The sequence below is a fragment of the Tepidibacter aestuarii genome, from assembly GCF_934924865.1.
Lineage (GTDB): Bacteria > Bacillota > Clostridia > Peptostreptococcales > Peptostreptococcaceae > Tepidibacter_A > Tepidibacter_A aestuarii.
Genome location: NZ_OW235315.1, coordinates 634387 through 749729, shown reverse-complemented (window position 1 = coordinate 749729; position 115343 = coordinate 634387). Strand labels below are relative to the sequence as shown.

Genomic DNA, 115343 nt, shown 5'->3' with positions numbered 1-115343 from the left:
TTCGAATACCCATATACCAAGTTTAGATATTAATCCACTTTCTTCAGCTATACCAATAAATCTATCAGGAGGAACAAAGCCATAATCTGGACTAATCCAACGGATTAGAGCTTCATATTCTATAATTTCATTATTTTTCAGATCAACCTTAGGTTGATAATACAGTACAAGTTCATCATTTTCTATAGCATTTCTTAATTTATTTTGCATTTGCATTTTTTCAAAAGATTTTTCATTCATATCTTTTTCAAAGTATACATATCTAGCCCTACCTGAATCCTTTGCTTTATACATTGCAGTATCAGCATTTTTTAATAATTCATCTAAATTATCTCCATCTTTCGGATAAAGTGTTATTCCTATACTTATAGTTAAGTAAAATTCCTTTTCTTGAATATAAAATGGCTTTTCAAAAATGCTTATAACTTCATTAACTATGTTATCTATTATTGTTCTATTATTTACATTCTTTAGAAGAATAATAAATTCATCTCCACCAAGCCTCGCTATAAATTTATCATTTCCAATTAATTCTTTAATTCTTTTTCCAATATCTATTAAAATTTCATCCCCAAATCCATGACCAAAAGTATCATTTAATATTTTAAAATTATCAACATCAATAAAGAAAACCACACCTTTAGCTCCAGAAGTCTTCGCTACTTCTAATTCATCTCTTAGTTTTTCATTTAAATATGTTCTATTAGGTAATCCCGTTAATATATCATAATATGCAAGCCTCTTTATTTTACTCTCTTGAATTTTTCTTTTTTCGATATTCATAATCAGTAAAACAATTAAAGAACTCATTATAATAAACATTCCAATAAGAATCCATACTAATAATTTATACTTTTCATAAAAAGTAAGGTTTTTATGAATTAAAATACTGTATTTGGATAAATAATTTGATCTAATGCCATACTTTAATAAAACATTATTATTTGATTTTATTCCTTCGATTTGATTAAAAAAGGTTGGAAAACTTGAATTGTACGAATTTATAAGTAATACTTTCTTTTTATATTCAGCATATGTAAATGATGTCATCAGAAAAAACATCAAAAATGATATTAATATTGTAACCACCTTTATGTATTTTTTCATATGTTCAACTCCTAGTTTTAGTCCATGATTATTGTAAATAAAATAATCAATTCTATCATTTAATGTCCTATTAAATCATTCTACATTTTTATATATAGTCCTTTATATTTTTACAATGCCTTGATAATTTATAGTAAAATATTTTATATGTAATAAAAAAGACTGCCCTATTATTAACAGAACAATCCTTTTGATATAAATTGTAGTTATAAAGTCATCTAATGTGTTATCTATATGAAACTATATATGTTAATCTTTTCTTAATTTTTCTATATTTATATAAATATTATATACTAATTTCATAAAGATTTTATAATTTTTTTAGTAATAAATTCATTTATTCTTAAATATTTCAACACTATATAGATATTTTACAAATTAAGGATACTAATATATTGTGTAAAGAAACGTATAACCTATATAGCTTTTAACCTTTATGAATCTTACAATATTTTACCAAAGAATTTGCTGCCTTCATTCCACTATTTAAAGCACCTTGCTGCCAAGCATGTGTAGTAGATGTATGTTCACCTGCAAAAAATACTCTATCATTATATTCAGGTTTTATCATAGCATATGAAAAAACTCTTTTCTGTTCTGGGAAAAAATAAGCAAAAGCTCCATAAAACCCTTCTTCTTCATCCCATTGTACAGTTTTATAATCTTTTATTACTGAATCAAGATATTCTTTTTTAAGTCCATGAACAGCTTCTACTTGTTCTTTTATTTCTGTAAACTTTAGATTCTTATTTAAATTTCCTAGTCTTACTGAATCTAAAGAAAAATTGTATGATGCTAAAAGAACTCCTGGATCATCAGGTGAACAATTTTTTCTAGGTTCCCAATTGTCAAATACAGATTCACCAAAACAAGCTATTCTATTATCATCAGCAACACATTTTGCATGATCTGAAGGATACCAAATGCTTGTAATAGGTAAGTCTGTATATGAGCCTCCTCCTATAATTCCTTGTTCTTCCCAAAATCGTTTATCACAAAGAAATAATGTTTTTTGAGAATTTGAATAGTTAACTTCTTTTATTGATTGCATTTTTCTCGTGCTAAACAAAGGATTAATATTAACATTTCTAAGGCTTGAAAATGGTATAGTACAAATAACGTAATCAAATGTTTCTTGTAAAGTTTCTGTTGAATTCTTATTTTTATATTTTAATACAACTTGGTTTCCTTTTTCCGATTTGTGAATTCCTGTAACTAGATTTCCACTTTTCCACATTACTTTTCCCAAATCATTATTTGATATATTTTCATAATTATTAGGATTTTGAGATATTAAAGATTTATAAAAAGAAAGAGGAAGATTGGCCATTCCACCCATAATTTCATATAAGAATGAAAAATCTACAGGATACTCTTCTTGTAAGATTTCAGAATAGCTGTTGTAATAAAAAGAACCTATAAAAGGAGAAATACTTCCTAAAAGATTTAAAGCACCTTGGCTTAGTTTCATTAATTCAAAAACTTGACGGATATTATAATATGTCCAATATTGAATCGGTAAACTGTATTTAGGCTTAACTTCTAAAATTTCTCTTCTTAGGCATGGATTAATACTTGCTAAAGGAGTCCCTAGCCCATATTCTATAAGCTCTTGCCACGGAGTATTTCTTTCCCATAATTTCAAATTAAATTGTGGATAAATTTTCTCCATTACATTCTTTCCTTCAGGATCATTTCTAACTCTTATATCTCTTACATATAAAAAAGCATTTTTGTTAGTTTGAACAAAAGGCCTCGTATTTAAGTTAAAAAGATTTATGTAATGCCAAGTAGTTTCATGACTTACTGGAATACGCATAGCACCAAGCTCTCCATAAAGTTTTTTATCTTCATCAAAGTAATAAGTATAAACTCTTCCTCCTACACGATCTTCTAAAGCTTCAAATATAGTAGTATCAAACCCAATCTTTCTAAGTTCAAATGCTGATGATAGACCTGCTAATCCTCCTCCTATTATACCTACTTTGACTCCCTTAAACCTTCCTGGTGATGCTATGGTTGTAATATCAGGTGGAGGATTTAATAATTCTATAATGTTATTAAAATCTTCTAAACGATTAACTCTTTTTAATGCATATCTAATTAATTTATGTCTTTCTAAACTAGTAGGGTTATCAGGTTGTGTAGGTAAAGACACTGTTTTCATAATAGATTCAACTCCTTAAAAATCACACTCACATAGTTAATTATATTAATGTAATTTTTATAAAATGAATAAAAAGTTCATTTAGCCGCTACACACTGACTTTTGTTTAATCTATATTATCAATAGATTAAACCTCGTATTAAATATATAGAAATCAAAAAAGAGAGCATATGCTCTCTTTTTTGACTTTTATAGTTTTTTATTTCATTTCATTACCTGGTTTTGAGATTGAACTTAAGGCTTCACCAGCTTCATTTACATGTATATTTACATTTGCTAAATCACCTAGCGAAAGAATTCCAACAATCTTGTTGTTTTCAACTATTGGTAGTCTTCTTATCTGATTTTGAGCCATTAATGCAGCTGCTTCATGAGCATCTGTATCAGGAGTCGCACTTACAATATTTGAACTCATTACATTTCCTACATTTTGATTAGCATTATTATTCTCAGTAACACTTCTTAAAACTATATCTCTGTCTGTTATTACTCCAACAGGATTTTTATTTTCATCACAAACAGGAACTACTCCAACATTTAGAGATTTCATAATATTTGCTGCTTCTGCTATATTAGAATTTGTAGTTACACATGATACTTCGCTTGTCATTATATCTCTTACTTTCAAAATTAAAACCTCCTCTTTTTTGAATCAATATTAGTTTCTCTTTTTTAGAAAGTTTTATTTATAAATTTTAAAAAATGATTTTTTTACTAGTTTTTTTAAATTTTTCATTCATTTATAAAACTATATATTTATCATTTTCTAAATTTAATAAATACTTTATAGTATAAAGAAAGAAGGTATTTACCTTTTTTTCTTTTTTACAATATGAAGTCCTTCATCTTTCTTCCATTCAGCATAAAAAATTTCTTTTATTTTACTTATTTTATTTGTATGAAGCTGTTTTTCAAGCCATTTTTCATCAAATCCACAAGCTTGAACATTATCCCATAAAACTTCTCCATCTAGTATCAGAGTGATAGGCAAGTATACAGGTTTTTCTGATAAATTCAAATCTTCATTTGTAGGATTATCATACTTTGATTTTTTTAGAACACTGATTGAGCCATTTGTTTCTAAAATGGCATATTGAATTTCTCGAATAGAAAATATATCTTTTGATCTTAATAAACTTTGTAATTCATTTATATCTAGTTTTTCTTTTTTTAATTCTTTAAAATCAATTTGTCCATTTCTAATTAGAATAGAAGGCTTACCTTCGAAAAAGCTTCTTGTTGCTTTAAATTTTTGTGTTGCTACTTCAATTATATATAATAATGACGCCCATAAAGAAACTGCATATAAAATATAGAATATATTAATATCTTTATCATAAATAGCATTACCTACTAATTCTCCTAATACTAATGCAGATATAAATTCAAAAGGAGTAATCTGACTTATTTGAGTTTTTCCTAAAATTTTAGTAATCATAAGTAATGCAAAAAAACCAACGACTAATTCAATAGTTAAATTTAATATATGTGATATGTTCAATCATTTCACCTCAATTCTATTTTGTATTATTTACTGATAAAAATTAATATATACCTTTTTCATAAGCATGATATGGAAATTATTACAATGTTTTAAAAATTCGTATTGTGAATGAATAAAGAATAATTGCAAAAAATAGATATAAAGTAAGTTATACATTAGAAAGGATGATAATCATGACTATTGGTGCTAAAGTAAAGCAAACTTTAGCTAGTTTAAAAGGTACTCAAAGTACTTTAAGGCTATATTCAATACAATCTCAAGATAAAGAAACAAAAAACACATATAAAGAAGCACTAGATATAACTAATGAAATAATTAATGATTTAGAAGAAAGGATAAAAGCTTTAGAGTTTGAAGAACCACAATATAAAGGTTATTAGGTGATGTAAATATGAATACTTGGATTGAAATATTAATAAGATCAGTAGGTTTGTTTTTTTTAACTTTACTATTTATTAGAATTATGGGAAAAAGACAATTAGCTAGAATGACATCGTTTAATTTTGTTAGTTACACTGTTATTGCAATTTTAGTTGCTTTAATTTCAGCAAATATAATTAAAAACTTAGCATTTGGATTTGTTGCTTTAGGCGTTTGGATCTTATTTACTATAGGACTAGATTATTTATGTTTAGCAAGCAAATTAATTCATGATTGGGTGTATGGGAAAGAAACAATTTTAATAAAAGATGGAAAAGTTATGGAAGAAAATTTAAGTCAAGTAAGATTTACAGGAGAAGAATTATTAAGAGAGTTACGATCTAAAAATGTATTTAATTTAATGGATGTTGAATTTGCTCTAATGGAAACAACAGGTGAAATTAATATGTTGTTAAAATCAGACAAAAATCCTATTACACCACATGATTTAGGAAAACAAGTATCACCACAAAGTGAATCTCAAACAGTAATCTTAGATGGGAATATAATTGATGAAGCTCTAACTAATAGAGGATTAAATCGAAGATGGTTAAACACACAATTAGAAAGTACAGGAGTATCTTTAGATAATGTTTTTATTGGCCAGGTAGATTCTTCTGGAGATTTATATATAGATCTTTTTGAGGATTCTATACAAATTCCTAGACCCCAAGTAAAAGAACTAATTTATTCTAATCTTGAAAAAACTCAATCTGATCTCCTTAGTTTTGCATTAGAAACAGAAAACCCAAAGGCAAAAGATATGTATTCAAACGATGCACAAAAACTTCAAAGTATTGTAAAAAAACTAGAACCTTATTTATTACATTAGAAGGTGATGATTAAATGTCTAATAAAAAAAAGAAAAAACTAACTCCTACTCAACAGGAATATCAAGATTTTGCAAAAGCTAGGGAGCCAAAGCGAAAAGTTCTTCGTAATTGTTGCAGAGCATTTGTTGTTGGTGGATTTATTTGTACTCTAGGACAAGGACTACAGTGGGTGTTTATTAATTACTTTAATTTCACAGAAAAAACAGCGGGAGATCCCGCAACAGCAGTTTTAATCATTATTTCAATTTTGCTTACTGGATTTGGTGTGTATGATCATATTGCTCAATGGGCTGGCGGTGGTACTATTATTCCTATTACAGGTTTTGCTAATACCATGGCTTCTGCTGCTATTGAACATCGTAGTGAAGGATATGTTCTAGGAGTAGGCGGAAATATGTTTAAATTATCAGGTTCAGTAATTGTTTATGGGGTTTTTTCAGCGTTTGTTGTTGCTCTTATTAAAATTACTATCAAATGGTTAGGTGGGATGTAAATGCTAAAAGGACATCAATCGTGGGTATTTAATTCAAAGCCTGTTATAATTTCTTCTGCTGCTGTTGGAGGTCCTTTTGAAGCACAGGGTAATTTAGCTGATGACTTTGATATTCTTCATGATAATATATGGCTAGGGCAAGACAGTTATGAAAAAGCAGAAAAAAAACTGTTAGAGCAAGCCTGTGAACAAACAATACAAAAAGCTGGACTGAAAAAAGAAGATATTCAATTTTTTCTAAGTGGAGATTTGATGAACCAGATTATTTCAAGTTCTTTCGCTGCTCGTACTCTTGGAGCACCATTTTTAGGTATATTTGGAGCTTGCTCTAGTGCTATGCAAGGGTTAGCTTTAGGCAGCTTATTGATTGATAGTCAGGCTGCAAACTATGTCTTAGCAGGTGCATCTAGTCATAACGCATCAGCTGAAAAACAATTTAGATATCCAACAGAGTATGGTTCTCAAAAGCCTCCAACTGCTCAATGGACTGTAACTGGAGCTGGAACAGGTTTGTTATCAAATAAAGGCCAAGGGCCCCGTGTTACATCAGCTACTATTGGAAGAGTAGTAGATATGGGTCTTTCTGATCCATTTAACATGGGAGCAGCCATGGCACCTGCAGCAGTCGATACAATTCAAGCTCATTTTAGAGATTTAAATATTGATCCATCATATTATGATGTTATCGCTACTGGAGATCTTGGAAAAATAGGACATAAAATTGCAGGAGACTTATTAATTAAACACGGATTAAAAATTCCGCGTGAAATATTTACAGATTGCGGAATAATGATATATAAAAAGGACCAACCTGTTATGGCAGGTGGTAGTGGATGTGGCTGTTCTGCTACTGTAACTTATGGTCATTTTCTTAATCGTATGAAAAAAGGAGAGTTAAAAAGAATATTAATTGTAGCAACAGGTGCTCTACTATCTCCTATTTCATATCAACAAAAGGAAAGTATCCCTTGCATAGCTCATGCAGTATCTATAGAAATGACTTAAAAGGAGGTTTAAATATTGGAAAAGTTCATTTGGGCATTTTTAATAGGTGGAGCAATATGTGTTATTGGACAAATTATGATTGATGTATTTAAACTTACTCCTGCTCATACAACAAGTACCTTAGTTGTAATAGGAGCAGTACTTGGAGGACTTGGATGGTATGAACCGTTAATAGAATTTGCAGGAGCAGGAGCATCTGTTCCAATAACTAGTTTTGGAAATGCCTTAGTTAAAGGAGCTCTAGCAGAAGCAAAGCGAACTGGTATAATTGGTGTTCTCACAGGAATTTTTGAAGTTACTAGTGCAGGAATTTCTTGTGCAATAATTTTTGCATTTATGGCATCGTTGATATTTAAGCCTAAAGGTTAAGAAATGGATAAACATTCTATAATTAACTTTTTATTAATAATATATATTTTTTAAAAAAGGAAATAATAATTAATGAGCAACTAACAAAGGAGGGTTTTTTAATGAGTACAATAAATAAATTAGAACAAGCGTTAGCAGGTAGTAAAGGATTGGCATCACAATTTAAAACTTTTGCATTAGATACTGATGATCAAAATGCAAAACAAATGTTTAATCAACTATCTCAAAGTGCTGAAAATATGGCTCAACAGCTTCAAGGTAGAGTTGAATATGTAAAAAACGAAGAGCCTCAATATAGACAAGAACAATAATAAAATAAAAAATCACATTTCTAATCCAAGAAATGTGATTTTTTTATTTTATTAATTAAATTTCACTTTATCTAAGATATATAAAAATCCCAAAGAAGTGTATAACGCTACCCGCCAATACAAACACATGCCATATTGCATGATTGTAAGGTATCTTCTTTATAGCATAAAAAATAGTACCAATTGTGTACACTATTCCTCCTGCTAAAAGCCATATAAAAAATTCAACAGGAACCACTTTAATCATAGGTTTTATAGCAATTACTAATGACCATCCCATAAATATATATAAAGCTAGTGAAACTACCTTATATTTCTCAAAATTATTAAATGTAAGAACTTTAAATGTAATTCCCAATAATGCGATTGTCCAAATAGCACTCATAAGCCCTATTCTCCAGTACCCTGTCATAGACAATAAAATTATAGGTGTACACGTTCCCGCTATACATAAATATATAGATGAATGATCAAATAACCTAAATATTTTTTTTAGTTTTTCTTGTTGAAAACTATGGTACAGCGTTGATGCTATGTACAAAGAAATCGATCCAAAGCCGTATATACTAAAAGCAACAATTGAGATAGTATTTCTTTCTGAAATTGAGTAAACTAAAAGAATTGTTAGTGTAACAATGCTAAATAAAATTCCTATTCCATGAGTTATACTATTTGCAATTTCTTCCTTTATTGTGTATTTAGGTTTTGCTTGTAGACTGTAATCTATTGGTTTCATTTAATACCTCCTTATATATTTATTCAAAATATATTTTTATAAATAATACTTAATGTTATTCTACCCATAATTTTATTATATCAAATATATAACATTCTATTATTAAATATTAAAAATAAAAAATTCAATTCATGCTAACACCTTGCTCATTTTAAAATTCTTATTTATTTCAATTTCATCCTCCTGTGTCCACTTACTCTCAATTCCCATAAATCTACACTAATATAAACTAAACAATCATCCTCTTTAATCACCGTCTTACTTTACATAAATTTTTTTCTTTAAATTGTCTATATCTCTTTTATAATAATTACCGCTCAAACGTTTATTACTATATTCTTTTTCTAACTTATTATACATACTTATAATCTATTTTTATTCATTATATTACCTCCATAATCTTTCACTGCTCACATAGATATATTTATATTCTATTTTAACAAGTCATCTCCTTTTTATTCCATTTTTTTAAGACTCCTATAACATCTATACAAATATAGAAGAATAATATGGTATAAAAAATACCTTTTCTAAATCTATAAATACTACCTTGTTTTGCATTTACATAATAAAAAAGCTACCTAATTAAAAAAGGTAGCTTTTTCATTATGTAAATGCTTTTATGTTTTCACAAATCTTGAATAAACAACTTTATACTCATTTTTTAAAACATTTTTTTCTTTGCCATTATAGCAGCTATTATGGACGAAAGAAAAAAAGATATAAATAGAACTATACTAAAAGCATGAGGATTTTGAGATAAAGGTATATTTACGTTCATACCGTAAAAACTTGCCACAATAGTAGGAATAGACATTACTATTGTAACAGAAGTTAAAAATTTCATAACTATATTTAGATTATTTGAAATAATTGATGAAAAGGCATCCATCATACTACTTAAAATATTACTATATATATTTGCCATTTCAATAGCCTGTTTATTTTCTATAATAACATCTTGGAGTAATTCTTTATCTTCAGCATACTGTTTAATATTTTCAAGTCTTAACATTTTTTCAAGTACTATTTCATTTGCTCTTAAAGAAGTAGTAAAATATACTAAGCTTTTTTCAAGAGATAATAATTGAAATATTTTTTTATTTTCAGTAGATTTATGAAGCTCTTTTTCTATTTGATTACTTTTTCTATCAATATGTCTTAAGCATTGAAGATATAAAGTTGCATTTTTATAAAGTACCTGAAGAATAAATCTAGTCTTTTTAAATGTAGAGAAACCTTTTACTTTTCCTGTAAAAAAATCATTTAGTATAGACGTTTCTCTTATACAAATAGTAACTATATATTCTTTTGATAAAATCACGCCTAAAGGAATTGTTGCATAAAACTCAGAATCTTTTTCCTTCTCTATTATAGGCAAATCTACTAAAATAACAGTATAATTTTCCTCAGTTTCAATCCTTGAGCTTTCTTCTTCATCAAGTGCAGCCTTTATATGATCACACTCTATATTAAACATATCACATACTTTATTTATCTCTTCTTGAGTAGGATTTGTCAAATTAACCCAAGTGTCTCTTTCTATATTATCTAGTTTTACTAACTTTTCATCAATAGTTTTATATACTCTAATCATAGTTATATCTCCTTTACATTTAAATTACAGCACACCATACCTTACTTTTATTTAGCATTAACAAATTTGATGCACTTTAATAAATGTAAAAAATAACTATTGTTAATAATAAATAAATATGTAAGGCACTATTATAGTTCTTAATTTATTCCTCGGTTCAGGACCAGAATCCATAACACACCTTCCTTTCAAAATAAAAAAGTCTTCCTCTGAAGATTTTAAAGGTAGACTTTTTTGAAATTCGTAACGGAAATTATACTTATCTATAATTTAAATAGGAATATAATGTCCTACTCATTATAAAAAAACTTTCATAATAAATGAAAGTTTAAAAATATACTTTTCAATTCTTTCCTCGTTAAATTTTATAACTATATAGATTTGGATCCATCTACATTAAGTAAAATCTTAATCACATAGTAACGGTTAAGCCGTTAGCATCTGTCGATATTCCAAGAAAGTAAAGTATATCTATACAATAGCTCAACCTAACAAAGAATATTTTATTTTCTTAATCTATAATATTAAATATATTAAAATCAGTCAATATTTACTGTAAAATCCATTATATAAAATTTGATCAATTGACTTGCTTATCATAAACTTTTTTCTGCTAAAATCAAACTATATTTCTTATTAACTAAGTACTTTACCTCTTCTAACCTATGCTAAATAGTATCTTAAACCATAAAATATCCTTCAAATTAACTTATATATCTCTTTACTAGAAATAAAGACTTCTTTTATTATCCATTAATATTATAGCCTTATATCCGATTTACTCTGTTATTATAGTTTCTAACACGAGGACCGAAGTATTTTTTTCCTTTCCTGCATTAGAATCAAAAATATGTGCATATAATACACCGTTTAAATCATAATGAACTTCATATTCAAGTTCACCTTCTTTATTTCTTATAAGAATACACTCTTTAATTGAATTTTTTTTTATATTTGATAATATTTCGTATTTATTTAATTTCGGCTCGTTTATCTCATATTTTTTATTTAAAGGATTAGATATGTATATACTAGATTATTCTCCATATTTATCAATACATACTTCTATAATGTCTTTTTCATCATATACATATTATTTCTTAACTATAATCATATACATCTCACTCTTATCGATACCTTTTACTACCTTAATTCCATTCCTATCAAATATTTCTCTTTGAGTTTCAAAATCAATAAGCTTATCCTCTGCAACAATATCATCTGCTTCTTTATGTATTCTATTTATATCGTCTTTACTCTGAGAATGAAAAATTAAAAGCTTACCATTTTCTTTTAAATTCTCATCTATAAACGCCTCTATATAATTATTTTATTTATTTGAAAAGAACCTATATATTTAAAAACTTATAATACCCCATACCTACATTCCATTACTTTAAATCTATATTGTCTAAAGTTAAAATGTATTGCGCTATAAATAATATAAAAAACAAGGAATCCTTTTTTTAATTAAGGATTCCTAATTATTAATTGAAATTTTTATTATTTTCTTTTTACATATCCTCGAATAATCAATCCAACAAGCCCTAAAGCCATAACAATGGCAGATACTGATACAGCATTATTTGCTTTTCTTTGTTTTTGTTCCTCTTTTTTCTTAATTTCATAAGCTTTCACACCAGTCTTTTGACTCTCTTCATGATTTTCTGATTTCTTAGGCTCTACCAACTCACCCTTTTTCATACCATGAGTATTCATTGACACATCCATTTCTTTTTCTTGTTGTTTTTCACCTGTATTACTTATATCAGTTTGTGATTCTATTATATTTTCAGGTGTCAATAATGTTTGATTATCTTCTATAACTTGTTGAGTAGGATTTATTTCATTATCTTTCTCTATTTTAAGTTGTTGTTCTTGTGATTTTTTAGACTCTTCAATAGACTCTTCTGGTTCTTCTACAACAGGAACTGTTTCATTTTTCTCATCTTCTTTTTGTTCTATATCGTCTTTATCTTTATTCTTTTTTTGTGATTCATCTATTGCACTGTCTATTTTTAAATCGTTATCTGTAGCTTGTTGATATATATTATTAAACTTATTTAATGTATCCTTATCCAATGTAGTAAAACTGGCTGCCAACTCATTCAATTTAACATTTGCACAAGTATGATGACAACAAACAACACCATAATCTACAGCTGTTTCAATATAAATATCTGAAAGTTTTTTCATTGTTTCATCATCAGTCTCCCACATATCACGTCTTGCAGCTTCTAAATTCCATCCAATAACGGATTGAATTACATAAGGATCTAATTGAGAACGAATACTCTCATCAAATATAAATGTTTCAGCTACATTTTGCCAACCCCAGTCATCAATAGCATCTAATGTTGCATCCATTAAGAACATATTTTCTATATGCTTTCCAATTTCAACAGAACCAGAAAAACCTTCTTTTAACATACCTTCAATCCATTTAGGATTCAATATCCTTGTTCTTAACTCTGTTGATATAAACTCTGATAATGTTTGAACTTCAGGTTCTCCAGCTTTTCGTGTATTTACAATATATGATTGAACATCTTTGCCAGAAGCCACCTTAGCGGCCAAATTCAATCCTCCTAAATACTGAGCTACATCATCATTATCCATTGTTCCCCATATTGAATCTCTTATTTGAGTGACAACATCTACATAACTTAATACATCTTTAAAAAGATCTTTTGCTTTTCCATCAAAATTTTTGCCAAAAGTATCTTTTCCATAAATAAATGACATTCGATTCATGTAAACGTCAACAAGATCTTCTTGAGAATCCCATGAATCTGTAGCCTCAGCCATGCTCGAAACACCTGTTCCATAAGTTCCTGGTGCATCTCCAAAGATTCTTGCTCCTGCTAAGAAATCTGCTGTTTCTTCATCTATACCTTCCTCTTTTAGTTTTTCCTTTATAATATTATAATGTTTTTTAAGATAGTTATTATCATTAGATTCATCAAGCTTTTGTACTAATCTAAAAGCTTCATCTAAAATTTCTGCTGTATTTGAGAATGTATCTCTAAATAATCCTGATATAGTTACTGCTACATCAACACGTGGTCTTCCAAGTTCATTCAATGCTGTAACCTTTACAGAATCAACTCGTCCATATTTATTATATTCAGGTTCTGTACCTATTAATCTCATAATCATTGCGACAGTTTCACCATTTGTCCTCATTGTTTCAATAGCCCATAACACCACACCTACAGATTCTGGATATTCTCCATACTCAGCTTTATATTTTTCAAGCAATTGATCCGCAGCTTTTTTTCCTGTTTCCCATGCTGCTTTGTCAGGGATTTCTCTAGGATCAAATGTAACGATATTTCTACCTGTAGGTAATGCATCAGGTATTCTTAATGGATCTTTTCCTGGTCCTGGTTCAATATATTCTCCATTAAGAGCTCTTAAAATATTGCTAATTTCTTGAGTTGCTAATGTTAAGTTATTTTCAATATTACTTCTATCATTTTCCCTATTATCCTTATCATAACTTACAATAGAATCCACCATCTTATCCAATAGTTCTCCTTGTGGTGCTTCACCTAGTGTATGTAATCCGTAAGGCATCAATTCTTCTGTAAACGCTTCAAGATATTCATGTAATTCTTCAGCTGAATCATAAAAGTTATTTGTCAGATCTAAATTAATTTCTTTATCAAGATTATTACTCTTAACTATATCAATAATCTGGTTTTGTAGCTGCACAGTTCTTTCATTATCTCCGTTTTTCATTTCATTTAAATATTTTATAATTAAATCTTGTAAATTTACTAAATCACCATAAAGCTCTGGTTGAACCATTGGAGGAATCAAATGGTCAATAGTAACTGCGTAACCTCTTCTTTTGGCTTGAGTTGCTTCACCTGGATTATTCATAATATAAGGGTTAATATTCACCATATTTCCAATCAATTGATCAGGCCAATCATCTTCACCTAAACCGACACTACGACCCGGTAACCATTCTAAAGTACCATGGGTACCTAAATGTATTACAGCATCAGCTCTAAACTCATTTTGCAGCCATAAGTAAAAAGCTATATATTGATGTGTAGGTGGCAATTTTGGAGAATGAGCTATCTTGCTTGGATCATCTCCCCAACCACGCATAGGTTGTGGACCTACGAAAACGTTCCCCATATTCATACCTGGCAGGATAATTTGACCCTCTATTACCATGATATTTCCTGGAGCAGGTCCCCATTCCTCTTCTACATCATCTTTTAATTCTTGTGGTAAATTATTATACCAATCAAGGTATTGCTCTACTGGAATAGTCATAGCACCTGCATCTAATAATTTTTCCATCTCCCCTGGTGCCCAGCTGCCTACATTTCGTCCACGTTCATCAATCATTTTCTTTATTGATGTATAATCTGTTTCTCCATCAATGTTATAACTATTATCTTTTAATGCTTCTAAAATATTAGATGCACTTTCTATTGTATTTAAATACGAGGCAGAAATACCATCTTTTCCACCATCATGATTATAATAAATTAAAGCAACCTTCTTCTCTTCATTTTCTTTGTTTTTAAGATTTGCCCAAGATGATATTCTTCCTTCTAAACGTTTTATGTTATAGTCTAGAGCCACTTTTTTTATAAGCGATACACCTGTAACAGGATCAGTTCCTATTTCCTTTGTTCCTCCCATAAATACTGGTTCAATTCTTCCATCCATTTCAGGTAGTGCTATTTGCCAATACATTTCGTTAGTAATTCCAGCAGGATTTTGTTCCCAATTATCCAGATCACTACTATATGTAGGTGAAATTACCGGTACATTTAATTTTCTAAAAAGCTCAACACCTACTTCAGGTTTTCCGTATTTATAATTGAATCCAAATCCTGCAACATAAGCATCAATTATACTTTTGTTGTTTCGAATGAAATATTCATCTAATAGCACATCTCTCTTACTATCTGTAAATGTAAGTATCACATTGCTATCATTTTTTTCTAATTCTTTTAATAATTCTATATACATATCCATATCATTATTTTTAAAACTACTGTTATATGTTGATATTCCTATCCATGGAGCATTTTTCTTAAAATGATTACTTCTTTTATACCAAGCTTTATATGCCTCTAAATTTTCAAATACTCCTGGGAAAGTTTGTGGTGTTTTTAAACAGTTTTTTACTTGTTCAAATAAATCACTTGTATCTTTAGAACAGTTCAATGTATTTTTAATAGCATTTGCTAAATCTTCAGCTTCAATATTTTTGTCTGCTCTTTCATAAAAAGCATGATAGGATGAATCAATTACAATAGGTGTTGTTGGTCCATCATCACTACATACTGAATTGTAAACTGCATCTGTAACAGAAGTAATAAAATCATTTGAATCTCTTAAGGATACAAATAATTCATTCCAACTGTCTTCATCTGATTCTGAAGAAATAATATTCTCTTTTAATATATCTTGTGCTAAAAGTATTCTTTGATCTTCTTCATAAACTGCCTCATAAACCGATTCATAAACTGCTCTATGTGCTGTATTTGTCATTAACCCAATATCTATTTCTTCAGTTTCTTTATTTATATATTCATAGAAAACTTTACCAAGTTCTCCTGCATTAAATGAAATTTCTCTTGCATCAGGATGATAAATAAATCGACTCGGCATTTCTGAAGGTTGTATTGATTCATCTACTTGTAATCCTCCTAATTTTCCTAAATAGAGAAGGAGCTTACGCATATTTTCAACTCCACCTTTTGTGAAGTAATCTTTTATTTCTTCATCTTTACTATAATCAATATTTGGATACTGTCCTGAAAAATCACTACTTCTCGTAGCATATACATGACATGATTCAGGAGAATCTGAAATAATCGGTCCTAACGAGCTAATTCCATCTGAACCAATCATTTCCATTAATAATGCATCTGCATTTTTTAAATCAGTCTTCAACTCATCAGTAATATTTGAATTATTTAAAAGTGTCGTGCTAAATATTTTTACATCTAAAGGATATTTCTCTTGAAGTTCTTTATAAGCATCTACAGCAGGAGCAATATAACTGTCACTACCAAGTACTAAAACAATTTTTATTTTATTCATATCCTCAGCATTTGCAATAGGTATATTAATAACATAAGTCATCATTATGCTTAATAATATAAAAGTAGCTATTAAACGTTTGTATATATTTTTTAAATGATACACGAATTTTTATCCCCCTTTAAGTCTATTTGTATAGTATTTAAGTTAGTCTTTTGTTCTATGTAATTATAAATTATTCCTTATTTTTTCTGCCCTTTATTTGACAATTCACCTTCAATTAAAATCAATTTTCCCGTTTTAGGATCTTGAAAAACAGTTCCCATTTGATTGTATCCTTCTCCTGATCCATCATTTAGTTCAGGAATCTCATTAAGCTCTGTTCCTTTATCTACAGCTGTTATCTTCTGTAATTTCTGCTGCATCTTTTTCCTTTCCTCTGGAGTCTTAGTGTCAAAAATAACATTTTGTAAATTCCATGAAAGAACGAGTGCAACCATTAATCCACAACAAAATACCATCATTACATCCATTAAGTTTGCCATTCCAGCTAAAGGATCTAATTCACTATCTTGTGACTGCATTCTTTTTCTCCCACTCTTCCTTATCAAGCACTTCACCCCCTACAATTAATTCCATAATTTTTTCCATATAATTTATATCTTTTTCATACCATCTTCTCCTGATTTTAGAAATCATAGATGAAATTGCACCAACCGCAACACCCACTACAGTAGTATCAAATGCAATAATTACCGCTTGTGAAAGCCCCTGTACATCGCCTTGGCCAAGGGCTCCTAATCCTGGTCCCAAAGGAATAAGTGTTCCCATTAGTCCCAATACTGGTCCCAATTTCGTTATCAAATCTGTCTTATCTAGAATTTTTTTCATACGGTATTCTTCATTGTCTAAAATATCTCTTGCAAGAATTTCTTTTGTGTCTTTACTTATATTTTCTTTATTCATAAAATCAAAAATTATATCTTTTTGTTTTTTCATTAATTTACTGTTTTCTACAACTTGACAAAGGTTATTTTTCTGCCATGAAGAATTTTCTTGAATATCGCTTAAGATTTTAGTTAGCTCTACCATTTTTACATCTTTTCTTCTTCTCCTTTCAGCAATAAAATTACCTAGTTCCATAAAAATAATTACTGTCATTAATAGTAATCCCGCTATCACCGGAATCGAGAAGCTTTGTGCAATAGAATGCAAAACAATCGTTAAATATTCAGACCCTTTAATACTCATCTTTTCTTACCTCCTATTTTCTATTTTTCAATTCATAAGATATAAAACCGATAAAACTCATTACAGCTAATCCAACTCCTACCATTGTTAAAATCTTCAACGAGTCAATAGTCATTGATGAAAATGACATTTGAGCAGAATTTACAAAGTTAGGAATGAAAAGTCCTAATGCCACTGTTATAATTCCAAAAAACAACACCACTGAATTAAATATACCGCCTGGTTGAATATTCATACGCTTAATCATACACTGTGTCCCAAAAGCTACTACAATCAATAAAGCTATAAAAAATAAGGATATACCTAACTCTAATAGTCCATTGAAAACTTTTACCTGAAGCTTAAAAAAAATGACACTTACTGCCATGGCAATAAGACAAAATGGACATGGTAAAAATGCAATAATATGATTGCCATGTTTTTTACTACATAAAGAATTATCCTCTTTAAACTGAGACTCCTCATGTAATCCAAGATAAATTAAAAAGCCGGCTAGAATCATTGATCCTTCAAAAGTATATTGATCAATAAAAACAGAAATGCTTTTCATTCGTGGTGTAAACATGATAATTAAGATATACAAAACAAATCCAAAAATAAACGAAATAAAAACAATAATCTTTCTATTCAGCCCCGATGCTCCTAAAATCAATCCTGTCTTTAAGCTCAAAATGAAAAGAGAAACAACCATACCTAAAAATGCAAGAAACATTAAAACCCTCCTTTCTAAATTTAATATTTTTCAAATAAAAAAAACCTCTCAACAAAACATCGAGAAGTTTATATATATATATGCAAATTTATCCCAGTAATTAGGCTCTAAACATTTACACTATAACAACACCCCCTATCGCTCGTAGAGTTAACAGCATCATCATACAGGCAGGTCTTCTGGCTTAAGGTTCATCATCCTTACTTCCTTCCCAGTTTCCCAGTGGATTTATGTAAGAACTTCCCTTTTACAGCGGCGGGACCGCGCAGGATTTTCACCTGCTTCCCTTTTAACCGATTGTTCAAAATCGGCACCTGTATGCACAATATTCTTTTTTACATCCAAATTATATCACATATCCTTCAATCAGACTATATAAAATAAGTATATTATTCTATAATAAGCTTTTTATGTATAATTTTGTAAGTATTCATTGGTACTATAAATGAAATAATAAGGGCTAGTTTTTCATAGAAAAACATAACCCCTAGGTACAATTAAAGCACTATTTTAAAATCTAAACTAAAATATGAAGTTTATACATATTTAATTACATACTCCGTTAGTCTACACTAGGCTCAAGTATATTCCCAACCTCTTCCTTAGGAATACTTACATAGTTTTGAGGTACCTTACCAACTACTATAGTCTCACATACAGGCATCTGACTTAAGACCTCTTTATATGATGATGTGAATGGAATTATAACTCTAACCTTAGTCTTTATTACTAAATATATCCTATGTCTAGTCTGGTTTATCCCTGATGAATCAAACTCCGTCTTAAAGTCTACATTAACTATTCCAACAGGTTGAATCCCTATTTTCAACTTAGGTCCATACTTTGCTAATATAGAACTTTTAAATGCAGTACCCAAAGGGACATTTGCAGATGTAGTCTTTATCTTCTTTAACTGCTGCTGTACTTCAATAGCAACATCAGATGCTATTTTATTCATTAGTATAGTATTTGCTTGTATCATGGTAATATTTCCATCTACATCTGTTTTAAGACTTATAAGTTCCTCATATTTTATCTTCTCCTTTAATATACCCCCAACAGCGTTGTTTATAGATCTATTTGCAAGCTCTTGTGCTTTTGATTCGGCTATTGCTTGAACTACGGGTTTTATCTTTCTATCTACAAATACGAATGAACCTAAAGCGGTAGAAAATATTAATATCAAAATCATTACGGTTAAAACTTTTTTCTTTTTCTTTTTTTTATGAACCTTGAGTAACTTTTTCAAGATAATACCCCCCATATTATAATATGAGGGGTATTTATATTTGGTTACTCATTTCTTTATTTTTTATCTTCTTGTTCAACAGACTTTCTACATCTTTAATATTTGACTCTTTGAGCCTAAGCTTTACCTCATCATTTTTTTTAGTTCTAAATAATATAGTATGAGAATCATCTTCGTCATATGTATAAGAATTTATTTCCTCCCACTTATATAGTTTAGTATTAATTATTACCCCTTTATAAGTTATAGTTTTTTCGTAATATAATGAAATTACAATATCCCATATTAAAATCCCTAGTATAATCCCCTTAATCCTATAATCCATATTATTTTCATCCGCTAAAGTCAAATATATTATACCAATTTGAACAATACTAGCAGGTATCATCCATATAATACTAAATCCACTAAACCTCAATAACATCTCATTATCAACTACAAATGCTTTTATATTTTCTATTAACTTCAAACAACTCCCAACTATAATAACAACAAGAATTATCTGCATACGTTCCATTTAACCAACTCCCTAAAATAATGATATAATCAATTACATATTTTGTAAATAGTTCATCATTATTTTACCTCAGCTCTCTATTAAGAATCGGAGATCCTTTTTATAATATCCTTATATTTCTATTGTTGATTAAGCACTACACTTAAAAATGATGTTCATTAAAATGTTAGATAGTTTTGGGTTAATATTTTTCTATATAACTTAGGTTGTAGCGTTTAAATGTCCGTTAAGAAAGTTTGTTGTTTGACCAACGGGAGTTTAGAACTTTTAGGATATTTAATAAGCTACAACCTTTAGTTATATAAAAATATTGACTAAGTATCGATATTTTAATGAGTATCATTTTTCGCTCAACAAAAAATACCCCCTAATTAAAGGGAGCATCCTTCTATCCTAATTTAACTTGATGATATACCTTCTTACCTTTTCTAATCATTAAAGAATCATCTTCAAAATTACCTTCAGTTATTTTAAAATCTATCTCTTTTATCTTCTCATCATTTATAGATACTCCACCTTGTTGTACTAAACGTCTTGCTTCACTTCTTGAAGATGCAAGTTTAGTAGTTGTAAGTACAGTTAATATATCCATTCCATCAGATATATCAGCTTTGCTTATTTCAGTACAAGGAATTGATCCAGCCATAGCTCCTTTTCCAAATAAAGCTTTAGCTGCTTCTTGAGCTTTTTTAGCTTCTTCTTCACCGTGAACTATCTTAGTAACCTCGTAAGCCAAAATTTCCTTAGCTTTATTTATCTCTGATCCTTCTAATGAAGCCAGTCTTTCAATCTCATCCATTTCAATGAATGTTAAAAGTGCTAAACAGTTTCTAACATCTGCATCAGCAATATTTCTCCAGTATTGGTAAAACTCATATGGAGATGTCTTTTGGGCATCAAGCCAAACTGCTCCTGATTCTGTTTTACCCATTTTCTTACCTTCACTATTAGTTAAAAGTGTAAATGTCATACCGTAAGCAGCTTCACCTTCAACACGTCTTATAAGATCTGCTCCTGATATTATGTTAGACCATTGATCATCTCCACCTAATTCTAGTTTACATCCATATCTTTTATGAAGCTCTAAGAAATCATAAGCTTGCATTATCATGTAGTTAAACTCAAGGAAAGATAATCCTTTTTCCATACGGCTTTTAAAACACTCAGCTGTTAACATTCTATTAACAGAGAAATGTCTTCCAACCTCTCTTAAGAAAGGTATGTATTCTAAGTTCATAAGCCAGTTAGCATTATTCTCCATTATAGCTTTGTCATCAGAAAAATCTAAGAATCTCTTCATCTGAGCTTTGAAACATTCTGCATTATGTTCTATTTCTTCAACAGTTAACATCTTTCTCATATCAGTCTTTCCTGTTGGATCTCCTACCATAGTAGTTCCTCCACCTAAAAGAGCTATAGGTCTATGTCCTGCTCTTTGAAGATGAGCCATAGCCATTAATTGAAGAAAGTGTCCTACATGTAAACTATCAGCAGTTGCATCAAATCCTATATAAAAAGTCACAGACTCTTTCCCTAATAGTTCACGGATTTCGTCTTCATGTGTAGTTTGTTTTATAAATCCACGTTGTTTTAAAATATCAAATACGTTCATTTTAAATCCTCCTTATAGTTCTTTATATACTAAAAAAGGTTTCCTCATCCTATAAAGGACGAGAAAACCCGCGGTACCACCTTAGTTCGCATAAAAATGCCTCTTATCCACTGTAACGTATGGAAAACGTCGAAATTTTTAATTCCGAAACTCCAGAGTGTATTTCATCTTATCATGTACTGTAAATCTTTCACCGCCCGATCTACTCTCTAATTTTGTAACCATGAGGATTACTAATCTCCTTCAACGTTTATTATTGAATATTTTACCCTATTTTATCATAAATATAACTTTTTTTGCAATAATATATATAGCATTTTTTATGTTACAACAATATTACAAAAAATATTCTTTATATAAATTTATAGATTGAACTTTTTCTTCTATGTTATAATAGATTGAATAAGGAGGTAATGACGAATGCGTAGCGATAAAAACAATGATAAAAGTAAGTCTACTGACAATAAAGAAAAAAAGAAAAAAGTAAGCATTTTCAGAATAGTACTTATTACTTTTATTATATTATCTATAGTTGGTACGGCATGTGTGATGGGCCTTGTCGTCGGAGTTATTAAAAATGCACCACCTATAGACCCCCATAATATTGAAATGTATGAAAGTTCTTTCATATATGATTCTAATGGACAATTAATAGAAAAGGTCCATGGATCAAATTTTAGAAGTCTAGTAACCTTAGATAAAATACCAAAGGATTTACAAAATGCAGTTATATCTATAGAGGATGAAAGATTTTATGAGCATAATGGTGTAGATATAAAAAGATTATTCGGTGCACTTTGGTATGACTTAAAAACTATGAGTAAAGCTCAAGGAGCAAGTACATTAACTCAACAGCTTGCTAAGAATATGTATACATCTAATGAAAAAACAATTACAAGAAAAATTAAAGATACTTATTATGCTCTTCAGTTAGAAAAAACTATTTCTAAAGAAGAAATACTTGAAACTTACTTAAATACTTTCTATCTAGGTAGAGGTGCTATTGGAGTACAAGCCGCAGCTCAAACTTATTTTTCTAAAGATGTAGGCGAATTAACTTTAGCAGAATCTTCAATGATAGCAGGTATAACTAAAAATCCATCTAGATATTCTCCGTATACTACTCAAAGACTTGATGGAAGTGAGAATTTAGATGAGCTTAAAAACTTACTAGTTTTTTATCCTAAAACAGCAAATACAGATCCTGCTTCTGATTCAGAAAAAGGAATGTTTGAAAAACTACATAACAAAGGACTAATAGATAATTATCAATATGATCAACTAAAAAAAGAGCAAATTGTAGTTAGAAAAGCAGTTGTTAATCCTAAAGCTAAAGAGAGACAAGAAACTGTACTTTATAAAATGCTAGAACTTGGACATATCTCTGAATCAGAGTATGAAGAAGCTAAAAATCAAGAGATAGTTATAATGGTTGGAAGTCAAACTCAAGCCAATGTTTCTTCTTATTTTGTAGATTTAGTTAAAGACGATGTAATAGATGCTCTAATTAAAGAAGGTAAAACTGAAGATGAAGCTAGAGATATGCTTTATAACGGAGGACTTAGAGTATATTCTACTATGGACGTTACTATCCAAAAGATATTAGAGTCAGAATATCAAAAGAACTCTAACTTCCCAGGAACTTTCACTGATAAAAATGGTAATATACAACCTCAATCAGCTATGGTTATAATGGATTACCGTACAGGTCAAGTTAAAGCCTTAGTTGGAGGAAGAATGATAGGTGGTAAAAAGCTTTATAATAGAGCCGTTAATCCTAGACAGCCTGGTTCTTCTATAAAACCACTTGCTGTATACTTACCTGCACTTGATAGCGGTATGACAGCTGGTACTATAATAGATGATTCACCAACAGGATATAAATATTCATCTAATGAGAAATGGAAGCCTAAAAACTATGCTAATAGATATAGAGGTCCTATAACCTTAAGACAATCAGTTCAACATTCTTCAAATGTAGGAGCTGTAAAGACAGCAGAAATGCTTTCTTCAAGCCCTTATTCTTCTGTTGAGGTTATGGTTGATTTCTTAGAAAATATGGGTATCTCAACTATAGTAAAAACACCAGGTACTAACGATCAAAACTTCTCTGCCTTAACTCTAGGAGGTATGACTAAGGGAATAACTCCACTTGAGATGACTGCAGCATATGGATCTATAGCAAATGGCGGAACTTATATCAAGCCTATGCTGTTTAGTAAGATAGAAGATTCAAGTGGAAATGTAATATTAAATAATAAAACTGTTAAACACTCAATTACAACGCCTCAAAATGCTTATATAATGACTGATATATTACAGACTGTTGTAACTTCTGGTACCGGCGGCCGTGCTAGAATATCTAATATGCCTGTAGCAGGAAAAACAGGTACTACTAGTGATAATAACGATGCTTGGTTTGCAGGGTATACTCCTTATTATGTTGGAGCAACTTGGATAGGAAATGACTGGAATCAAAAGCTTAAATCAGGAAGTTCTATGTCATCATCTCTTTGGTCAAAAGTTATGACTAAAGTTCATAAAGATCTTCCAAGAAAGTCATTTAAAAGACCAAGCGGAATAATAGAGCAAACTATATGTTTAGAAAGTGGTCAACTTGCAACTCATTTTTGTGAAAAAACTAGAACAGAAAAATTCGTAGCAGGTACAGAACCTAAAGATTACTGTGAAATTCATACTCAAGATGAAAATATAGAGATAGAAGAAAGCCCTGATGCATCTGACATAATAAATGATTGGTTGTTTGATTCTGATAAAAAAGATGACAAAAAAGATGAAGAAAATAAACAATCAAATAAAAATGACAAAAAAAAAGAGGAAAAAGAAACAGAAAATAATGAAAATACAAAAAGTGAAGATGATACAAAAATAATAGAGAGCAATTAATTGCTCTCTATTTTTTGCTCTTACGGTTTTGTTTTTGGGGTAAATATTAAAGACATTAAGTATCCAAACAAAACAGCTGCTGCAATTCCACCTGCATTCGCAGCTGTTCCTCCTGTAAATGCACCTAGTAACCCTTTTTTACCAACTTCTTCTATAACACCTTTTCCAAGTCCATATCCGAACCCTGTAAGAGGCACAGTTGCACCAGCTCCTCCAAATTCTACAATTGGTTCATATATTCCAAGTCCCGTCAATATAACACCTACAGTCACAAAACTCACAAGTACATAGGGTGATGGTACCTTAAAAAAATCCATAAGTATTTGACCTATAACACATATGGCTCCTCCAACTATGAAAGCTCTTAAATATTCCACAATTCCACCTCCTAATTCTCTATAATCACAGCATGAGCTATAGATGGTATACTTTGCTTTTGAAGTGTGCTTGTAGGAGACAGCAAGGCTCCAGTTGATACTAACATTACTTTATTTATTTCTTTGTTTTTAAGTTTCTTGTATATGTATCCATTGAACACACTCGCAGAACATCCACATCCACTTCCTCCAGAGTGAGTATCTTGTTTTTTATGGTCAAATATTTCTATACCACAGTCCATATATACATTAGATATGTCATAACCTTCTTTATTTATAAAATCTAGAAGAATCTGCCCTCCTACTATTCCCAAATCTCCTGTTGCTATTATGTCAAAGCTATCTATATCATCTTTTGTATCGTCAAAGTATGCTTTTATTGTATCAACTGCTGCAGGCGCCATGGCTGGTCCCATATTATTTACATCAGTTATACCTTTATCTATAACCTTACCAGTAGTTATTCTTTTTATCTTAGGTCCTTCTCCTCTTGATGATATAACACTTGCTCCTGCTCCTGTAACTGTCCATTGAGCAGTCATAGGTCGTTGATTTCCAAGCTCTAGAGGATATCTAAACTGTCTCTCTGCTGTTGAAAAATGACTTGAAGTTGCAGCTACTACTAAATCAGAAAATCCTCCATCTACAATCATAGATGCAAGACTCATAGATTCTGACATTGTAGAACAAGCTCCATAAACTCCAAAGAATGGTCTTTTTAAATCTCTTGCAGCAAACGATGTAGACATAAGTTGATTAAGTAAATCCCCTGCTACTATATAATCAACCTGATTTAGTACATAATCACCCTTATCTACAGCCATTCTTATGACTTCTCTTATCATCTTACTCTCACCAAATTCCCAGCTATCTTCTCCAAACAAATCATCCTTTAAGATTATATCAAAATAATCCTTTAATGGCCCTTCCCCTTCTTTTGGTCCTACTATTGATCCAGTTGATATTATAACGGGACTATTTTCTAACTGTATTGTTTGATTTCCTAATCTTTTCTTTGCCATAGTACTCTCCTTTCTAACTAATTCCTAAGAAATGATAAATTAGTCCAAGTATTACAGAACTTCCTATTCCATATACAAGAACAGGCCCTGCTATTGTAAACATTTTTCCTGCAACACCCAATACATAGCCTTCTCGCTTATACTCCATAGCTGGAGATACTATAGAGTTAGAAAAACCAGTTATAGGAACAATTGAACCCGCACCAGCCCTTCTTCCAAGTAAATCATATACTCCTATACCTGTAAAAAATGCTCCTAAAAATATAAGAGTTATAGAAGTTGCAGTAGATGCCATTTTTTTATCAAGACCGTATTTTATATAACTGTTTAATATAAACTGTCCTAAATCACATATTAATCCACCTACAATAAATGCCCATATGCAGTTTTTAAGATATGTAGGCTTCGGGCTTTTATTATCGACATATTTTTTATAATCCATTTAATCACCTCTATTTTAATATTGTCCAATTAACTATAGAACCTACCGTTTTCCCTATTAATAAAACTATTATTATATACTTGACCATCCCTTGTATATTGAGCCTTCTCTGCATAACTGGTATAACATCTACTGCCTCTGCAAGAGCAGATGCTAGCATACCTATAAAAATACCGTAGAAACAACCAAATAATATTACACACATAGTCCCAGAATTAAATGATATATCTATAAGTGAAAATAGACTTCCAATGAACGCTCCTGATATTAACATATATTCATATCTTCCTAAGTAGTTATAAGTATTTGTTATCTGACAAAGCCTTGGAATTATATCTAGTAATGTAAGAAGTGCTACTATACCTGATCCAACAACTACACCTTCTGAAAATCCTAATATAGTTATAAATGCTAGTTTCAAATCTGCCTCCTTATTTCTCATTATTTTCAATAATATAAGTTTGTACCTCATTTTTAAAAGTAGATACTTCTAGTTCTAGTGGACTTGGCTCTGATTTTGAAAAATTCGGTATTACTTTATTGTAAAACACAGCAACTCCCGCTCCTATTCCTAGCGAATATGCTATTTGAAACAGTAATAAGTTCTCAGTCTCACTTCCTGTTAATATTCTGAGTATTGTTTTTTGAGATGTATTCATATTTACATCAGAATGAAAATTAATTATAGCCATCCCAGAACCTAAAAACAGTACTATACATACAAATAAAACCCTTATAAACAACATATTATCCTTTTTGGGATTATCAAAATGTATTAATAAATCATTCAATTCTAAAAAGTTAACCTTAACATAACTATTTTGACTGTTTATTCTACTGATAACATCCCCAAGTTCTATAACCTCGTAATCCTTACTAACTCCATTTACATGAGCAACTATTATATCTTTTACCAAATCTTCATTTTGAGAAGGATATATATGAAACAAATCCTTCAGATACAAATCCTTTATATCTTTTTTAAACTTTAAATGCTTCTTAGGTTTTAAATATATTTCCACTTTAAGTCCCCCTTTTCATACAATTATTATTTACAAAAACAATTAAAAAATTCTATTTTCTAACTTTAAATCACGCAATTTAAAAATGAAGATTATTTAAATGTTAGCTATTTTTTGTTAACATTTTAAAATAAAACTTAGATTATGATGTTAAAATATCCGTTAAAAAAGTTATTTATCTGACCGTAGGGAGTTTAAGAAATTTTAGGCTATTTTATAAAGCAGAATCTATAATTTTACTAAAAGGTTGACTAAATAGCATTATTTCAATAATCTTCATTTTTTGCTTAAGTACATAAAAAGAGCCATACAATTGTATGACCCTTCTCAACTTATCATATTTTTAAGTTTGCTTAAAACCTTCTTTTCAATCCTAGATACCTGAACCTGAGATATTCCAAGCTCACTTCCTATCTCACTTTGTGTTCTATCCTCAAAATATCTTAAAACTATAATTTGTCTTTCTCTTTTTTCTAATTTACCTAACACTTGCTTTAAAAGTAAATTATCAACTATTTTTTCATCATCCATAGTTTTAGTTTGACTTATTTTATCTATAAGGCATATAGGGGATCCTTCATCCTCGTGTATAACCCCATGTAAGTACTCAACTGATGAGTTTGATTCAAGAGCCATAACTATATCTTCTTTAGATACCTCAAGAGATTTTGCAACCTCTTCTATTGTAGGCTCTCGTCCAAATTTTTTAGATAGTCTTTCAGTTTCAATCTTACTCTTTGTAGCAAGCTGTTTTAGAGACCTTGATACTTTAATCATCCCATCATCTCTTAAATATCTTTTTATCTCTCCTAAAATCATAGGTACTGCATATGTAGAAAATCTCACATTAAACGTAGGATCAAACTTATATATAGCTTTTATAAGTCCTATTGATCCTAATTGAAATAAATCATCTCTTTCATAACCTATATTCATAAATTTATTTACAACACTTCTGACTAGCCCTAAATTACTTTCTATTAAAATATCCTTTGACCTTTCATCTCCATCCTGAGCTTTTTCTATGAGAGCTAGAGTTTCCTCATGGCTAAGTAAATGTCTTTTTTCCTCACTTACAGCAGGCATCACCATAATTATTACCCCTAATCTTTATTTTTATTGGATTTTATAGTTTTTTTCATAACTAATTTAGTTCCTTCCCCCAAAATAGAAGATATTTCAATACTGTCCATAAAAGTTTCCATTACTGTAAAGCCCATTCCTGACCTTTCAAGTTCAGGCTTTGAAGTATAAAGAGGTTGTTTTGCCATATCTACATCCTTTATTCCATTCCCCTTATCTTCTATCACTACCTTTATAGTATCTCCATCTATCTCACTTCTTACATTAACTAACTTTGTTTCATCTTCATCGTATCCATGAATTATAGCATTCGTAACAGCCTCAGATACAGCAGTTTTTATGTCTGCTATTTCATCTATTGTTGGGTCTAATTGAGATGCAAAAGAAGCAACTACCACCCTAGCAAAAGATTCATTCTCAGATTTGGCTAAAAAACTAATTTCCATATAATTCTTCATCGTTTTTCCCCCTTATAAAGAACTTATTGCTTCTTCGTAATCGTTATAAATTCCTATTATCTTGTCTATGCCTGATAAGTCAAATATTCTTTTAACATGCTTATTTAAGTTTAAAACAACTACCTTTCCTCCAGTTTCTGAAAGCTTTTTATATCTACCTATGATAACTCCTACTCCTGAGGAATCCATAAAATTCATGTTCTTCAAATCAAATATAACATTTTTTATGGAATTTTTATCTATAGCCATATCAATCTCTTCCCTTACCTCTGAAGCTATATGGTGGTCTAGTTCTCCATATAGTTCAACGATTAAATTTCTGTTATCTATTTTATAGTTTATATCCAATGTTATCCCCCCTTATTATGCTCTTAATATCTTTCTATAAAATATTACTTCTTTCCTTCGTAAAATTTTAACTACTTTTGTAGAATAAGCATAAAAAAAGCGCTAATAATTAGCACCTTTTTACAATTTCTACGAATGTTTCATTATATGCGACTTGACCTCCCATTTCAGACGATATATCTTCAGTTAAAAAGTTTGGATTTCCGTCTTTATTAGCCCATCTTGTGTACATATGAACAACATCATTAGCTACATCGTCAGTAATCTTTACTTTAGTTTCTATACTTCCATTTCTAGACTTTAAAACTATTATTTCATCTTCCGATATTTCATATTTTTTAGCAAGATCAATATTCATATAGACAATTGAAATTTGATTATCGTCTAAGTAGTGCTGTGTGAATAATGAATTTTTCTCATGTGTAGTTATTAACCTTATATCCTCTTTTTCACTTTTTATATATACAGGTATAGGACTTAGCCCATCTTCTTCTGCATTATCCGAGTATATTTCTATTTTTTCAGAAGGAGTTTTAAAAATTTTATCTCTCCAAGCTACTTTATCAAATGCCATATTTACATAACCTTTTTTTATATCCTCTATTTCTATGTTCCATTTAGATAAAGGTTTTACTATCTGTTTCAAATACTCTTCTTTTGATACTAGAGGATAATCTTTCATATTCATTTTCTTACTAAGTTCCATAAAGAAATAATATTCATCCATAAGTATATGCTTTGGGTCAGCTATTTTTTCATTGTATATAATATATGGATTACACATAGATGAATACAGCATATCTTCACTTTCTAAAGTGTTAGTGCACGGTATAAATAAATCACAATATTTAGCAGTATCCGTCATAAACATGTCTATACATACTTTAAATTCTATTTCTCTAAATGCCTTTATATTTTTATTTAAGTTAGGCCATCTACATAAAGGATTTGCTTTTGTTATAAATATAGCTTTTATAGGTTCTTGGTTCGAATTTTTTATATCATCCGCAAAACTATGAATGTTTAAGTATCTTTTATTCTTCGCATAATTACAACTATTATAAGGGTCTCTATTTAGTATATCAGGATATACCCTATTTGCATAATTAACTCCAGCTCCAGTTTTTCCTATATTTCCTGTTATAGCAGCTATGGCATCTATACTTCTTATACTATTTCCTCCATTTCTATACTTTTGAACTCCGTATCCTATATATATCGTGCTGCTTTTTTTTGCATATACACGAGATATTTTCTTTATAGTATCTATATCTACACCGCATTCCTTTGATAGATATTCAAGACTTAGTGTATCTAAATATTTTTTATATTCATCATATCCTTTTACATATTTATTAATAAATTCGTTGTCTTGTAAACCTTCTTCTATTATAATCTTAGTCATAGCCATACAAAGAGCTCCATCTGTTGATGGGTTAACTCTTATGTATTCATCACCCCTCTTTGCAGTTTCTGTGTATATAGGGTCTATAACGGTTACTTTAATTCCATTTTTCTTGGCTTTTAATATGGTGTCCATAAGATGTATAGATGTATTATAAGGATTTCTTCCCCAAACTATTATATTTTGTGAATTCATTATATCTTCAAGCGAGCTTCCTTTTACATATCCAAAGTCGTATTTTTGAGCTTTAATTCCAGCGGACCAACATGTTCCTCCTTCAAACTCTGTAATACCTCCATAAAAGTTAAAAAATATATTTTGCATAGATTTTAGTAATCCACCAGTTCCCGATTCATAGTAATGTGCAACTGAATTTGAATTATAATTTTCTTTGTAAAAGTTTAGTTTATCAGCTATTATTGATATAGCTTCATCAAATGTTATCTCTATCCATTTCCCATCCACCTTTTTAAGAGGGGTGTATATTCTATCCTTGTGATTTAATCTATCTAAATGCTTCTTTCCCTTTGGGCATATTATCCCCCTTGTATAAGGATGGTTTTTATCTGCCTTTATATGAATATCATTATTTTCATTTTTATATACATCAAACTTACAACAATCAAAACAATCAAGTGTGCACCCATGACTAAATTTTTTCATATAATTACTCCTTTTCTTTTTATTCTATATTGTATCAAATTATTCAAACTATTAATAAGATATTCTATGATTTAATTTAGATATGCTTTAACAGTTTATTGTTCATCTAAGGGGGAGTTTCTATGGATTTTGTCGATAACAAAATATCCGAGCGTTTAGGAGGAGTCGATTTTTTTAATAACTCCAAAGATTACAAGTTTGAATCTATAAAAAAAGAAAAAGAAATAATCAAAAAGAAATATCCAAATATAGATATTATAGATATGGGTGTTGGAGAGCCAGATCTTGCTGCTGACATTAGCATATGTAAAGTGCTCTGTGAAGAATGTTCTAAGCTTGAAAACAGACTGTACTCTGATAATGGAATACCAGAATTTCAAGAGGCTGCATGTTCTTTCTTAAAAAAAGTATACAAACTAGATAACCTAGACCCATATACAAATATTATGCACGGAATAGGATCAAAACCAATACTTGCTATGCTTCCTATATGCTTTATAAACCCTGGTGATATAGTGTTAACTACTGTTCCTGGTTACCCTGTATTATCTACTTATTGCAAATTTTTAGGAGGAACTGTATATAATTTACCTTTATATAAAGAAAATGACTTTTATCCAGATTTTAATTCTATACCCGATGATATACTAAAAAAATCAAAGTTATTGTATATTAATTACCCAAACAACCCTACTGGCCAAGTCGCTACTAAAGAGTTTTATAAAAAGGTTGTTGATTTTGCTTATAAAAACGATATATTAGTAGTCTGTGACTCAGCTTATAGTGCTCTTACATTCGATAGTGAACCTTTGAGTTTTTTATCTATAGATGGAGCAATTGATGTTGGTATTGAAATACATTCTTTGTCAAAGTCGTTTAATATGACAGGCTGGAGATTAGCATTTATAGTATCGAATCCAAAAGTTATAAAGGTTTACGGAAATGTAAAAGGTCACACAGACTCAGGTCAGTTTAGAGCGATTCAAAAGGCTGGGGCTTATGCTCTTAATCACCCAGAGATAATAACTAGGAATTGTGTTAAATACTCAAGAAGATTTGATATGCTAGTCGATGCACTTCGCGATATAGGATTTGATGCTAAAAAGCCTGTAGGAACCTTTTACTGCTATGTCCCTATTCCTAAATCCACTAAGTCAGGTTATATATTTAAAGATGCTCAGGATGCGTCGTTATATATTTTAAAAAATGCATTAATATCTACAGTACCTTGGGATGATGCTGGAAGCTTTTTAAGATTTTCAGTAACCTTTGAAGCATCAGATTATTCACAAGAAAAATGTGTTATAGCTGATTTAAAAGAAAGACTTAAAAAACTCGAGTTAGTATTCTGACAAAAATATCAAAAATTTATTTTATTCTATTATTTTTAACAATTATTTGATTTTATTTAAACCTTCTAGTATTATTTATATGTTAAATTATTTTTTTAGGAGGTTTAAATATGACATATGGATTTCTTAGTTTACTTCCGTCATTAATTGCAATAATACTCGCTATAACTACAAAGCAAGTTTTTATTTCTTTATTTGCTGGAATATTAATAGGAAAATTAATAATGACTAATTGGACATTATTTCCAGCTTTAGGGCAGAGTATAGACTCAGTTGTTAACGTATTTTCTGAGGGATGGGTAACTAAAACTATCATATTCTCTTTCTTAGTAGGTTCTGTAGTAACACTTATACAAGCTTCAGGTGGTGTTGAAGGATTTGTATATTACTTAACTGAAAAAAATAAGAGAATAAAGAACAGAAAGACAGCTATGCTTTTGGCATATTTTATAGGGATTGTAGTATTCATAGAATCAACTATAACTTGTTTAATTGTAGGAACTGTATCAAGGCCTATATGTGATAAGTATAAGGTTTCTAGAGAAAAACTAGCCTATATTTGTGACTCTACATCTGCCCCTGTTTGTTCACTGCTTCCATTTAACTCTTGGGGAGCTACTTTACTTGGACTTATAACTGCTCAAGTAGGCGCTGGTGTTATAAGTGGTAATTCTGTCGATCTACTTATTAAAAGTGTTCCTTTTAACTTTTATGCTATATCTACTTTGATAACTCTTTTAATAGTTATACTTACGGGTAAGGATTTTGGCCCTATGAAAAAAGCAGAATTAAGAGCTATAACAGAAGGAAAACTATTAAGAGATGGTGCTATGCCTGTAGTAGATCAAGATGCAATAGAAATCAATACTAAAGAAGGAATTGAGCCTAATATGAATCATATGCTTTATCCTTTACTAATTTTAGTTTTAATGATTCCTATAAGCCTTTATATTACAGGAGATGGTGTAATATTTAATGGTTCTGGTTCAACATCTGTATTTTGGGCAGTTCTTGCATCATTAGTATTTAGTGGTTTTTATTATATAGGAAAGCGTCTTATGACTCTTAATGAGTTTATGGATTATGTTTATAAGGGTGCTGGTGCTATGATACCAGTTGCTGCAATACTTGCTTTTGCATTTGCTATTGGAAATATTTCAAGTGAGCTTGAAACTGGTAAGTATATGGCAAGCTTAGTTGAAGGTAGACTTAACGGCTCATTTGGACCTGCAATTATATTTGTAATGTCTAGTGTAATAGCCTTTTCAACTGGAACAAGTTTTGGAACTTTTGCTATAATGATTCCTATAGCTATTCAGATGGCTGTTGCCATGGATGCAAATATATATATGAGTATAGGTGCTGTAATTTCAGGAGCTATAATGGGAGATCATAGTTCTCCTATATCAGATACGACTATAGTTTCATCTATGGCATCTGCATCAGATCATATAGATCATGTAAAAACTCAGCTTCCATATGCATTATTAAATGGAGCTATAGCACTTACACTTTATATAGTTTTAGGTGTTCTGTTATAAAATCCGTTTAGATATAAGAAAAAGCTGCTGACTTAGTCAACAGCTTCTTTTTATATCTATTTTCTATTAGCAGGCTCTATATTTATAGTCTTACCTTTTATAGTATTGTTTTTCATTATAGTTAATACATCTTTAGTATGCTCTCTTGGAACCTCAACAAATGTATATCTATCGTATATATCTATAGTCCCTATTAACTTTCCTGGAATACCAGTTTCTCCAGCTATAGCTCCTAATATATCCTTAGGTTTTATGTTTTGCTTTCTACCTATGTTTATAAATAATCTTACCATTCCTGATTCTGCACCAGTATCTTCAAATAAATCTTCTTTTATTTCTTCTTTATTTTGATCACCCATTGACATTTTAAGAAGTGCAGCAGCTATGTCTAAAGAAGTGTATTCTTCCATTAACTTCTCTAAGAAATTAACTTGGCTAGTTAAGTGTCCTTCTTCTATAACATTTTTAACTTTTTCTAAGAATAAGTTAGTTTTAATTTCTTCAACATCACTAAGAGATGGTATATCATGTCTTTTCATATTAGTCTTAGTATATCTTTGAATATCTCTTAATTTATATATTTCTTTCTTTCCTGATACGAAAGAGAATGCACGTCCTGATCTTCCTGCACGTCCAGTTCTTCCGATTCTGTGTACGTAATATTCGTCATCTTGTGGTACATCATAGTTAAATACGCACTCTACATCATCAACGTCTATCCCTCTAGCAGCTACATCTGTCGCAACTAGTATTTCTATAGTTCCATTTCTAAATTTAGCCATTACATTATCTCTTTGAGCTTGCTTTAAATCACCATGAAGTGCATCAGCAAAATATCCTCTTGATTGAAGTTCTGATACTAATTCATCAACTTTTCTCTTTGTATTACAGAATACAACAGATAATTTAGGATTGTATATATCTACAAGTCTTGATAATACATCTGATTTATTCTTAGACTTTGTTTCTATATAAAACTGTTCTATATTCGGAACTGTTAATGCCTTACGAACAACCTTTACAAGTTGAGGATCTTTTTGATACTTCTTTGTAAGATTTAATATTGCTTTTGGCATTGTAGCCGAGAAGAAAGTAGTTTGTCTTTCCTCTGGAAGTTGTTGTAATACAGTCTCTATATCTTCTCTAAATCCCATATCTAGCATTTCGTCCGCTTCATCTAAAACTATCATCTTTACATTTCCAAGCTTTAATGTCTTACGATTCATATGATCCATAACTCTACCAGGAGTACCTATAACGATCTGAACTCCTTTTTTTAATGCTTTTATTTGGCGATCTATCGGTTGTCCACCATATACTGGTAGTGTTCTTACGTTCTTCTTGTACTTAGCTAATTTTCCCAGTTCTCCCGCTACCTGGATAGCCAATTCTCTTGTAGGGCATAAAATTATAGCCTGCACACTACTATCTTTTTCATTAACCATATCTAATACAGGAATACCAAAGGCTGCTGTTTTACCCGTACCAGTTTGCGCTTGCCCTATTATATCTTTTCCTGCTAATATATGTGGTATTGCTTGAGCTTGTATAGGAGATGGTTCTTCAAATCCCATATCAGCTACAGCTTGCTTTATTTCTCTTGATAAATCCAAATTCTCAAATTTCATGTTTTCCATATATATATTACCTTTCCTTTCGTTTTTACGTCTCTCTTGCTCATCTTTTCAATTATATATATATTACTGTTATTATGCAACAAATATTTTTCATTTATTTATTATTTATATATTTTATCTAATTTTAAAACTTTTAATACAATATTTCTTGCTTATATATGTAGATTTTTTTAATATTTATATTTGTTAATTTCTATGATAATTCAAATATGAATTTAAAAATATTCCATATAAGTTCTTTGTATACATGATAGTTTAAGCCAAAATAATAAGGGTATATACATTATTGAAAACTATTTTCTGTATTTTCTATCATTATTATAATGTTTTTTTAAATGATATTCAGTGACTTCGTTTAAATTTATCAAATTATCAGAACTATTAACTTTTCGTAACATTTGAATATTGTATACAAAGTTCTATATTTTTATGTTATTATATTTTTATCAACACAGATTAGCTACACAGAAATTATTTTTATATTTTTTAATCAAATAAACTATTACTTTTAAGGAGTGATTTTAATGATAAATGCATGGGAAACTTTTAAAACAGGAAATTGGTCTAAAGAAATAGATGTAAGAGACTTTATACAAGTTAACTATACACCATATGAAGGAAATGATTCTTTCTTATCAGGTGCTACTGAAAACACTAAAAAATTATGGGATGAAGTTTCAGCTTTAATGAAAAAAGAAGTTGAAAATGGTGGTACTTTAGATGTTGACACTAAAACAGTATCAGCTATAAACGCTTACAAATCCGGATATATAAATAAAGACTTAGAAACTATCGTTGGTCTTCAAACTGATGCTCCTCTTAAAAGAGCTGTAATGCCTTATGGTGGAATCAGAATGGTTGAAAATTCTTGTAAAGCTTACGGATATGAACTTGATGAAACTATTAAAGAAACTTTCTCTAACTACAGAAAAACTCATAACGATGGTGTATTTGATGCTTACACTCCTGAAATGAGAGCTGCTAGAAGTGCTGGTATAATAACTGGTCTTCCAGATGCTTACGGTAGAGGTAGAATAATCGGAGACTACAGAAGAATAGCTCTTTACGGTATAGATAGATTAATAGAAGATAAAAATGCTCAAAAAGAATCTTTAAATGTTATGTCAATGGATGAGGATACTATAAGATTAAGAGAAGAAATATCTGAGCAAATTAAAGCTTTAAAAGAAATGATTAAAATGGGATCTGAGTACGGATTTGATTTATCAAGACCTGCTCAAAATGCTAAAGAAGCTGTTCAATGGACATACTTTGGTTACCTTGCAGCAGTTAAAGATCAAAATGGAGCTGCTATGAGTTTAGGTAGAGTTTCAACTTTCTTAGATATTTACTTCGAAAGAGATATTAAAAACGGAGTTTTAACTGAAGAAGAAGCTCAAGAAATAATGGACCACTTCGTTATGAAGCTTAGAATGGTTAGATTCTTAAGAACTCCTGAGTACAATGATTTATTCTCTGGAGATCCAACTTGGGTAACTGAAACTGTAGGTGGTATGGGTATTGACGGAAGAACACTTGTTACTAAAACCGCTTTTAGAACATTAAATACTTTATATACTTTAGGTGCAGCACCAGAACCTAACTTAACTGTACTTTGGTCTAAAGATCTTCCAGAAAACTTCAAGAAATTCTGTTCTAAGGTTTCTATAGATACAAGCTCTATCCAATACGAAAATGATGATTTAATGAGAGCTTATTGGGGAGACGATTACGGTATAGCTTGTTGTGTTTCTGCTATGAGAATTGGTAAGCAAATGCAGTTCTTCGGAGCTAGATGTAACCTTGCTAAAGCTTTATTATACGCTATAAATGGTGGTGTAGATGAAAAGAAAGGAATCCAAGTAGGACCTAAATTCGCTCCTATTACTTCTGAGTACTTAGAGTTTGATGAAGTTATGGAAAAATTCGACTTGTTCCTTGACTGGTTAGCTAATTTATATGTGAACACATTAAATATAATCCACTACATGCATGATAAATATTCTTATGAAAAAGCTCAAATGGCTTTACATGATAGAGATGTATTCAGAACTATGGCTTGTGGTATAGCTGGACTTTCTGTATGTGCTGACTCTTTATCAGCTATAAAGCATGCTAAAGTTAAAGTTGTAAGAGATGAGAACGGTATGGCTGTTGATTTTGAAACAGAAGGAGATTTCCCTAAGTTTGGAAACAATGATGATGCAGTTGATTCATTAGCATCTGATTTAGTTGAATCATTCATGAACAAGATAAGAAAAAACAAAACTTACAGAAACTCTCTACACACTCAATCTATACTTACTATAACTTCAAACGTAGTTTATGGTAAGAAAACTGGTAATACTCCAGATGGAAGAAAAGCTGGAGAGCCGTTCGGACCTGGAGCTAACCCAATGCACGGAAGAGATACAAAAGGTTGTCTTGCTTCTATATCTTCAGTTGCTAAGCTTCCATATGAGCATTCTCAAGATGGTATTTCTTACACATTCACTGTAGTTCCTAAAGCTATCGGTAAGACTGCTGAAGAAAGAATAAACAACTTAACATTCTTACTTGATGGATATTTCATTCAAAATGGACACCACATCAACGTAAACGTGTTTGATAAAGAAACTTTACTTGATGCTATGGATCACCCTGAAAAATATCCTCAACTTACAATACGTGTATCTGGTTATGCAGTTAACTTTATAAAATTAACTAGAGAGCAACAATTAGACGTAATAAATAGAACTTTCCACTCAAATATGTAGTATTCAATAAAGTCCTAACAGTTTTGTTAGGACTTTATTTTGAATTTTAATTTCTTGAATTTTAATTTAAGGTGGTGTTTGTATGAGTATTAAAGGCAGAGTACATTCTCTAGAGACCTTTGGAACTGTAGATGGTCCTGGAATTAGATTTATAGTATTTACTCAAGGCTGTCCACTTAGATGTAAGTATTGTCACAATAGAGATACATGGGACCCTAGTGGTGGAAATGAATACGATGTTGATGAGCTCATGAGCGAGATAGTTAAGTATAAACCTTTTATGATTTCATCAGGCGGAGGTCTTACTATATCTGGTGGTGAGCCTACTTTGCAGCCTGAATTTTTAAAGAGCTTGCTTATTAAGGCTAAAGACAATGATATACACACAGCTATAGATACTTCAGGGTTTGTAGATATAGATGTTATAGATCCTATACTTGATTACACAGACTTAATATTACTTGATATAAAACATATAAATAGAGATGCTTTTAAAGATTTAACTGGAATTTACAATGATAAAACACTAAATTTAGCAAAGCATTTATCTGATAGAAAAATATCAACTTGGATAAGATACGTTCTTGTTCCAGGTCTTACAGATAACGAAGATGATATACGCGATCTTTGCAAGTTTATAAATACACTTGATAATATAGAAAAAGTTGAAATACTACCTTATCATTCTATGGGAAAATTCAAGTGGGAAGAACTTGGATATGAGTATGCTCTAAAAGGAATCGAGGATGCAAATGACGATGATTTATTAAAGGCTTCTAAGATATTTAAAGAGTACGGAATAAATGTGGCTATAAAGTAAAGCACAAGGACAAAATTTTGTCCCTGTGCTTTTTTTATTTAATCTAAGTACCAATAAAAAAGATGCTTATTAGAATATTATTAGAATATCGGTATTTTAATAAGCATCTTTTTCGCTTAGAAACCTAATTTATAAAAAAAAGATTTGCCCGAGGGCAAATCCTTATGCATTCTTAATTATTTCTAATACAAGCCTAGAAGTATTTACTAAATCTTCTATACTGATATACTCCTCTAATGTATGTACCTTTTTCATTCCTACACCTAAATTCACAGCCTTAATTCCATTTCCATTTAATATATTCGTATCACTTCCACCACCAGATGCCTTAGTAGTAACTTCAAAACCTAATATATCACAAGCATTTCTAACAATATTAACTACTTCATCGTTCTCATCTACATTAAATGCTGAATAAGAACGAGATGTATCTATTTCTGCCTTAGCCCCAAGTTCTTCACAAGCCTTTTCTATACACTGAACCATATGCGCTGTTTGTTTGTCTAATTTTTCATTTACTAAACTTCTAGCTTCTCCCTTTATAGTAACTTCTGGGCAAACTATATTTGTAGCCTTGCCACCCTCTATTATACCAATATTAGCAGTAGTTTCTTCATCTATTCTAAGTAAGTTCATCTTAGTTATTGCTGATGCTGCTACTTGAATAGCACTTATACCTTCCTCTGGACACACGCCTGCATGAGCTGGTATTCCTACAATTTTAGCTAATAAATTATCTTGTGCAGGTCCCTTTATTATGATTTCTCCTGGCGCTCCACCACTATCTAAAACAAAGGCTCTTTTACTTTCAATCTTATCATACTCTAGATTTTTAGCTCCATAAAGACCACCTTCTTCATAAACGCTAAAGGCTATTTCTATATCTCCATGATCTATATTTTCTTCTTTTATTATTTTTACAGCTTCTATAATAGCGGCTATACCAGCCTTATCATCTGATCCTAATATCGTAGTTCCATCACTATATATAACTCCATCTTTTACAATAGGCTTAATACCTATACCAGGAGTAACCGTATCCATATGTGCACTAAACATAATAGGCTCAGTGTCTTTATTCCCTTTTAGCTTAGCTATAATATTTCCAGTATTTGAACCAACTTTACTTCCTGCATTGTCTATGTATACATCAAGCCCTAGTTCTTCTAGTTCAAGTTTTATTTTGTTTGCAAATTCTTTTTCATTTTTTGTTTCACTATCGATTTGAACATACTCTAAAAATTTTTCAACTATTCGTTCTTTGTTTATCATAACAAAACCTCCTACTAGTATAGTATAAACCCACTATATCAATTATACTTCTCTTAATTCAAAAGTGGTATAATTTTTTTTATATATATAAATTAAGGGTTTAAAGTTAAGAGATTTTTCTCCCTAAACTCTAAACCCTTGAATATATTTCAATTAAATTTCACTTTATAATTATATAAGCTTATTTATTTCCACGCTTAATTATAACGTTATATCTACAACTTCCATATTTTCTATAGCTTCATCTATAAGCTTTTCTATATCAAGATTTTGTTCTGATAACATTATTTTTTCAAGTTTTGGCTTTGTAACAGGATTTTTAGGTAAAAATACTGTACAACAATCTTCTTCTGGTATTATAGAAGTTTCAAAAGTTCCTATTTTCTTAGCAATATCAACTATTTCACTTTTATCCATAGCTATTAAAGGTCTAAATACAGGTACATTAACTGATGCATTAGTAACAGTAAGTCCTTGTATTGTTTGAGATGCAACTTGTCCTATACTCTCTCCAGTTACAAGTGCATTACAGCCTTTAGCTAATGCTACTTTTTCAGTTATTCTCATCATAAATCTTCTAGATATAATTGTCATCTCTTCTTCTTTACAGTGTTCATTTATCTGCTTTTGTATAGGAAGAAGGTTTACACTATGCATTCTAAGTTTTCCACAATATTTAGATAAGATTCTCGCTAATTCTTCCACCTTTTCTTTAGATCTCTCGCTAGTAAACGGATAACTATGATAATGCATTAACTCTAGGTCAACTCCTCTTTTAGCTACCATCCAGCCTGCTACAGGAGAATCTATCCCTCCTGATAATAATACCATTGCTTTTCCATTAGTTCCAAGAGGTAGTCCTCCATAACCATCTATTCTCTCTAGATAAGCTACACAACACTCTTCTCTTAGTTCTGCTTCAACCTTCACATCAGGATTTCTTACATCAACTTTTATTTTATCTCCTAATTCAGATAGTAAATATCCACCTATGTCTCTACTCATTTCAAGTGACGTCATCTTGAATTTTTTATCAGTTCTTTTAGATTCTACTTTAAAAGTTTCTACATCTTCAAACTCGATTTTATCCTTTAATATTTCAAGTGATACTTCTTTTAATTTTTCATAATCATTTTCAAATTTGACAGCAGGGCTTAACGAAACTATTCCAAAGACCTTTCTAGCTTCTTCTATTATAGCTTCATGATCATATTCTTCAACATCTATATATATTCTTCCAAACTGCTTGTATACGTTTAACTTTCCTATTGCTTTTAAAGCGTTTTTAATATTTTTTACAAGCTTGTCTTCAAATATATATCTATTTTTGCCTTTTACTCCTATTTCTCCGTATCTAGCTATTACTACATTATACATTGGTTCACCTCTTATTTATTATAATTCTTAATTCTTCAACTTTTTTCTTTATTATTTGAACAGCCTTTTTTATATCTTCTTCTTTATTCATAGTAGATAAACTAAATCTTATAGCTCCTTCTATTTCTGTAGTCCAAAGCCCCATTTCTATTAAAACATGACTTCCTTTTTTCTTAGAAGAACAAGCTGACCCTGTTGATACATATATATTATCTTCTTCTAAATAGTGAAGAAGTATTTCTCCCTTTATTCCTATGAAGGATACATTTAATATATGGCATACTCCATCTTCGCTACTATTTATCTTTATATCATCTATATTAGATTTTATTTCATTCAGTAATAATTCTTTTAAATTAGTAACCTTTTCTATATTATCCTTTAAGTTGTCCATTGTTATTCTAACAGCCTCAGATAAACCAAATATTCCCGGTACATTTTCAGTTCCAGACCTAAATGAACTTTCTTGTCCTCCACCTGTTACAATAGACTTTATCTTAGTGTTTTCTTTTACATACACAAATCCAATTCCCTTTGGTCCATGTATTTTATGACCACTTACAGACATTAAATCTATATTGTATTTTGAAGGCTTAAAATCTATTTTTCCAAATGATTGTACTGCATCTACATGTAAATATACCTTTCTTTTCAACTTAGATAAGTATCTACCTATTTTATCAATAGGCTGAATAGCTCCAACTTCATTATTTACATGCATAATACTTACAAGTGTTGTATCTTCTCTTAAAGCATTCTTAAAATCTTCAAAATCTATTAATCCCTTTTCATTTACGTCTAGGTATGTAACTTCATATCCGTCTTTTTCCAAGTCTTTAAAAGTATTTAATACAGAAGGATGTTCTATTTTAGTAGTTATTAAATGCTTACCACTTCTGTGATTAGCATAAGCTACACCTCTTATTATTATATTGTTAGATTCAGTTCCCCCAGATGTGAAGAATATCTCTTTATCCTTAGAACCTACATACTTTGCTATTTCTTTTCTAGCATTCTTTATTTCTTTTTCTACTAATACTCCTTTTCTGTGTATAGAGGAAGGGTTAGCATACTGCTCAGTTAAAGCGTAAACCATTTTATCTACCACTTCTTTATACGGTTTTGTAGTAGCACTATTATCTAAATAAATTTCCATTTAATCACCTTCTAATAAGATTAGCTTCATGTTATCGCATAACTCATATCACCAACGAATCTTCACAAACTCCGTTCTTAAAATTCACATTCGTTCATAGCCCCAACAAGTCTTAACAGACTCTGTTACTTAGAAATAGTTGCAAATTTAGTTCTTTAATCAATGTTATTCACATATTTGAAATTATATATTAAAGCCAAATAATATATTATATTATTTGGCTTTTGTTGTAAAGTTAATACCCTATTTCTTCATTTAATATATATACTTTGAAATCTATTGTAGGTGGTTTTTTCTCTATTATACTAGTTACCATGCACATTCTTTGATCACTTTTGCAATCTACACAAGAATCTATTTTTGCACAAGGAGTATTAAGGTTAAGTCTTCTAGCGTTGTTTGGACATGCAGATGTTTTTATTCTATTCATAGCATCATCATAATCCTTACTTATTTTATTTATACCACATACAAGAATTACCTTCTTAGGTCCAAAGAACATAGATGCAACTCTATTTCCTACACCATCTATGTTTATTATTCTGCCATCCTCCAATAGAGCATTTGTACTTGATAAGTATACATCAGAGAAAATAGCTTTTTTAAGAAGTTCCATTCTCTTGCTAGGTTCAACCTTCCAATGCCAAAGCACCTCTTTAGATTTGTTTACAAGTTCATCATATACATCTATCTCTTGTATAGACATAGATCCTCCTATTGCCACTACATCATCTTCATTTACTTCATTTAATAAGTCTTTTTTAAGCTCATCTCTAGTTTCAAAAAATTTTGCCTCAATACCTCTTTTACTTAAATTATCCAATAAATCTTTCATAAAAAACTCCCCCTTATTTTAGTTATAACAATATTATAACTTATTATAGCTTATTATAGCTTAAGTCATGAAACTTTTTAAAATAAATTTTAAAACAATATGTGCCTACATATTTTTATAAAATTATATTAATTTATATATTTTTTTGAAAAAGCTATTGCAAAACATGTCGTATTTTGTTATACTATCTTTAGTGGTTATCCCCCTGGTAACCTCAATAAAATCTCTATTCCCAATACCCCTTTTGAACGGATTTTCACATTTTCGGATGTGAAGCCTGCCTATATGGCAGGTTTTTTTTTGTTTATTTTTGTGTTAAACATCTATAACCACGTTTATTATTATATAATTAATATACAATATCTTTTAGGGAGGTAAACTTTATGAATAAAAAAAAGGTTGCTATAGTCTTCACAGGAGGAACAATATCTATGACAGTAGATTCTAGAATAGGTGCTGCTATTCCCTCTCTCTCAGGAGAACAGATAATGTCTATGGTTACAAATATAGATAAAATAGCTGACATAGAGGTTGTCAATTTTTCAGAAATCCCAGGACCTCATATGACACCTGAAATGATGATGGATCTTAAAAATTTAATATCAGATTTAGTTGATAGAGACGATATAAATGGTGTTGTTGTAACTCACGGTACTGATAGTTTAGAAGAAACTGCTTATTTTTTAGGTCTAACTCTTTATACTCAAAAGCCAGTAGTTGTTGTTGGGGCTATGAGAAATTCTTCAGAGCTTGGTTATGATGGACCAAGCAATCTTGCAGCAGCAGTTTGTACTGTTATAGCTGATGAAGCTCAAAATAAAGGTGTTTTAGTAGTTATGAATAACGAAGTAAACCTAGCCTCAGAAGTAACTAAAACGAACACGTTAAGTCTTGATACTTTCAAATCTTTAACTTATGGACCACTTGGAATAATAGATGATAATAAGTTAATTCTTCACAGAGATATAGTAAGGAAACAGCATATACATACTCATAAAGTTGAGGCTAATGTTGATTTAATTAAAGTTGTAGCTGGAATGGATTCAAAATTTATAAACTTCTCTATAGACTCAGGAACTAAGGGCATAGTTATAGAAGCTATGGGAAGAGGAAATATCCCTCCAAAAATGTTAGATGGCATCAGATATGCAAAAGAAAAAAACATACCTGTAGTTGTAGTTTCTAGATGTCACTCTGGAAGAGTTTTAGATACTTATGGATATGAAGGTTCCGGAAGAGATTTAGTAGATCTAGGATGTATACTAGGCGGAAATCTACCTGGACAAAAAGCAAGAATAAAACTAATGCTTGCTCTTGGAAAAACTAATGATATAGATGAGATAAGAGATATATTCGAAGAAGGATTATATTAGCATAATTTTTTAGACTGTTGACGAGATTATCGGTAACAGTCTTTTTTTATTTATTTTTTATTTTAATATCAAATATTATTTTTTAATTAGGACTAGAAATCAAATGCTTTTACTATTATAATTAATAAAATACCATTTGAAAAGGAGAGATCTCTTTGAATAAACTAAAAGAAATATTAGTCCATAATAAATCATTCGTAGAGAATAAAAAATACGAAAAATTCAAAGCTACAAAATATCCAGGTAAAAAAATGGTTATATTTTCATGTATGGATACAAGATTAACAGAATTACTCCCACATGCATTAAACTTAAAAAATGGAGATGCAAAGATTATTAAAAATGCAGGTGGAGTAATTATGCATCCATTCGGAAGTGTTATGAGAAGTATTTTAGTTGCAATATACGAGCTACAAGCAGAAGAAATTTTTGTAATAGGTCATCACGGTTGTGGCATGAGTAATATAGATACTGATAAAACTATCAAAAAAATGATAGATAAAGGTATATCAAAGGATACCATGACAACGCTCGAATACGCAGGCATAGATTTAAAGAAATGGTTACACGGCTTTGATTGTGTAAATGATTCTGTTAGAGAAAGTGTACTAGCTATAAAAAATCATCCATTAATACCTCAAAACACAGCTGTTCACGGGCTTATAATAGATCCTGAAACAGGGGAGTTAGAAGTTGTTGTAGATGGATATGAATAAGCAAATAAAAAAAGAGGCATATGCCTCTTTTTTATTATCCTAACATTTTTTCTAAATCAGCTTTAGCATCTCCACTTATTAATTGTAAGTTAAATGCATCTTGTAGTACTCCAAGAACTCCTGGTGATACAAATTTTGGAGCTGATGGTCCTATATAAATATTTTTAACTCCTAAGCTAAATAATCCTAGTAATATAGCTACAGCTTTTTGTTCAAACCAAGAAAGAACTATTGTAAGAGGAAGATCGTTAACTCCACAATCAAAAGCTTCCGCAAGTGCTATTGCAATTTTTGCAGCTGATCCTGAATTATTACATTGTCCTAAGTCTATATATCTTGGTATTTCAGTTCCAGGAACTGTTCCAAAGTCTATATCATTAAATCTAAATTTACCACATGAAGTTGTAAGTATTACAGCTTCTTTAGGTAATGAGTTTGAAAGTTCTCTATAGTAATCTCTTCCTTTAGTAGGTGCATCGCAACCTGCTATTACAAAGAATCTCTTTATCTTTCCAGCTTTAACTGCATCTATTATTTCTGGAGCTATTGAGAGTACAGTATTGTGATGGAATCCTGTAGTTAAAGTCTTATCTGATTCAACGTTAGCTTTAGGCATAGATAATACCTTCTCAATTATCGGAGAAAAATCATCGTTAACTATCTTATTTATGCTTTCAAGTCCACAAGTTCCATAAGTCCAGAATCTATCACCATATGATGCATTAGATTTTAACGGCATTAAGCAGTTAGTAGTTCCAAGTATAACCCCTGGGAATGATTCAAATAAAGTTCTTTGATCATACCAAGCTTTACCTACATTACCTTTTAAGTGAGAGTATTTCTTAAGCTCTGGATATCCATGAGCTGGAAGCATTTCTGAATGAGTATATACGTTTATTCCTTTTCCTTCAGTTTGCTTTAATAACTCTTCAAGTGCGTATAAGTTATGTCCTGTTACAAGTATTGGATGTCCTTCTATTTTATCTTGAGATACCTTAACTGGAGTTGGAACACCTAATCTTTGTGTATGAGCTCTATCTAATAAATCCATAACTTTAACAGTAGCATCTCCAACCTTCATAGCCATATCTATATGCTCTTGTAAGTTAAAGTTTGAGTTTGTCAAAGTTGCGTATAAAGCTTCATGAACTATTCCATCTACCTCAGGATCTATCATTCCAAGCTCTCTTGCATGAGTTGCATAAGCTGCCACTCCTTTTAATCCAAATATTATTGTATCTTGAAGACTTGCTATATCAGGATTTTTTCCACAAACTCCAAATTTAGTACATCCATTCTCTGGTGTTTGCTCACACTGATAACAAAACATTGGACATGCCTCTTTAGTATTTTTCACTTCTTCTTTCTTTCCAAATAAGTTAAACATTCAACCTACTCCTCTCATCTATTTAAATTTTGTTTGCTTTAATTGCTCGAATACGTATATAGTATATCATTTTAGTATAGTTTTCCGTAACCGATGTTACTACAATAAAAAAAATCGCAAACTCTGCGATTTTTCTTATACTTTCTCTATTAATTTATTTCTAATGCACACCCTATAGTTCAATATTTTTATATCATCTTTAAATTCTATTTCTATCATATTATCACTTTTGTTTATTACTTTTCCTCTTTTGAACTTTTTATGGTTTATTATATCTCCTTTTTTTATAGCGTCTAGTTCTTCATCAGATGGTTCATTGATTTCTTCCATAAACCTGGATGCAAAAGCTCTTTTTCCATATTTATATTGAGGACTTGATATATGAAGCTTATCCATGGCCCTTGTCATAGCCACATAAAGAAGTCTTCTCTCTTCCTCAACATCATCATTACCTTCAACAGATTTTTCGTGAGGTATAACCCCTTCAATAACTCCTATTATAAATATATTCTTAAACTCTAGACCTTTAGCAGAGTGAATAGTAGTTAAAACGACCTTATCCTTATTATCGTCTTTCTTCTGATTTAAAATTTCTTCTTTAACCTTACTTATATGATCTAAATAATCTTCTATAGTCTTGTAGTTTGATGCTCCACCTTCTATTTCATTTAATATTTCAAATAAACCTGTGGTCTTTATCTTTCTCTTCTGACAATACTCTATTAAGTATCTATCATATTCAAGACTTGTCCTTATATAGGATATAGCATCCTTTGGAGATATCCTACTTATATAATCAAGGTCTAGTTCTAAATCTTCTATAGTCTTTATCTGCCACTTATTCAGATTTGCTTTAGTTTTTATATTGGTTAAGAAGTCGCCATCTGCCATGGCTATTTTTATGCTTTCCTTAGATATATATCTAAACGGCTTATTTATAATTCTAGATAATTCATCCTTTAATCCACTATATAAAGCTACACTCAAATAGCTTATAATATCCTTGCTAACCCAATGATCATATATACTAACAACCGTATCCCTTATTACAAACGGTATATTCATATCCATAAATACATCTACAAGAGCTCTTGACTGTATATTGGTTCTATATATGACGCTAAAATCACTATAACTCATATTGTTACTATTGATATTTTCAATAATTAAGCTTCCAACTTTTCTAGCCTCATCTTCAGAATCCTCTGGTGATAAGAACAATATGCTATCACCTTTTCCCTTAACAGACTTTATAACCTTATCATACCTGTTATTATTGTTTCTAATAAGCTTATTTGATGTATTGATTATCACATCAGTAGATCTATAATTTAAATCGAGCACTATGTACTTAGAGTTTGCAAAATAATTTTTAAATTCTAATAAGAAATCAGGTCTAGCACCTCTAAATCCATAAATACTTTGATCTTCATCTCCAACAACAAATATATTGTTACCCGGCTTTGATATCATCTTCAAAACCTCAAATTGAACCTTATTTATATCCTGAAATTCATCTACCAATATGTATTTATACTTATTCCTAATTAAATTAAGTATGTATTCATCCTCTTTTAAAAGATTATAAGTATGTATTAACATATCATCAAAATCTATTTTTTTCATATCACTCTTATAATTTTCATACATAGAATACACTTTTAAAAACTCATCATTAGACACTACGCAAGAATCAAAATCATGAGGATCCAACAATTCATTTTTAAGAAATGATATTTCATTTATAACACCCTTTATAACATCCTCTTCCTGATAATTCTCAACATCCATACTCTTTAATATATTCTTTATAGTATACATTTTTTTATTTTCATCTAATAAATTATCGAGTTGATAATTTTTAAATCCCCTAAGAATTCTAAAAAACACAGAATGAAAAGTCCCAAAATTGACTCTATTTATTAAACTATTAGAAGATAACCTAATACTTCTTTCCTTCATTTCAGTAGAAGAAGCCTTAGTAAAACTGATAGCTAATATATTCTCAGGCCTAATCTTAAAATTTTGAACCAAATTATTTATTCTATAGCTTATAACCCTTGTTTTTCCAGAACCCGGACCAGCTATTACCATACATGGTCCTTTAAAGTGATTAACAGCTATATTTTGATTTTCATTTAAACTCTCACAATTCATATTCATCACCTAATTACTATAATATAACTTTTAAAATTCTCATTCAAGCATCAAAATCTATATGATATTATTATTATAGTCATATTTAACAAAAGCAAAACTACTCGAGGTGATTTAAATGGAAGTTATAACCTATAAAATAGACGAAATAATAGATATCCCTAAAAATACTTGTGTATTTGACATAGAAACCACAGGTCTTAGTCCTAAGTACAACAAAGTAATATTAATAGGTATATTATATATAAAAGATAACCAAACAATAATCAAGCAATTTTTTGCACACAATACTGATGATGAAAAGGAACTTTTATTTTATTTCAAAGAAGTATTTAAAACATTTGATAAGCACATAACATTTAATGGACATAGATTTGATATTCCTTTTTTAAATAAAAGGTTTGAAAAAAACGATTTAAATTTCTTTATAGATAAAACTAACGATATGGATATACTCAAAATAGTAAAACCATATCAAAAAAAATTAAATCTTGAAAACTGCAAATTAAAAACAGTAGAGAGTTTATTGGATATAAAAAGAGAGGATACTATATCAGGAAAAGAAAGTGTTGATATGTACAAAGAATTTGAATCAACTAAAAATGAATCATTAAAGAAAAAGATACTTCTTCACAATTACGAAGATATCTATTACTTAGCAAAATTATTTAAAGTACAAGACATAATCGATTCAAGCGAAACGTACCTAAATATAGATTATCTAGATACAAATCTAAAATTAAAACTATCAAAATATAAATTCAAAGGCAATTTTATCTATATAGAATATATGTCCAAAGATATTATACCTATTAACATACAGATATATGAAGATGAGTATTCCATACTAGGCTCTAATCAAAAAATTACAGTAGAATTAAATGTATCATATGCGACAACATCTAATAATAATAAAGTTGTATTCTTTAAACACGATAAAATAGTTCCACTAAAAATAGACTCCGATGTTTTAGAAGACAACATATTATCTGTAGCATCTCACTTATTCAAAAATATTTTTTAAAATTCCAATAAAAAAATGTATCTCTATGTTTTGAGATACATTTTTTCAGATTGAAGCTATATGAATTTTATTTTTGCAATTATTTTTCTTACCCTCTATAAGTGCCATATCTGCAAGATTAAATATTTTATCAGCTCCATCTACTAATTTTGAAGATGCAACACCTATAGTCATAGTTATATCTAGACCTGTATCTCTTATTATATCAAGATTTGGTACGCCTTGTCTCAACTTTTCTAGTATTCCAATAGACTCCTCAATCGACTTATACAATATAATAACAAATTCATCTCCGCCTATACGTATTAAATAACCTTCGTGATCTTCAATTATTTTTCTTGCCATTTCACTTATATATATCAATACATCGTCGCCTTTTTTATGACCAAATAAATCATTTATTATCTTAAAATTATCTAAATCAAATACAGCTAGTGTATACTCTCGTTCTGATAAATCTTCCGAAATAATTTTTTCAAAATATTTTCTATTATAACATCTTGTAAGAGGATCTTTGTTTGTTATTTCATTTACTCTTTCAAACAACTTAGAATTAACAGCCGCTATACTTAATTGTATAGAAAGTATATCGAAGAAACTCTTAGTATTTTTATTAAAAAAATTCTTATTTCTATGCTCCAATATTATAACGCCCATCCTTATATTAGTTCTAAAATCATCTAACGGAGATATTAATATAGAGTTAACATTTTGACCTTTACAGAAACTAAAGTTTTTATTGCTTACATCCAACGTCTTAGTTTCTTTTATTTTTAAAATATCATCCGGAAAGTAACTGCAGCTATTTATCTCATATTCATTACTGTTGTATATACTTCTTGAATAAGATGTGTATCTATTTATACTATTGCTCTTCATCCATATACTGCATGTATCTACACCTAAAACTCCCATAAGTATATCTGTAATATTTCTCATTAACCCTTCAAAAGAATCAATAGTTCCAGATGCTTTTATAACCTGACTTAATATCCAATTTGTAGCTTTATACTCTTGAAGTTCTTTGTTTAAATTAACATTTTCTATTCTCAACTCATCATTCTGCATCTTAATCTTTTCATTCTCTATATTACTTTTTATTCTATTTAACATTTCGTCCTCCAATTTAAGATTAATCAATTCAACTTTAAATCAAAGATACTTCTTATTATAATATTTTATGCTATACCTATTTTTTATATGATTAAACATAATCTTATGTATTATTACATTTTTGTATGCTTTAAACAAGTTTTTATGTTAATAAAAAAACAACTTATATTAATATAAGTTGTTTTAATACTGGCGGAGAAGGAGGGATTTGAACCCTCGCGCCCCGTAAAAGACCTACTCCCTTAGCAGGGGAGCCTCTTCAGCCACTTGAGTACTTCTCCATATGGAGCGGGTGAAGGGAGTCGAACCCTCGCAGCCGGCTTGGAAGGCCGGAACTCTACCACTGAGCTACACCCGCATATTGTTCACTTGACTAAAATAATAATATCATATTAACCAAAGCTTGTCAATGGTTAATATGATATTAAAATTACATATTTTTTTTAGCTTCTACTAACATGTCATTAGCTTTTTCCATATATTCTATGGCTTTTTCTATATTCTTAGCAACTTCATCTTTACCCATTTCTTTTGATTTATCAGCCCACTCTTTAAAACTCTCCTCATGAGATTTATTATGCTTAACCCAATGTGCTAAAAGAACTCTTAAAGTTTTTTCTTCCTTGTCTTCATCATTATGAGAATGAAGACTGTGATGATGACCAGAAATTTCATGATCATGATCATTAGTATGATGGTATCTCTTTTCAAATTTATTCATATTTATCCCCCTATTTTATATTAAATTCTTTTTTTATAAGCTTTACAGCATCCTTTATCAAAAGAATTAAAGGTTTATTTTCAAGTCCTACAAGTTCAAAATCTTCTGGAATCAAAGGCAATAATATTTTTAATGCTTCTGAATCTGATATAGCTTCACTCATTCTACTTGTAACCTCACCCATCATAGAATTCGGAATAACTATAGACATCGGTCCTATTATAACATTTGCTTTTTTAGAAGATACACATATAGCATTCTCACCTGTAGCTCCTTTATTAGCATGGCTTTTCATCATAGATGAAGTTGCTATCGAGTTAGTTCCAAGTCCGTATATTTCTATGTAAGAAGGTAATTCATCTCTTAAACTACTCACTATTTGAGATCCTATTCCTCCACCCATTCCGTCAACTACAGCTATAATCATATTTTATCCCCCAAGTTTATTATTTACTTCTCTTCTATAATTATTTTGTGATCTATAAGTCTAATTTCTTTAACTTCACCATCTATAATTTTTTGATCTCCTAATAAGTCTGCCAAGTATACTTTTCCATTTTCAGGCTTCATATACACTACATTTTCCATTACTTTTTCAAGACCATCTTCTTTACATAAATAAGCTGTTGATTCACACATTTTATAATTCCTCCCCTATTAATAGACAAAAAGATTCCCTTAAAGCTCTCTTCAAAAAGCCTTAAAGAAATCTTCATGATCTCTATGTATTATTCTATTATCTTCTTATTAAAGTATAACATGTTAATTTTGTTTTATCAATATTATCTCTTTTTATTCCAATCATCATTTGAGTATTTTTCATACAACTGTTTTGCAAGTTTTATTTCATAATCAGATAACTCATCTTCATATATTTCTATATTAAAATGCTGCTCTAATTCTTTAATGATATTTTCCTGTAAAATGTTTATATCTACTTTCTTTCCTAGTTCATTTTCTATTCCGCTAGCTTTTTTCAATGTTACTCTTTTTAACTTTTCTTTCTTTGACTCATCTATTTTTATAATAGAGATCAATTTATCTACATCAAAATCTAAAACAATAGATCCATGTTGTAGAATTATTCCTTCCTTCCTAGTTTGAGCGCTGCCGACTACCTTTTTATTATTTATACTTATTTCATAATGAGACTTAGAATTAAAGCATACAGCACTTTTATCACTTTTTATATCTTTATGAGCTCGAGTTAGTGGATCTATATCCACGCCACTCACCTTAAGTCCATTTGCCAGTCCTTCACTTATATACCTATAAGTTTGCATTATTCCTCCATCCATCAATGGATTCTTTTCATCTACAACTATGCTGTATGTAAGTTCATTATCATGCAAAACTGCCCTTCCTCCTGTTGTTCTTCTAACAAAATCAACTCCAAGTTTTTTGCATATATTTATATCTATTTCGTCTTCCATTTTTTGAAAATATCCTATACTAACACAAGCTGGTTTCCAAGTATAAAATCTTATAGTAGGGTCTACTCTTTCTTCTTTATATGCATTCATAATAGCTTCGTCTATAGCCATATTCATATATCCATCGTATGCCCTATTTCTTATTACTCTCCACTTTTGCAATTATACCACCTCTATGTTCATTTCAAGCTCTGATATAGCTCTTAAGCATTCTTTATCTGTTAATTGTCTGGAATAATTATATATAGTTCCTCCAGGTCTCTCGTTATAATATGGTCTGTTACAACCTTTGCATCCAGATATTATAAAAGGTATTCCTCTTTTTATATCATCATTTTCTTCCGGTCTTATATTATTTATCTCTTTTAATTCTCTATTTATGAACTTAAAATCTTGTTTTTTATGTCCACGCTTTATTAAGTATGTCATAAGTTGGATCTTTCTATAGTCATTTATGCTTGGCTGTTTCTGATTTTCAAGTTTAGTCCCTTTAATAGGCGTAAATGCAAAAAGGCTTACAGTTACGTTATTATTAATAAAGTCCTGATATAAATCAAATATATCCTCATGACTTTCTCCAAGACCTACTATTATGTGAGTACTTATCTTTCCTTTATATCTACTTGCCATTTCCTTTATAAATTTTACTTTTTTATAAAAATTATTTCCCTTTATCTTTTCATATAGTTCTTTATTTGCGGCGTCTATTGCAAGACCTATCTTGTCTACACCAATATCAAATACCTCTTTAACCTCCTCTTCAGTCTCAACCTTTGCCGACAAAGATATTGGAAATTTAAGACTTTGCTTTATGTATTTTATAAATTCCTTTGACTGTTTTAATGCTTCATCAGTTCCCATAGCTTGAATGCAAATTCGCTTTATATTTTCTCCACTATAATTTAGCAGAGCTTTTAGTGACTCCTCTTTACTAAATTCGGGCCAAAGGACTCTAGAAAGTCTATCTTTTCTAGATGTACTCTCTATTGATTGAGAACAAAAAGCACACTTATTATCACATCCATTTCCAATCATTATATAAGCAGTAGTAGGGTTTATTTCCATAGTAGCATTAACCAACCCAAGTTCAATAGCACTTCCATAAGATAGATTTATCATAATACACAACACCTTTCTAGCTTTTGTATATTACACTTTATGTTCATGGCTTCTTCTATAGCTTCTTTAGACGGCATTACTATATTATTTATTCCGCTTAATATAGCCATCTTATCTAATTGTTTTCTATATTTACCTCTTGGTCTCATACACCCTAAGTTTATGTGTATGTTAGGAAATTTCATTCTAGCTTCACATATAATCTCTATTACATCTTCTATTTTAGGTGGTTGAATTTTCTCAAACTCGGTTCCTTTAGTTGGAATTAAAACTATAAACGTTATACTATCCGGATTTTGAGTTTCTAAATATTCTAAAGCATCGTACTCTCCTTTTATTTGACCAGAGTCTATGCCTATGCAAATATGAGGAACTACTCTAGTATATTTTTTTAATATCTCGTATGATTTTATATAATCTTGTTTTTTCTTATCTATTTTATATACATTTTTTATAGTTTCATCGTTCAATAAAATATCGAAAGAAGCTACATCTATATAACCTGATATTTTTTTTATATCATGCTCATCCATAAGACCTAGATGAGCATTAATTTTGTATCCCTTATTTTTTAAAACCTCAATATCTTTTATATGATTTATAATAGGTACCTGCCCATCAAAAGAGCACCCCCCGCTTATCAAAAAGCTATCAATATTTCTGTGCTTAATCTTTTCATCTATTTCATTTATATCCGTCATATTTTTAAGATAGTGTCCATTGCAATGAGCACATTTTAGACTACAATCATTTCCTGTAGTAGTAACAGCTAATGTCTTATTTGGATATGAAAATATAATATTTTTCCCAAAGTTACTTTCTTTAATTTTAAGAGCTCTACTCATCTTGTCTTCAAGCTTCATACTAACACCCCAACATATGTTTTACACTAGGAAATTTTTCTATATCAGTATGCGGTAAAAAACAAGCTGATATAAACTCATCCATATAACTTGGATATACGCTAAGTTCTACATAAGTCATAGAATCTGAACATTCCTCAAGCTTACATCTTGCATCCTCACTAGTTAAAGCAAGATAACATCCCATCAAAGAGCTATTTCCTATATAAGAATATTTTGTTTTATCTACATCTGGAAGCATTCCTATTAGTATAGATTTTTCTATATTCAAGCTACTTCCTATACCTCCAGCTATCAATACTTTATCTATCATGTCAAAATCCATACCTAGGCTTTCAACTAACGTCATTATTCCAGAGTAAACAGCTCCCTTAGCTCTTATAAAGCTATCTATATCTACTTCTGTTATAGCTATATCACTCTCTATATTGTAATCTTCTTTAAAAGCAAGTACATATTCTCCTATTTCATTTTCATCAAATCTTATTCTATCAGAACCTATATTTTTATTTATTTTTCCTCTTCTATCAATAATATTATTTATAAGCATTTCTGCTATTAAATCTATTATTCCAGAACCACATATTCCCTGCGGCTTATCATTTGATATGATTGTAAGAGTTGGTTCTAATGTATTTTTATCTATTCTAATCTTCTCAATAGCACCACTTGATGCTCTCATTCCACAGCTTATCTCTCCCCCCTCAAATGCAGGTCCAGCAGAGCAAGCACATGTCATTAAATAATCTTTATTCCCAAACACTATTTCTCCATTTGTTCCCAAATCTATGAATAAAACATTATCATCAGATGACCAAATTCCTGATGATAATACACCTGCTGTAATGTCACCACCTACATAACTTGCAACGCAAGGAGTTATATATATATATGCATCATTATTAATTTCGATTTCAAGCTCTTTAGCTTGCATGTAAGGAGATTTTGAAAATGCTGGTATATAAGGTTCCATTCTCAAGTAATCAGGATATACATTCAAAAGCAAATGCGTCATTGTTGTATTTCCACCAGCTACAAGTGCTACAATATCATTTTTATCAATACCCAACTCATTGTACATGTTTTTCAAAATAGGATTTATAGTTTCATGTATTATAGCTTTGTTTAATTTTTCAAGGCCATCATTTTTAGTTGAATATATAATTCGATTTATAACATCTGCACCATACTTTATTTGAGCATTTCCCGAAGAAGCTTTGGCCACTATTTTCCCTTTACACAGATCTACTATACATGCTGCCACCGATGTCGTTCCTATATCTAGCGCAACTCCATAGAACTTATCGGTTGTATCACCTTCTTCTATATTTACTATATTAGTAGAATTATTTCCTTTTGGTATATGAGTTATTGTAACTTTAAAGTCCCCTTTTCTCAACGTACTCGGAACCTTTCTTATAGTTTCTATCTTACAAGTGATCTTTTCATATCCAAAATTATGTCTTAAATGTCTTTTTATTCTATCAAAATCAGATATATTATCATCAAGATTTGGTAATTCTATATTTACATAATCTTTTCTAACATATGATTTGAACTCCATGTTATTGTTAGATATTAATTCTTTACATTTTTGAAGTAGTTTCTTATATACGTTGCTAGTAGAATCTTCTATTTTCATTTTATCCATAGAAGATGACAATTTACTAGGTACTTCTACTTGTATATCTTCTACAACCTTACTATTACATGCTAACACATATCCATTATCAAACTCTTCATCCGTTATATGAGTAGTTTTTTTAGTGTCTACTCTTCCATTTATAATCTTTACTTTACATTTTCCGCAGGATACATTTCCGTTACAAGGTGCATCTATAAAAACATTTCCTTTTCTAGCTATTTCAAGTAAATTATCTTTATATTCACAGCTAACTTCTATATTTTCTGGCATAAATTTTACCTTTATCACTTTATATCCCTCCAAAAAACACTTCCCCAGGAAAGCCCTAGGGAAGTTTATTTTTTTATTTATGCTAAAGCAGTTTCATAATCATTAGAATCTAATAATTCATCTACCTCAGACATATCATTTATTTTTATTTTTATAATCCATGCATCATATGCATTTTCATTCATATATTCTGGCTCATCATCTAATTTCTCATTAATTTCTAAAACTTCACCAGATATAGGTGCCAATAGATCAGATGCTACCTTTGAAGATTCAACTACTCCAAATTCTTCTCCTTTTTCTATTTCATCTTCCACTTCTGGCATCTCAACAAATAGGATTTCACCTAATTGATCTTGAGCATAGTCAGTGATTCCTATATAAGCTTCATCGCCTTCTATTTTTACCCAAGTATGATTTTTAGTGTATTTTAAAACAGATGGACAATTCATTGATATACCCCCCTTACATAACTTCTTCCATTTGTAATGCTGGATGGCCTTTTTCTTCTAAGAATGCCAATACATCTTCAGACTCAGTAGCTATAGTCTCATCACATATCATATCTGTGAAGTTTTCTACTCCATATAACTCTTTAGCAGTAGCATCTAATTTTTCTCTTACATAATCTTTTAATTCTTTTGGCATCCAAACTATTCTTCTTGTTCCTTCTTCAGCTGCTACGAATTTCTTAGATGAAATAAATTGTCTACCATGACCCATGAATCCTGGAGTTTGAACTCCTCCTCCTGTCATAGATGCAAGTTCTCCAAATGTCATTCCAAGAGGTGTTATTCCTCCATGCTCTCTATTAACTATTACAAGTCCATTAGCTTCTGGCATTATTCCACATATACACTCAAAACATCCACAAGAAGTCATAGGATCTTCCATTATACTATAAAGAGTTACTCTCTCTACTGCACCTTGAGAAATTTGAGCTACAGTTTCATTAACAGCACTCCAAACTCCCGCTTTCTCATCCTCAACACCATCTTTTGGTACTGGTTGACAAGGTCCTGTAGGATCTAATTCTTTAGTAGCCTTAGCATCTAACCAGCTTACAGCTCCGCAAAGACCTAGTCTTTCTGGAGTTACTATACATACATGAGCTGGAGCAAATGACTGACATAGGTTACAAGAATAAAAATCATTTACACTCTCATCTGTTAATGATGCAAGTCTTGCATCTCTTGCTTCATATTTTGGAGTAGCATATTTACCTCTAAGTTCTGCTACTTTTTCAGGCTCAGTTATTATAGTTACTTGACACTTATCAACAACAGATGCAAATTCATCCATCATCTTAGCATATAAAACTTCACCTATATGATTTAATCTAAATCCTTTTTCATTTGCTTCTTTACCTATTCTTATCCAAGTTATATCTCTTTGACCTACATGCATTACGCCTTCAGTGTAGTTCATAAAGTAATGGATACGTCTTTCAAGTACAGGCTCGAAATCTTCTTGCATATTCTTACCAGCAACTTCTACAATTACAGCAAGAGGTAATCTTCCCGGTGCCTCTTCAATAGTATCTATATCAGGTCCTATTACTTCAATCTTATGGTCCTCAATTTCAGAAAGCTCTCTTTTTAAAACTAATTCCCAAGACTCTGTTTTTCCTCCACCAAATTCTGCAAACATATCTCCTTTTCTAATTCTTTCTCCTTCAAATGCTGCAGCAAATGCTACTGGTATAGGAATTTCAGTTATTTTTATCTTTATTTCTCTAGCTTCAAGTGATGTAGCTACGAATTTATCATAATCTTTTTGAGTTAATAATCTAGTTGGAACTTCAAATACATCTTGATCTGTTATAACAGGGAATCCTAAAGCTATAGCTCCAGCTCCACAAGATACAACAAGCTCACTTAATGGTCCAAACGCATTTACAAATGCTGGAACTCTATTAAGAGTATAATCTAATAATCCCTCTAAATTACCTGGCTCCAATGCTCCGAATATAAGAGCTGCTCTAACAGCTACAGATACAACGTGTATTACAGATGTAACATCATATCCTAAAGGTATTACCCTTAAATCAAGACCCATCTTCACATCTGCTTCTATAGCTTGATCTATAACCTTACCAACCAAGAATGTTAAAAGACCCTTAGATTGATAATCCTTTATAACCTTTGCTGCTGTTTCAGCATCAGGACATTCTCCTAATACAACTGCAACTCCAGGTATATCTCCTGTAACTAGAGGAACGCCTAGAGAACGAATTATAGGGTCACTTATATGTCCTGCGCATGGTGCTTCATAAGGAGCATCCATAGTAGAGTATTTAATAGCTTCTATAACTTCGGCTGCAACAGCTGTTCCAAGACCTGCATTAAGTCCATTTTCTAGGTTTTCTTTTTCTTCACCTATTAAACTTTTAACAACTCCTAATGCTTTTTGAAGGTCAGCTAAACTTTCCATTTTAAGTCCAGTAGCTGCATATATAATAGGAAGTGAATATGCAGTATCAGGAAAAGCAACTTTATGATCAATTCCTTTTTCTTCTATACTTTTATTTAAAAAATCCGTAGCCGCGTCTAATGCTTGGTTAGATCCTGTGAATATAGTTTTAAATAAACTCATTTTTCTATCCCCCCGAATATTTATTTTACATTCTCTATAATTCTAAATAAGAGTCAGCGTATAATATATTTTCTTTTATTACATCACAAGATTTTATCATTTCTGAAAGTTCTTTATCACATGGATTTATTATTGCTGAGCTAAATCCATTTGCCATTGCCATAGCTAAGAATGCTGTATCTAGCTTTGGTCTTATATCTTTTGGAGCACCATTTGATACATTAGAAAGTCCTCCAGTAGTTTTAAGTCCCATCTCGCTCATCATTCTTATTGCCTCTAAAACTTCCATTTGCTTTTCTTGCATACCTTTTATAACAAGACATAATGGATCAAATAATATATCTTCTGGATCCATTCCAAGTTCCATAGCTCTTTCTAATATTTGAGTACAATAAGCCATACGCTCATCATTATCTCTTGGAATACCTTCTTTAGCACAAAGTCCAATTACCATAGCATCATACTCAGCAGCTAAATCTATAAGATCAAATCTTGGTCCTGCATCAGCAGAATTTATGATAGGCTTTCCATTTTCTCTATTGTAAACCTTAAGACCTGCTTCAATAGCTTTTTTATTAGCGGTATCTAAAGCTATAGGTATATTATTGAAGTTTTCTTGAATTAACTTAACTCCCCAAGTCATTAATTCTTCTCCATTTCTTTCTGCTGGTCCTATATTAAAGTCTATGTAATGAGCTCCTGCGTCTATTTGCTCTTTAGCTCTTTTTAAAATTGGCTCAGGATTTTTTTCTTCTAGCGCCTTTCTTATAGTTGGTGAAATACAGTGGATTCTCTCTCCTATTATCATAAATTTTCCCATTAATAATTACCCCCTTTTATAATGAAGGAAGGATAAATCCTTCCTATTTTTAATTAAGCTTTAGCAGTTCTTAATTCTTCATTAAAATCTCTTAAGAATTTAGGAAGTTCCATAGCTTCATTAGTTCCTATAACAACATCCCATCCAGGTAAATTATCTTCAATATCACCCTTTAAAACAGCTACCTTTCCAGGTATTATAAGCTTTCTACATTTAGTTTGTTCTGCTACTCCACTTTCTTTAATAAAGTTTGAAATACTACTTCCTCCGAATTTACCAGCAGCCCAAGCTGTTAAAACAGAGTATCCTCCTGCATCTGGTATTGCAAGCCACATTGGAACCTTAGATCTTTCTATTTCTCCAGCTATTATGAAGTAAGTAAGTGCAAAGTCAACAGTTACAAGAACCGGAGAATTCTCATCTGGGTTATTTATAGGATAAATCTTAGGTTCAACTCTCATAGGTCTTTGAGGATCTGTATATATATTTTGTCTTAGAGCAAACAAAGGAAGCGCTCTAGCATAATCTATATCATCAAGAACTATTATAGATCCATACTTAACTGTGAATAAAGAAGATATAGCAACTTCCATATTCTTATCACCTTTGGCAATCTCATTAGCGAATACAACTGAAGGATATCCAAATGATCTATCTCCCTCTTTTAAAGCAATTCTTCTTATTTGAACTGCATTAGTAAATGCTTCTTTCATATTCTTACTAGTAGGATCTAATATTAACTCTTTGTATCCTAGTTTATGAATATCTTCTACTAAACTATATAACTCTTCAAGATTTTCTCCTCTAACACCTAATGCTAGTTTATCATTTTTAACAAGTTCTACCATTTCTTTGTAGTTCTCTTTGTTTGCTCCATAAACTATAGGGTTTTCTCCCTTAACTATTTCAAGAGCTTCTTTCAATACATCTACATCTTCACAAATTAACATATAAGCTACTTTTATTTCACTGTCTTTCACTTTATTTATTAATTTAATGTAGTTTTCTTTATTACCAGTGTATTTTAAGGCAGCTATTTCAACCTTCATTTGTTCACCGATTCTTATGTAGTCAACTTTTTTAATGTTCTCTATCTTATTATTTACAGTTTCATCATCCATAGAGTCAGATAATAACACTGCAAATCTATTTCTATTAACTAAAGTCTTTTCATGTCTGAAAAGTACTGTTTCTCCACCTAGCTTATACTCATTTTCACCTTTACCTATAGTTAAAGTTTTCATAGGTGGTGCAGTAGCATCTGAAAGCTTAGCTAAAGCTTCATCACTCATATGAGGACATTTTGATATTTCAGTTGCTCCTGCTGCAACCTTCATAGAAAACGCCATACATGTTGGAAATCCACAATCCTTACAGTTTTTCTTTGGAGATAATTTAAATATATCTAATCCTTTTAAAGCCATTTTTCTTTCCCCCTTAACCTCTATTTATTATGCTAATTCACATACAAATTTCTTCATAGTTTCTAAAGATTTCGGATGACGAAGTATCACTGCATTTGCTCCCCCTACTAGCATACTAGATGCAGTTGATATTTCCATAGTTATTCCTCTTTCTTCTTTGCATCCCCACTCTGGAGCATCTTCAACATCAGCAACAGATTCTTTAACTGACCAAGTTTCAGAAGAAACAGGTGCTATTATAGGCATTTGAAGTGTTTTATCATTTTGACCAAATGCTGCAAGTCTGATTCTATCCATAGTTGTAGCAACATACTCATATCCATATCCTACTGCTGAACAACCTATATTCATAACTATGTTTTCTTCTTTAACTCCAAGTTGATTCAATAGTACATTTAATTGTTTCGCTAAGTTTATATCAACAGAAGACTCAGCTCCTACCTTATGAGGATAGGCAAGACCAGCTGCTGCTCCTACTGCCTTATAGTTTTCTTCAACTGCTGCTAAGAATAAACAATTTTTCCCATCAACAGATGCTGCTACCTTTTCAAATACCTTAGCATCTTTTTCAAAGTTATTACACCCTGAAATAACTAAAGGTATCTCAATACTTTCTACTACATCCTTTGCAATTTGTGCACACTCTTCAGCAGATCTATCTAATCCGTTAGGATCAGCTCCTTCAAACTTCAAGCATATAAAATCAGGTTCCATTTCTTTTTCTACAAACTTAGCCCACTCAACTGGATTTTCAGCTACATCCTTGTATAAATCTTTTAATGGCTCTATCCAATTCTCTGGGAATACATCTAATATTTCTACTCCCATTTTAGCTATATTTCCACAATCTCCATCAAAACTGTAAAATGGCATTGCATTTTCTCCACCTAATTTTAAAGCTTTTTCTCCAGTTCCAATTTCAACTTCCGAAATTTTTCCTGCATATTTTTGAACAGACATCTTAAATGCCACAAAAATCGCCCCCTTAATAACTACTTTTTAAATTTCTATTTTTGATAATATTTCTTTAATAGCTAATTTAGACTTGTTATCTTCTGGTAACTTAACTAGTGGTATTCCACTTGAATCATATTCATATATCATTTCATCCATTGGAACTACACCTATTAAATTTAAATTTTGAATTGCAATTTCTTCTTTTACCCCTTCATGCAATTGTCCACCTATTGCTTTATTAACTATTAGATGTATATTACTGACTTTCAAATCAAGCTCTTTTACAAGTTCTTTAATTCTTCCAACAGCTTGAATACTTCTTCTTGAACAATCACTTACAAGGAATAAAGTATCTATATGTTTAGTAGTTTTTCTACTTAAATGCTCCATTCCAGCTTCATTATCTATAACTAAGTACTTATAGCTATCAGATAGTGAGTCTGTTTGCTCTCTTAAAACTCCATTTACATAACAGTAACAACCTTGACCTTCTGATCTTCCCATAACCAAAAGATCGTATCCATCTCCTTCTGTTACAGAAGTATTTAGTTTATACTTTAAATATTGAGCTTTAGTCATACCTCCAGGAAATCCATTTCCAGAGATTTCTCTTTGATTTACTTCTTCTCTTATTTCTCCTATAGTGCATTCTACATCTACACCTAATACTTCGTTTATGTTTGCATTTGCATCTGCGTCGACAACAAGTATTGGATTTTCTCCTTGTTTGACTAAATTGTCTATTAAAAGCCCTGTCAAGCTAGTTTTTCCAGTTCCACCTTTTCCTGCTACAGCTATTGTATATCCCATAACTCTACCCCCTAACTCATATCTCAGACAGAGCTTTTAATAAAGCTCTATCTTTACTAAGCGTCAGCTTTTGCTTTTGTAACTGAATGTACACATTCTCCATGTACATCATGTAAAGCTTCCATTAATCCCTCCGATAAGGTTGGATGAGGATGAATAACATCTCCAACTTGTTCTACAGTAAGGCCCAAGTTAACAGCTAAAGTAAGCTCTGTTAGCAAATCGGTAGCATGAGGACCCACTACAGAAGCTCCCACTATCTTATCTTCATTATCTGCTAATACCTTTATAAACCCTTGGAATTTTCCTATTGCTTGAGCTTTTCCAAGTCCTCTAAACTCGAATTTACCTATCTTATACTGTATACCTTTTTCCTCTAATTGCTTTTCAGTAAGTCCAACTCCTGCAACCTCAGGTTCTGTATATACACATCTCGGAATAGCTGTATAATTTATATTTTTATCTTTTCCAAGAGCATTCTCAACTGCTATCATACCTTCTTTTGAAGCTACATGTGCAAGGAACGGGCTGTCCACTATATCTCCTATTGCATATATTCCATCTACATTTGTTTGCATCTTTTCATCTACTACTATTTTTCCTCTTTCTGTTTTTATTCCAAGTTCTTCTATTCCTAAATTTTCAAGGTAAGGTTTTCTACCAACAGAAACTAGCATAATATCAGCTTCTACAGATTTTCCATTATCAAGATTTGCTACAACTTCATCATCCTTAATGTTACAAATTTGTATTTTTTTACCTGTTAACAATTTAATTTTATCCTTTTTAAAGCTTCTTTGCAACTGTTTGGCAACATCTTTATCTTCAAAAGGAAGAACTTGATCCGCCATTTCAACTATTGAAACTTTAGTTCCTAAAGTTCTAAAGAATTGGCCAAATTCGCATCCAATTACTCCTCCTCCAACTATTAACATAGACTCTGGAAGTTCCTTTAAGTTCAAAGCCTCATCACTAGTTATAACTTTTTCACCATCATATGGGAACATAGGAGGTACTATAGGTACAGATCCTGTTGCAAGTATTATTTTATCAGCTTTTATTACTTCCTTTGATCCGTCTTCTTTAGAAACTGCTATCTCATTCTTGCTTATTAATTTTCCAAATCCATTTACAAGCTTTACACCTTTTTTATCAAATAAAAACTCTATCCCTTTTACAAGCTGATCTACGATTTTATCTTTTCTATCCATCATAGATTCGAAATCAGCATCTATATCTCCGTCTATATTAATACCGTAGCTTTCAGACTCTCTTACATTCATTAACATTTCTGAACATGCTAGCAATGCCTTAGTAGGTATACATCCAACATTCAAGCAAGTTCCACCTACTCTTTTCTTTTCTATTAGTGTAACATCAGCACCCATCATGGATGCCTTAATAGCCGCTACGTATCCTCCTGGTCCTCCCCCTATTACTGCTATTTTCATCTAAAATCCCCCAATTTCCTCTATTTTTATACATTTTTTATGTATTTTTATGCATGAATATGTATAAATAAAGCCATCCTACTGTTTTTGTGTTAAAACAACATATGACTGTCTAATAATTTTTATTGAGTAATTCTATAATCCAGCAGCATCTAGTATTGCTGGTACATTTTCTTCAGCTCCGATTGCCATTATGTGTACCCCATCACATAAGCCTTCTGCTCTTAATTCTTTTATAAATTCTCCAGCAATTTTAATTCCCTCTTGAACTCTAGCATCTGCTTTTATTTTCTTTACTTCTTTCTCTGTTGCTCCATCTAGTATCTCTACGCTATTAGCAGCAGCTTTTATTCTTTCTATAACCTCTTCTGGTACGTATATACCAGGAACATTGGCATTCATAAATCTAGCCATTCCAACATTTTTTAGTGGTATTATTCCAGCTAATACTTTGCAATCTAAATGCTTAGTCTTTTCTCTAAATTCTCTCATAGTTTCTATATCAAATACTGCTTGAGTTTGGAAGAATTTAGCCCCTGCCTTTATCTTCTTTTCCATTTTAAGTATTTGTACTTCTAAAGGAGCATATCTCGGCGTTACACAAGCACCTAGGTAAAATTCAGGTTTACCCTTTAACTCATTTCCAACCATATCAACTCCATCCATTAGAGTTTCAGCTGTTTGAAGTATTCCTACTGAATCTAAATCATAAACAGGCTTTGCTCCTGGATGATCTCCAACTACTGTATGATCGCCTGTTAAAGCTAACATGTTCTTAATTTCAAATAAACCGGCAGATAATAATTCTCCCTGTATAGCTATTCTATTTCTATCTCTTCCTGTCATTTGAAGAACAGGCTCAAGACCCTCATCCTTTAAAACCTTACATGTAGCAAGCGATGTTGTTCTCATAACAGCTGATTGAAAATCTGTTACGTTTACGCCTTGTACTCTTCCCTTTATCATTCTTGCACACTCTATTAAGTGTTTAAAATCAATCCCTTTCGGAGGAGCCATTTCAGCTGTAACACCGAATTCTCCACTTTCTAAAGCTTTTTTTAATAAGCTCATCTCAAATCCCCCTTTTAAACCTTCTAAGCTTTCGCTAATTCTTCTTTTTTCTTTAAGTTTATATGTCTTGGATTTGCACATTTTTTATAGTCTTTAGCTGGTTTTATAGCCGTTAAGTTATCAAGTTGGTCTAATTCTTTTAATTTTTCATATATCATAATCCATGCACATTCATTTTCAGGATTAACCTCACACTTTCCATCCTTAGCTCCACCACATGCTCCATTTAATAATCCCTTAGCACATATAGTGACTGGACAGATACCTCCAGTCCATCCAAGCTCACACTCTCCACAAGCTTTGCAAGATTCAGCGTATTGACCAACTCTTTCAATTTCTCCAATAAACATAGTGTTATTTCCTGGATATACTGGAATTTTAACATTTTTAGCTATTGTTTGAGTTCCATCTCCACAAGCTAAAGAAATTATAGCATCAGCTTCTTTTAATTCTTGTTTTAAAGATTTTAAATCTTTTTTTACTTTTAATAAATTACATGATGGATCTAAAAGCTTCACCCCTAAAACTTCTTTACCATTCTCTTGTAATATACTTTTCATTTCTTCTATTTCTTCTTCTCCACCGACCTTACAAGTTGATGCACATAGTGAACATCCTGTAACAATTACCTTTTGAGCGTCCTTTATATATTCTAGAACTTCCTCTAAAGGTTTTTTTTCTGAAATTATCATCTCTATTCCCCCCTTGTTTTATGCTTTATTTTGCATTTTACAAGCTTTAACTATATGTTTAGCAAGTATAGAAGTTGTAACAGATCCAACCCCAGCAGGAACTGGTGTTATCATAGATGCTTCATTTTTAACATTCTCTGTATCAACATCTCCACATAATTTTCCATCTTCATCAACATTTATACCAACATCTATAACTACTGCTCCTTCTTTTACAAAGCTTTCTTTAACCATTTTAGCTCTTCCGACAGCAGCTACTAATACATCAGCTTCACTTGTAACTTTTTCTAAATCTTTAGTTCTTGAATGACATATAGTAACTGTTGCATTTTCATTTAATAAAAGCATAGCAGCTGGTTTTCCAACAACCATAGATCTTCCAAGTACAGCTACCTTCTTACCAGAAAGTTCTACCCCATAGTGCTTTAATATTTCTACTACTGCAGTAGGTGTACATGGTGGATATCCTGATTTATCTCCTTCCATAACTTTTGCTGCATTTACAGGGCTAAAGCAGTCCACGTCTTTTTCAGGAGATATAACATATTTTATTTGCTCTTCATTTAAATGCCTTGGAAGAGGTCTAAAGCATAATATTCCATGAGTTGAATCATCTTCATTTACTTTTTTTAATTCATTTATGTAATCTTCTTGAGTTATATCCTCAGCAAGTTCCTTAACCTCTGTTAATATTCCTACTTTTTCACATCTTTTAAGTGCGCCTCTCTCATATGCTAAATCGTCTCCTCTTGCGCCTACTCTAACTATTGTAAGTTTAGGATTTATTCCTTTAGCCTTTAAACCTTCAACTTCTTTTATTAATTCTTCTGATATTTTATCAGCAACAGGTTTTCCTTTTATAATACTATCCATAACTACTGAATCTGCCATTTAAAGTTCCCCCTTTTTATTTACAAAGCTCTTGTTCAACTTTTTTATAAACTTCATCAGCTATCTTAGTTCCTTCAGAAACTAATCTATCTGTCTCTTCTTTAACTTTGCTTACATATTCTTGATCTTTTATAGAGTTTATATTTATAGCAACATTTAACTTTCCACTTATAAGTGCAGCTCTTAAGCACTGTACTCCTACTCCGATATCACTTATAGCAAGCTTAGATGTTTTACCAACTAAATCTTCATGAAGCTTTATTGCTTTATAGCAAGTTCTTACTATTTCTATAGGAACTGAACATGCTGTTTTTAAAGCTTCTTCCATTACTTTATCTTTTTCTCTTTTTTCTTCTTCTGTGTTAGCTTTTATTCCATATGCTTTTGATAAAGGTAGGAAGTTTTCAGCATCTTCATCTACCATTTTTAGCAACTCTTCTTGAATTTTAGTAGCTTTTTCTAATGCCTCTTTAACTACTTCTTCATATTCTGCATATTTTTTCTTTCCTATCGTCAAGTTGCAAACCATGCTTCCAAGAGCCATTCCTATAGCTCCTACCAAAGCTGCTGCCCCTCCACCTCCAGGGACAGCTGCTTTAGAAGCAAGAACCTCAACGAATTCGATAGAGTTTTTCTCTATTAATTTCATATTAGTTCCTCCTATTGTTATTAGAATAATCCTGATATTGTTCCATTTTCATCTACATCTATTCTCTCTGCTGCAGGAACTTTTGGAAGTCCTGGCATCTTCATTATCTGACCAGTTAATGCTACTATAAATCCAGCTCCTGCTGAAACTGTTACTTGTCTTACAGTTATATTAAATCCAGTAGGTCTTCCAAGCTTAGTTTGATCATCAGTTAATGAGTACTGAGTCTTAGCCATACATATAGGCATTTCTCCAAATCCAATTTTTTCAAGGTTTTCTATTTCTTTAGTTGCAGCTGGAGTAAAGTCTACATCATCAGCTCCGTATACCTTTTGAGCTATAGCTCTTATCTTATCTTTAATAGGCATATTAGACTCGTATGCAAAAGTAAAGTCATTCTCTTCTTCTTCTATTAATCTAAGAACTTCTTTAGCTACTTCAACTCCACCTTCTCCACCTTTTGCCCATACTTCTGATAAAGCAACGTTAACGCCTAATTCTTCACATTTTTGTTTAACTAAGTTAAGTTCAGCTTCTGTATCAAGTGGGAATCTATTTATAGCAACTACTGCAGGTAATTTATATACCTTAGTAATATTCTCAACATGCTTTAATAAATTTGGAAGTCCTTTTTCTAAAGCTTCTAAGTTTTCTTCATTTAGATCATTCTTAGCTACTCCACCATTGTATTTAAGAGCTCTAACAGTAGCAACTATTATAACCGCATCAGGCTTTAAGTCAGCCATTCTACATTTAATATCTAAGAATTTTTCAGCTCCAAGGTCAGCTCCAAATCCAGCTTCTGTTATTACATAATCTGCAAAATGCATAGCCATCTTAGTAGCTATTACAGAGTTACAACCATGTGCTATATTTGCAAATGGTCCTCCGTGAACGAATGCTGGTGTTCCTTCAAGCGTTTGTACAAGGTTTGGTTTTAGTGCATCTTTTAAAAGAGATGCCATAGCACCGTGAGCGTTTATTTGTCCAGCAGTAACAGGTTCTCCCGATCTGTTGTAACCTATTATTATTCTAGATAATCTTTCTTTTAAATCCGATATATTATTAGCAAGACAAAATGCTGCCATAATTTCAGATGCAACAGTTATATCAAATCCATCTTCTCTTGGCATTCCATTGGCTTTTCCTCCAAGTCCATCAACTACAAATCTTAACTGTCTATCATTCATGTCAACGCATCTTCTCCAAGTTATTCTTCTTGGATCAATATCAAGTTTGTTTCCTTGATATATATGGTTATCTATCATAGCTGCAAGTAAATTATTTGCAGCACCTATAGCATGAAAATCTCCAGTAAAGTGTAAGTTTATATCTTCCATTGGAACAACTTGTGCATATCCTCCACCTGCTGCTCCCCCTTTAACTCCAAATACAGGTCCAAGTGATGGTTCTCTTAGAGCAACCAAAACATTTTTATCAAGCTTAGCAAGTCCATCTGCAACACCTATAGTTGTAGTTGTCTTTCCTTCTCCAGCTGGTGTTGGATTTATTGCTGTAGTTAATATTAACTTAGCTTTTTTGCCAGTTTCTCTCTTTAATAAGTTATAATCCACTTTAGCTTTATATTTTCCATATAACTCAATGTCTTCTTCCGTTAGGTTAAGCTTTTTAGCAATTTCCCTTATATCTTGAGGCTTAGCTTCTTGAGCTATTTGAATATCAGATTTAAAACTCATTTTAAATTCCCCCTTGTATTTTTTGTTTTATGTACTTTATCTCCTCTCTAGTTTTTTCACTATTATCATAAGGAGATAAATTTTGCCTATCTGAATTTATTACATCTTCATTATAATATATAAAACCTAAAAGTTCTTCTTTTTTTACATTATCTAATATAAAATATTCGTCTTTTTCATTTCTTATCTTATTCGCGACTACCCAAACTTTGCCTACTCCTATATCTTCACCTAGTTTTTTTACCTTTCTATAAGTCTGAAGACTTCTTTCTCCAGGTTCAACAACTACTATAAAGGCATCTACACCTTGAGCTGTCCCTCTTGCCAAGTGTTCAATACCAGCTTCCATATCCATAACAACTACATCTTTATTTTGAAGAATTAAATGAGAAGTAAGTCTTTTTAATAGTACATGTTCAGGGCAAACACAACCAGATCCTCCCGTATCAATAGTTCCCATACTAAGAACCCCTACTCCATTGTACTCCTTGCAATATCTATCAGGTATATCATCAACTTTTGGATTCATCTTAAACATCTTAGCAAACGTTCCGGCTTGTGCACTAGTTCTTTCTTCTACTAAATTTTTCATTTCTGATATAGGTACTATTTCATCTATTAGCTTTTGAGGAAATCCCAATGCCAATGCTAAATTGGCATCAGGATCTGCATCAACTGATAAAACTCGATAACCTTCGTCTGCATATATTCTAGAAAGCATTGCTGAAAATGTTGTTTTTCCCACTCCACCTTTTCCTGTTACAGCTATTTTCATGTTTTATCACCTTCTCAGTTTATTTTTAAGCTTTTGCTAATTCTTCCTTTTTCTCGAACATTTCTTCTAAAACCTTACGTTTTTGTTCTATTCTTTCTATTATTTGTCCTGCAGCTTTTACAGGGTCTGGCTCTACAAAGAATTTAGCTCCAACTATATTCTCAAGTTCATTTGTAAGTATTTCTAAAACTCTTGGTCCTCCTGTTACAGGCGGCGCCACTCCAAGCCATGTATCTATTCCTGATGAAACAACATATGTTCCTATAGCTACTGCCTTTTCTGACATCCACTCAGGTGCTGCTCCAACAACTGGTAATTGAGGTATATCAACATTTAAGAACTTAGCAACTTCTCCTACAAGATGTAATATACGGCTTATATCAACACAAGAACCCATATGAAGTACAGGAGGTATATCTACAAGTTCACATACAGTTGCAAGACCTTGACCAGCTAATCTTTTAGCATCCTTACTTAAAAGTCCCGCTTTCGCACACGCTTGTGCTGCACATCCTGTTACAACAACTATTACATCATTCTTAATAAGTTCTTTTATTAATTCAATGTGTCCATAGTCATGCTTAACCTTAGGGTTATTACATCCAACTATTCCAGCAGCTCCTCTTATAACTCCTGATGTTATACAATCAGCAAGAGGCTTGACAGTTCCAGCTGGATCTATATGAGAGTTTACAACCTTATCTAATTGATTAATTATAGCTTCAACACTATATCCTACTATTGCATGACTTTTACTCTTAGGTATGAATACCTTCTTATTGTCTCTGTTTGAGAAATTTAGTATAGCTTCTTTGACTATTGATTTTGCTGACTCGAATGCTTTTTCTTCGTCAAATTCTAGATGAGTTGCTCCGGTGATTCTAGCTTTTGGAGATGTCGTTATGAATTTTGTATGATAACAATCTGTAAGAGATGCTAAAGCTGGGAATATACACTGAACATCAACTATTACTGCTTCTACTGCTCCAGTTAATACTGCAAGCTCTTGTTGAGCAAAGTTTCCAGCTATTTTAACTCCATGTCTCATTGTAACTTCATTTGCTGTACAGCACATACCAGCAAGATTTATTCCTTCAGCTCCAACTTCTTTAGCTAAAGCTACAAGCTCTGGATCCTCTGCTGCAAGCACTATCATTTCTGATAATGAAGGCTCATGTCCATGAAGTACTATATTTACATAATTTTCTTCTAAAACACCAAGATTTGCTTCTGTCTCTCTTGGTATTGGAGTTCCAAATAATATATCACTAAGTTCTGTTGCCATATAAGAACCGCCCCATCCATCAGCAAGAGATGTTCTCATTGAAATATTTAGCATACTATCTGCATCAGCAGTACAACCCACATGAGTTGAGTGCATAACAGTTACAACTTCTCTATCTATTGCTCTTGGAACTATATTTAGATCCTCCCAAACTTTTCTTCTTTGTTCTGGTAATGATGGCGGTAATGTTAAATTTCCAAAAGGCTTTCCAAATTCATTAAGTGCAACGCCTGCAACTTCATGAGCTATATCGTATATATCTCTTTCATCTGTTTCTATTTCCCATCTTTTAGCTAAGTTTATTAATTTAGCCTCATCTCTAACCTTATAATTACCATCTTTGCTTGACATATGAAGAACATGAGCTATATCTCTACCATGATCTGAGTGTGCTGCTGCCCCTGCTGCTACCATTCTTGCAAAGTTTCTAGATACAATAACATCTGGACTTGCTCCACAAAGACCTCTAGGTGTTTTTGGAGTTATTCTACAAGGTCCCATTGCACAAATTCTACAACATATTCCCTTTTCTCCCATAGGACATGGCTTCATATTTTCTTTTCTATCCCAAATAGTCTCTACCCCATCTGTCTGAGCTTTTTTTATTAGCTCATTAGTGGCATTGTCAATTGACAATAACTTTTCATCCATATTTCTTCCCCCTTTTAATGGTAACCTCTTGAAATTTCAAATTTATATAACAACAAAAAGAGTCTTCATGACTTTTTTTGGTTATCTTCAGATAATTGTGTACTATTATTCAAATTTCATGAGCCTTGAAATGTTATGTCTAAAAGCTAAATAACTATTTTTCATTTAAATTAACAAGCCCCTTTAAGTTTGTTAATTTAAAAACGATAATATTTAAAAAATATATTTGTATATTCCATTTTTTTCTATTCCTTGGTTTAATTATAACATATTTTGGGATATATGTTGTATATTTTTGCATATTTCTTGTATATTTTTTATAATTATAAATCTATGACATTATTCATATCTTGAATGTATATTTTTATTTATAATTTTAATATTTCAGTTAATTTAAACATTACGTGATATGTTATTTTTTTGTCGAATCATTTAAATATCGTTTATCTTTTGTCATAGTTTATTCAATTTTCAAAAAATTCTTTTTTATGTTTATCAAGAAACTATATTTTTTATTATAAATCTTACACAGACATAATTTTCACTACAAATCATGTCTATGCAAGATTAATGTATAGTATGTATATTATTTATTCCCCATACCTATTTATTGTTTGCAATTAATGCACCTATTGCTATTGAATATAATTTTGATTCATGAGTATCAGCTCTTGATACTAATACAACAGGGGCTTTAGCTCCCATTATTATCCCTGCAGATTTTCCACCAGCCATATAAGTGAGAGATTTACCTATTCCGTTTCCAACTTCTATTGTAGGAACCAGCATTATATCTGCATCTCCAGCTACTTCACTTTTGAAGTTCTTTATTCTAGCAGCTTCTTTTGATATAGCTAAATCAAACGCAAGAGGTCCCTCAACTATAACACCTTCTCCATACTCCATCTTTGAAAGCTCGTCAGCATCAACTGTTGCTATCATTTTATCACTTACTTTTTCTTTTGCAGCAATACAAGCTCCTTTTACCGTTTCGAGTTCTAATGATTTTCCAACTTCTATAGCATTCTTCATTATCTTATATTTTTGCTCTGCATTCGGACTGATGTTCATTCCTCCATCAGTAAGAATTAATAACTTATGATAACTAGGAAGTTCATATACCATTACATGACTTAAAAGACTTTCTGTTCTAAGTCCATACTCTTTATTTAAAACTTCTTTTAAAAGTATAGATGTATCTATTAGACCCTTCATAACAAAATCTGCTTTTTCACTAGATACAAGTTTTACTGCTATTTCAGCACTTTCCTTTAAACCTTCAGCTTCTATTAATTCTATTCCTTCTATATCTTCATTTAATTGTTTAGCTATTTTTTTTATTTTTTCAGTATCGCCAACTAATATAGGTTCTATAATTCCTTCTTTTCTAGCATCAAATATAGCTTTTAAAACCTCTTCGTCTTGAGCAGCTGCAACTGCTAATTTCATAGTTTGTATACTTTTAACCTTACTTATTACTTCATTTAATTTTTTTATCATTATACTTTAATTCCTCCCTATAATGTCTTTTTTTCTATATATTATATTTCTATATTTCAATCGTTTTCCCTTTTTTATCTGTAAGGAAAACGTTTTTTTATTCATAATATTCTCAATAAAGATATACACCAAAGATTGAATTTAACTTAATCTTCCTATATGATATAATATATTTTTGAGAACGAAACCTGTCAGGATTCGTCGACAATGTGAGCTATGCGTTAGCATGAAGTGAATTTTTTAATCATTTTAATAGGAGTTGATATTTATGGGAAATCATATTGTAGAAGAAGCCAAAAGATGTATGCAGTGCAAAAATCCAAAATGTAAGCAAGGTTGTCCTGTAAATACGTCTATTCCAGAAGTTATACAATTACTTCTAAATAGCGATATAAAAAAGGCCGGAGAAATATTGTTTAGCAACAATCCCCTTTCTGTTATTTGTTCTCTAGTATGTCCGCATGAAAATCAATGTGAAGGTAATTGTATTCTTGGCATTAAAGGAAGTCCTGTTCAAATAAGTTCTATAGAACATTATGTTTCTAATTACTATTTAAACAGTTCTTCTATCGAAAAAAGCGAAAGATTGAATAAGAAAGTAGCTATAATCGGTTCTGGACCTGCTGGTATTACTATAGCTTTTATGTTGTCTTTAAAAGGCTATGATGTTACTATATTTGAAGCTCATGATAAAATCGGAGGAGTTTTAAGATATGGTATTCCAGAGTTTAGACTTCCTAAAATAGTTCTGGACAAACTTAAAGATAAACTGGTTGAACTCGGTGTTAAAATACGTCCAAACACATTAATAGGTCCTGTTATAAACCTAGATACCCTTGAAAGAGATGGATACGAAGCTATATTTATAGGTACAGGTGTATGGAATCCAAATACTTTAAATATAAAAGGGGAAAGTCTTGGACATGTGCATTATGCTATTGATTACTTAAAGAATCCAAGTGTTTATGATCTAGGCGAAAAGGTATGTGTAATAGGAGCTGGTAATGTAGCTATGGATGTTGCAAGAACTGCTATTAGACGTGGTTGTAAAGATGTGTACGTAATGTATAGAAAAGATGTATGTGATATGTCTGCTACTAATTACGAAATAGAGTATGCTAAAATAGACGGTGTCAAGTTTGAAACTTTCAAAACACCTATTGAGTTTGTGGATGAAGGTGTTAAATATGTGAGAACTGAAAAAGTAAAAGATGAGTCAGGCAGAGTAAGCGTCACTCCAATTAAAGGGTCTGAGGATATATTCAAAGCAAATTCTATTATAGTTGCTGTAAGTCAAGGTCCGAAGTTTAATATAGTTTCTACTTCAAAAGGTATAAATCTTAATAAATATGGACTTGTAATTACTGATTCTTTAGGGAGAACTACTAGAGAAGGTGTGTTTGCATCAGGTGACGTTGTTACAGGAGCTAAGACTGTTGTTGAAGCTGTTAATGTATCAAAGAAGGTTGCTATGGCTATAGATGAATATATAATAAAAAAATACGAGAAGTAATTACTTCTCGTATTTTTTTAACTCATTAAGGCAAGCTACTGTGACTTCATCATCAGGATTTAAAGTAAATGCCTTTTCTATATAAAATCTAGCTTCATCTAAATTCCCAGTTTCAAGATATGCCATTCCCAAGTTGCACATAACCTCAGGATCTTCTTTTATATCTAATGCTTTTTTAAACTCTTCTATTGATTTTTCTAAGTTTCCAGTCATGGCATAACAAAGTCCAATTTCCACTATAGTATCTACTTGTGTAGGATTAAGAATTAATATCTTTTCAAAGTATTTTATAGATTCATTTATATCTCCTAGTTGTCTATAAGCAAGACCTATAAAGAACAATAAATTCCACCAATCAGGATATTCTTCCTTTAATGGAAGTAATTTTTCAAGACCTTCCTGCGCATTTCCTTGTAATACTAGATTATATCCTTCTTCATAATCTACTTTATCCTCAATTTTTTTTAATTCATTTTTTATTTCCATTACTATATTTTCATCTAATTCACATTTTAAAGCTTGCTCCCAAGTAATTCTTGTTTTTATATATTGTTTTTGATTATAGTAATGATATCCAAGTTGATAATAAGCAATACCAAAATTAGGATCTATCTCAACTATAGTTTCTAATTTATCTAAAGCTTCAAGAAGGAAGTCATTCATCAATTCTTCTTCCTTATTCTTTTCATGAATCTTAGCTATATCTTGACAAACTAAAGCGTAATTATAAATACCATCTATATTATCCTTATTCAAAGTTATAAGCGCCTTAAAGTAAATCAATGCGTCTGTAAGCTCTTTTTCATTAGCCTTTTTAACACCCATATAACCTATATATTCTTCTATTCTTTCATCAAATGCATATAAAAATTTCTTGTACTCTCCATTATATCTAAAGTTTGAATCAATACCTATTATGTATATCATTCCATTTGATAAAGACGATAAAGTTAGTGATTCCTCTGCACTTCTATCCTTTATTCCTTTAACTAATTCTTCATTAAGTATAGGAACATCTATTCCTCCCGTTGGAATAGTATATCCCTTAAGAGGAAGCTTAGCATCCTCTTTTATACTTAAAAAAGCTAAATTTTCAGTCTTAACTAATAAATGTTTTTCTATATTAAACTTCATATATATACCTCCTAAATAACAACCTTATATGAATTGCTTTTCTCAAACACTTTTTTATCTAAGTCATAAACGAATAATATAGTATTCAAGTCTTTATCAAGCTTCTCATGTATATTCTCTTTAAGCTTTGATACATCGTAATTAAATGGTTCAAATCGAACATATTTAATTATATTCTTAGCTGGAGTATTTTCAAACTTTGGAGTATACTTTCTAACATTTTCCTCACTCTTTAAGAATATATGACATCTATTTTTAAAATCATCTACTTCCATTTTATCAAACATACTAGGTAAAGACGACACCTTCCCAAGAGAAATATAATCGTATTTAAGTACATCTTTAAATATATCAACATCTACTTTTATCACATCAGTGTAAAAATCAATCAATATCTTATATAACTGATTCTTTCCTTGTGATATTTTAAAGTAACCATTGTCTTCCCAATAAGAAGATAAATCTTCAAATAATTTAAATGCATCTTCACTGTAATACTTCTTTATTATATAGTTCATAGAAAGCTTGAAATTATTTGAATTATAATAAATCTCAAGAACCTCTTCTATATCCTTTATCTTTAACATTTCATCATAGCTCATATACTTGTTTCCTAAAACCTCGTACGGAGTATAGTCTTTAAATATATAATCATGCTTTTCAGAATTTTTTCTAATACCAGATCCCTTTAACATCTTTAAAAAACCAAGCTGTAATTGTTCTATATCTAGGTTAAATACTGTATTAAATGAATTTCTAAAACTTTCATAATTCTCATACGGAAGACCTGCTATTAAATCTAAATGCTGATGAATATTTTTAAAGCTTGAAATCTTATTTACAACATAAGATAGACTCTCGAAATTTTGAGTTCTTCCTACTTCTTCTAAAGTCTTTTTATTTGTAGATTGAACTCCTATTTCAAATTGAAAAAGTCCAGGACTGCACTTTGATAAAAACTCCAACATATCATCGTCTATTAAGTGAGCAGTTACTTCAAAATGAAAGTTTGTAAATCCATTATCATTTTCCATAATAAATTTCATTATATCAAGTGCATATTCTTTTTTTGCATTGAATGTTCTATCAACAAATTTAACTTGCTTAACATTCGCATTTATCAAGTTTTTAAGTTCCATTTTGACTCTATCTATATCAAAGAATCTAAGTCCCTTTATAGTAGATGATAAGCAATATTGGCAGTTAAAAGGGCATCCTCTTGATGTTTCGTAATATACAATCCTATTTTCATATTCCTTTTTATCTATGTTTTCATAAGGGCTAGGTATTATGTTAAGATCATGTATTAACTGTCTTGGTTCATTAACAATTATTGAATCTTTTTTTCTATAAACAAGACCATCTATATTATCAATATCTTTTTTTCCCAGGGAATACTCTATAAATTCTCTAAAAGTCAACTCCCCTTCTCCATATATTATATAATCTATGCAATCATATTTTTTCATAAATTCTTCAAAATCATAAGAAACTTCTGGTCCCCCAAGTAATATCTTAATATGAGGGCTCACTTTTTTTAGGTTCTTACAGATTTTTATAGTATCATCTACATTCCATATATATGTAGAAAATACCACTATATCAGACTTTTGCTTATAAATTTCTTTTAATATATAATCTACACTATTGTTTATAGTATACTCAGCAACAGTAATATCAGCTAAATCTTTACAAAAACTATTTAAATATCTAATAGCTAAATTAGTATGAATAAATTTTGAATTGAGAGTAGTTAAAAGTATTTTCAATATAATCAGCCCTTTCCTAATGATGCATCATTATATATTATCACAAATAAAAAAAAAATTCTATTTGTTAAATAAAGTAAATGCATCATTTACATTTGAAATTTATTATCACCTAGTTTAAAATAGAATTAAGACACATTTGAAAGAAGGTGCTGCTTTTGTTAGTTCAAAGTCACAATGTTATAGCAAACCATATACATTACAATATAAAAAACAACTTAAATATAGATTTGAATCTCAAACTACTATCATACGGAGCTATGAAACCAGACATAGCCCCTAGACTTGCTGTGAAAAAACACTATAAAGATCAAAGTTTTGATTTTGTTTTAAATGAAATATTAAATTTAATAGATAACGGGCTTAAAGAAAACCCTATATCTATAAATAGATTTTCTACAAAACTAGGAGTTATAAGCCATTTTTTATCTGACTTTTTCTGCCTTCCACATCACAATAGAGAATATTATCATGACAAGCTATTTGAACACTTAAAATACGAAAAAGACCTACATAAGTATTTTGTAAATTTTGAAGGTCTTAGCAAAGTTAAATCTCCATATATAGAAAAAATAGATAAGGAGAATATAAAAAATCTTATAGAAGAACTTCACTATAACTACACTCAAAACACAATGGGTTTTGAAAACGACGTTATAAGCTCTGTAAATATATCAAGTGCAGTTGGTATAATAATAGTTGAAAACTCATTAATAGAATCATTCAATAAAGTTACAGTTTAAATCAATAAGTCCTATTTTATTGTACTTTCACCTTATGTATAATAATATAGGGCTTTATATAATTCTATATTTTTTTATCTTAAATATTACTATTCATCATTATTTTTACATTTTTTGAAGGTTTTTAAACTATTTTATAGAAAATTAAGTAATAATATTACTTTTAGTTGTGAAAGGAGCTCATTATTATGGAATCATTCGATAAAATATCTATAGATCAAATTTCAAAGAGAGATTTACTTTTAATAGTTAAGTCTTTAGAATATACATACGAAAATACTAAAATAGATGATTTTATTAATTTAAGAAACAGCATGGTTAAAGAACTTTGCTTTTTAGCAGAGACAAGTGAAGATGACTTTTTGAAGTTTTTAGAAAAATAAAATTCGCTTCATGCTTACATAATTCGGTATGTGGGTTATCAAAATATGTCTATGAAAATACCTCTCTTGCATTAAATATTTTCATAGACATATCTTTAGTTTTATTAAAACATTGACTAAATAGAGTTATTTCAATGAACTACAGTTTTCGCTTAAATATACTAGAAGTTCAAATTAATTAGTCTTCTTAAACTTAAACTCATATTCACCCGATTTTGATCTTACATTTATATAAAGCATATCTTCTTTAATCTTTTTATCTATAACGGTTATATTGTTTAATATAGGGTTGTATATAGAGTCTCCTACATTTAAATTTATAAATTCTCTCGGATGTGTACTTTGAGTATACTTTTTTTTATTTATCTCATATTTTCTAAGTTTTATAATATAAGCCCCAAGAGATTTAATAAAATTCAAATCAGATATATTTAAATTATCAAATTCAAATCCTAAAATACCGAGTATAGAATTTTTAAGACTTAAAAGACTTTGATTATTTTCATCTAAATCTTTTATATATACTTGATAAATAACTTTAAAAAAACCATCTAATATACTTTCTTCTTTTAATTCTTCTATTTTTTTATCCATACATTTATCTATCTTCTGAATAAATTTTATCCTGCTTCTTTCAAATCTTATAACATCTTTTTTATCTATACCTTCATCAAATGTAAATCCGATTATATGTTCTTTCATACTTTGAAGTAATTCATTAAAATCAATATTTTTATCCGATATAAGAGCATGGATTAAAAAATTATAAGATATACCTATAATCATATAATCATAATCTTTCACATTTTCTTTATGTAATTTACAGTAATACGATACACTCTTTAATACCTCAGATTGTGATCTTTCTAAATTTATATTTGAAAGTATTATAGGAAGTACATAAGTTATATCATATAGATAGTCGTCATTTTTGGCCCCATAGTACTTATAAAATACAAGTTCTTCTCTAAACCTCTGATAGTCCATACTCACAGTTTTTGTAGATTTATCATCTATCAAAGATTTGGTAATCATTTTAATTAGATCATTTAAATAATTTTTCTTATTATCAAAAGAATATATATATGAATTCATTATCCTATTTTCCATACAAACACTCCTAAATCTTAATTCATTCTATTATATTAATAGCTTTCCCAAATTCCTCAAAATTTACTTCATGCTAAATCATCGTCTATTTACTCCAAGTACTAACAGACTTTACTTCTAAATGTACAATATCTTTCATTACAGAAAAAAATAGCAGCTATTAAGCTGCTACATAGGGGGGTAGTAGCATTGATCTAATTTAATCTGCCACTATTCTATATTTTTTATATATTTATTATATAATAATATAAATTTAGATGTAAAGCTTTATTTTTCGACAAACTACATTCTTTCAGGAGCGTCTACTCCAAGTAAAGAAAGTGCATTTTTTATAGTTTGCTTTGTAGCTAAAACAAGAGCAAGTCTTGCTTTTCTAACTTTTTCATCTTCTACTATTATCGCATTATCATGGTAGAACTTGTTAAATGCTTGTGCTAAATCAACTACATATCTAGCTATTATATGAGGTTCGTTATTTTTAATTACATCTTGTATAACTTTAGGGAAGTCTCCTATTTCCTTTATAACATTAACACTGTCATCATCTGATAGTACAGAAAAATCAACATCCATAGTTACTTCTTCATTTGCCTTTCTAAGAACAGAACAAGCTCTAGTGTGAGTATATTGAACATATGGTCCTGTCTCTCCCTGAAAATCTAAAGTTCTATCCCAAGAGAATGTATAATCCTTTATTCTATTATTTGATAGTTCTTGGAATACCACAGCTCCTACTCCTATTTGCTTAGCTACAGTATCTATATTCTCAATATCTATATTTTTCTTTTGATTTTTGATTATTTCCTTAGTTGCATCTACAGCTTTATTTAAAACGTCCTCTAAGAAAACTACTCTTCCTTTTCTTGTAGACATAGTTCCTTCTTCAAGACTTACCATTCCGAATGGAACGTGAACACAATCCTTAGCCCAGTCAAATCCCATAAGCTCTACAACCTTCATCCATTGGTTAAAGTGAAGTATTTGTTGAGATCCAACAACATATATGTTCTTATAAAAATCATATGTTTCTTTTCTATAAGTTGCAGCTGCTATATCTCTTGTTAAGTAAAGAGTTGACCCATCACTCTTAGTTATAAGAGCTGGAGGCATGTTGTAATCTTCAAGATCTACTATGTTAGCTCCTTTAGATTCTTTTAATAGTCCTCTTTCATTCATTATATCTATCATTCTAGGCATTTTGTCAGAATAGAAACTTTCACCTGCATATGAATCAAACTCTACTCCTAATATATCGTAAACTCTATTAAACTCTTCTAAACTTACTTCTCTAAACCACTTCCATAATTTAACCGCTTCTTCTTCTTCATCTTCAAGCTTTTTAAACCACATTCTAGCTTCTTCATCTATTGATGGATCTTTTTCAGCTTCATCATGGAATTGAACATATAATTTAAGTAAAGTTTTTATAGGTGCTTGTTTTACTTCTTCCTCGTCTCCCCATTTTTTAAATGCAACTATAAGTTTACCAAATTGTGTTCCGTAATCCCCTAAGTGATTTATTCTTACAGTATCAAACCCCAGTGCCTTATAAACCTTGTAAAGAGAATTACCTATTACAGTACTTCTAATATGTCCTATATGGAAAGGCTTAGCTATATTAGGAGATGAGAACTCAACTATAACTTTTTTACCTTCTCCTAAGTCACATTTACCATAATCATCTTTTTTTTCTAAAACTTCTGTAACTACTGATTTAGCTAAAGAAGATTTATCTACAAAAAAGTTTATATAAGCTCCTGCCGTTTCTACTCTTTGTATTAAATTAGTTTTTCCCATTTTTTCACAAAGTTCATTAGCTATCATATTAGGTGCTTTTCTAAAAACTTTAGCTAGTTTAAAACACGGAAAAGCATAATCTCCCATATCCTTATTTGGCGGTATTTCTATTAAAGAAATAATTTCTTCTAAACTTAAATCTGAAACTTGTGCCGATATAATATCCGCTACCTCTAATTTAAAATCTTTCATTTAGTATTCCTCCTATATATAAATCTTTATTTGAATATTCTTACAATACAAAAAACTCCCGTCTCTAAAAAAGAGACGAGAGTTATATCCCGTGTTACCACTCTTATTGATATATAAACTATATATCCACTCATATGTTTTTAACGTAAACAAACCGTATTTTCCTACTTGATTTCAGAAAATCTTCTCAAGGATGCGTTTCAATAAGACTATGTTGCTAGACTTTCACCAGTCTCTAGCTCGCTAAAACAATCATCATATCTACTTTTCCTATCATAGAATTTGTAATTTCAGTTTTACAATGTATATTAACAGAATTTTTAAATAAAGTCAAGCAGTTTTATTTATTTAAATTAACTATTTTTGTTTCATCTATAGATTTTATATCATTACAACCTGTAAGTATCATAGCTTGCTTTAATTCATTTTTAAAATTGTTTATAACTAATTCTACACCTTCTTGTCTACCTCCATATGATCCCCATATTATAGGTCTAGCAGCTAAAACTGCATCGGCTCCAAGAGCTATGTATTTTAATATATCAACACCTTGTCTTACAGATCCATCTGCAAGTATAGTTATTTTACCCTTTACTCTTTTAGCTATTTCAGGAAGAACCTCTGCAACTCCTAGAGTATGATCTAATATTCTTCCTCCGTGGTTAGAAACAACTATAGCAGCAGCTCCTACTTCAACCGCTAACTCAGCTTCATCAGCAGTCATTATACCTTTTAGTATAAATGGGAGCTTAGTTGATGATACTAACTCTTTTAATTCTTCTACTGTTTTAGGACCAACTGGTTGTCCATGAAGTGCCATAGTTATAAGTCCTGCTCCATCTACGTCTACTCCTACTGCTAAAGCACCTACCTCTTCTGCTTTTCTTATATTTTCTATTATTTTTTCGTTCTCTCTAGGCTTTATTATAGGTATTCCAGATCCATCAACCTTTTTTAGAGAATTTAAACCATCTACAAAGAATTGAGGATTACCACTATCACCAGTCATAGCAAAAGTTCCTGCATTTATGCTTCCAATAACTACATCATCGCTATACTGATCCTCAGTTAAAAATCCTCCCATATTGATAGAACTTCCTGTAACAGGAGCTGTTATTAAAGGTATCTCTATTCTTTTACCAAATATCTCAGTGCTCATATCCGGATTTTTGGCATTATGTATTGTTCTCAAATTCACTTTGACATTGTTTAAAGCCTCATAGTTTCTCTTAAATGTACTTCCAGTTTTAGTTCCTCCCATACCAGGAACTTTTCCTGAACATGAATTTCCATCACATTCTCTACAAAGGCCACAATAACCCTTCATTCTCTCTCTTGCAAGTTTTTTCACTTCATTTAAGTCCATTTTTTTCTCCCCCTCCAAAATATTTTTCTGATTTTAAATCTACACCATCTTTTATTAAAAGAGCGGCGGTTATTCCATATCCATCTATAAGCTTTGATTTAAAACTTCCATCATATATTTGATTACTTCCACAAGAAGGGCTTTTTTCCTTCAATATAGCTTGCTTTACTCCTAAAATTCTACATATTTTTAAAGTCTCATATGCACCCTTTAAAAATTCCTCAGTTACATCTTGACCTTCTTTGTTTACAACCTTAGCATTTCCGTCAATTACATCATCAGCACTGCCTTCAACAATTTCAGCTGGAATCCTAGGGGTACAAAGTCCCCCTAGCTGTTCCGGACATACAGGAACTATATTTTTGTCCTTTAAATAATTTATAATCTTATCATTTTTGTTATTACATCCATTGTACTTACAATCAACACCAATCAAACAAGCAGAAACCAAGATCATTACATCATCTCCTATTTAAATTCAACTATAGTAACTCCAGCTCCACCTTCTCCGTATATTCCATCTCTGTAGCTCTTTATGTGTTTGTGTTTTTTTAGCATTTCCTTCATTCCAGCTTTTAATACCCCTGTTCCTATTCCGTGTATTATAGTAGCCTTTGCTATTCCAGCTAAATAAGCATCATCTAAATATTTATCAACCTCTACCATGGCCTCTTCAAGATTCATACCTCTTAAGTCAATTTCCTGTTTTATATTAAAAGTCTTTTTCTTAAGTATCTTTCCTGCACCTGATTTTAAAACATCCTTTTTATTAACCTTTATTTGCTCTAAAGATGCAAAGGGCAGAGTCATCTTCATAATACCAATCTGAACTAAGGCTTCTTTCTTGTCATTATCAACAGATAGTACAGTTCCCTGTTGATTAAGCGTTACTACCTTCACATCATCTCCAGCCTTTAAGTTCTTAATAGCTTTTTTTGCAACCTTAGGTACTATCATATCCTTTACATTAGAATGAAGACCTTTCATAGACTCGTTCATTTCTCTTCTTAAATTCTCTATCTCTTTATTTTTATCTTTGTCAACACCTTGCTTTTGAAGCTTTCTTATTTCTTTAATTATCATATCTGCTTCTTCTTTAGAGTCCCTCATAATCTTTAAAGCGTCTCTTTTTGCTTCATTGATTATTTTATCTCTTTGAACAGATATTCTCTCAGTTTTTACAAGAAGCTCTTCTTTTAACTTCCTAACTTCTTCTTTAAGTCTATTTGCTTCTTCTTTTTCTTTTAATGTGTCTATTCTATTTTGTTCTATATTTTGAAGTAAGTCTTCAAATTCTATATTTTCACTATTTATAAAGTTTTTAGCCTTTTGTATTATATAATCTCCAAGTCCAAGCCTTCTAGATATCTCAAATGCATTTGATTTACCTGGAACTCCTATTAAAAGCTTATATGTAGGACTTAAAGTTTGAACATTAAATTCTACTGCGGCGTTTTCAACTCCTTCTTTAGTAAGTGCATAATGCTTAAGCTCACTATAATGAGTTGTTGCTATTGTAAGAGCTTTAAGATCATATAAGTCGTTAAGTATTGCCATGGCAAGTGCTGCTCCCTCAACCGGATCAGTACCAGCTCCAAGTTCATCAAATAATACAAGTGAATTAGTAGTTACATCCTTTAATATATCAACAATATTAGTCATATGAGATGAAAATGTTGATAAACTCTGCTCAATACTTTGCTCATCTCCTATATCTGCAAATATATTATCGAATATACACATGTTACTTCCATAGTCCGCTGGTATATGAAGACCACTTTGAGTCATAAGAGAGAATAAACCGACAGTTTTAAGAGTTACCGTCTTACCTCCCGTATTCGGACCAGTCACAACTAATGTATTAAATTCTTTTCCAATCCATATATTACTAGGTACAACATCTTTTGGATCAAGTAAAGGATGTCTTCCATTTTTTATATTAAGACTTTTATCATCACTTATTGTAGGCTCTATAGCCTTCATTGAAAAAGACAACTTACCTTTAGCGAATATAAAATCTACCTTTCCAAGTATCTTTCCATTAGATATGACTTCATCTGCCACCTCTCCAATAAAACTTGAAAGCTCACTAAGTATTCTCTCTATTTCTTCTCTTTCTTTAAGCTTAAGTTCTCTTAGCTCATTGTTCATATTTACAATAGACATAGGCTCTATGAACAAAGTAGCTCCAGACGAAGATTGATCATGTATAATTCCAGGCACATTTGATCTATACTCTTGTTTTACAGGTACTACAAATCTATCTCCTCTTACAGTTATTATTGCATCCTGTAAATATTTTTGATAAGAAGTTGAAGATATTATAGAGTTAAGTTTGGATCTTATAGATTGGTTCTTTTGAACGATTCCACGTCTCAAACTCTTAAGAGTGTGGCTTGCATTATCAGACATCTCTACTTCACTTATTATAGAATTGAATATCTTATCCTCTATATCCTTAAAAATATGAAGACTTTCTGTTAAAGACTGTATTATAGGATATGATTCATCTTCCGACTTTCCTATACTGTTTTTTAAAATTCTAGCACCTCTTAAAGTATCTGCAACCATTAACAGTTGCCCCATATCAAGAGATGAACCTATCTTTGTTCTTTTTGCAAGCATCTCCACATCGTGTATTCCTCCAAGAGGAACAGACCCTCTTTTAATTATTATAGACTGAGCCTCGCTAGTTTCCTTTTGCATCTGAATGACTTCCTCACGATTAGTGGATGGAACTAGTTCATCTACATATCTTCTTCCAAGAGAAGAAGCCACCCTTCCTTTTAACATATCTATTATTTTAAAATATTCTAAAACTCTTAATGATTTCTGATTCATATTTCCTCCTTAAAATTACCTAAACGTCATTTTTGCCTATATATATATCTAAAGCTTTTATACCTCTTCTACCAAGCTTTATAAATAGTATTAAACAGTATATACTAAGCCCGAAAAATCCCAACATAAATATCATGTATATAATCATAATAAAACCGCCTATAGCACCCGGACTATCTATCATATATTATCCCCCCTTAAATTCAATCCTAACCTATATTTTATCAATAAAACCTATTATATGTAAGGTTAAAAAATTTTTTTTACAATCACTTTATTATTAACATATTTCTCTAAGGATAAATCCAATTTTTATATTGGTTATTCAACGAATCCCATTTTTTATGTGTTATAATAAAATTAATTTATATGTACATATAAATTAATTTATATATGTTTTTTTATTATTTTTTTACATAAAGGGAAACTTAAGACAATAATACTAAAAAGATTTTAATTAGGAGTTGATTTTATGAGTAATGTTTTAAACAACCTAAAGCCTGAAGCAGTTTTTAGATATTTCGAAGAAATGTCTCAAATTCCTAGAGGTTCAGGAAATGAAAAAGCTATAAGCGACTATCTAGTGGATTTTGCTAAAAAATACAACCTAGAAGTAATTCAAGATGACGCTCTAAATGTTATAATCAAAAAACCTGCCACTAAAGGATATGAAAATGCTCCTGGTGTTATACTTCAAGGACATATGGATATGGTATGTGAGAAAAACAAGGGAACTGATCATGACTTTGAAAAAGATCCTCTAAAATTAAAAATAGTTGATAATTATATATACGCAGATAATACAACTCTTGGAGCTGACAATGGAATAGCTGTAGCGTACGCTTTATCTATACTTGAGGCAAACGATTTAGAGCATCCTGCACTTGAGGTGCTAGTAACTTCAGAAGAAGAAACAGGAATGGGTGGAGCTATAAACCTAGATCCATCTCACCTTAAAGGAGAATATCTTATAAATCTTGATTCTGAAGAAGAAGGATATCTTTTAGTTAGCTGTGCTGGTGGAGTTAGAACAAGACAAGTTCTTCCTATAGTTTGGGAAGATTCAGATACTAATTTAACTGCTTACAAAATAGATATAACAGGTTTAAAAGGCGGCCATTCTGGAATGGATGTAATAAAACAAAGAGGAAACTCTAATAAGTTAATGGGAAGAATCCTTTCTAAATTAAATGATGAAATGAACTACTCTATAGCTAATGTTCACGGAGGAGCAAAAATGAATGCAATACCTCGTGAATGTGAAGCTGTAATACTTACAGATTCTAAAAACGAAAAGATACTTTGCGAAACAATGGAAAACTTAAATAACACATTCAAAAGCGAACTTGCAACTTCAGATCCTGGTATATCTGTTGAAGTAAAAAAATACGAAGATAAAGTAGAAAAAGTATTCTCAAAAGAGACTATGAATAAATTAGTATCTTCTTTAGTTTTAATTCCAAACGGAATCAAAACTATGAGTATGGATATTGAAGATCTTGTAGAAAGTTCTACAAATCTTGGTGTAGTTATAACTCATGATAATGAAATTACATTTGAAAGTGCTGTTAGAAGTTCTGTTAAGAGCTTAAAATACGATATACTTAACGAAATGAAGCATGTTGCTAGTTTACTTGGCTGTGAGTTCTTAGCTGACTCTGATTATCCTGAATGGTCTTACAAGGCTGATTCTAAGCTTAGAGAAATATGCCAAGAGGTTCACAAGAATAAATACAACAAAGAAGCTAAGGTAATAGCTATTCATGCTGGTCTTGAGTGTGGTCTTTTACTTGAGAAAATGCCTCACGTTGATGCTATATCACTAGGACCTGATATGTTTGATGTTCATACTCCAGAAGAACATTTAGACATAGCTTCAACTCAAAGAACTTACGAATACTTATTAGATATATTAAAGAATATAAAGTAATTTAAAAAGGAGCTTAATTTAGCTCCTTTTTTATATCTAAAAAAATTATATAATTTTAAATATATTCATAACATTGATGAAAAAACTGAAATATCAACTATTTTTGAGCAACGGAGCCCGTTAGGACTCGTTGGCGACATGAGCCATGCGTTAGCATGAAGCGAATTTTTCTATTTATTTAAATAGTTGTATATCATAATAGCTGCATTAGCTCTTGTAAGTTCTTCATTAGGTTTTAACTTTCCATCATACCCTGATACTATATTAAGACCATATCCAATAGATGCATATCCTTTGAAATCTTCATCTACGTCTTCAAATGGACAATCGAATATTCCCTTTATATTTGCTATAGATTCATATTTTAGACCATTTATAATAATTTTTAATGCATCTTTTTTAGTTATAACTTTATCTGGATTTACATCTTTTTCTCTTATTACACCTTCTCTTATAAGGTATGCATAAATATTATCCATAGATTCAACTTCACCATAGTAAGAGTTTATAGTTTTTACATAGAACTTTAAAAAATCACTTTGAGTTATTTTTTCGTCAGGCTTAAAAAACGCTCCATCGAATTTTATTCCAAATTTTCTAAGTTTTTGTATTTGATTTTGTGCGTAATGTCCTTTTATATCTTTGTATTCTACATTTTCAACTTTTTTATACTTCTTTTTATCACGATATATTATATCTCCATTAACAGCATCTATGTTATGAGGAATACTATTGTCTAAAGTATAAACCAATTTAGCGTACTCTTCCTCTTTGTTATTCTCATAGTCATAGTCTATTTTATATTCAAGATTTAAACCTATTTCATTAAATAAAATACTGTACGCCTTGTTCATATCTATAACTTTTGGTTTCTTAAATTCAATATCATCCCATACTATATTAAGTGAATTTAAGCTTCCCTGTACTGCATCATATCCAATTGTTATATAGTTATTTTCATATTCTATACCATTTACTATTCTATTGAATTTTAAATTATAGTATCTCGGTTTAGTATCTTTTTGAATGTCATAAAACTCATCATAGCTATCATCATATTTTAAAGAATTCATTTTTTCACTATAAAATTCATTTAAAAACTTTTCAGCTTCTTTTTTTGCATAATCTTTATCGTATTTTGCTTCACGTTCTGCTTCATATGGTAAATATTTATTGAATCTTTTTATATCTCCTTTAGATGCATCTATTGACACATGAATACTTCCTAATTCTTTATCACTTGAAGCGTAATTTAAATACCATGTATAGTTAGAATCATCTAAATAACTTTTATTTAAGCTGTAGCTTTTAAGTTCATAATCAGAAGATATTTTTATAAACTTAGATTCTCTAGCTATTTTATCTGCATCTTCTTTTGTTATCAAATCAGAAACTTCATTTATAGCCTTTACCTCTTGTTCAGATAAGGCCGCTTCTTTTTCATCTACGCTTCCTCTTGCATCTAGTTTTGCATTATCATAATAAATAATGTTTGAATCTATTTTTTCTTTTTCACCAGTTAATGCGTTTATAGCATAAGAATTTCCATATTTAGTTGTATAAACAAGATACGGCTTTGAATCTTTATCATATCCTCTTCTATAAACTAATTTAAGTCCTAATTCCTCAATATATTTTTGTTTAGCTTTGTCTAAACCGATTACTTTATTAGCATCTTTGAATTTAATATTATAATTATAATTTAAGTTGTAATCAGTTACCTCTTTAGTCTGCTTATTTACAACAATTCTAACTCCATTTTCGTAAAAAGGAACTTCGTTGACTAACCTAACATAGCTAAAATAATGAGAATCACTTTGTATAGTACTATTATCTTCATCTATATATTTTAGCTCACCTATAAAACTTGGAGCTACATTTTTTATGAACTCATCTGCTATCTTTTTAGCTTCGTCCTTACTTATAACATTAATATTAGTTTCATAATTGTCTTTTGAGTCATGCTTACTATATCTAGTAATATTTCCATCATTATCTATAGACACAGATATTCTTCTGCTAAGTTTCTCATCTGTACTCCAGTTTAAATTCCAAATAGTTTTACCATTGTTGCTCTTATAGTATTCAAAGTTTTGAAACTCATCACCTATATTAAATTTGTTTTTTGCACTTAGTATAGCTTTTTGCAAACCATCATTTTCTTGTGCCATGCTTATAGATGGTAAAAATGAAAGCACCATCATTACTAAGGATATAATAACAGCTATTCCTCTTCTCAATTCCAATCATCTCCTTTTATTTACTTTCTATTATTAGACGATTTATAGTTGTAAAAAGTTCCATCATTTTTTAATAATTTATTACTTTATATTTTACCAACTCTTTATTTTTATATATTATTTTACCTGAGAAGAATTCATATTCTTCCATCCACTTTAAAAACAATCTATCTCCATCCCAAAGATTAAGTTCTTGTATTTTATCATCATCTACCCACTTTAAATCCCCTTCGTTACAATCTAGTATTTCTCCACTAAACTCCGAAGCTGTAAATAGGAATACATACCAATCTTCATCATCCTTAAATTTCGGAAAAGTAAGTATTCCCTTCAATTTAGGGTTTGATATATCAAGACCACTTTCCTCTTTAACCTCTCTTATTATACATTCCTCAGGAGTTTCTCCTTGTTCCATTTTGCCTCCAAGACCTACCCACTTGCCCTCATGTATATCATTTTTCTTCTTAGTCCTATGAAGCATAAGTGTTTTGTTATCTTTTTTTATATAACACATAGTAGAATTTTTCATAATTATCTCCTCCTTTAAGAAAAAATTGTTTAGTTTGTGGGTTATCAAAATATGTCTATAAAAATACCGCTCATACAACGATATTTTGAATACAACTAAGCGTTTGTCTTATGAATAATCCTAAAATTTCCGAACTCCCTACGGTCAGACACAGAAATTTCTTAATGGATTATTCAACAACAAAAACTAAGTCATATTAGTCAAAACATCTAAAAGCATTCGCTAATATTTTCATAGACATATTTTTGGTTTTAGTTCTTATTATAAAATAAAATTTGCTTAATGCTATTGCATAATTCATATAGCTAATTAGTTCTAATGGATTTGTTTATTAAAATAGTTTCTATGTAAGTTTTTCCATAAATGCTATTCATAGATTGAAACCGAATAAAATATTTTTTATTAAATCTATATAGTTATTTAAATAGACATACTAAAAATTACGCACATTGAAATATTAGCTACTTTTGTATTGATATTTTTTCATACAACTTAGATTAGAACTACTAAATATACGTTAAGAAACTTTTTTGTCTGACCATAGGGAGTTTAAAAGTTTTAGGATATTAAGTAGTCCTAATCTGTAGTTGTATAAAAATATTAACTAAGTAGCGGTATTTTAATGTGCGTAATTTTTCACTAATCCACTAATATACTTATAAAATTATTTTTTAATCTATAATCCTAAATCATCTGATATTTCCTTCATAGCATTAAGAGATAACTCTGCAAATTCTGCAAATGACACTCCAAGTTTTTCTATAGATTTCATAGCCCCTCTATCAGCCCCAGCTGCAAATCTTGTTTCCTTCATTCTCTTTGTTATAGACTTTACTTTTACACTGTTTATTTTTTTATCAGGATATACAAGCGTTATAGCAGTTATAAATCCAGTTATAGGATCTGCTGCATATATTGCTTGGTCCATTTTGCTCTCTATTTTTACTCCACAGTCTTTATTGTGTGCACATATTGCATGATACATTTCTTCATCTCCAAAGCCCTCTTCTTTTAATAGTTCTACAGCCTTTGGTCCATGAAGATTTCCCTCTCCATTTTTGTAATCTAATAAGTCGGCATCAAGATCGTGTAAAAGTCCAGCAAGAGCCCATTTTTCTTCATTTTCTGGCTCTATCTTCTTAGCAAGTCCTCTCATAACTGCTTCAACTGCATAAGAGTGCTTAACTAAATGTTCTGTACTCAAATGTTTGTTTAGTATTTCTACCGCTTTTTCTCTTGATATCATTTATATAACATCCCCTTTAGTATATTTTTATACTTTATTCGACACCTCTTAGGTAATGTCCTTTTGTAATTCCCTCATTTATTAATTTTTCATACATATCACTATCTTCAACTTCAAAATCATTGTCTATTATAGCTATATATGATTTAACTATTTCTCTTATAAAGTTCTCCTCTTCAAATGTAAACTCTAGCCTAAATGCATTAATACCTGAATTATATATATCTTCTAAGTGATCAATCATACATAAAATCTTAGAATTGTATATTATAGACCTACAGAATTTATCTTGAGCCACAGGGAATTCTTGTCCTTTTTCATCTTTTAATAAATACTTAGATTGATTACAAGTTCCACATCTTTTGTCTTTATTGCAATTTCTAGTCAAAACTCCCATAGGACAATATTCACTTATCATTAAAGGTATTCTAGAATACACTATTGATTCAGCTTCTATGTCAACGTAGCTTAAAGTATTTTTTATCTCATGTATATTAAGCTCAGGAGATAAACATATAGATTTTATATTTTCATTTTTAAGGTGTTTTATAGTTTCGCTATTAAATACATTTAAGTAATAGTCTCCATATATAGTGTAGTCAGATAATTTATTTATCATACCTATGTTAGATACTAAGAATTTATCAACGCCCATATCAATTGCTTCATCTATTATGTTATATTGATTATTTCTAAGTATTCTAGAAGGACAATAAACTATACTTTTATTGTGTTCTTTACATAAGTTCACAGCATCTTTTAATGTATCTATATCTTCATAATATATAGTATCAATATCTAAATCTACTATTTTTCTAAGCTGAGACATTTTTCTTATCTTTACATTTACCTTAGTATCTCTTACGTCTTTATCCAGCTTTTCTTTATCTTCTATCTCTATTTTTAATAATTTTCTTTTGTTTTCATTCTTTCTTTTGGCATTTAATTTTTCAACAGCATCTCTTCTAATTTCATTTAGAAGACTAACAGGTATGCTTATGTCTTCATCTTTATCTATTAATATAGATTTTAATTCATAAGGTGTGTTTCCAAGCTTTGATAATTGAGTTTCTATTTTTTCATCTGAGATTGCTACCTTTATAGCTTTTTCTACTTTTTTAGTTCCTACAACTTTAACCTTATTGTCTTCATTATCTTTTATTAAAAGAGCTGGATATTCATCTAGCTTTAATATTATTTTTCCCTTTATAGGGATTTTTTTGAGTTCAACTTCATTTTCATAAGTTCTTCTAGCTCTATCTAAAAGCTCACTATCTAAGGTCTTATATACTTCTTGTCCTATTTTTATAGGTATATTAAAATCAAGCTGTATAGTATCTCCTGCATAAGCCTTTGTAAATATATTGTTTTCCTTGAGTATTCTACCTACATTTCCGCCACCAATGCTTAGCCCATCACCTTTTTTAAGTGTGTTTTCAAGTTTTAAAGTTATCTTATTTCTTCTTTTGTCTACATCTACAACTTTACCTATATAAAGTCCTGTATTATTAGGTTTTTCAGGGTTCATTATTTCTTTTCCACTTTTTTCAAGTATATATCCTTTAGTAAATTTTCTATTGAATATACTGTATAAATCATCTAATGTATCTTTCTCTACTTTTAATTTTTTATTATCTACATAGTAGTCCACAACTTCTCTATAAGCTCCAACTACTGTAGCTACATACTCAGCTCTTTTCATTCTTCCTTCTATTTTTAAAGATAAAACTCCTGTATCTATTATTTTATCAAGTTCTTCTATTGTATTCAAATCTCTAGGGCTTAACAGATACTTGTCATCTAAGTTAACGCTTGAATTATTACTCTTATCTATTAAATCGTATACTTTTCTACAAGGTTGAGCACATCTTCCTCTATTTCCAGATCTTCCTCCTATCATACTACTCATGAGACATTGTCCTGAGTAGCATACACATAAAGCACCATGTACAAATACTTCTATATCTACAGAAGTATTCTTAGATATATACTCTATCTCACCTATTTCAAGTTCTCTTGCAAGTACAACTCTTTTAAATCCTAATTTTTCTAAGTATTTTACATCTTCAAATGAATGAGCAACCATTTGTGTACTTGCGTGTATTTCAAAATCAGGGAAATGTTCTTTAACTAATTTTGTCATACCTATATCTTGAAGTATAAGTGCATCTACATCTATGTTGTATAAAAAGTTTACATATTTCAAAAAGTAACTTATTTCATTTTCTTTTATAAGAGTATTTACAGTTACATATACCTTAACATCTCTTATATGTGCATATTCAACTGCTTGCTTCATTTCCTCTGTATCAAAATTATTAGCCGATGCTCTTGCTCCAAAATTCTTACCTCCAAGATATACAGCATTTGCTCCATTTGATACTGCTGCTCTTAAAGCATCAAAACTTCCAACTGGTGCTAACAGTTCTATATTACTCAAGTTATCAACTCCTACGTTATTATTTAATCTATTATACAGAATAAAACCTCCAGGTTTATTTTTCCTGGAGGTATTATTCTTTATTCCTTTTCTTCTAATTCAACGATTTTCATCTGCATATCATACAGCCTATTTTGAAAATTATTTGCTATTTCTTCAGCTTCTGCAAGTCTTTGTTCTTGTTCTTTGAAGCTATCTTTTCTTTGTTCATACTCTTGTTTGACTGAAGTTAGTTCCTCTTTGTATTTTTCTAGTTCTTTTTCTAGTTCTTCTATTTTCTTATCTCTTTCACTTATGTCAGTTTGAAGCTCTATCAAAGTTGTGTTCGCATTTTCTAAATCTTGAAGAGGTTTTTTGTATTTAGTGTTAACTTCATCTAACTCGTATGAGCATTTGAAAAGTTCATCCGCTATATTCAATGTTGTCAAAACTGCTGCCATGGCTATACTCAAGCTAGGATTAGCCTTAACTACTTCCTGCATCTTGTCATCCACATAACTAGCAACTTTTAACAAATATTCCTTTGGCTCTTTCCCAACCATGTTATATTCTTGCCCATTTATTCTTACGGTAACTTTGTTCACCTTAACTCAGCCCCTTAGATATTTCTCTTTACTTCCTATTGTAAGTTTTTTTTAAGAATTTTACAATCTTAAATTAGCATTTATTTGTTCGCTAAGTTCTTTAAGTATATTTTCGTGAACTTTATTTACTTCTTCATCTGTAAGAGTATTATCTTTGCTTCTATATACTAAAGAATATGCAACAGATTTATAACCTTCTTCAATTTGCTCTCCCTTATATACATCGAATAATTTAAAACTCTCTACTAAACCTTGAGAATTCTTAGTAATTATATCCTCTATTTCCTTAACATAAACTTCATCTTTAATAAGAAGTGCTATATCTCTTGTCATAGCAGGATATTTAGGAAGTGGTGTATATAACTTTTCATCGTTTGCATAAGTTAATAATAGTTCAAAATCAAACTCAGCAGCGTATCCCCTCTTGCTTATATCATAGTTTTCTAATACATCAGGATGTAATTCTCCAAATACCCCTACTATATTATCATTGTATACTATGTTAGCACATCTTCCTGGGTGGAATGTAGTGTGATTTTTTTCAGGTAGTACTTCATAATTCTCAAATCCTATATTTTTGAACAATTCTTCAACTACACCCTTCATATCAAAGAAATCTATAGAATCTTTATACATAGATATACATATAGATTTTCTCTCAACAGGCATTATTTCATCCATAGGCATGAAAGTATTTCCTATTTCAAATGCTGCAAACTCTTCAACTTTTCTAGAATTATTTCTAGCTGCAACATCTAACATATTAGGTAACAGTGTAGTTCTCATAACGCTAGTTTCTTCACCTAGAGGATTTTTAATCTTTATAAAGTTTCTCTTTATAGAATCCTTTGAAAGATTTATTTTATCTACTCCTCTTGGACTTACAAATGAATAAGTTAATATTTCATTAAGACCCATAGAAACCAAACTACTCTTTATACCTTCTTCAAATAACTGCTCTATAGTTTGAAGACCCATAGTGTTATCTCCATATAGCATCTTAGATGGTATATTTTCATATCCATATATTCTAGCTACCTCTTCTAATACATCGGCTTCTTCCACCATATCAAGTCTAAAGCTTGGAACTGTAAGTTCAACTTTATCTTCAATTAGTTCGCACTTAAACTCTAAGCTTTCAAGTATCTCTACAAATTGATTAAGAGAAATATTCTCTCCTAATAGCTTGTTTATTCTTTGAGGTCTAACAGTTATCTTTTGCTCTTTTACAGGAGCATTATAGTTTTCTACTATTCCCTTTAATACAGTTCCTGCATTTAACTGCTCTATTAATTGTGCCGCTCTATTTATTGCAGTTTCAACTAAATTAACATCTATTCCTTTTTCAAACTTAGCAGATGCTTCTGTTCTTAAGTTAAGCTTCTTAGAAGTTCTTCTTATGCTATCAGCATCAAAGTTAGCACTTTCAAGAAGTATAGTCTTAGTATTATCACTAACTTCTGAATTTGCACCACCCATAACTCCAGCTATTGCAACTGATTTTTCTCCATTAGTTATTAAAAGCATATTGCTATCTAATGTTCTTTCAACATCATCTAATGTTGTAAACTTTTCTTCATCTTCAGCACGTCTTACAACTATAGTTTCCCTTCCTAACTTTTCTAAATCAAAAGCATGAAGCGGTTGCCCAAGCTCTAACATAACATAGTTAGTAATATCAACTATATTATTAATAGGTCTAACACCAGCTTCTATAAGTCTTCTTTGCATCCAGTATGGAGAAGCCTCTATTTTAACATTTTTTATTATTCTAGTAGCATATCTTCTACATAAATCTTCTTCTTCAATCTTTATATTAAACTCAGCTACATCATCTGACTCTTTAACCTCTATATTAGGATATTTAAGTTCTTTTCCTATTGTAACAGCAGCCTCTCTTGCAATACCTAAAATAGATAAGCAGTCTGGTCTATTTGAAGTTATTTCAAATTCTATTAAAGCATCATTTATACCAAGTACTTCTTTAACATCTGCTCCTAATTCGTACTCTTCATCTAATACATATATTCCATCTCTTTTGCTTTCTTCAATCATACTAAAAGGAATTCCAAGTTCTTCACTTGAACACATCATACCTTGAGATAATTCTCCTCTTAGTTTTCCTTTTTTGATTTTTATTCCACCAGGAAGCTTTGCTCCAACTAATGCAACAGGAATTAAATCTCCCTCTTTTACATTTTTTGCTCCAGTTACTATTTGAATAACTTCTGATCCAATATCAACCTTTGTAACTATTAACTTATCAGCATTTGGATGCTTAGTTATTTCTAATATTTTACCAACTGCAACCTTTTCTATATCTGCTCCAAAATACTCAACCTTTTCAACCTTTGATCCAGTCATAGTCATTTTATCAGCAAATTCTTGTGTATTCATATCTATATCAACATAGTCTCTAAGCCATTTAACAGGTACTAACATATCAACACTCCCTTAAAATTGATTTAAAAATCTCATATCGTTTTCAAATAATAATCTTATATCATCTATCTCATACTTAAGCATTGCTATTCTATCTACACCCATACCAAAAGCAAATCCGCTGTATTTTTCAGGATCTATTCCACAGTTTCTAAGCACGTTTGGATGAACCATTCCAGCTCCAAGTATTTCTATCCAACCTTCACCTTTACATACTGAACAACCTTCACCTTTACACTTAAAACAAGTCACATCAACCTCTGCACTTGGCTCTGTAAATGGGAAGTTATGTGGTCTAAATTTAGTCTTAGTGCTATCTCCAAATAATTGTCTAACAAATTCATTAAGAGCACCTTTAAGTTCTGCCATTGTAACATGCTCACCTATTACAAGTCCCTCTATTTGATGGAACATTGGAGAATGAGTAGCATCTGGTGCATCAAATCTAAAACATCTTCCAGGTGCTATTATCTTAATAGGTGGTGTAGTTGATTTCATAGTTCTTATTTGAACTGGAGATGTTTGAGTTCTAAGAAGTAAGTTGTCATCTATATAGAATGTATCACTAGTATCTCTTGACGGATGGTTCTTAGGAGCATTTAATGCATCAAAGTTATTAAATACTGTCTCAATCTCAGGTCCCTGAGCAACCTTAAATCCCATACCTGTGAATATATATTTAACCTCATCTATTATTTGAGTTATAGGATGCTTCTTTCCTACCTTAAATTCTTTACCAGGCATAGTAACATCTAAAACCTCTTCTTGTAACTTTGCATTTTTCTCTATAGTCTTTATCTCTTCTTTTTTAGAAACTATAGCGTCTTCAATCTCAGATCTTACCTCATTTGCAACCTTACCAATAACAGGTCTTTCCTCTGCTGATAACTTACCCATTCCTTTTAATATGTCAGTTATCTCGCCCTTTTTACCTAAGTACTTAACTCTTAAGCTTTCAATTTCATCCATTTTAACACATTCATTGATCTGTGCTAGGGCACTGTCTTTTATGTTAATTAATTGATCTTTCACTTAATTCACCCTTTCCTACAATAATATTTAGATATAAAAAAAGCCCTTCAATCCCTGAAAGGGACGAAAGACTTATATTCCGCGGTACCACCCTAATAGTCTATTAAATAGACCACTCGAAAGACTTAACGCGTCCAACGTTAAAACCTACTGTTATTTCAGTTTTAAAGCTCCAGAGTGAACTTCTCTTGGTATCTTAGGGAATAATTTCAGCTTTATATTCCTCTCTGGTCTAAGATGGTTCAAAATACTCTCTCTTTCACAGCTTTTATGTATTAAACTTTATGTTGCATTATATCATATTTTCAGATAATTTACAATAAGTTTTTAATTTATATTTCTAATGCAAAATATGTCTATGAAAATACCGTTCATACAATAGATATTTTGAAGAAACTAAGCCTTCGTCTTATGAATAATACTAAAATTTGCGAACTCCCTCGGTCAGACACACAAATTTCTTAACGTATTATTCAACGACAAAAGCTAAGTTCCTTAGCAAAATATCTAAAGGCATTCTCTAACATTTTTATAGACATATTTTTTGATTTTCTTTTTATTTATAGAATTGCATTTCATCTCACTTTTAAAAAAAAGATTTAAGCATTAACTTTTAAAAATTTAGTCTAAATTTTCTAACCTATATCCAATTTTATATATAGTTTTTATTTCATCAAATAAATCTAGTTTTTTCCTTATCTTTTGAATATGCATATCGACAGTTCTCGTTTCTCCTAGGTAGTCAAATCCCCATACTCTTTCTAAAATTATTTCTCTAGTTAAAGACATTCCTTTATTTACAATTAAAAGCTTTAACAGTTCAAACTCTTTGCAAGCCAAATCAATAACCTTACCACTTTTCTTTACTACTCTTTCATCTAAAGAAATCTCTAGATCCTTCAATAATACATGATCGTTCTTTCTTCCATAACGTCTTAATACAGATTCAATTCTAGCTAAAAGTTCTATACATTCAAATGGCTTTACAATATAGTCATCTGCCCCTATTTTTAAGCCTTTTACTCTATCAGAAATTGAATTTTTAGCAGTTAAAAATATTACAGGCAAATTAGTATGCTTAATTCTTTCCATTACACCAAACCCATCAATTTCTGGAAGCATAACATCTAAAATTATTAAATCAAAGTTTTCTTTTTCTATATATTCTAAAGCATTTTTCCCATCATAGACCTGCTTAGTATCATAACCTACCATATTTAAATTCATCTGTATTAAATCTGAAATATCAGTATCATCTTCAACAATTAAAATTCTTTCCAATAGTATTAAGCACCTCTATTCTTATCTTAGTCCATATCCAATATGATTTACCTTTTTATTTGTAAAGTCAATATAAACCCATAGCATTTCATCTTTATGTTTAAATCCTACTGCACCACTTTCTTGATCATAATTTTTCCATCTATCTATTTTAGGTTCTTTTAAATCTTTTATATCACTCACGAATTTGTTTTTTTCTATAAAATCAAGTGCTATTTGCTTCATTTCTTCATCACTAATTTTTGAAGTTTTTTGATTTAAATCCGTATTATAAGCTCCTACTTCTCTTAACTCTCCTGTATTGGCATCTATATAAGCACTGTATCCAACCTGTTTATTTTTTTCTTCTCTTAACTTTAAATCTCTCCAATATATATTCCAACTTGCAGGTCTTATTGTTCCATCTGAAATTTCTATTTCTTTATATAAACTAATATCTTCTACTAACTTATCCTTGTCTACTTTTACATTAAAATACTTTTCAATTCCATCAAGTGCAATCTCTATTGCTTTTTCTTTTTTTATATTCACATTTGTATCATCACACTTATAAATAGGTGCAATATTACGACTAATTCTAGAAACTTTATCTATAGTCATATCTACATCAACAAATACATACTCCTCTTCATTATATAAAAATACAAATTTTCCGATACCCTTCCCATAAATCAACTTCAACTTTAATTTATTTATATCACCTACTAACTCATTATCTTTTACAAAATTGTATGCCTTTTGTTTTGCTTGTTTTATATCTATTATAGTTTTTCTATTTGTTATTCCTTTTGTATTTACTCCTACATAATTTTGTATTTCTAATAATTTTTTATTTTTGGCATCTATTAATATACTATAAGAATGATCTTTATTTTCTTCTTTATCCCATATAATACGCCAAGCTCCATTTGATTCTATTCCAAACATATAATCTCTAGTTTCTTCTGCATCTTTTATGAATTTAACCTCTTTTATTAACCTCTTTAATTCTTCTTCATCTTCTTTTATATCATAGCATCTTTTAAGATAAGTAACCGCTATATCCTTTGCTTCTTCTTTGCTAATCTTTGCCTCATTTTCATTATCATTTGTTTTTTCCACCATAACCTTATCTTTTTGAACAGAAGAAAAACTACTACATCCCCCCAATAACATTGATATACTTAAAATAATAGGTACTAATCTTTTAAATTTCATAACACAAATCCCCCTTAAATTGTATTTTCTTCACAACTCAATTTTAAAAATACAACTTATTGTAACTGTATCCAAATTGTAAAGAATTTGTAAACTTTAATCAAATATTATTTTTACAGATGTACCTATATTCAACTTGCTTTCTATTGATAATTTAGCTTTATGAATTTTTGCAATCTGCTCACAAATAGAAAGTCCAAGTCCTGCACTACCATTAGTTTTTTTTCTCGATTTATCAACCATATAAAAAGGTTCAAATACCTTTGTTAAATCTTCATCTTTTATTCCTATACCTTGATCACTTACTTCAATAACAGATTTTGAATTTTCATTTTTATATAATTTAATATTTATTTTACTATTTTCATAAGAAGCTTTTACTGCATTATCAATCAAATTAATTATTAAATTCTCAATTAAGTCTTTTTCCATTACAATTTCCATATCTTGTCCAGAAATAATTAATTCTATATTTTTATTTTGAAGTTTTGGTTTTAAAACTTCTTTTATATCCATTAGTATATTTTTAATATTTTCTTTTTTCATCACAAAATTTTCTCTTTTAAACACTATCAAATCCATCATTTTAGAAGAAAGACCTTCTAGTCTTTTTCCCTCTTTGAATATGCTATTCAATCCTTTCGAGAATGCATCTTCATTATATTTTGTATTTCTTAAAAAATCAGCATATCCAATAATAGAGGTTAATGGAGTTTTTATTTCATGTGTTAAATTATCTATAAAACTTTGTTTCTCATCTATATTTTTCTTTAACTGCTTCATTTTTTCCTCAATAACAGATGCCATCTTATTGAAATGATCTGATAAAATACCTATTTCATCATTAGATTTTATATTTACTCTTTCTGAAAAATTTCCATTTTCAATAATTTGTATAGAATTTATAAGTTTATCTATAGGTTTTGTTATATACCTACTTAAAACATAAGTCCCACATGCAAGTATAATAGATATAATAATATCTAACTTAATAAAAAAATAATATACTTTTTCTCTATCTTTATAAATATAGGTTACATCTCTTACATATGTAAATTTTAGCTGTTCTCCACTAGCATCTAATAAATTTGTTATAAACAAAAGTGTTTTATCCCCTACATCCCTTATTACATATTTTCGTTTATCTACATAAGGATTTTTTAATTCTTCTCTTTCTTTAGAAGCACGAAAATCTAAATTAGTAAAAATTGTATTGTTATATCTATCTAAAACTTCAACATATATCTTTTCATTATGAAAGCTTTTTAAAAAGTCTTTCATAGTTACACGAAGCATATCCTTATTAAATTTTTCATCATAATTCAATCTATACTTACCAATTAATTTCATTCCAGAATATATACTTAAGTGCTCGCTCAAACCTCTTTCTATTTCTCTGTCTAAGCTTACACTATGCATATTCTCTATTAAAAAAACTCCTCCTAGATTAAAGATAATTACGAATAGAATAAAGTTGTATGTAAATATCTTTTTCCAAAATTTCATCTAAATCCCCCTGTTTGATTATTTTTTATTATATTGTAGCTAAAATATAATTGTAAAACTCTATAAGAAATAACATTCTAATTCTATCATACTCCATTCCATTTATTAGCAACATCAAAAAAGAGTTAGATACTAATTAAATTAGTTTCTAACTTTTTATACTCTCGACCTCGATATATACTCTCCTTGTATATACAAAATATTATTTTAACCCTATAATTTTCATAAATCTAATAAAAAAAAATATATATCCAATTACAAGAACCAATCCAAAAATATAAATAACAGATATAATATTTAATTTACAACCTATAAAATAAATAGATAAAAGACATATTGATGAAAAGCAATTGCTTTGACCTAATAATTTGCAATAATTTTTCTTATCTTTTATGACTACAAAATTGTAAAAAATTTTATTTACCTCTATATCAATTTCTTCATACCTTTTAGTTTTATATATACCATTTATTATAAGGTATATTCCTCCTACTAATAAAAATATTTCCTCCCACATTCTAAAGTCCTCCACATACTCAATATATATAATTGTAGCATATATTTTAATTTTTTACACAAATAACAATAATTGTATTCTAAGTTATTATACTTTCTACTTTTATTTTCTTATTTATACTTTTAAGATTATACAAAATCAAAAAATCATATAATTTCCTTGGAAATGAAAAAGAGTTATATACTAATATATTAGTATATAACTCTTTTTCACAATTCCTTTTCAATAACTGTTTTGATGTGATAAAATTTCCCATTTCTCTATTAATATAATCATTGACATAATTAATAATAATTATAACATTAAGATTTATTTTTTATCCGAAAGCTAAAAGTTCTAAGACTCCACCCTCTTAAGGCTGGAGATAAGAACTTAACAGCTTCTGGATTGGTTCAGCTAGAAATTCAGTTGGATTAAAAACTCCATCTGAATTAAGTTTCACTTTACCTACCATCTAAAATAAAAATTCACATTTCCTTCATCAACCATCTTTTGTAGTTTCTTTTTAACAAAACCTTTCACAAGTTCTCTAGTAACAGGTATAACAAGAGTAAATCCAACTATATCGGTTAAAATCCCAGGAGTTAAAAGCATAGCCCCTCCTACTAATACACATAATCCGTTAATTAATTGGTCCCCAGGAAGTCTTCCATCCTGCATTTCATATCTTATTCTAAACAAAATTTCTCTTCCCTGTGATTTTGCTAAATAAGCTCCTAAAACACCTGTAAAAACAACAATCCCTATCGTACTAAAAAATCCTATATAAGCATTCAATTTAAACAATATAGCTAACTCAACTAATGGAACTACCGTAAATAAAAGTATTAATTTCATCAACATAAATCTCATCTCCTCGCTGTTTATATAATATATTACTTAGTTATTCTCAATTTACAAAAATCTTATTTCAATTATATCATACTCAGTATAATTTATAATTCTTTCAATCTGAGATATTTCTTTTCTATATTTCATTGTTAAAAATTGTAATTATGTTATCATAATATATACAAAGGAGATTATTAAAATTAATACAAAAAAACTAATAAAAACCATCTTCATAACTTCACTTGTATTATTATTGATTTTATGTATATATTCAGGTGGTAACAAATTTTATCTTAGTATGTTTTATTGTATATTGATTATATATTGGAGTGTATGCATAGTAAATCCAACCTATGCAAGAAGTTTGATGTCTAAAAATAAAACAGATACGCTAACAAAATATCAAATTGTAATGAATAGAGTTCTCGGTATTATTTGGATAATAATATCTATACACTGGTTAAGGCTTCTCAATTAAAAAATATGTAAAGGACCTATTTAAATTAATTCAAGAAAAACAAAATAAATATTTGTACTTTTAATCACTTTGACATCCATATTAAAAATCATGCTCATTAAAATGTTAGATACTTTTTTGTTAATATTTTACTATAAAACTTAGATTATGACGTTTAAGTATACGTAAAGAAACTTCATTGTTTGACCATAAGGAAGTTTATGAAGTTTTAGTATACTTAATAAGGCATAATCTTTAGTTTTATTAAAATATTGACTAAGTATCGGTATTTTAATGAGTATGATTTTGGGATTTAAAACACAAAATCACCTATCCTTTTTTAAGAATAGATGATTTTTTTTATTGCTCAAGTTCTCTTTTATAACTATCCATCGCATTATACATATACACTCCTGCAATAATATAATACACAAGATTGAAATATGGTATATAAATAGGCGCATATCCAAGTATAAGCTTATCAATCACTATAGGAAGTGTAAATGCATATATACATATCTTGTATATATCACCAAATTGAATATTCATCTTCTGAACCTTACTTATTATAATTCCAGCTATTCCTAATATCAATGCATTTATCATAGTAGATATCATTATCCAAAGTGTTATAAATATTATTCCAAACACAACTATAAATATGCTTATCCATTTATTGATCTCTGGAATAAATTTCATAGCATCTTGTTTATTAAACTCAACATCATTTATAGAACTAAAATCAAATTCTCTTTTTTCAACTACGCTCTGTTTTACTATAACTTTATCTTTTAAAATTAGCATTCCTTCATTATAAGCATCTAGTACACTATCATCTGTACTCCCTGTAGTATCCACTATAATATAATCGTCAATTTTAAGTGGCATATCACCTTGTACATCTAACTCTCCATTTTTAAATTCAAACTCTGGAGCTCGTATTACAAAACTTCTTGCCTCACTCTCAAAATAATTTTTAAACTTATATGACATTACTGATGAAGTTATAACTCCGACCATTAATGATAGTAATAACAAATACAGTATCCCTTTTCCTAATGATTCTTTGACAAAGAAATTGTAAGATGGTATATCAACTATACTTCTTTTAAATCTTTCAAAAAAACTTATTTTATCACTTTTAATTTCGTCCATGTTTTTTCCTCCAGTATCAAGTTTCTGTTTATATTACCCTATTTTTATATTCTTTTCAAAAAATAAAGATAGGGTAAATCCCCCTACCTTTATTTACAAGATAATTTATTTTTTATCTCGTACATTAATATTCCAGAAGCCATGGCAGCATTTAGCGATTCCGCTTTTCCGTATATAGGTATCTTAACCAATATATCAGACTTATCTATGATTTCATCCTTTATACCATTTCCTTCATTACCTATAATCAAAGCTACCTTTTCTCCATAATCCACACTATTATAGTAATTATTAGTATTTAAATAGCTAGAAACTATGTTAAAGCCTTTATTTTTTATAATATCTAAATCTTCATCAACACAATTAACTATATTCATATCAAATATTGAACCCATAGTAGATCTTATAACCTTAGGGTTATATATATCTACACAGCCTTTTAATAAAATTATAGATTGTGCTCCCGCAGCATCTGCCGTTCTTATTATAGTTCCCATATTGCCTGGATCTTGTATTCTATCAAGTACAACTATAAAATCTGTTTCTTTTTTTAATGAATTCTCCAAAGAATATTCTTTAGATTCAACTACAGCTATTATTCCTTGTGGCTTTTCCGTATCACATAGTTCTTTAAAAAGCTTATTAGTTGTCTTATAGATTTGATAACCCTTATTTTCTAAGTGTTTTACAAATTCTTTATGTTCATCTTTATTTAAAAATTCATCATTGCATACAACATAATCAATAGTAGCACTGCACTCTATAGCCTGTTTTACTATTCTATATCCTTCTATTATGAATTTTTTTTCTTGGTTTCTCTTTTTTGATTTAAGCAAAGATTTAGTATATTTTATTCTTTCATTGTCTTTACTAGTTATTTCTACGATCATTATTATCTGTCCTCTTTACTTATTTTGTTTATTTTAGTATTCTCACCTATAACAACTAATATATCTCCATGTTGAAACTTAGCATCAGGTGCCGGAGATATATCTATATCATTATTATGCTTTACAGCCATAACATTTATTCCATATTTAGCTCTCAAATCTAATTCCATAAGACTATTGCCTATCCATTCACTAGGAGTTACTATCTCAACTATAGAATAATTCGGATCAAGTTCTATATGATCTAGAACATTCTCAGATACTAGATTATGAGCCACTCTAACCCCCATATCTCTTTCAGGGAACACTACTCTATCTGCTCCTATCTTATAAAGTACTTTTGCTTGAAGTTCATTTTGAGCCTTACAAACTACATGTCTAACACCTAGTTCCTTAGCTATTAATGTAGCCATTATAGATGACTGAACGTCAGCTCCTATACTTATAACTGCAACATCAAAATTTCTAATGCCTAAAGATCTCATAGTGTTTTCATCAATAGCATCAGCTTGAACTGCATGAGTTACCTTCTCAGCTATACCTTGTACAATATCATAATTTTTATCTACAGCCATAACCTCATGTCCTAAAAGATACAATGTTGTAGCTACAGAAGTCCCAAATCTTCCACACCCTATTACTACATACTGCTTCATAAAAAAACTCCTCTCTATCCTACCATTACTTTTTCTTCTGGATATCTTATAACACTTTTTTTCTTTCTATTTGAAATAGCAAATAATATAGTTAAAGCTCCAACTCTTCCTGCAAACATAGATAAGGCTATTAATATTTTACCAATAGTAGTTAAATTAGGACTACCGAAAATACTAAGTCCGACAGTTCCATAAGCAGAAACAGCTTCAAATAGTATATGAATAAATTGGAACTTTGTATCAGTCAAACTTAAACTCATAGTTAGAACCACAACAATACTAACACCTATAGCAATAACTCCCAAGGACTTATTTACAACAGTATAAGATATTCTTCTTCCAAATGCTTCAACATCTTCTTTACCTCTTATAAAAGCTATTACAGAAAGAAATAGTACTCCTATAGTAGTAGTCTTTATACCTCCAGCAGTAGATGCAGGAGATCCTCCTATAAACATAAATATAACAGTTAAAAACTTAGAGCTGTCCTTCATAGCTGCAAGATCTATAGTATTAAATCCAGCAGTCCTTGTTGTTACAGATTGGAAAAGAGCTCCTAGAACCTTGCCTTTAAAAGAAAGTCCTCCTAACGTATCAGGGTTACTGTACTCAATTGCAAAAAATAATATAAATCCAAATAATATTAAAAATGAACTTATAGATATTACTATTTTAGAATGAAGGTTAAGCTTTGAAAATTTTCTCTTCTTCATAACATCAAACATAACAGGGAATCCCAATCCACCTAGTATTATAAGCATCATTATGACTATATTAACAGTAATATTGTCTACATATGATGTAAGTGATGAAAAATTACCCATCAAATCAAAACCAGCATTACAAAAAGCTGATATAGCATGGAAAACTCCATATCCTATTCCTTTTGCAAATCCCATCTGAGGGACGAATACACTAGATAGTATAATAGCACCTATGCCTTCTATTATAAAAGTTCCTATTAATATATGTCGCGTAAGCCTTACAAGGCCAGATAAATCATATTGATTTAATGCTTCTTGTATCAAAAGTCTTTGGTGTAGATATATTTTTTTTCTAACCAATATAGCAAATAAAGTCGCCATACTCATAAATCCAAGACCCCCAACTTGAATTAAAGTTATAATAACTACTTTTCCAAATAACGTCCAATAAGTTCCTGTATCTACAACAACAAGACCGGTAACACAAACAGCTGACGTGGAAGTAAATAAAGCATTTATAAATCCTACTTGTTCACCGCTATTAGTTGCCATAGGAGTATTTAAAAGTATAGCTCCTATTAATATTATCATTGCAAATCCTATAACCATTATTTGGGCTGGGGATAATCTATTCTTCTTTCGAATATATTTACCTAACATTTTTTCACCTCTTTACGCAATAAGAATATACTGTAATAATTTCATATTAATACAAACAATGTAAATTATATACTATTGAACTAAATAGTCAATCTTATTTTCTGTACATAACAATACACTATAACCCCATTTATACTATGTCTTTCAATTTAATAAAGTACAATATAAATGATTTATAGATTTTCCATGGATGTTTATATTGTAATATTTATCTTAGCCTCAATATAATACCTACTATTTTATTACATTAAGTGACTATTTTCAATCAATATAATGTATTTTTATAATACTTTGTTAAAGGAGTGATTAATTTGACTTATGACAATTACTATACTAATGTAAAAAAAGTATTAATATTTATATTAATATTAAATCTAATTGTAGCTTTTTCAAAAATATTTTACGGCTGTTTAACTAATGTATCAAGCATGATAGCAGATGGTATTCACTCTTTAGGAGACAGCTCATCTAATATAGTAGGAATATTTGCTATATATATTTCTTCTAAGCCACCTGATGATACACATCCTTATGGTCATGAGAAATTTGAAACACTTGCATCTATTTTTATATCTTTATTATTATTTTCAATGTCGTTTAAAATAATAACAAGTTCTTATAATAAATTATTAAATCCAACTCTACCTAATATTAATATATATAATTTTGTAATAATGATACTAACATTAATGATTAACTTTTTTGTCTCAGATTATGAGTTAAAAAAAGGAAAAGAACTTAAAAGCGAAATACTAATATCAGATTCTATTCACACGAAAAGTGATATATATGTGTCTATATCAGTTTTAATAAGCTTATTTACCATAAAAATGGGATTTATAATACTAGATATAGTAATTTCTTTTATAATATCCATATTAATTATAAAAGCATCATTCGAGATATTAATTCCTGCAATAAAAGTATTATGCGACGGAGCCATGATTGATCCTACCTATATACATGACTTTGTAACAAAATTTGATGAAGTATTGTACTGTCATGATATAAGAACGCACGGTAAAGAAAATCGTATAAGAGTAGACCTTACTATAGTTGTTGATAAGCACCTTACTCTTGAACAAACACATATTTTATCACATTATATAGAAGATAAAGTTATAACTGAGTTTAATGGGGTAAAAGAAGTTATAATACACATTGAGCCTTATAATAGAAATTAACATACTAAACAATATACATTTCAAAATATTCAAACCAATGCTATAATATATTACGCGTACAAAATAATAATTTCAATCTAATGAAAAAGAGGTGTTATTATGAATAAAGATATAGGAAAAAAAATAAAAACTTTAAGACAGAGTAAGTCTATGACTTTAAAGGTTTTAAGTGAAAAATCTGGATTATCTATAGGCTTTTTATCTCAGCTTGAAAGAGGATTGACAAGTGTTGCTATAGATTGTCTGAATAATATTGCTTCCGTTCTAGATGTAGAATTGACTTATTTTTTCTCAAGACAAAAAAATAATGATTCTGTAATAATGAAAAGTTACGAACAAGAAGTATCTCAAGTAGTAAATTCTAAAGTAGTCTATTACCACCTATCTCAAAACCTAGAAGATAAGGTTATGCTTCCGAAATTGGTAAATGTTCTTCCATACGAAGGAGATGAAGAGGTAACGGAATATTCTCATGAAGGTGAAGAATTTATATATGTATTAGAAGGTATATTAACTCTTTATGTAAACAATAGAAAGTATGTACTTCACCCTGAGGATTGTGTTCATTTTAATTCTTCTTTAAATCACAATTGGGTAAATCATACAAACAAAAATGTAAAAATGCTTGTTGTAAATACTCCTAATTTCTTTAAAAAAGATAACTTAAAATAGTTTTTAAGTTATCTTTTTTGTTTAGTTAATTTATTTCATTATTTATTCTTTTTGATGTTTCTGCAACTGATAACCCTGCAAGTTCTGTACATCTAAGTTCTACAGGAATCATTTTTCCAACCTGGTCCATGGCTTTAATAGTTTCATCAAGAGGAACTACCTTATCATATCCAGCAAGAGCCATATTAGCACTTGCAAGAGCATTAGTTCCAGCCAAAACATTCTTTCCAAGACAGGGAACCTCGACCCTTGATCCAACAGGATCACATGCAAGTCCTAAAACACTTTGAAGTGCCATTGAAGTTGCATCTACAGATTGTATAATGCTTCCTCCCATAAGCTGAACAAGTCCTGCTGCTGCCATTCCAGAACCAGATCCACACTCAGCCTGACAACCCCCAACTTCTCCTGCAAATGTGGCATGCTCAACTATAAATATACCTATCATACCAGACGCTAGCATAGCTTTAGTAATTTCATCTACACTTTTTCCCAACTGTATAGCTGTTCCTATTATAGTCCCAGGAAGCCCTCCACACGATCCAGCAGTTGGTGCTGCCGCAAATGCTCCCATCGAGCTTTTAACTTCCATTATTGCAGTTATAGATGCTATTACTTTATTTAGAACATCTCCTGGTATTAACTTACTTTGTTTTTGCGCTTCTTCTATCATCCATGATTGTGGTCCTAATATACGATTTTCATATTGTGTACCCTTAAGGCCTTCTTCAACTGAATTTATCATTATATTTACTATTTCTTTCATTTTATCAAATACTTCTTGCTCTGATATATTACCTCTTTTGCTTTCATATAAGACTGCAGCTTCCCATAATTCTAAGTCTTCTTTTTTAGCTACTTCAAGCATTTTTTCGCTCGTTAAAAAAGGAACTTCACAATCTTTATGTGACATAGTAGGAAGTACAGGCTTAAGTGATATTATGTTCAAAGCCTCACTCGAATTCTTTATATTATCTAATATATCTTTGCCAATTTCTTCTTGAGTTTTAACAACAACTACACCTTTTTTATCATTAATAGATGTAGTGCAATAATCAAAGCTATTTATACTTTCTTTTATATATTCACATTTTTTATTAAGTATTTCACAATCTACATTATCAAAAAATACAAGAGTCTCATAAAAATCTCCCTTTATAGATACTTCAACACCTTCTACTTCTTTTATCTCAATCATTCCACCACCAACAGATATAGCTGTTAAGCTTACAGTTTCACCGACATCACTCTTCATAGTCACCTTGTAAGTATTAGGATGATCTGCTTTATAATCTATTATGTTGAATGTAACTTCAACTCCAGCAGATTTAGCTTCTTCAAGTGCATTTACAAGCCTTGGATCATTTGCTTCAAAGTCTAATACTCCGCCAGCAATACCTATATCTGAGCCATGGCCATGATAAGTAGTAGCAAGCGACCCCTCTTTGTTAAAATCATTTATAACATGAGTAAGATTCCCTTTAACCATCTGTCTTGCAATTTTTCCTATTCTCAAAGCAGCTGCCGTATGAGAGCTAGACGGACCTCTCATAACGGGACCTATTACATCATTAAATATACTAGGTATTTCTTTAATCATATAATTCACTCCTTTTAATTATTTCTTAAAGGTTAATAACTTGTCCTAACCCCTTTTCTTTTGCTCTTGTATATATAAGCTCTGATACAACTATATCGAATAGTCCCATCCCTACTGATTTAAACAATGTAGTTTCTTCCTCTACTTTTTTTCCATTAACTAAGTCCATAAAAGGCTTTATCTGTTCTTGTTTTATCCAACCTTCTTTAAGAGGTGTTATTATATCCCCAGATTCCTCAGTTGCAAATTCCGTGTCTATATACAAGTTTTCTATAATATCAAATATAGCTTTTGGATATTCATGCATAGTAGGTTTATATGATCCTATAGCTATGAAATGCTTACCTTTTAATAATTCTTTATCATTTGGGATTACGGGTTCAACAGATGGTGTAGCGGTAATTATAACCTCTGAGTTTTTAACAACTTCTTTTGATGAATTAGCCGCTATTATCTCTATATTTGGAAGTTCTTTTTCGAGTCTCAAAACAAATTCTGGAAGTTTTTGGATGTAAGAATCGAACACAGTCACTTTTGTGAAATTTCTAGCCTTACAAGCATACAGAGTCTGGTAAAGTCCTTGTACACCAGTTCCTATTACCCCAAGAGTTTTTACATTCTGTGGTGATGTATATCTTATTCCAACTCCACCAACCGCTCCAGTTCTATAAGCTGTTATACTTGCACCATTAATCATGCATACTGGCTTACCTGTTTCTTTATCATTTAATAACATAAGACCATTAGTTACCGGTTCATTTTTTTTAGGATTTTCAGGGAATAGAGTCAATATTTTAGTCCCAAATATACTTTCGCTAAAACAAGGCATATATAATAATGTATTTTGGTCCTTATCTATATGGATTCTATCTGGCATAAAAAAAGCATTTTTTTCATATATGTGAAAAGCCTTTTCTACAGCATCCATTATTTCATCAAGCGAAACAGATTCTTTTATATCCTGTTCATTAAGGTATAACATTAAATTTATATTTTAAAAACGCATTTTTAAGTATTACTTAAATTTTATGTTATTTTTTTCATTTTATAAAAATAATATTATTTATATATTTACTCATTATAGGCAAAAGAAAAACCGATAGTTTGATAACTATCGGTTTTTAATATATTTATTTAGTTAAATTATTTTTTAAATTAACTAAGAAATCTTGAACATTAGTAACTATAGTACTAACTTCTAAAGTTCCTCTATCTCTTAACTTATTAACTGCAAATTCAGAAACATCAACACTGTATATATAAACAGGTCTTACTT

The 115343-nt window shown here is 30.2% G+C and carries 99 protein-coding genes, 2 tRNA genes, 2 riboswitches and 3 other annotated features (2 of these 106 only partly in view); of the genes, 20 read left to right on the top strand and 81 right to left on the bottom strand.

Annotated elements, in window-relative coordinates:
- From M2214_RS03535 to M2214_RS03520, 4 genes are all read right to left on the bottom strand, one after another.
- On the bottom strand, window positions 1–1107 hold the 5' portion of the coding sequence (locus M2214_RS03535) for a putative bifunctional diguanylate cyclase/phosphodiesterase (protein WP_248482869.1). It extends 546 nt beyond the left edge of the window; 1107 of the gene's 1653 nt are visible here — the first part of the coding sequence; it begins with the start codon at window positions 1105–1107; its stop codon lies off the left edge, out of view.
- A 427-nt stretch (window positions 1108–1534) separates the two neighbouring features.
- A complete protein-coding gene (locus tag M2214_RS03530) occupies window positions 1535–3274 on the bottom strand; it encodes a flavin monoamine oxidase family protein (RefSeq protein WP_248482867.1) in 1740 nt (579 codons plus the stop codon).
- 199 nt (window positions 3275–3473) lie between these two features.
- Window positions 3474–3902, bottom strand: a complete 429-nt coding sequence (locus M2214_RS03525) for a CBS domain-containing protein (RefSeq protein WP_248482865.1) — start codon at window positions 3900–3902, stop codon at window positions 3474–3476.
- Between the two features lie 180 nt (window positions 3903–4082).
- Entirely contained in the window at window positions 4083–4775 is a 693-nt protein-coding gene (locus M2214_RS03520; protein ID WP_248482863.1) for a DUF421 domain-containing protein, read from the bottom strand.
- A gap of 176 nt (window positions 4776–4951) precedes the next feature.
- Here M2214_RS03520 and M2214_RS03515 point away from each other — a divergent pair, with 176 nt between their 5' ends.
- The 6 genes from M2214_RS03515 to M2214_RS03490 all read left to right on the top strand — a co-directional run bounded on the left by M2214_RS03515 (window position 4952) and on the right by M2214_RS03490 (window position 8209).
- Entirely contained in the window at window positions 4952–5158 is a 207-nt protein-coding gene (locus M2214_RS03515) for a DUF1657 domain-containing protein (RefSeq protein WP_248482861.1), read from the top strand.
- Between the two features lie 11 nt (window positions 5159–5169).
- Window positions 5170–6030 carry a DUF421 domain-containing protein gene (locus M2214_RS03510; protein ID WP_248482859.1) on the top strand — a complete coding sequence of 287 codons (861 nt, stop codon included), beginning with the start codon at window positions 5170–5172 and terminating at the stop codon, window positions 6028–6030.
- Window positions 6031–6044: 14 nt separating this feature from the next.
- The gene (gene spoVAC / locus M2214_RS03505; RefSeq protein WP_248482857.1) at window positions 6045–6524 is read left to right on the top strand and encodes a stage V sporulation protein AC; all 480 of its coding nucleotides are present in this window, start codon (window positions 6045–6047) and stop codon (window positions 6522–6524) included.
- Window positions 6525–7529, top strand: a complete 1005-nt coding sequence (gene spoVAD / locus M2214_RS03500; RefSeq protein ID WP_248482855.1) for a stage V sporulation protein AD — start codon at window positions 6525–6527, stop codon at window positions 7527–7529.
- 15 nt (window positions 7530–7544) lie between these two features.
- Window positions 7545–7898, top strand: a complete 354-nt coding sequence (spoVAE, locus tag M2214_RS03495) for a stage V sporulation protein AE (RefSeq protein ID WP_248482853.1) — start codon at window positions 7545–7547, stop codon at window positions 7896–7898.
- Window positions 7899–7999: 101 nt separating this feature from the next.
- Window positions 8000–8209, top strand: coding sequence for a DUF1657 domain-containing protein (locus M2214_RS03490; RefSeq protein WP_248482851.1), 210 nt, complete (start codon window positions 8000–8002; stop codon window positions 8207–8209).
- Between the two features lie 67 nt (window positions 8210–8276).
- Here M2214_RS03490 and trhA read toward each other — a convergent pair whose 3' ends face one another.
- From trhA to tyrS, 9 genes are all read right to left on the bottom strand, one after another.
- Window positions 8277–8945 (bottom strand): PAQR family membrane homeostasis protein TrhA, encoded by a 669-nt coding sequence (trhA, locus tag M2214_RS03485; protein WP_248482849.1) that lies wholly within the window; start codon window positions 8943–8945, stop codon window positions 8277–8279.
- A 664-nt stretch (window positions 8946–9609) separates the two neighbouring features.
- A complete protein-coding gene (locus M2214_RS03480) occupies window positions 9610–10542 on the bottom strand; it encodes a magnesium transporter CorA family protein (protein ID WP_248482847.1) in 933 nt (310 codons plus the stop codon).
- Window positions 10543–10885: 343 nt separating this feature from the next.
- A riboswitch (M-box (ykoK) riboswitch) is annotated at window positions 10886–11045 on the bottom strand.
- A gap of 1000 nt (window positions 11046–12045) precedes the next feature.
- Entirely contained in the window at window positions 12046–16728 is a 4683-nt protein-coding gene (locus tag M2214_RS03475; protein ID WP_248482845.1) for a cobaltochelatase subunit CobN, read from the bottom strand.
- Between the two features lie 77 nt (window positions 16729–16805).
- Window positions 16806–17147 (bottom strand): DUF2149 domain-containing protein, encoded by a 342-nt coding sequence (locus tag M2214_RS03470; RefSeq protein WP_248482843.1) that lies wholly within the window; start codon window positions 17145–17147, stop codon window positions 16806–16808.
- Window positions 17131–17814: a MotA/TolQ/ExbB proton channel family protein gene (locus tag M2214_RS03465; protein ID WP_248482841.1), complete on the bottom strand. Its 684-nt coding sequence runs from the start codon at window positions 17812–17814 to the stop codon at window positions 17131–17133. The genes M2214_RS03470 and M2214_RS03465 overlap by 17 nt, the downstream gene beginning before the upstream one ends.
- Window positions 17815–17827: 13 nt before the next feature.
- Window positions 17828–18526, bottom strand: a complete 699-nt coding sequence (locus M2214_RS03460) for a DUF2162 family putative transporter (protein WP_248482839.1) — start codon at window positions 18524–18526, stop codon at window positions 17828–17830.
- Between the two features lie 152 nt (window positions 18527–18678).
- Window positions 18679–18859, bottom strand: a riboswitch (cobalamin riboswitch).
- Between the two features lie 229 nt (window positions 18860–19088).
- Entirely contained in the window at window positions 19089–19775 is a 687-nt protein-coding gene (yunB, locus tag M2214_RS03455) for a sporulation protein YunB (RefSeq protein ID WP_248482837.1), read from the bottom strand.
- 34 nt (window positions 19776–19809) lie between these two features.
- Window positions 19810–20292, bottom strand: a complete 483-nt coding sequence (locus M2214_RS03450; protein ID WP_248482835.1) for a DUF5673 domain-containing protein — start codon at window positions 20290–20292, stop codon at window positions 19810–19812.
- Window positions 20293–20680: 388 nt separating this feature from the next.
- Complete coding sequence (gene tyrS, locus M2214_RS03445; RefSeq protein ID WP_248482833.1) at window positions 20681–21904, bottom strand: tyrosine--tRNA ligase; 1224 nt, start codon at window positions 21902–21904, stop codon at window positions 20681–20683.
- A 51-nt stretch (window positions 21905–21955) separates the two neighbouring features.
- Window positions 21956–22160: a binding site (T-box leader), on the bottom strand.
- Between the two features lie 164 nt (window positions 22161–22324).
- On the opposite strand from tyrS, the gene M2214_RS03440 reads away from it, so the two are divergent.
- Window positions 22325–24811 (top strand): transglycosylase domain-containing protein, encoded by a 2487-nt coding sequence (locus tag M2214_RS03440; RefSeq protein ID WP_248482831.1) that lies wholly within the window; start codon window positions 22325–22327, stop codon window positions 24809–24811.
- A gap of 20 nt (window positions 24812–24831) precedes the next feature.
- Here the strand turns inward: M2214_RS03440 and spoVAE (M2214_RS03435) are convergent, their stop codons facing one another.
- The 9 genes from spoVAE (M2214_RS03435) to M2214_RS03395 form a co-directional block, all read right to left on the bottom strand.
- On the bottom strand, window positions 24832–25188 hold the full coding sequence (gene spoVAE, locus M2214_RS03435) for a stage V sporulation protein AE (protein WP_256466699.1): 357 nt from the start codon (window positions 25186–25188) through the stop codon (window positions 24832–24834).
- A gap of 11 nt (window positions 25189–25199) precedes the next feature.
- Window positions 25200–26210 (bottom strand): stage V sporulation protein AD, encoded by a 1011-nt coding sequence (spoVAD, locus tag M2214_RS03430; RefSeq protein ID WP_248482828.1) that lies wholly within the window; start codon window positions 26208–26210, stop codon window positions 25200–25202.
- A gap of 13 nt (window positions 26211–26223) precedes the next feature.
- Window positions 26224–26652, bottom strand: coding sequence for a stage V sporulation protein AC (gene spoVAC / locus M2214_RS03425; RefSeq protein ID WP_248482826.1), 429 nt, complete (start codon window positions 26650–26652; stop codon window positions 26224–26226).
- A gap of 10 nt (window positions 26653–26662) precedes the next feature.
- Complete coding sequence (locus M2214_RS03420) at window positions 26663–27073, bottom strand: stage V sporulation protein AB (RefSeq protein WP_248482824.1); 411 nt, start codon at window positions 27071–27073, stop codon at window positions 26663–26665.
- 10 nt (window positions 27074–27083) lie between these two features.
- Entirely contained in the window at window positions 27084–27674 is a 591-nt protein-coding gene (locus M2214_RS03415) for a stage V sporulation protein AA (RefSeq protein WP_248482822.1), read from the bottom strand.
- Between the two features lie 327 nt (window positions 27675–28001).
- On the bottom strand, window positions 28002–28766 hold the full coding sequence (gene sigF / locus M2214_RS03410) for an RNA polymerase sporulation sigma factor SigF (protein ID WP_248482820.1): 765 nt from the start codon (window positions 28764–28766) through the stop codon (window positions 28002–28004).
- Between the two features lie 11 nt (window positions 28767–28777).
- The gene (spoIIAB, locus tag M2214_RS03405; protein WP_248482818.1) at window positions 28778–29215 is read right to left on the bottom strand and encodes an anti-sigma F factor; all 438 of its coding nucleotides are present in this window, start codon (window positions 29213–29215) and stop codon (window positions 28778–28780) included.
- A gap of 12 nt (window positions 29216–29227) precedes the next feature.
- Window positions 29228–29563, bottom strand: a complete 336-nt coding sequence (gene spoIIAA, locus M2214_RS03400) for an anti-sigma F factor antagonist (protein WP_248482816.1) — start codon at window positions 29561–29563, stop codon at window positions 29228–29230.
- Between the two features lie 109 nt (window positions 29564–29672).
- The gene (locus M2214_RS03395) at window positions 29673–31631 is read right to left on the bottom strand and encodes a molybdopterin-dependent oxidoreductase (RefSeq protein ID WP_248482814.1); all 1959 of its coding nucleotides are present in this window, start codon (window positions 31629–31631) and stop codon (window positions 29673–29675) included.
- A gap of 122 nt (window positions 31632–31753) precedes the next feature.
- Here M2214_RS03395 and M2214_RS03390 point away from each other — a divergent pair, with 122 nt between their 5' ends.
- Window positions 31754–32983, top strand: coding sequence for an LL-diaminopimelate aminotransferase (locus tag M2214_RS03390; protein ID WP_248482812.1), 1230 nt, complete (start codon window positions 31754–31756; stop codon window positions 32981–32983).
- Between the two features lie 110 nt (window positions 32984–33093).
- Window positions 33094–34524: a Na+/H+ antiporter NhaC family protein gene (locus tag M2214_RS03385; RefSeq protein ID WP_248482810.1), complete on the top strand. Its 1431-nt coding sequence runs from the start codon at window positions 33094–33096 to the stop codon at window positions 34522–34524.
- A 56-nt stretch (window positions 34525–34580) separates the two neighbouring features.
- On the opposite strand, the gene M2214_RS03380 is transcribed toward M2214_RS03385, so the two are convergent.
- Window positions 34581–36161, bottom strand: coding sequence for a DEAD/DEAH box helicase (locus M2214_RS03380; protein WP_248482808.1), 1581 nt, complete (start codon window positions 36159–36161; stop codon window positions 34581–34583).
- A 527-nt stretch (window positions 36162–36688) separates the two neighbouring features.
- Between M2214_RS03380 and pflB the strand changes: the two genes are divergently transcribed.
- Window positions 36689–38917, top strand: coding sequence for a formate C-acetyltransferase (pflB, locus tag M2214_RS03375; protein ID WP_305879816.1), 2229 nt, complete (start codon window positions 36689–36691; stop codon window positions 38915–38917).
- A gap of 82 nt (window positions 38918–38999) precedes the next feature.
- Window positions 39000–39737, top strand: a complete 738-nt coding sequence (gene pflA, locus M2214_RS03370) for a pyruvate formate-lyase-activating protein (RefSeq protein WP_248482803.1) — start codon at window positions 39000–39002, stop codon at window positions 39735–39737.
- Window positions 39738–39899: 162 nt separating this feature from the next.
- Here the strand turns inward: pflA and M2214_RS03365 are convergent, their stop codons facing one another.
- The 4 genes from M2214_RS03365 to M2214_RS03350 form a co-directional block, all read right to left on the bottom strand.
- Entirely contained in the window at window positions 39900–41009 is a 1110-nt protein-coding gene (locus M2214_RS03365; protein WP_248482801.1) for a M20/M25/M40 family metallo-hydrolase, read from the bottom strand.
- A gap of 201 nt (window positions 41010–41210) precedes the next feature.
- A complete protein-coding gene (gene thiI / locus M2214_RS03360; protein WP_248482799.1) occupies window positions 41211–42386 on the bottom strand; it encodes a tRNA uracil 4-sulfurtransferase ThiI in 1176 nt (391 codons plus the stop codon).
- 4 nt (window positions 42387–42390) lie between these two features.
- The gene (locus tag M2214_RS03355; RefSeq protein ID WP_248482797.1) at window positions 42391–43542 is read right to left on the bottom strand and encodes a cysteine desulfurase family protein; all 1152 of its coding nucleotides are present in this window, start codon (window positions 43540–43542) and stop codon (window positions 42391–42393) included.
- Between the two features lie 235 nt (window positions 43543–43777).
- Window positions 43778–44377: a lactate utilization protein gene (locus M2214_RS03350; protein ID WP_248482796.1), complete on the bottom strand. Its 600-nt coding sequence runs from the start codon at window positions 44375–44377 to the stop codon at window positions 43778–43780.
- Window positions 44378–44760: 383 nt separating this feature from the next.
- Between M2214_RS03350 and M2214_RS03345 the strand changes: the two genes are divergently transcribed.
- Window positions 44761–45750, top strand: a complete 990-nt coding sequence (locus M2214_RS03345; protein ID WP_248482795.1) for an asparaginase — start codon at window positions 44761–44763, stop codon at window positions 45748–45750.
- A 155-nt stretch (window positions 45751–45905) separates the two neighbouring features.
- Window positions 45906–46466, top strand: a complete 561-nt coding sequence (locus M2214_RS03340) for a beta-class carbonic anhydrase (RefSeq protein ID WP_248482794.1) — start codon at window positions 45906–45908, stop codon at window positions 46464–46466.
- 34 nt (window positions 46467–46500) lie between these two features.
- On the opposite strand, the gene hcp is transcribed toward M2214_RS03340, so the two are convergent.
- Both hcp and M2214_RS03330 read right to left on the bottom strand, forming a co-directional pair.
- A complete protein-coding gene (gene hcp / locus M2214_RS03335; protein ID WP_330651544.1) occupies window positions 46501–47853 on the bottom strand; it encodes a hydroxylamine reductase in 1353 nt (450 codons plus the stop codon).
- A 135-nt stretch (window positions 47854–47988) separates the two neighbouring features.
- Window positions 47989–50010 carry an ATP-dependent helicase gene (locus M2214_RS03330; protein ID WP_248482793.1) on the bottom strand — a complete coding sequence of 674 codons (2022 nt, stop codon included), beginning with the start codon at window positions 50008–50010 and terminating at the stop codon, window positions 47989–47991.
- Window positions 50011–50128: 118 nt separating this feature from the next.
- On the opposite strand from M2214_RS03330, the gene M2214_RS03325 reads away from it, so the two are divergent.
- The gene (locus M2214_RS03325; RefSeq protein WP_248482792.1) at window positions 50129–51034 is read left to right on the top strand and encodes a ribonuclease H-like domain-containing protein; all 906 of its coding nucleotides are present in this window, start codon (window positions 50129–50131) and stop codon (window positions 51032–51034) included.
- 45 nt (window positions 51035–51079) lie between these two features.
- On the opposite strand, the gene M2214_RS03320 is transcribed toward M2214_RS03325, so the two are convergent.
- From M2214_RS03320 to M2214_RS03200, 25 genes are all read right to left on the bottom strand, one after another.
- Entirely contained in the window at window positions 51080–52147 is a 1068-nt protein-coding gene (locus M2214_RS03320; RefSeq protein ID WP_248482791.1) for a sensor domain-containing diguanylate cyclase, read from the bottom strand.
- A gap of 190 nt (window positions 52148–52337) precedes the next feature.
- A tRNA-Ser gene (locus M2214_RS03315) sits at window positions 52338–52428 on the bottom strand.
- 3 nt (window positions 52429–52431) lie between these two features.
- Window positions 52432–52505: transfer RNA gene (locus tag M2214_RS03310), tRNA-Gly, on the bottom strand.
- 72 nt (window positions 52506–52577) lie between these two features.
- Entirely contained in the window at window positions 52578–52868 is a 291-nt protein-coding gene (locus tag M2214_RS03305) for a hypothetical protein (protein ID WP_248482790.1), read from the bottom strand.
- A 10-nt stretch (window positions 52869–52878) separates the two neighbouring features.
- Window positions 52879–53295 carry a DUF3842 family protein gene (locus M2214_RS03300; RefSeq protein WP_248482789.1) on the bottom strand — a complete coding sequence of 139 codons (417 nt, stop codon included), beginning with the start codon at window positions 53293–53295 and terminating at the stop codon, window positions 52879–52881.
- Between the two features lie 23 nt (window positions 53296–53318).
- Complete coding sequence (locus tag M2214_RS03295) at window positions 53319–53507, bottom strand: CooT family nickel-binding protein (protein ID WP_248482788.1); 189 nt, start codon at window positions 53505–53507, stop codon at window positions 53319–53321.
- Window positions 53508–53650: 143 nt separating this feature from the next.
- Window positions 53651–54463 carry a lipoate--protein ligase family protein gene (locus M2214_RS03290; RefSeq protein ID WP_248482787.1) on the bottom strand — a complete coding sequence of 271 codons (813 nt, stop codon included), beginning with the start codon at window positions 54461–54463 and terminating at the stop codon, window positions 53651–53653.
- Window positions 54464–55420, bottom strand: a complete 957-nt coding sequence (locus M2214_RS03285) for a radical SAM protein (RefSeq protein WP_248482786.1) — start codon at window positions 55418–55420, stop codon at window positions 54464–54466. It lies immediately after the preceding gene.
- Window positions 55417–56283, bottom strand: a complete 867-nt coding sequence (locus tag M2214_RS03280) for a radical SAM protein (RefSeq protein ID WP_248482785.1) — start codon at window positions 56281–56283, stop codon at window positions 55417–55419. Before M2214_RS03280 ends, M2214_RS03285 begins: the two co-directional genes overlap by 4 nt.
- 1 nt (window position 56284) lies before the next feature.
- On the bottom strand, window positions 56285–58216 hold the full coding sequence (gene acsV / locus M2214_RS03275) for a corrinoid activation/regeneration protein AcsV (RefSeq protein WP_248482784.1): 1932 nt from the start codon (window positions 58214–58216) through the stop codon (window positions 56285–56287).
- A 59-nt stretch (window positions 58217–58275) separates the two neighbouring features.
- Window positions 58276–58650, bottom strand: coding sequence for a glycine cleavage system protein GcvH (gene gcvH, locus M2214_RS03270; protein WP_248482783.1), 375 nt, complete (start codon window positions 58648–58650; stop codon window positions 58276–58278).
- Between the two features lie 13 nt (window positions 58651–58663).
- Window positions 58664–60793, bottom strand: coding sequence for an acetyl-CoA decarbonylase/synthase complex subunit alpha/beta (acsB, locus tag M2214_RS03265; protein ID WP_248482782.1), 2130 nt, complete (start codon window positions 60791–60793; stop codon window positions 58664–58666).
- 34 nt (window positions 60794–60827) lie between these two features.
- Entirely contained in the window at window positions 60828–61613 is a 786-nt protein-coding gene (gene acsE, locus M2214_RS03260) for a carbon monoxide dehydrogenase/acetyl-CoA synthase methytransferase subunit (protein WP_248482781.1), read from the bottom strand.
- A gap of 53 nt (window positions 61614–61666) precedes the next feature.
- A complete protein-coding gene (gene acsC, locus M2214_RS03255; protein ID WP_248482779.1) occupies window positions 61667–63037 on the bottom strand; it encodes an acetyl-CoA decarbonylase/synthase complex subunit gamma in 1371 nt (456 codons plus the stop codon).
- Between the two features lie 27 nt (window positions 63038–63064).
- Window positions 63065–64009, bottom strand: a complete 945-nt coding sequence (gene acsD, locus M2214_RS03250) for an acetyl-CoA decarbonylase/synthase complex subunit delta (protein ID WP_248482777.1) — start codon at window positions 64007–64009, stop codon at window positions 63065–63067.
- A 27-nt stretch (window positions 64010–64036) separates the two neighbouring features.
- A complete protein-coding gene (locus M2214_RS03245) occupies window positions 64037–64804 on the bottom strand; it encodes an ATP-binding protein (RefSeq protein ID WP_248482775.1) in 768 nt (255 codons plus the stop codon).
- A gap of 56 nt (window positions 64805–64860) precedes the next feature.
- Window positions 64861–66255 carry a dihydrolipoyl dehydrogenase gene (gene lpdA, locus M2214_RS03240; protein WP_248482773.1) on the bottom strand — a complete coding sequence of 465 codons (1395 nt, stop codon included), beginning with the start codon at window positions 66253–66255 and terminating at the stop codon, window positions 64861–64863.
- Between the two features lie 135 nt (window positions 66256–66390).
- Window positions 66391–67326, bottom strand: coding sequence for a methylenetetrahydrofolate reductase (locus tag M2214_RS03235; protein ID WP_248482771.1), 936 nt, complete (start codon window positions 67324–67326; stop codon window positions 66391–66393).
- A 23-nt stretch (window positions 67327–67349) separates the two neighbouring features.
- Entirely contained in the window at window positions 67350–68018 is a 669-nt protein-coding gene (locus M2214_RS03230; RefSeq protein ID WP_248482769.1) for a methylenetetrahydrofolate reductase C-terminal domain-containing protein, read from the bottom strand.
- 18 nt (window positions 68019–68036) lie between these two features.
- Window positions 68037–68891, bottom strand: a complete 855-nt coding sequence (locus tag M2214_RS03225) for a bifunctional 5,10-methylenetetrahydrofolate dehydrogenase/5,10-methenyltetrahydrofolate cyclohydrolase (protein WP_248484742.1) — start codon at window positions 68889–68891, stop codon at window positions 68037–68039.
- A 34-nt stretch (window positions 68892–68925) separates the two neighbouring features.
- Window positions 68926–69558 (bottom strand): cyclodeaminase/cyclohydrolase family protein, encoded by a 633-nt coding sequence (locus M2214_RS03220; protein ID WP_248482767.1) that lies wholly within the window; start codon window positions 69556–69558, stop codon window positions 68926–68928.
- A gap of 20 nt (window positions 69559–69578) precedes the next feature.
- Complete coding sequence (locus tag M2214_RS03215; protein ID WP_248482765.1) at window positions 69579–71255, bottom strand: formate--tetrahydrofolate ligase; 1677 nt, start codon at window positions 71253–71255, stop codon at window positions 69579–69581.
- 1 nt (window position 71256) lies between these two features.
- A complete protein-coding gene (locus M2214_RS03210; RefSeq protein WP_248482763.1) occupies window positions 71257–72030 on the bottom strand; it encodes an ATP-binding protein in 774 nt (257 codons plus the stop codon).
- Window positions 72031–72055: 25 nt separating this feature from the next.
- Complete coding sequence (gene cooS, locus M2214_RS03205) at window positions 72056–73966, bottom strand: anaerobic carbon-monoxide dehydrogenase catalytic subunit (RefSeq protein ID WP_248482761.1); 1911 nt, start codon at window positions 73964–73966, stop codon at window positions 72056–72058.
- Window positions 73967–74569: 603 nt separating this feature from the next.
- Window positions 74570–75466, bottom strand: coding sequence for a bifunctional enoyl-CoA hydratase/phosphate acetyltransferase (locus M2214_RS03200; RefSeq protein ID WP_248482759.1), 897 nt, complete (start codon window positions 75464–75466; stop codon window positions 74570–74572).
- Between the two features lie 268 nt (window positions 75467–75734).
- Here M2214_RS03200 and M2214_RS03195 point away from each other — a divergent pair, with 268 nt between their 5' ends.
- Window positions 75735–76979 (top strand): NAD(P)-dependent oxidoreductase, encoded by a 1245-nt coding sequence (locus tag M2214_RS03195; protein WP_248482757.1) that lies wholly within the window; start codon window positions 75735–75737, stop codon window positions 76977–76979.
- Here M2214_RS03195 and M2214_RS03190 read toward each other — a convergent pair whose 3' ends face one another.
- Together M2214_RS03190 and M2214_RS03185 are read right to left on the bottom strand one after the other, a co-directional pair.
- Entirely contained in the window at window positions 76980–78113 is a 1134-nt protein-coding gene (locus M2214_RS03190; protein WP_248482755.1) for a tetratricopeptide repeat protein, read from the bottom strand. It abuts the gene before it with no gap.
- An 11-nt stretch (window positions 78114–78124) separates the two neighbouring features.
- A complete protein-coding gene (locus M2214_RS03185) occupies window positions 78125–79882 on the bottom strand; it encodes a B12-binding domain-containing radical SAM protein (RefSeq protein ID WP_248482753.1) in 1758 nt (585 codons plus the stop codon).
- 158 nt (window positions 79883–80040) lie between these two features.
- On the opposite strand from M2214_RS03185, the gene M2214_RS03180 reads away from it, so the two are divergent.
- Together M2214_RS03180 and M2214_RS03175 are read left to right on the top strand one after the other, a co-directional pair.
- On the top strand, window positions 80041–80625 hold the full coding sequence (locus M2214_RS03180) for a zinc dependent phospholipase C family protein (RefSeq protein ID WP_248482750.1): 585 nt from the start codon (window positions 80041–80043) through the stop codon (window positions 80623–80625).
- 188 nt (window positions 80626–80813) lie between these two features.
- Complete coding sequence (locus tag M2214_RS03175) at window positions 80814–81008, top strand: hypothetical protein (RefSeq protein WP_248482748.1); 195 nt, start codon at window positions 80814–80816, stop codon at window positions 81006–81008.
- A 174-nt stretch (window positions 81009–81182) separates the two neighbouring features.
- On the opposite strand, the gene M2214_RS03170 is transcribed toward M2214_RS03175, so the two are convergent.
- The 6 genes from M2214_RS03170 to M2214_RS03145 all read right to left on the bottom strand — a co-directional run bounded on the left by M2214_RS03170 (window position 81183) and on the right by M2214_RS03145 (window position 88498).
- Entirely contained in the window at window positions 81183–82118 is a 936-nt protein-coding gene (locus M2214_RS03170; protein ID WP_248482746.1) for a hypothetical protein, read from the bottom strand.
- A gap of 282 nt (window positions 82119–82400) precedes the next feature.
- A complete protein-coding gene (argS, locus tag M2214_RS03165) occupies window positions 82401–84107 on the bottom strand; it encodes an arginine--tRNA ligase (RefSeq protein ID WP_248482744.1) in 1707 nt (568 codons plus the stop codon).
- 68 nt (window positions 84108–84175) lie between these two features.
- Window positions 84176–84393 (bottom strand) — a binding site (T-box leader).
- 54 nt (window positions 84394–84447) lie between these two features.
- Window positions 84448–85473 carry an alpha-hydroxy-acid oxidizing protein gene (locus M2214_RS03160; RefSeq protein ID WP_248482742.1) on the bottom strand — a complete coding sequence of 342 codons (1026 nt, stop codon included), beginning with the start codon at window positions 85471–85473 and terminating at the stop codon, window positions 84448–84450.
- Window positions 85460–85930 (bottom strand): DUF523 domain-containing protein, encoded by a 471-nt coding sequence (locus tag M2214_RS03155; RefSeq protein WP_248482740.1) that lies wholly within the window; start codon window positions 85928–85930, stop codon window positions 85460–85462. The genes M2214_RS03160 and M2214_RS03155 overlap by 14 nt, the downstream gene beginning before the upstream one ends.
- Before the next feature lie 11 nt (window positions 85931–85941).
- Window positions 85942–88314, bottom strand: coding sequence for an endonuclease MutS2 (locus M2214_RS03150; protein ID WP_248482738.1), 2373 nt, complete (start codon window positions 88312–88314; stop codon window positions 85942–85944).
- A 19-nt stretch (window positions 88315–88333) separates the two neighbouring features.
- On the bottom strand, window positions 88334–88498 hold the full coding sequence (locus M2214_RS03145) for a hypothetical protein (protein ID WP_248482736.1): 165 nt from the start codon (window positions 88496–88498) through the stop codon (window positions 88334–88336).
- Window positions 88499–88786: 288 nt separating this feature from the next.
- Between M2214_RS03145 and M2214_RS03140 the strand changes: the two genes are divergently transcribed.
- Window positions 88787–90244 carry an aminoacyl-histidine dipeptidase gene (locus M2214_RS03140; protein ID WP_248482734.1) on the top strand — a complete coding sequence of 486 codons (1458 nt, stop codon included), beginning with the start codon at window positions 88787–88789 and terminating at the stop codon, window positions 90242–90244.
- 170 nt (window positions 90245–90414) lie between these two features.
- On the opposite strand, the gene M2214_RS03135 is transcribed toward M2214_RS03140, so the two are convergent.
- The 16 genes from M2214_RS03135 to M2214_RS03060 form a co-directional block, all read right to left on the bottom strand.
- Window positions 90415–92484, bottom strand: a complete 2070-nt coding sequence (locus M2214_RS03135; protein WP_248482732.1) for a YcdB/YcdC domain-containing protein — start codon at window positions 92482–92484, stop codon at window positions 90415–90417.
- Window positions 92485–92554: 70 nt separating this feature from the next.
- Window positions 92555–93013, bottom strand: a complete 459-nt coding sequence (locus M2214_RS03130) for an NUDIX hydrolase (RefSeq protein ID WP_248482730.1) — start codon at window positions 93011–93013, stop codon at window positions 92555–92557.
- Between the two features lie 676 nt (window positions 93014–93689).
- Entirely contained in the window at window positions 93690–94259 is a 570-nt protein-coding gene (locus M2214_RS03125) for an HD domain-containing protein (RefSeq protein ID WP_248482726.1), read from the bottom strand.
- A gap of 34 nt (window positions 94260–94293) precedes the next feature.
- Complete coding sequence (locus M2214_RS03120) at window positions 94294–96699, bottom strand: DUF3656 domain-containing U32 family peptidase (RefSeq protein WP_248482724.1); 2406 nt, start codon at window positions 96697–96699, stop codon at window positions 94294–94296.
- A gap of 80 nt (window positions 96700–96779) precedes the next feature.
- The gene (locus M2214_RS03115; protein WP_248482722.1) at window positions 96780–97283 is read right to left on the bottom strand and encodes a cell division protein ZapA; all 504 of its coding nucleotides are present in this window, start codon (window positions 97281–97283) and stop codon (window positions 96780–96782) included.
- A gap of 60 nt (window positions 97284–97343) precedes the next feature.
- On the bottom strand, window positions 97344–99725 hold the full coding sequence (gene pheT / locus M2214_RS03110) for a phenylalanine--tRNA ligase subunit beta (protein ID WP_248482720.1): 2382 nt from the start codon (window positions 99723–99725) through the stop codon (window positions 97344–97346).
- Between the two features lie 12 nt (window positions 99726–99737).
- Window positions 99738–100757, bottom strand: coding sequence for a phenylalanine--tRNA ligase subunit alpha (pheS, locus tag M2214_RS03105; protein ID WP_248482718.1), 1020 nt, complete (start codon window positions 100755–100757; stop codon window positions 99738–99740).
- 56 nt (window positions 100758–100813) lie between these two features.
- Window positions 100814–101029, bottom strand: a binding site (T-box leader).
- Window positions 101030–101378: 349 nt separating this feature from the next.
- Complete coding sequence (locus tag M2214_RS03100; protein ID WP_256466698.1) at window positions 101379–102038, bottom strand: response regulator transcription factor; 660 nt, start codon at window positions 102036–102038, stop codon at window positions 101379–101381.
- A gap of 21 nt (window positions 102039–102059) precedes the next feature.
- On the bottom strand, window positions 102060–103235 hold the full coding sequence (locus M2214_RS03095; RefSeq protein WP_248482716.1) for a YcdB/YcdC domain-containing protein: 1176 nt from the start codon (window positions 103233–103235) through the stop codon (window positions 102060–102062).
- A 96-nt stretch (window positions 103236–103331) separates the two neighbouring features.
- Window positions 103332–104741 carry a HAMP domain-containing sensor histidine kinase gene (locus M2214_RS03090; protein ID WP_248482714.1) on the bottom strand — a complete coding sequence of 470 codons (1410 nt, stop codon included), beginning with the start codon at window positions 104739–104741 and terminating at the stop codon, window positions 103332–103334.
- Window positions 104742–104943: 202 nt separating this feature from the next.
- Window positions 104944–105258, bottom strand: coding sequence for a hypothetical protein (locus M2214_RS03085; protein WP_248482711.1), 315 nt, complete (start codon window positions 105256–105258; stop codon window positions 104944–104946).
- 447 nt (window positions 105259–105705) lie between these two features.
- On the bottom strand, window positions 105706–106101 hold the full coding sequence (locus M2214_RS03080) for an FxsA family protein (RefSeq protein ID WP_248482709.1): 396 nt from the start codon (window positions 106099–106101) through the stop codon (window positions 105706–105708).
- 805 nt (window positions 106102–106906) lie between these two features.
- Window positions 106907–107701, bottom strand: a complete 795-nt coding sequence (locus M2214_RS03075; protein WP_248482707.1) for a DUF1189 domain-containing protein — start codon at window positions 107699–107701, stop codon at window positions 106907–106909.
- A gap of 89 nt (window positions 107702–107790) precedes the next feature.
- Window positions 107791–108591 carry a TrmH family RNA methyltransferase gene (locus tag M2214_RS03070; protein ID WP_248482705.1) on the bottom strand — a complete coding sequence of 267 codons (801 nt, stop codon included), beginning with the start codon at window positions 108589–108591 and terminating at the stop codon, window positions 107791–107793.
- A gap of 2 nt (window positions 108592–108593) precedes the next feature.
- On the bottom strand, window positions 108594–109247 hold the full coding sequence (locus tag M2214_RS03065) for a potassium channel family protein (protein ID WP_248482703.1): 654 nt from the start codon (window positions 109245–109247) through the stop codon (window positions 108594–108596).
- A 14-nt stretch (window positions 109248–109261) separates the two neighbouring features.
- Entirely contained in the window at window positions 109262–110611 is a 1350-nt protein-coding gene (locus tag M2214_RS03060; protein WP_248482701.1) for a TrkH family potassium uptake protein, read from the bottom strand.
- 311 nt (window positions 110612–110922) lie between these two features.
- On the opposite strand from M2214_RS03060, the gene M2214_RS03055 reads away from it, so the two are divergent.
- Window positions 110923–111795: a cation diffusion facilitator family transporter gene (locus tag M2214_RS03055; RefSeq protein ID WP_248482698.1), complete on the top strand. Its 873-nt coding sequence runs from the start codon at window positions 110923–110925 to the stop codon at window positions 111793–111795.
- A 99-nt stretch (window positions 111796–111894) separates the two neighbouring features.
- The gene (locus tag M2214_RS03050) at window positions 111895–112467 is read left to right on the top strand and encodes a helix-turn-helix domain-containing protein (RefSeq protein WP_248482696.1); all 573 of its coding nucleotides are present in this window, start codon (window positions 111895–111897) and stop codon (window positions 112465–112467) included.
- A 25-nt stretch (window positions 112468–112492) separates the two neighbouring features.
- Here the strand turns inward: M2214_RS03050 and M2214_RS03045 are convergent, their stop codons facing one another.
- From M2214_RS03045 to M2214_RS03035, 3 genes are all read right to left on the bottom strand, one after another.
- A complete protein-coding gene (locus M2214_RS03045) occupies window positions 112493–114067 on the bottom strand; it encodes an L-serine ammonia-lyase, iron-sulfur-dependent, subunit alpha (protein ID WP_248482693.1) in 1575 nt (524 codons plus the stop codon).
- Window positions 114068–114092: 25 nt separating this feature from the next.
- Window positions 114093–115049: an ornithine cyclodeaminase family protein gene (locus M2214_RS03040; RefSeq protein WP_248482691.1), complete on the bottom strand. Its 957-nt coding sequence runs from the start codon at window positions 115047–115049 to the stop codon at window positions 114093–114095.
- A gap of 148 nt (window positions 115050–115197) precedes the next feature.
- Window positions 115198–115343 carry the final stretch of a putative NPN-dependent ornithine cyclodeaminase gene (locus M2214_RS03035; RefSeq protein WP_248482689.1) on the bottom strand. It continues 946 nt past the right edge of the window, so the window shows 146 of its 1092 coding nt (coding positions 947–1092); the start codon falls outside the window, past its right edge; its stop codon occupies window positions 115198–115200.

Excerpts from the sequence above, each read along its gene's own strand:
- M2214_RS03220 (WP_248482767.1), bottom strand. The coding sequence starts at position 69,558 with ATGAAATTAATAGAGAAAAACTCTATCGAATTCGTTGAGGTTCTTGCT.
- M2214_RS03095 (WP_248482716.1), bottom strand. The coding sequence starts at position 103,235 with ATGAAATTTAAAAGATTAGTACCTATTATTTTAAGTATATCAATGTTA.
- M2214_RS03230 (WP_248482769.1), bottom strand. The coding sequence starts at position 68,018 with ATGATAATTTCAGAAAAAAAACCTTTAGAGGAAGTTCTAGAATATATA.
- M2214_RS03350 (WP_248482796.1), bottom strand. The coding sequence starts at position 44,377 with ATGAAAGATTTATTGGATAATTTAAGTAAAAGAGGTATTGAGGCAAAA.
- M2214_RS03050 (WP_248482696.1), top strand. The coding sequence starts at position 111,895 with ATGAATAAAGATATAGGAAAAAAAATAAAAACTTTAAGACAGAGTAAG.
- M2214_RS03490 (WP_248482851.1), top strand. The coding sequence starts at position 8,000 with ATGAGTACAATAAATAAATTAGAACAAGCGTTAGCAGGTAGTAAAGGA.
- M2214_RS03515 (WP_248482861.1), top strand. The coding sequence starts at position 4,952 with ATGACTATTGGTGCTAAAGTAAAGCAAACTTTAGCTAGTTTAAAAGGT.
- M2214_RS03530 (WP_248482867.1), bottom strand. The coding sequence starts at position 3,274 with ATGAAAACAGTGTCTTTACCTACACAACCTGATAACCCTACTAGTTTA.
- gcvH (WP_248482783.1), bottom strand. The coding sequence starts at position 58,650 with ATGAATTGTCCATCTGTTTTAAAATACACTAAAAATCATACTTGGGTA.
- sigF (WP_248482820.1), bottom strand. The coding sequence starts at position 28,766 with ATGGTGATGCCTGCTGTAAGTGAGGAAAAAAGACATTTACTTAGCCAT.
- M2214_RS03345 (WP_248482795.1), top strand. The coding sequence starts at position 44,761 with ATGAATAAAAAAAAGGTTGCTATAGTCTTCACAGGAGGAACAATATCT.
- M2214_RS03235 (WP_248482771.1), bottom strand. The coding sequence starts at position 67,326 with ATGAGCTTATTAAAAAAAGCTTTAGAAAGTGGAGAATTCGGTGTTACA.
- spoVAC (WP_248482857.1), top strand. The coding sequence starts at position 6,045 with ATGTCTAATAAAAAAAAGAAAAAACTAACTCCTACTCAACAGGAATAT.
- M2214_RS03145 (WP_248482736.1), bottom strand. The coding sequence starts at position 88,498 with ATGATAGATAGTCCGGGTGCTATAGGCGGTTTTATTATGATTATATAC.
- M2214_RS03170 (WP_248482746.1), bottom strand. The coding sequence starts at position 82,118 with ATGGAAAATAGGATAATGAATTCATATATATATTCTTTTGATAATAAG.
- tyrS (WP_248482833.1), bottom strand. The coding sequence starts at position 21,904 with ATGAACGTATTTGATATTTTAAAACAACGTGGATTTATAAAACAAACT.
- M2214_RS03080 (WP_248482709.1), bottom strand. The coding sequence starts at position 106,101 with ATGTTGATGAAATTAATACTTTTATTTACGGTAGTTCCATTAGTTGAG.
- M2214_RS03460 (WP_248482839.1), bottom strand. The coding sequence starts at position 18,526 with ATGTTTCTTGCATTTTTAGGTATGGTTGTTTCTCTTTTCATTTTGAGC.
- M2214_RS03300 (WP_248482789.1), bottom strand. The coding sequence starts at position 53,295 with ATGATTATAGCTGTAGTTGACGGAATGGGTGGAGGAATAGGATCTCAA.
- cooS (WP_248482761.1), bottom strand. The coding sequence starts at position 73,966 with ATGGATGAAAAGTTATTGTCAATTGACAATGCCACTAATGAGCTAATA.
- M2214_RS03210 (WP_248482763.1), bottom strand. The coding sequence starts at position 72,030 with ATGAAAATAGCTGTAACAGGAAAAGGTGGAGTGGGAAAAACAACATTT.
- trhA (WP_248482849.1), bottom strand. The coding sequence starts at position 8,945 with ATGAAACCAATAGATTACAGTCTACAAGCAAAACCTAAATACACAATA.
- M2214_RS03355 (WP_248482797.1), bottom strand. The coding sequence starts at position 43,542 with ATGGAAATTTATTTAGATAATAGTGCTACTACAAAACCGTATAAAGAA.
- M2214_RS03280 (WP_248482785.1), bottom strand. The coding sequence starts at position 56,283 with ATGAAGCTTGAAGACAAGATGAGTAGAGCTCTTAAAATTAAAGAAAGT.
- thiI (WP_248482799.1), bottom strand. The coding sequence starts at position 42,386 with ATGTATAATGTAGTAATAGCTAGATACGGAGAAATAGGAGTAAAAGGC.
- M2214_RS03175 (WP_248482748.1), top strand. The coding sequence starts at position 80,814 with ATGGAATCATTCGATAAAATATCTATAGATCAAATTTCAAAGAGAGAT.
- M2214_RS03365 (WP_248482801.1), bottom strand. The coding sequence starts at position 41,009 with ATGATAAACAAAGAACGAATAGTTGAAAAATTTTTAGAGTATGTTCAA.
- M2214_RS03200 (WP_248482759.1), bottom strand. The coding sequence starts at position 75,466 with ATGATAAAAAAATTAAATGAAGTAATAAGTAAGGTTAAAAGTATACAA.
- pheT (WP_248482720.1), bottom strand. The coding sequence starts at position 99,725 with ATGTTAGTACCTGTTAAATGGCTTAGAGACTATGTTGATATAGATATG.
- M2214_RS03160 (WP_248482742.1), bottom strand. The coding sequence starts at position 85,473 with ATGGACTTAAATGAAGTGAAAAAACTTGCAAGAGAGAGAATGAAGGGT.
- M2214_RS03450 (WP_248482835.1), bottom strand. The coding sequence starts at position 20,292 with ATGGAACGTATGCAGATAATTCTTGTTGTTATTATAGTTGGGAGTTGT.
- M2214_RS03245 (WP_248482775.1), bottom strand. The coding sequence starts at position 64,804 with ATGGGATATACAATAGCTGTAGCAGGAAAAGGTGGAACTGGAAAAACT.
- spoVAC (WP_248482826.1), bottom strand. The coding sequence starts at position 26,652 with ATGGATTATAAAAAATATGTCGATAATAAAAGCCCGAAGCCTACATAT.
- M2214_RS03060 (WP_248482701.1), bottom strand. The coding sequence starts at position 110,611 with ATGTTAGGTAAATATATTCGAAAGAAGAATAGATTATCCCCAGCCCAA.
- M2214_RS03390 (WP_248482812.1), top strand. The coding sequence starts at position 31,754 with ATGGATTTTGTCGATAACAAAATATCCGAGCGTTTAGGAGGAGTCGAT.
- M2214_RS03155 (WP_248482740.1), bottom strand. The coding sequence starts at position 85,930 with ATGATCTTGGTTTCTGCTTGTTTGATTGGTGTTGATTGTAAGTACAAT.
- acsB (WP_248482782.1), bottom strand. The coding sequence starts at position 60,793 with ATGAGTTTATTTAAAACTATATTCACAGGATCTAACCAAGCATTAGAC.
- M2214_RS03075 (WP_248482707.1), bottom strand. The coding sequence starts at position 107,701 with ATGGACGAAATTAAAAGTGATAAAATAAGTTTTTTTGAAAGATTTAAA.
- M2214_RS03295 (WP_248482788.1), bottom strand. The coding sequence starts at position 53,507 with ATGTGTGAATCAACAGCTTATTTATGTAAAGAAGATGGTCTTGAAAAA.
- hcp (WP_330651544.1), bottom strand. The coding sequence starts at position 47,853 with ATGTTTAACTTATTTGGAAAGAAAGAAGAAGTGAAAAATACTAAAGAG.
- M2214_RS03140 (WP_248482734.1), top strand. The coding sequence starts at position 88,787 with ATGAGTAATGTTTTAAACAACCTAAAGCCTGAAGCAGTTTTTAGATAT.
- M2214_RS03065 (WP_248482703.1), bottom strand. The coding sequence starts at position 109,247 with ATGAAGCAGTATGTAGTAATAGGGTGTGGAAGATTTGGGACTTCTGTA.
- M2214_RS03325 (WP_248482792.1), top strand. The coding sequence starts at position 50,129 with ATGGAAGTTATAACCTATAAAATAGACGAAATAATAGATATCCCTAAA.
- M2214_RS03395 (WP_248482814.1), bottom strand. The coding sequence starts at position 31,631 with ATGAAAAAATTTAGTCATGGGTGCACACTTGATTGTTTTGATTGTTGT.
- M2214_RS03130 (WP_248482730.1), bottom strand. The coding sequence starts at position 93,013 with ATGAAAAATTCTACTATGTGTTATATAAAAAAAGATAACAAAACACTT.
- M2214_RS03480 (WP_248482847.1), bottom strand. The coding sequence starts at position 10,542 with ATGATTAGAGTATATAAAACTATTGATGAAAAGTTAGTAAAACTAGAT.
- M2214_RS03150 (WP_248482738.1), bottom strand. The coding sequence starts at position 88,314 with ATGAATCAGAAATCATTAAGAGTTTTAGAATATTTTAAAATAATAGAT.
- M2214_RS03285 (WP_248482786.1), bottom strand. The coding sequence starts at position 55,420 with ATGATAAATCTATCTTATGGAAGTGCTATTGAACTTGGGTTGGTTAAT.
- M2214_RS03085 (WP_248482711.1), bottom strand. The coding sequence starts at position 105,258 with ATGTGGGAGGAAATATTTTTATTAGTAGGAGGAATATACCTTATAATA.
- M2214_RS03070 (WP_248482705.1), bottom strand. The coding sequence starts at position 108,591 with ATGATCGTAGAAATAACTAGTAAAGACAATGAAAGAATAAAATATACT.
- M2214_RS03225 (WP_248484742.1), bottom strand. The coding sequence starts at position 68,891 with ATGGATAGTATTATAAAAGGAAAACCTGTTGCTGATAAAATATCAGAA.
- M2214_RS03465 (WP_248482841.1), bottom strand. The coding sequence starts at position 17,814 with ATGAGTATTAAAGGGTCTGAATATTTAACGATTGTTTTGCATTCTATT.
- M2214_RS03195 (WP_248482757.1), top strand. The coding sequence starts at position 75,735 with ATGGGAAATCATATTGTAGAAGAAGCCAAAAGATGTATGCAGTGCAAA.
- M2214_RS03440 (WP_248482831.1), top strand. The coding sequence starts at position 22,325 with ATGCGTAGCGATAAAAACAATGATAAAAGTAAGTCTACTGACAATAAA.
- M2214_RS03040 (WP_248482691.1), bottom strand. The coding sequence starts at position 115,049 with ATGTTATACCTTAATGAACAGGATATAAAAGAATCTGTTTCGCTTGAT.
- M2214_RS03305 (WP_248482790.1), bottom strand. The coding sequence starts at position 52,868 with ATGAATAAATTTGAAAAGAGATACCATCATACTAATGATCATGATCAT.
- M2214_RS03090 (WP_248482714.1), bottom strand. The coding sequence starts at position 104,741 with ATGAAATTTTGGAAAAAGATATTTACATACAACTTTATTCTATTCGTA.
- M2214_RS03125 (WP_248482726.1), bottom strand. The coding sequence starts at position 94,259 with ATGATATCAAGAGAAAAAGCGGTAGAAATACTAAACAAACATTTGAGT.
- M2214_RS03510 (WP_248482859.1), top strand. The coding sequence starts at position 5,170 with ATGAATACTTGGATTGAAATATTAATAAGATCAGTAGGTTTGTTTTTT.
- acsE (WP_248482781.1), bottom strand. The coding sequence starts at position 61,613 with ATGGGAAAATTTATGATAATAGGAGAGAGAATCCACTGTATTTCACCA.
- spoVAD (WP_248482855.1), top strand. The coding sequence starts at position 6,525 with ATGCTAAAAGGACATCAATCGTGGGTATTTAATTCAAAGCCTGTTATA.
- M2214_RS03380 (WP_248482808.1), bottom strand. The coding sequence starts at position 36,161 with ATGGAAAACATGAAATTTGAGAATTTGGATTTATCAAGAGAAATAAAG.
- argS (WP_248482744.1), bottom strand. The coding sequence starts at position 84,107 with ATGAAAGATTTTAAATTAGAGGTAGCGGATATTATATCGGCACAAGTT.
- M2214_RS03470 (WP_248482843.1), bottom strand. The coding sequence starts at position 17,147 with ATGCAGTCACAAGATAGTGAATTAGATCCTTTAGCTGGAATGGCAAAC.
- lpdA (WP_248482773.1), bottom strand. The coding sequence starts at position 66,255 with ATGAAAATAGCAGTAATAGGGGGAGGACCAGGAGGATACGTAGCGGCT.
- M2214_RS03190 (WP_248482755.1), bottom strand. The coding sequence starts at position 78,113 with ATGAAGTTTAATATAGAAAAACATTTATTAGTTAAGACTGAAAATTTA.
- acsC (WP_248482779.1), bottom strand. The coding sequence starts at position 63,037 with ATGGCTTTAAAAGGATTAGATATATTTAAATTATCTCCAAAGAAAAAC.
- M2214_RS03045 (WP_248482693.1), bottom strand. The coding sequence starts at position 114,067 with ATGATTAAAGAAATACCTAGTATATTTAATGATGTAATAGGTCCCGTT.
- spoVAD (WP_248482828.1), bottom strand. The coding sequence starts at position 26,210 with ATGGCAAAGAAAAGATTAGGAAATCAAACAATACAGTTAGAAAATAGT.
- M2214_RS03320 (WP_248482791.1), bottom strand. The coding sequence starts at position 52,147 with ATGTTAAATAGAATAAAAAGTAATATAGAGAATGAAAAGATTAAGATG.
- M2214_RS03215 (WP_248482765.1), bottom strand. The coding sequence starts at position 71,255 with ATGAGTTTTAAATCTGATATTCAAATAGCTCAAGAAGCTAAGCCTCAA.
- M2214_RS03385 (WP_248482810.1), top strand. The coding sequence starts at position 33,094 with ATGACATATGGATTTCTTAGTTTACTTCCGTCATTAATTGCAATAATA.
- M2214_RS03330 (WP_248482793.1), bottom strand. The coding sequence starts at position 50,010 with ATGAATTGTGAGAGTTTAAATGAAAATCAAAATATAGCTGTTAATCAC.
- pflA (WP_248482803.1), top strand. The coding sequence starts at position 39,000 with ATGAGTATTAAAGGCAGAGTACATTCTCTAGAGACCTTTGGAACTGTA.
- spoIIAB (WP_248482818.1), bottom strand. The coding sequence starts at position 29,215 with ATGAAGAATTATATGGAAATTAGTTTTTTAGCCAAATCTGAGAATGAA.